97 protein-coding genes and 8 pseudogenes (1 of these 105 cut by a window edge) are annotated in these 111055 nt (G+C 67.8%); 54 read left to right on the forward strand and 51 right to left on the reverse strand.

Annotated features, from left to right (window positions below):
* Window positions 1-111 precede the first annotated feature (111 nt).
* Entirely contained in the window at window positions 112-312 is a 201-nt protein-coding gene (locus AVHM3334_RS07305) for a hypothetical protein (RefSeq protein ID WP_284410950.1), read from the reverse strand.
* Between the two features lie 90 nt (window positions 313-402).
* Here AVHM3334_RS07305 and AVHM3334_RS07310 point away from each other — a divergent pair, with 90 nt between their 5' ends.
* The 3 genes from AVHM3334_RS07310 to AVHM3334_RS07320 all read left to right on the forward strand — a co-directional run bounded on the left by AVHM3334_RS07310 (window position 403) and on the right by AVHM3334_RS07320 (window position 2695).
* Window positions 403-987, forward strand: coding sequence for a TetR/AcrR family transcriptional regulator (locus AVHM3334_RS07310; protein ID WP_284410952.1), 585 nt, complete (start codon window positions 403-405; stop codon window positions 985-987).
* 56 nt (window positions 988-1043) lie between these two features.
* On the forward strand, window positions 1044-1247 hold the full coding sequence (locus tag AVHM3334_RS07315; protein ID WP_284411163.1) for an ADP-ribosylglycohydrolase family protein: 204 nt from the start codon (window positions 1044-1046) through the stop codon (window positions 1245-1247).
* 656 nt (window positions 1248-1903) lie between these two features.
* Complete coding sequence (locus AVHM3334_RS07320; protein ID WP_284410954.1) at window positions 1904-2695, forward strand: Nif3-like dinuclear metal center hexameric protein; 792 nt, start codon at window positions 1904-1906, stop codon at window positions 2693-2695.
* A gap of 79 nt (window positions 2696-2774) precedes the next feature.
* Here the strand turns inward: AVHM3334_RS07320 and AVHM3334_RS07325 are convergent, their stop codons facing one another.
* Genes AVHM3334_RS07325 through AVHM3334_RS07340 form a run of 4 tightly spaced genes read right to left on the reverse strand, consistent with a single transcriptional unit; the run spans window position 2775 to window position 6944 of the window.
* The gene (locus tag AVHM3334_RS07325) at window positions 2775-3818 is read right to left on the reverse strand and encodes a VWA domain-containing protein (protein ID WP_284410956.1); all 1044 of its coding nucleotides are present in this window, start codon (window positions 3816-3818) and stop codon (window positions 2775-2777) included.
* Window positions 3819-3844: 26 nt separating this feature from the next.
* Window positions 3845-4915 carry a DUF58 domain-containing protein gene (locus tag AVHM3334_RS07330; protein ID WP_502869876.1) on the reverse strand — a complete coding sequence of 357 codons (1071 nt, stop codon included), beginning with the start codon at window positions 4913-4915 and terminating at the stop codon, window positions 3845-3847.
* Window positions 4896-5924, reverse strand: a complete 1029-nt coding sequence (locus AVHM3334_RS07335; RefSeq protein ID WP_284410960.1) for an AAA family ATPase — start codon at window positions 5922-5924, stop codon at window positions 4896-4898. The genes AVHM3334_RS07330 and AVHM3334_RS07335 overlap by 20 nt, the downstream gene beginning before the upstream one ends.
* Before the next feature lie 51 nt (window positions 5925-5975).
* Complete coding sequence (locus tag AVHM3334_RS07340) at window positions 5976-6944, reverse strand: S1C family serine protease (RefSeq protein ID WP_284410962.1); 969 nt, start codon at window positions 6942-6944, stop codon at window positions 5976-5978.
* A gap of 189 nt (window positions 6945-7133) precedes the next feature.
* Here AVHM3334_RS07340 and AVHM3334_RS07345 point away from each other — a divergent pair, with 189 nt between their 5' ends.
* The 6 genes from AVHM3334_RS07345 to AVHM3334_RS07370 all read left to right on the forward strand — a co-directional run bounded on the left by AVHM3334_RS07345 (window position 7134) and on the right by AVHM3334_RS07370 (window position 13590).
* Window positions 7134-7982 carry a TatD family hydrolase gene (locus tag AVHM3334_RS07345; RefSeq protein ID WP_284410963.1) on the forward strand — a complete coding sequence of 283 codons (849 nt, stop codon included), beginning with the start codon at window positions 7134-7136 and terminating at the stop codon, window positions 7980-7982.
* Window positions 7983-8139: 157 nt separating this feature from the next.
* Complete coding sequence (locus AVHM3334_RS07350) at window positions 8140-8733, forward strand: DNA-deoxyinosine glycosylase (protein WP_284410965.1); 594 nt, start codon at window positions 8140-8142, stop codon at window positions 8731-8733.
* Window positions 8720-9502: a class I SAM-dependent methyltransferase gene (locus tag AVHM3334_RS07355; RefSeq protein WP_284410968.1), complete on the forward strand. Its 783-nt coding sequence runs from the start codon at window positions 8720-8722 to the stop codon at window positions 9500-9502. Before AVHM3334_RS07350 ends, AVHM3334_RS07355 begins: the two co-directional genes overlap by 14 nt.
* Before the next feature lie 106 nt (window positions 9503-9608).
* The gene (tfpB, locus tag AVHM3334_RS07360; RefSeq protein ID WP_284410970.1) at window positions 9609-11408 is read left to right on the forward strand and encodes a type IV pilus assembly ATPase TfpB; all 1800 of its coding nucleotides are present in this window, start codon (window positions 9609-9611) and stop codon (window positions 11406-11408) included.
* A 163-nt stretch (window positions 11409-11571) separates the two neighbouring features.
* A complete protein-coding gene (locus AVHM3334_RS07365) occupies window positions 11572-12060 on the forward strand; it encodes a tripartite tricarboxylate transporter TctB family protein (protein ID WP_284410973.1) in 489 nt (162 codons plus the stop codon).
* Between the two features lie 18 nt (window positions 12061-12078).
* On the forward strand, window positions 12079-13590 hold the full coding sequence (locus tag AVHM3334_RS07370; protein ID WP_284410975.1) for a tripartite tricarboxylate transporter permease: 1512 nt from the start codon (window positions 12079-12081) through the stop codon (window positions 13588-13590).
* Window positions 13591-13679: 89 nt separating this feature from the next.
* Here the strand turns inward: AVHM3334_RS07370 and AVHM3334_RS07375 are convergent, their stop codons facing one another.
* Together AVHM3334_RS07375 and AVHM3334_RS07380 are read right to left on the reverse strand one after the other, a co-directional pair.
* Entirely contained in the window at window positions 13680-14066 is a 387-nt protein-coding gene (locus AVHM3334_RS07375) for a hypothetical protein (RefSeq protein WP_284410977.1), read from the reverse strand.
* 11 nt (window positions 14067-14077) lie between these two features.
* Complete coding sequence (locus tag AVHM3334_RS07380; RefSeq protein ID WP_284410979.1) at window positions 14078-14971, reverse strand: DUF6402 family protein; 894 nt, start codon at window positions 14969-14971, stop codon at window positions 14078-14080.
* A 430-nt stretch (window positions 14972-15401) separates the two neighbouring features.
* Here AVHM3334_RS07380 and AVHM3334_RS07385 point away from each other — a divergent pair, with 430 nt between their 5' ends.
* The gene (locus tag AVHM3334_RS07385; protein WP_284411165.1) at window positions 15402-16280 is read left to right on the forward strand and encodes a DMT family transporter; all 879 of its coding nucleotides are present in this window, start codon (window positions 15402-15404) and stop codon (window positions 16278-16280) included.
* 232 nt (window positions 16281-16512) lie between these two features.
* The gene (locus AVHM3334_RS07390) at window positions 16513-17343 is read left to right on the forward strand and encodes an SDR family oxidoreductase (protein WP_284410980.1); all 831 of its coding nucleotides are present in this window, start codon (window positions 16513-16515) and stop codon (window positions 17341-17343) included.
* A gap of 75 nt (window positions 17344-17418) precedes the next feature.
* Here AVHM3334_RS07390 and AVHM3334_RS07395 read toward each other — a convergent pair whose 3' ends face one another.
* The 4 genes from AVHM3334_RS07395 to AVHM3334_RS07410 form a co-directional block, all read right to left on the reverse strand.
* Window positions 17419-17829, reverse strand: a complete 411-nt coding sequence (locus tag AVHM3334_RS07395) for a hypothetical protein (RefSeq protein WP_284410982.1) — start codon at window positions 17827-17829, stop codon at window positions 17419-17421.
* Window positions 17790-18293, reverse strand: coding sequence for a tlde1 domain-containing protein (locus tag AVHM3334_RS07400; RefSeq protein ID WP_284410984.1), 504 nt, complete (start codon window positions 18291-18293; stop codon window positions 17790-17792). The genes AVHM3334_RS07395 and AVHM3334_RS07400 overlap by 40 nt, the downstream gene beginning before the upstream one ends.
* A gap of 190 nt (window positions 18294-18483) precedes the next feature.
* Entirely contained in the window at window positions 18484-19314 is an 831-nt protein-coding gene (locus AVHM3334_RS07405; protein ID WP_284410985.1) for an urease accessory protein UreD, read from the reverse strand.
* 85 nt (window positions 19315-19399) lie between these two features.
* Window positions 19400-19870, reverse strand: a complete 471-nt coding sequence (locus AVHM3334_RS07410) for an ABC transporter substrate-binding protein (protein WP_284410986.1) — start codon at window positions 19868-19870, stop codon at window positions 19400-19402.
* 195 nt (window positions 19871-20065) lie between these two features.
* On the opposite strand from AVHM3334_RS07410, the pseudogene AVHM3334_RS07415 reads away from it, so the two are divergent.
* Window positions 20066-20323 (forward strand): annotated as a pseudogene (locus AVHM3334_RS07415) (2OG-Fe(II) oxygenase family protein); the annotation flags it as partial.
* Window positions 20324-20396: 73 nt separating this feature from the next.
* Here the strand turns inward: AVHM3334_RS07415 and AVHM3334_RS07420 are convergent.
* Window positions 20397-22958, reverse strand: a complete 2562-nt coding sequence (locus AVHM3334_RS07420) for a sensor histidine kinase (protein WP_284410987.1) — start codon at window positions 22956-22958, stop codon at window positions 20397-20399.
* Between the two features lie 2 nt (window positions 22959-22960).
* The gene (locus tag AVHM3334_RS07425) at window positions 22961-23758 is read right to left on the reverse strand and encodes an ABC transporter substrate-binding protein (protein WP_284410989.1); all 798 of its coding nucleotides are present in this window, start codon (window positions 23756-23758) and stop codon (window positions 22961-22963) included.
* 179 nt (window positions 23759-23937) lie between these two features.
* On the opposite strand from AVHM3334_RS07425, the gene AVHM3334_RS07430 reads away from it, so the two are divergent.
* From AVHM3334_RS07430 to AVHM3334_RS07440, 3 genes are read left to right on the forward strand one after another with little or no spacing between them, the layout of a single operon-like run.
* Complete coding sequence (locus AVHM3334_RS07430) at window positions 23938-24201, forward strand: hypothetical protein (RefSeq protein ID WP_284410991.1); 264 nt, start codon at window positions 23938-23940, stop codon at window positions 24199-24201.
* Window positions 24182-24841: a response regulator gene (locus tag AVHM3334_RS07435; RefSeq protein WP_284410993.1), complete on the forward strand. Its 660-nt coding sequence runs from the start codon at window positions 24182-24184 to the stop codon at window positions 24839-24841. Before AVHM3334_RS07430 ends, AVHM3334_RS07435 begins: the two co-directional genes overlap by 20 nt.
* Window positions 24828-25586 carry a response regulator gene (locus tag AVHM3334_RS07440; RefSeq protein WP_284410995.1) on the forward strand — a complete coding sequence of 253 codons (759 nt, stop codon included), beginning with the start codon at window positions 24828-24830 and terminating at the stop codon, window positions 25584-25586. Before AVHM3334_RS07435 ends, AVHM3334_RS07440 begins: the two co-directional genes overlap by 14 nt.
* A 187-nt stretch (window positions 25587-25773) precedes the next feature.
* On the opposite strand, the gene AVHM3334_RS07445 is transcribed toward AVHM3334_RS07440, so the two are convergent.
* From AVHM3334_RS07445 to AVHM3334_RS07455, 3 genes and pseudogenes are all read right to left on the reverse strand, one after another.
* The gene (locus AVHM3334_RS07445) at window positions 25774-27462 is read right to left on the reverse strand and encodes a methyl-accepting chemotaxis protein (protein ID WP_284410997.1); all 1689 of its coding nucleotides are present in this window, start codon (window positions 27460-27462) and stop codon (window positions 25774-25776) included.
* Window positions 27463-27894: 432 nt separating this feature from the next.
* Entirely contained in the window at window positions 27895-28665 is a 771-nt protein-coding gene (locus tag AVHM3334_RS07450) for an SDR family NAD(P)-dependent oxidoreductase (RefSeq protein WP_284410999.1), read from the reverse strand.
* Window positions 28666-28843: 178 nt separating this feature from the next.
* Window positions 28844-29065 (reverse strand): annotated as a pseudogene (locus tag AVHM3334_RS07455) (oxidoreductase); the annotation flags it as partial.
* Between the two features lie 2 nt (window positions 29066-29067).
* On the opposite strand from AVHM3334_RS07455, the pseudogene AVHM3334_RS07460 reads away from it, so the two are divergent.
* A pseudogene (locus AVHM3334_RS07460) lies at window positions 29068-29640 on the forward strand (TolC family protein); the annotation flags it as partial.
* Between the two features lie 46 nt (window positions 29641-29686).
* Here AVHM3334_RS07460 and AVHM3334_RS07465 read toward each other — a convergent pair.
* Complete coding sequence (locus AVHM3334_RS07465) at window positions 29687-30439, reverse strand: hydroxypyruvate isomerase family protein (protein WP_284411001.1); 753 nt, start codon at window positions 30437-30439, stop codon at window positions 29687-29689.
* Window positions 30440-30856: 417 nt separating this feature from the next.
* Between AVHM3334_RS07465 and AVHM3334_RS07470 the strand changes: the two genes are divergently transcribed.
* Both AVHM3334_RS07470 and AVHM3334_RS07475 read left to right on the forward strand, forming a co-directional pair.
* The gene (locus AVHM3334_RS07470; RefSeq protein ID WP_284411003.1) at window positions 30857-31357 is read left to right on the forward strand and encodes a hypothetical protein; all 501 of its coding nucleotides are present in this window, start codon (window positions 30857-30859) and stop codon (window positions 31355-31357) included.
* Complete coding sequence (locus AVHM3334_RS07475; RefSeq protein ID WP_284411005.1) at window positions 31354-31998, forward strand: hypothetical protein; 645 nt, start codon at window positions 31354-31356, stop codon at window positions 31996-31998. Before AVHM3334_RS07470 ends, AVHM3334_RS07475 begins: the two co-directional genes overlap by 4 nt.
* A 57-nt stretch (window positions 31999-32055) precedes the next feature.
* Here AVHM3334_RS07475 and AVHM3334_RS07480 read toward each other — a convergent pair whose 3' ends face one another.
* The 3 genes from AVHM3334_RS07480 to AVHM3334_RS07490 form a co-directional block, all read right to left on the reverse strand.
* On the reverse strand, window positions 32056-32832 hold the full coding sequence (locus AVHM3334_RS07480) for an ABC transporter permease (RefSeq protein WP_284411007.1): 777 nt from the start codon (window positions 32830-32832) through the stop codon (window positions 32056-32058).
* Window positions 32829-33653: an ABC transporter ATP-binding protein gene (locus tag AVHM3334_RS07485; protein ID WP_284411008.1), complete on the reverse strand. Its 825-nt coding sequence runs from the start codon at window positions 33651-33653 to the stop codon at window positions 32829-32831. The genes AVHM3334_RS07480 and AVHM3334_RS07485 overlap by 4 nt, the downstream gene beginning before the upstream one ends.
* Before the next feature lie 145 nt (window positions 33654-33798).
* A complete protein-coding gene (locus tag AVHM3334_RS07490) occupies window positions 33799-34830 on the reverse strand; it encodes an ABC transporter substrate-binding protein (protein WP_284411010.1) in 1032 nt (343 codons plus the stop codon).
* Window positions 34831-35180: 350 nt separating this feature from the next.
* Between AVHM3334_RS07490 and AVHM3334_RS07495 the strand changes: the two genes are divergently transcribed.
* The gene (locus AVHM3334_RS07495) at window positions 35181-38333 is read left to right on the forward strand and encodes a hypothetical protein (RefSeq protein WP_284411012.1); all 3153 of its coding nucleotides are present in this window, start codon (window positions 35181-35183) and stop codon (window positions 38331-38333) included.
* A gap of 198 nt (window positions 38334-38531) precedes the next feature.
* Here the strand turns inward: AVHM3334_RS07495 and AVHM3334_RS07500 are convergent, their stop codons facing one another.
* From AVHM3334_RS07500 to AVHM3334_RS07525, 6 genes are all read right to left on the reverse strand, one after another.
* Window positions 38532-40829 carry an NADP-dependent malic enzyme gene (locus AVHM3334_RS07500; RefSeq protein ID WP_284411013.1) on the reverse strand — a complete coding sequence of 766 codons (2298 nt, stop codon included), beginning with the start codon at window positions 40827-40829 and terminating at the stop codon, window positions 38532-38534.
* Between the two features lie 324 nt (window positions 40830-41153).
* Window positions 41154-41897 carry a GntR family transcriptional regulator gene (locus AVHM3334_RS07505; protein ID WP_284411167.1) on the reverse strand — a complete coding sequence of 248 codons (744 nt, stop codon included), beginning with the start codon at window positions 41895-41897 and terminating at the stop codon, window positions 41154-41156.
* 206 nt (window positions 41898-42103) lie between these two features.
* A complete protein-coding gene (locus AVHM3334_RS07510) occupies window positions 42104-43345 on the reverse strand; it encodes a M20 family metallopeptidase (RefSeq protein ID WP_284411014.1) in 1242 nt (413 codons plus the stop codon).
* A complete protein-coding gene (uraD, locus tag AVHM3334_RS07515; protein ID WP_284411016.1) occupies window positions 43342-45117 on the reverse strand; it encodes a 2-oxo-4-hydroxy-4-carboxy-5-ureidoimidazoline decarboxylase in 1776 nt (591 codons plus the stop codon). The genes AVHM3334_RS07510 and uraD overlap by 4 nt, the downstream gene beginning before the upstream one ends.
* Window positions 45118-45122: 5 nt before the next feature.
* A complete protein-coding gene (gene puuE, locus AVHM3334_RS07520) occupies window positions 45123-46106 on the reverse strand; it encodes an allantoinase PuuE (RefSeq protein WP_284411018.1) in 984 nt (327 codons plus the stop codon).
* Window positions 46107-46113: 7 nt separating this feature from the next.
* Entirely contained in the window at window positions 46114-46779 is a 666-nt protein-coding gene (locus AVHM3334_RS07525) for a GntR family transcriptional regulator (RefSeq protein WP_284411020.1), read from the reverse strand.
* A gap of 83 nt (window positions 46780-46862) precedes the next feature.
* Here AVHM3334_RS07525 and AVHM3334_RS07530 point away from each other — a divergent pair, with 83 nt between their 5' ends.
* Window positions 46863-48233, forward strand: coding sequence for a glycerate kinase type-2 family protein (locus AVHM3334_RS07530; RefSeq protein ID WP_284411022.1), 1371 nt, complete (start codon window positions 46863-46865; stop codon window positions 48231-48233).
* An 82-nt stretch (window positions 48234-48315) separates the two neighbouring features.
* Here the strand turns inward: AVHM3334_RS07530 and AVHM3334_RS07535 are convergent.
* A pseudogene (locus AVHM3334_RS07535) lies at window positions 48316-49652 on the reverse strand (MFS transporter).
* 105 nt (window positions 49653-49757) lie between these two features.
* Here AVHM3334_RS07535 and AVHM3334_RS07540 point away from each other — a divergent pair.
* Window positions 49758-50279, forward strand: coding sequence for a LysR family transcriptional regulator (locus AVHM3334_RS07540; protein ID WP_284411024.1), 522 nt, complete (start codon window positions 49758-49760; stop codon window positions 50277-50279).
* 156 nt (window positions 50280-50435) lie between these two features.
* On the opposite strand, the gene ggt is transcribed toward AVHM3334_RS07540, so the two are convergent.
* Window positions 50436-52247 (reverse strand): gamma-glutamyltransferase, encoded by a 1812-nt coding sequence (gene ggt / locus AVHM3334_RS07545; RefSeq protein WP_284411026.1) that lies wholly within the window; start codon window positions 52245-52247, stop codon window positions 50436-50438.
* A gap of 265 nt (window positions 52248-52512) precedes the next feature.
* On the opposite strand from ggt, the gene AVHM3334_RS07550 reads away from it, so the two are divergent.
* On the forward strand, window positions 52513-53961 hold the full coding sequence (locus AVHM3334_RS07550) for a cellulase family glycosylhydrolase (RefSeq protein WP_284411028.1): 1449 nt from the start codon (window positions 52513-52515) through the stop codon (window positions 53959-53961).
* 127 nt (window positions 53962-54088) lie between these two features.
* Here AVHM3334_RS07550 and AVHM3334_RS07555 read toward each other — a convergent pair whose 3' ends face one another.
* Window positions 54089-54523: a VirK family protein gene (locus AVHM3334_RS07555; RefSeq protein ID WP_284411030.1), complete on the reverse strand. Its 435-nt coding sequence runs from the start codon at window positions 54521-54523 to the stop codon at window positions 54089-54091.
* Between the two features lie 260 nt (window positions 54524-54783).
* Here AVHM3334_RS07555 and uraH point away from each other — a divergent pair, with 260 nt between their 5' ends.
* The gene (gene uraH / locus AVHM3334_RS07560) at window positions 54784-55134 is read left to right on the forward strand and encodes a hydroxyisourate hydrolase (protein WP_284411032.1); all 351 of its coding nucleotides are present in this window, start codon (window positions 54784-54786) and stop codon (window positions 55132-55134) included.
* 16 nt (window positions 55135-55150) lie between these two features.
* Here uraH and AVHM3334_RS07565 read toward each other — a convergent pair whose 3' ends face one another.
* Entirely contained in the window at window positions 55151-55639 is a 489-nt protein-coding gene (locus tag AVHM3334_RS07565; protein ID WP_284411169.1) for a hypothetical protein, read from the reverse strand.
* 146 nt (window positions 55640-55785) lie between these two features.
* Here AVHM3334_RS07565 and xdhC point away from each other — a divergent pair, with 146 nt between their 5' ends.
* Together xdhC and AVHM3334_RS07575 are read left to right on the forward strand one after the other, a co-directional pair.
* Window positions 55786-56646, forward strand: a complete 861-nt coding sequence (gene xdhC, locus AVHM3334_RS07570; RefSeq protein WP_284411033.1) for a xanthine dehydrogenase accessory protein XdhC — start codon at window positions 55786-55788, stop codon at window positions 56644-56646.
* A 216-nt stretch (window positions 56647-56862) separates the two neighbouring features.
* The gene (locus AVHM3334_RS07575; protein ID WP_284411035.1) at window positions 56863-58113 is read left to right on the forward strand and encodes a urate hydroxylase PuuD; all 1251 of its coding nucleotides are present in this window, start codon (window positions 56863-56865) and stop codon (window positions 58111-58113) included.
* A gap of 42 nt (window positions 58114-58155) precedes the next feature.
* Here the strand turns inward: AVHM3334_RS07575 and AVHM3334_RS07580 are convergent, their stop codons facing one another.
* Both AVHM3334_RS07580 and AVHM3334_RS07585 read right to left on the reverse strand, forming a co-directional pair.
* A complete protein-coding gene (locus AVHM3334_RS07580; protein ID WP_284411037.1) occupies window positions 58156-60009 on the reverse strand; it encodes an EAL domain-containing protein in 1854 nt (617 codons plus the stop codon).
* Window positions 60010-60075: 66 nt separating this feature from the next.
* Window positions 60076-60249 (reverse strand): annotated as a pseudogene (locus tag AVHM3334_RS07585) (LuxR C-terminal-related transcriptional regulator); the annotation flags it as partial.
* A 341-nt stretch (window positions 60250-60590) separates the two neighbouring features.
* Here AVHM3334_RS07585 and AVHM3334_RS07590 point away from each other — a divergent pair.
* From AVHM3334_RS07590 to AVHM3334_RS07605, 4 genes and pseudogenes are all read left to right on the forward strand, one after another.
* The gene (locus AVHM3334_RS07590) at window positions 60591-61481 is read left to right on the forward strand and encodes a DUF6402 family protein (protein WP_284411039.1); all 891 of its coding nucleotides are present in this window, start codon (window positions 60591-60593) and stop codon (window positions 61479-61481) included.
* The gene (locus AVHM3334_RS07595; protein ID WP_284411041.1) at window positions 61478-61894 is read left to right on the forward strand and encodes a hypothetical protein; all 417 of its coding nucleotides are present in this window, start codon (window positions 61478-61480) and stop codon (window positions 61892-61894) included. Before AVHM3334_RS07590 ends, AVHM3334_RS07595 begins: the two co-directional genes overlap by 4 nt.
* A 5-nt stretch (window positions 61895-61899) precedes the next feature.
* The gene (locus AVHM3334_RS07600) at window positions 61900-62301 is read left to right on the forward strand and encodes a hypothetical protein (protein ID WP_284411043.1); all 402 of its coding nucleotides are present in this window, start codon (window positions 61900-61902) and stop codon (window positions 62299-62301) included.
* Between the two features lie 111 nt (window positions 62302-62412).
* Window positions 62413-62601 (forward strand): annotated as a pseudogene (locus AVHM3334_RS07605) (aminotransferase class V-fold PLP-dependent enzyme); the annotation flags it as partial.
* A gap of 90 nt (window positions 62602-62691) precedes the next feature.
* On the opposite strand, the gene AVHM3334_RS07610 reads toward AVHM3334_RS07605, so the two are convergent.
* Window positions 62692-63720, reverse strand: a complete 1029-nt coding sequence (locus AVHM3334_RS07610) for a porin (protein ID WP_284411045.1) — start codon at window positions 63718-63720, stop codon at window positions 62692-62694.
* 251 nt (window positions 63721-63971) lie between these two features.
* Between AVHM3334_RS07610 and AVHM3334_RS07615 the strand changes: the two genes are divergently transcribed.
* The 4 genes from AVHM3334_RS07615 to AVHM3334_RS07630 all read left to right on the forward strand — a co-directional run bounded on the left by AVHM3334_RS07615 (window position 63972) and on the right by AVHM3334_RS07630 (window position 69379).
* Window positions 63972-64595, forward strand: coding sequence for a Crp/Fnr family transcriptional regulator (locus AVHM3334_RS07615; protein WP_284411047.1), 624 nt, complete (start codon window positions 63972-63974; stop codon window positions 64593-64595).
* A gap of 329 nt (window positions 64596-64924) precedes the next feature.
* Window positions 64925-67030 (forward strand): sensor domain-containing diguanylate cyclase, encoded by a 2106-nt coding sequence (locus AVHM3334_RS07620; RefSeq protein WP_284411049.1) that lies wholly within the window; start codon window positions 64925-64927, stop codon window positions 67028-67030.
* A 71-nt stretch (window positions 67031-67101) separates the two neighbouring features.
* On the forward strand, window positions 67102-67479 hold the full coding sequence (locus tag AVHM3334_RS07625) for a hypothetical protein (RefSeq protein ID WP_284411051.1): 378 nt from the start codon (window positions 67102-67104) through the stop codon (window positions 67477-67479).
* 106 nt (window positions 67480-67585) lie between these two features.
* Complete coding sequence (locus AVHM3334_RS07630) at window positions 67586-69379, forward strand: TonB-dependent receptor (protein ID WP_284411053.1); 1794 nt, start codon at window positions 67586-67588, stop codon at window positions 69377-69379.
* Between the two features lie 49 nt (window positions 69380-69428).
* On the opposite strand, the gene xdhB is transcribed toward AVHM3334_RS07630, so the two are convergent.
* Window positions 69429-71906 carry a xanthine dehydrogenase molybdopterin binding subunit gene (gene xdhB, locus AVHM3334_RS07635; protein WP_284411055.1) on the reverse strand — a complete coding sequence of 826 codons (2478 nt, stop codon included), beginning with the start codon at window positions 71904-71906 and terminating at the stop codon, window positions 69429-69431.
* Complete coding sequence (gene xdhA / locus AVHM3334_RS07640; RefSeq protein ID WP_284411057.1) at window positions 71903-73423, reverse strand: xanthine dehydrogenase small subunit; 1521 nt, start codon at window positions 73421-73423, stop codon at window positions 71903-71905. Before xdhA ends, xdhB begins: the two co-directional genes overlap by 4 nt.
* Window positions 73424-73656: 233 nt before the next feature.
* Here xdhA and AVHM3334_RS07645 point away from each other — a divergent pair, with 233 nt between their 5' ends.
* From AVHM3334_RS07645 to AVHM3334_RS07685, 9 genes and pseudogenes are all read left to right on the forward strand, one after another.
* On the forward strand, window positions 73657-74232 hold the full coding sequence (locus tag AVHM3334_RS07645) for a flavin reductase family protein (protein ID WP_284411058.1): 576 nt from the start codon (window positions 73657-73659) through the stop codon (window positions 74230-74232).
* A pseudogene (locus AVHM3334_RS07650) lies at window positions 74223-74522 on the forward strand (LysR substrate-binding domain-containing protein); the annotation flags it as partial. The gene AVHM3334_RS07645 and the pseudogene AVHM3334_RS07650, both read left to right, overlap by 10 nt.
* Before the next feature lie 79 nt (window positions 74523-74601).
* Window positions 74602-76203: an ABC transporter ATP-binding protein gene (locus AVHM3334_RS07655; RefSeq protein WP_284411062.1), complete on the forward strand. Its 1602-nt coding sequence runs from the start codon at window positions 74602-74604 to the stop codon at window positions 76201-76203.
* Window positions 76190-77263 carry an ABC transporter permease gene (locus tag AVHM3334_RS07660; RefSeq protein ID WP_284411064.1) on the forward strand — a complete coding sequence of 358 codons (1074 nt, stop codon included), beginning with the start codon at window positions 76190-76192 and terminating at the stop codon, window positions 77261-77263. Before AVHM3334_RS07655 ends, AVHM3334_RS07660 begins: the two co-directional genes overlap by 14 nt.
* Window positions 77264-78184 carry an ABC transporter permease gene (locus tag AVHM3334_RS07665; protein WP_272551493.1) on the forward strand — a complete coding sequence of 307 codons (921 nt, stop codon included), beginning with the start codon at window positions 77264-77266 and terminating at the stop codon, window positions 78182-78184. It begins immediately after the preceding gene.
* Window positions 78185-78272: 88 nt separating this feature from the next.
* The gene (locus AVHM3334_RS07670) at window positions 78273-79439 is read left to right on the forward strand and encodes a BMP family ABC transporter substrate-binding protein (RefSeq protein ID WP_284411067.1); all 1167 of its coding nucleotides are present in this window, start codon (window positions 78273-78275) and stop codon (window positions 79437-79439) included.
* Window positions 79440-79569: 130 nt separating this feature from the next.
* Complete coding sequence (locus AVHM3334_RS07675) at window positions 79570-80625, forward strand: adenosine deaminase (protein ID WP_284411069.1); 1056 nt, start codon at window positions 79570-79572, stop codon at window positions 80623-80625.
* 163 nt (window positions 80626-80788) lie between these two features.
* Window positions 80789-83275 (forward strand): penicillin acylase family protein, encoded by a 2487-nt coding sequence (locus AVHM3334_RS07680; RefSeq protein WP_284411071.1) that lies wholly within the window; start codon window positions 80789-80791, stop codon window positions 83273-83275.
* A gap of 119 nt (window positions 83276-83394) precedes the next feature.
* A complete protein-coding gene (locus tag AVHM3334_RS07685; RefSeq protein WP_284411073.1) occupies window positions 83395-84336 on the forward strand; it encodes a 2-hydroxyacid dehydrogenase in 942 nt (313 codons plus the stop codon).
* 70 nt (window positions 84337-84406) lie between these two features.
* Here AVHM3334_RS07685 and kynA read toward each other — a convergent pair whose 3' ends face one another.
* Genes kynA through kynB form a run of 3 tightly spaced genes read right to left on the reverse strand, consistent with a single transcriptional unit; the run spans window position 84407 to window position 87317 of the window.
* On the reverse strand, window positions 84407-85309 hold the full coding sequence (kynA, locus tag AVHM3334_RS07690; protein WP_284411075.1) for a tryptophan 2,3-dioxygenase: 903 nt from the start codon (window positions 85307-85309) through the stop codon (window positions 84407-84409).
* Between the two features lie 3 nt (window positions 85310-85312).
* Window positions 85313-86620 (reverse strand): kynureninase, encoded by a 1308-nt coding sequence (gene kynU / locus AVHM3334_RS07695; RefSeq protein WP_284411077.1) that lies wholly within the window; start codon window positions 86618-86620, stop codon window positions 85313-85315.
* A 46-nt stretch (window positions 86621-86666) separates the two neighbouring features.
* Complete coding sequence (kynB, locus tag AVHM3334_RS07700) at window positions 86667-87317, reverse strand: arylformamidase (RefSeq protein WP_502869877.1); 651 nt, start codon at window positions 87315-87317, stop codon at window positions 86667-86669.
* A gap of 95 nt (window positions 87318-87412) precedes the next feature.
* Here kynB and AVHM3334_RS07705 point away from each other — a divergent pair, with 95 nt between their 5' ends.
* Complete coding sequence (locus AVHM3334_RS07705; protein ID WP_284411080.1) at window positions 87413-87889, forward strand: Lrp/AsnC family transcriptional regulator; 477 nt, start codon at window positions 87413-87415, stop codon at window positions 87887-87889.
* A 42-nt stretch (window positions 87890-87931) separates the two neighbouring features.
* Here AVHM3334_RS07705 and AVHM3334_RS07710 read toward each other — a convergent pair whose 3' ends face one another.
* On the reverse strand, window positions 87932-88255 hold the full coding sequence (locus tag AVHM3334_RS07710; protein ID WP_284411083.1) for a YkgJ family cysteine cluster protein: 324 nt from the start codon (window positions 88253-88255) through the stop codon (window positions 87932-87934).
* Window positions 88256-88415: 160 nt separating this feature from the next.
* Between AVHM3334_RS07710 and AVHM3334_RS07715 the strand changes: the two genes are divergently transcribed.
* Genes AVHM3334_RS07715 through AVHM3334_RS07725 form a run of 3 tightly spaced genes read left to right on the forward strand, consistent with a single transcriptional unit; the run spans window position 88416 to window position 90850 of the window.
* Window positions 88416-88724, forward strand: coding sequence for a FeoA family protein (locus AVHM3334_RS07715; RefSeq protein ID WP_502869878.1), 309 nt, complete (start codon window positions 88416-88418; stop codon window positions 88722-88724).
* The gene (feoB, locus tag AVHM3334_RS07720) at window positions 88721-90607 is read left to right on the forward strand and encodes a ferrous iron transporter B (RefSeq protein WP_284411087.1); all 1887 of its coding nucleotides are present in this window, start codon (window positions 88721-88723) and stop codon (window positions 90605-90607) included. Before AVHM3334_RS07715 ends, feoB begins: the two co-directional genes overlap by 4 nt.
* A gap of 3 nt (window positions 90608-90610) precedes the next feature.
* The gene (locus tag AVHM3334_RS07725; RefSeq protein WP_284411089.1) at window positions 90611-90850 is read left to right on the forward strand and encodes a hypothetical protein; all 240 of its coding nucleotides are present in this window, start codon (window positions 90611-90613) and stop codon (window positions 90848-90850) included.
* An 18-nt stretch (window positions 90851-90868) separates the two neighbouring features.
* On the opposite strand, the gene AVHM3334_RS07730 is transcribed toward AVHM3334_RS07725, so the two are convergent.
* From AVHM3334_RS07730 to AVHM3334_RS07745, 4 genes are all read right to left on the reverse strand, one after another.
* Complete coding sequence (locus AVHM3334_RS07730; protein WP_284411091.1) at window positions 90869-91330, reverse strand: hypothetical protein; 462 nt, start codon at window positions 91328-91330, stop codon at window positions 90869-90871.
* 74 nt (window positions 91331-91404) lie between these two features.
* Window positions 91405-92079, reverse strand: coding sequence for an HD domain-containing protein (locus tag AVHM3334_RS07735; protein ID WP_284411092.1), 675 nt, complete (start codon window positions 92077-92079; stop codon window positions 91405-91407).
* A 49-nt stretch (window positions 92080-92128) separates the two neighbouring features.
* Entirely contained in the window at window positions 92129-93049 is a 921-nt protein-coding gene (argF, locus tag AVHM3334_RS07740; RefSeq protein WP_284411094.1) for an ornithine carbamoyltransferase, read from the reverse strand.
* A gap of 10 nt (window positions 93050-93059) precedes the next feature.
* Complete coding sequence (locus AVHM3334_RS07745) at window positions 93060-94256, reverse strand: aspartate aminotransferase family protein (RefSeq protein ID WP_284411096.1); 1197 nt, start codon at window positions 94254-94256, stop codon at window positions 93060-93062.
* Window positions 94257-94506: 250 nt separating this feature from the next.
* Here AVHM3334_RS07745 and AVHM3334_RS07750 point away from each other — a divergent pair, with 250 nt between their 5' ends.
* Entirely contained in the window at window positions 94507-94839 is a 333-nt protein-coding gene (locus tag AVHM3334_RS07750) for a DUF3579 domain-containing protein (RefSeq protein ID WP_284411098.1), read from the forward strand.
* A gap of 163 nt (window positions 94840-95002) precedes the next feature.
* Here the strand turns inward: AVHM3334_RS07750 and AVHM3334_RS07755 are convergent.
* Window positions 95003-96569: pseudogene (locus AVHM3334_RS07755) on the reverse strand (malate:quinone oxidoreductase).
* 344 nt (window positions 96570-96913) lie between these two features.
* Window positions 96914-97213 (reverse strand): 30S ribosomal protein S20, encoded by a 300-nt coding sequence (gene rpsT, locus AVHM3334_RS07760; RefSeq protein ID WP_092744134.1) that lies wholly within the window; start codon window positions 97211-97213, stop codon window positions 96914-96916.
* A gap of 178 nt (window positions 97214-97391) precedes the next feature.
* Between rpsT and murJ the strand changes: the two genes are divergently transcribed.
* Window positions 97392-98957 (forward strand): murein biosynthesis integral membrane protein MurJ, encoded by a 1566-nt coding sequence (gene murJ, locus AVHM3334_RS07765; RefSeq protein ID WP_284411101.1) that lies wholly within the window; start codon window positions 97392-97394, stop codon window positions 98955-98957.
* A 71-nt stretch (window positions 98958-99028) separates the two neighbouring features.
* The gene (locus tag AVHM3334_RS07770; protein ID WP_284411103.1) at window positions 99029-99880 is read left to right on the forward strand and encodes a SirB1 family protein; all 852 of its coding nucleotides are present in this window, start codon (window positions 99029-99031) and stop codon (window positions 99878-99880) included.
* 39 nt (window positions 99881-99919) lie between these two features.
* Here AVHM3334_RS07770 and queF read toward each other — a convergent pair whose 3' ends face one another.
* The 4 genes from queF to AVHM3334_RS07790 all read right to left on the reverse strand — a co-directional run bounded on the left by queF (window position 99920) and on the right by AVHM3334_RS07790 (window position 105964).
* Window positions 99920-100765, reverse strand: a complete 846-nt coding sequence (gene queF, locus AVHM3334_RS07775; protein ID WP_284411104.1) for an NADPH-dependent 7-cyano-7-deazaguanine reductase QueF — start codon at window positions 100763-100765, stop codon at window positions 99920-99922.
* Window positions 100766-100844: 79 nt separating this feature from the next.
* Window positions 100845-101735 carry a 2OG-Fe(II) oxygenase gene (locus AVHM3334_RS07780; protein ID WP_284411106.1) on the reverse strand — a complete coding sequence of 297 codons (891 nt, stop codon included), beginning with the start codon at window positions 101733-101735 and terminating at the stop codon, window positions 100845-100847.
* Window positions 101736-101835: 100 nt separating this feature from the next.
* Window positions 101836-102612 (reverse strand): peroxide stress protein YaaA, encoded by a 777-nt coding sequence (gene yaaA / locus AVHM3334_RS07785; protein WP_284411108.1) that lies wholly within the window; start codon window positions 102610-102612, stop codon window positions 101836-101838.
* A 112-nt stretch (window positions 102613-102724) separates the two neighbouring features.
* The gene (locus AVHM3334_RS07790; RefSeq protein WP_284411110.1) at window positions 102725-105964 is read right to left on the reverse strand and encodes an Rne/Rng family ribonuclease; all 3240 of its coding nucleotides are present in this window, start codon (window positions 105962-105964) and stop codon (window positions 102725-102727) included.
* Here AVHM3334_RS07790 and AVHM3334_RS07795 point away from each other — a divergent pair.
* From AVHM3334_RS07795 to AVHM3334_RS07815, 5 genes are all read left to right on the forward strand, one after another.
* Complete coding sequence (locus AVHM3334_RS07795; RefSeq protein ID WP_284411112.1) at window positions 105948-106136, forward strand: hypothetical protein; 189 nt, start codon at window positions 105948-105950, stop codon at window positions 106134-106136. The genes AVHM3334_RS07790 and AVHM3334_RS07795 overlap by 17 nt on opposite strands.
* Window positions 106137-106543: 407 nt before the next feature.
* Entirely contained in the window at window positions 106544-107557 is a 1014-nt protein-coding gene (locus AVHM3334_RS07800; protein ID WP_284411114.1) for an RluA family pseudouridine synthase, read from the forward strand.
* A 4-nt stretch (window positions 107558-107561) separates the two neighbouring features.
* Window positions 107562-108230 (forward strand): HAD family hydrolase, encoded by a 669-nt coding sequence (locus AVHM3334_RS07805; protein ID WP_284411116.1) that lies wholly within the window; start codon window positions 107562-107564, stop codon window positions 108228-108230.
* Window positions 108231-108286: 56 nt separating this feature from the next.
* The gene (locus tag AVHM3334_RS07810; protein WP_284411118.1) at window positions 108287-108661 is read left to right on the forward strand and encodes a Rieske (2Fe-2S) protein; all 375 of its coding nucleotides are present in this window, start codon (window positions 108287-108289) and stop codon (window positions 108659-108661) included.
* Window positions 108662-108664: 3 nt separating this feature from the next.
* The gene (locus AVHM3334_RS07815) at window positions 108665-109702 is read left to right on the forward strand and encodes a S49 family peptidase (RefSeq protein ID WP_284411120.1); all 1038 of its coding nucleotides are present in this window, start codon (window positions 108665-108667) and stop codon (window positions 109700-109702) included.
* A gap of 112 nt (window positions 109703-109814) precedes the next feature.
* Here the strand turns inward: AVHM3334_RS07815 and AVHM3334_RS07820 are convergent, their stop codons facing one another.
* Entirely contained in the window at window positions 109815-110615 is an 801-nt protein-coding gene (locus AVHM3334_RS07820; protein WP_284411122.1) for an SAM-dependent methyltransferase, read from the reverse strand.
* Window positions 110612-111055 carry the 3' portion of a Maf family nucleotide pyrophosphatase gene (locus AVHM3334_RS07825; protein WP_284411123.1) on the reverse strand. The gene runs 156 nt beyond the window's last position, so 444 of the gene's 600 nt are visible here — the last part of the coding sequence; its start codon lies off the right edge, out of view; it ends in the stop codon at window positions 110612-110614. The genes AVHM3334_RS07820 and AVHM3334_RS07825 overlap by 4 nt, the downstream gene beginning before the upstream one ends.

The raw sequence follows: 111055 nt of genomic DNA on the forward strand, positions 1-111055 counted from the left end.
GCGACCTTCCAATGTCAATCTGGCATTCTTATGGCTGTTCATCCGGTGGGATCCCTCTGTGACTCTGAAGCGTGTTAACTCCAGTTTCCCAGACCCATTCGGGTGAACAACCTATTGAGACATCACATCTAGTCCACTGCGGAAATGCTGGACGAAGAACAAAGGGGGCTGTCCGCTGGAGTCATTGCCCCAGCGGCGATAGGCGAACTTGTCGCCATCCACGTCAATGAAGCGGGTGGGGGCTGTCACGTGAGTGTTTTCCATGTCCAGCAGCCTTTTAAGTAGAGTCCCGTCAATGATGTCGATCATCATCTTTGATGTCAAGAATTTAGATGATATTTGACATCAATGTATATTCAATGCTCCGCCGATGGCGCAGGCACAGGCACAGGTATTCCTGACATGAAGGTCACTAAAGCACAGGCGCAGGCGAACCGGGCGCACATTGTTCAGACGGCATCTGCGCTGTTTCGCCAGCGTGGTTACGAAGGCGTGGGGATCGCGGAATTGATGGCGGCCGCCGGCTTCACCCATGGCGGGTTTTACAAACACTTCCCATCCAAGGCAGACCTGCTGGCACAAGCAGCGACTTTCGGTTTTGAACAGGCCGTGGCCAACGCGGAAGGGGTCGATGCGGCCGAATTCGTGAGGCACTACCTGTCCCGGCAGCACCGCGATTCGCGCGGCGACGGTTGCACGTTGGCCGCGCTGTCCGGAGACGCTGCGCGTCATCCAGAGCCGATCAAGGCAGTGTTTTCAACCGGTATTGAAAGCCTGTTGGCGACGCTGGCCAGACAGTCTGATGCGCCGGAGGACGAAAAACAGGAAGGCGACTTGCGTGCAAAGCGCATCGAAGTGATTGCGCAGGTGATTGGCGCCCTCGTGCTGTCGCGGGCCTGCCCTGACGATTCACCACTCGCGGACGAGATTCTGGATGTCTGTCTGGCGGCAGCGCTACAGAGGCAGCCTTTCACCTGTGCGACCTAGACGCTCCAACCGGGAGCGACTATGTGGTGGACTGCCTCTGGTCCGCGGTTGCAGCAGTGCTTTGGACCCGCACCTTTGAGGATTGCTTGCGCTGCGCGATCTGCTTTGGCAACGACACGGACACCACGGCTTGTGTCGCTGGGGGATGGGCTGGGTTGCTGTACGGCGAGGAATCCATTCCATTGCGGTGGCGAGAGCAATTGCGAGGCAAGCATCTGGTGGAGCCGCTGCTTGAACGCTTGATCGCATGCTGGGACTGACTTCGACCAGAACCGGCTTCCCGCGAAGCCCGTGATGGCTACCGCTCAAGGTCTGCGCATCTCTCCCGAGAAAATGCAGTCGTCCGGCAGGGGTGAATCGGGTGCATCCAGGTGCGCCTGCATGGCTGAATTCTTGGCCTCTGCGTCGGGGCCTGAGCATCTGAAGCCCTTCTTGAAGAAAAATTCGGCTGCGCCTTCGTGTTGGCAGAGCAGGTGGTGGAAGGCAACTGCCGCTGCTGCTGGATGTTCTCAGCCATGGCCAGAAGCTGACTGCCAACGCCGCTGAATCGCCTTCGATTCGCGTTTTCGATGGTCAGCCCTTTCAGGGCGCCGGGCAGCGGCGCCAAGCTCATGGTGCCCAAGTGCGTGCTTCTCGTCGGGCTCGTGCTGCGCAGTTCGACGATGGTGGCGCTGCCAGAGGCTCGGGTGACCTGCTCCGCGGGGAGATACCGGTTCTGGGACTTGCCATGGATGCGAGTCATGGGCTAAAGCTGTGCGGTGAAAGGGTAAGCGGCGTCGAAAGCCGATTGGACATTCCATGGCTCAGATCGCGCTTTGCGTTCGCGAAGCAGCTCGGCGGTGCCCGAATTCTTCAGTGCCGTGACCGGGTCTTGCCCCTCGCGGCAAGTGCCAGACTGCGCTGCCACAATCGTTCCATGACCCGCCCCATCGCTTCTACCTCCCCTGGCATCGCCACCCCCGGGGTTTCCCGGCAAGACCTGCAGCGCGCCTTCGACACCCTGCTGCAGCCCGAGCGCTTCAAGGACTACGGCCCCAACGGCCTGCAGGTCGAAGGCAAGGACCGCATCGCGCGCATCGTGAGCGGCGTGACGGCCAGCCGGGCGTTGATCGATGCGGCCATCGAGGACGGTGCCGATGCGATCTTCGTGCACCACGGCCTGTTCTGGCGCGGGCAGGACGGCCGCGTGACGGGCTGGATGAAGCAGCGGCTGCAGCGGCTGCTGGCCCACGACATCAACCTCTTCGCCTACCACCTGCCGCTGGATGCGCACGCCGAACTGGGCAACAACGCGCAACTGGGCCGCGTGCTGGGCGTGGCGGCCGATGCGCGCTTCGGCGAGCAGGATCTGGGCTTTGCCGGACCGGCGCAGTTCGCCGATGCGCAGGCCCTGGCCCGGCACGTGGAGGGCGCGCTCGGCCGCCCGGTGACGCTGGTGCAGCCGGAGCCCCGGCCGATCACCCGCCTGGCCTGGTGCACGGGCGGGGCGCAGGGCTATTTCGAGGGTGCGATCGCCGCCGGGGCCGATGCGTTCATCACCGGCGAGATCTCCGAGCCGCAGGCCCACCTGGCGCGCGAGACGGGCGTGGCCTTCATCGCAGCGGGGCACCACGCCACCGAGCGCTACGGCGCGCCCGCCGTGGCCGAGCGGGTGGCGGCGCAGTGGGGCATCGCCCACCGGTTCATCGAGATCGACAACCCGGCCTGAAACGCTTTAGCTATCAAAAATATAGCAATATGCCCTAGTGCTTATTGTGCTGGCGGGCAAAAAGGCTTGATGCCCTCCACTACATCACCCGCCCGTACCACCACACCGACAGCGCGGCCGCCAGCAGCATGAGCACCGCGCCGGCCAGCGCGAACAGGGCGGATACCTCGGTTTCCTTCTTTTCCACCGTGAGGCGCGAGCTGAGCGTCTCGTACACCTTCTGCAGGTCGGAGGCGGTGGCTGCGTGAAAGTATTCCGCATTGGTGCGCAGCGCCACGGATTTCAGCGTGTCTTCGTCCAGCCGCACGCGCATGGACCAGCCTTCGAACCCGATGGTCTCGCCCGCCACCGTGCCCACGCCCACGGTGTACACGCGCACGCCCCGGTCGGCAGCCCACTGCGCGGCTTCGAGCGGGTCCACGCCCGTGGTGCGCTGGCCGTCGGTGAGCATGATGATGGCGGCCGAGGTGTACGAGCCCGGCGCTACGGGCGTGAACGGCTTCCTGCCCTGCGCCCGGCCCACCTCGTCGATGGGCTGCGAGCGCATGGCCTGCCGCCCGCCCAGCGCGGCGATGTCGATGCCCGAGTCGGGAAAGAGCGTGGCCAGCGACAGCAGGATGCCGTTGCCCGTCGCCGTGCCGCGCTGCAGCTGGAAGCTGTCGATGGCCTTCACCAGGTCTTCATGGTTCTGCGTGGGCAGCTGCGCCAGCTGGGCGCTGCCGGCGAACGCCACCACGCCCACGCGCACATGGCGGGGCAGGTCGGCGATGAAGGCCTTGGCGGCGTTCTGCGCGGCGGTGATGCGGTCGGGCAGCACATCGGCGGCGCGCATGCTGCCCGAGACGTCCATGGCCAGCATGATGGTCTGCTGCTGCGAGGGCAGGGTGATGACGGCCAGCGGGCGGGCCGCCGCCAGCAGCAGCGCGGCCAGCCCCAGCAGGAACAGCAGCGGCGGCACGTGGCGCCGCCAGGTCGTGCGCCCGCCCAGGGCTTCGCGCACGAGCCCCAGGCTGGGGTAGTGCAGGGCGGTGGCGCGGCGGCGGCGCAGCAGCCAGGCGTACAGCAGCACCAGCACCGGCAGCACTGCCAGCAGCCAGAGGAACGAGGGCCAGAGAAAGACCATGGTGCGGCGGCTCCTGCTTTTTCTTTCTAGGCGGCCCGGGCCGCGGCGTGCCAGGGCGCGGGGGGGCGGTACGCGGGCTTGGCGGGCTGGCGGCCCCGCAGTTCCATGAAGCGGACCAGCGCGTCCAGCAGGTCGTCGCCGGTCGCCAGCTCCAGCGTGTCGGCGCCGGCGCGCGCCAGCGATTCACGCAAGGCGGCCTCGCGCTGGGCGGCCAGCCGCGCGAAGCGGTGGCGGAAGGCCTTGTCGCGCGTGTCCACCTGCAACTGGTCGCCGGTTTCGGGGTCGCGCAGGGTGACCAGGCCGACGTCGGGCAGCGCCAGTTCCAGCGGGTCCAGCAGGCGCACGGCCACCACGTCGTGGCGCTGCGCGAGCTGGGCCAGGGGCTTTTCCCAGCCGGGCGCGGTGATGAAGTCCGACACCACGAACACGGCCGAGCGGCGGCGCACCGTGCCCAGGGCCGTGCCCAGCAGGTGCGACAGGTCGGTGGCGCCGGGGGGCGCCTTCGCAGGCCCGGGCACCTGCAGCAGGCGGTGCAGCAGGTGCAGCACGTGGGCGCGGCTGGCACGCGGCGGCAGGATGGCGTCCACGCCCGGGGCGCGCCCTGCGCTGGCGGGCGCTGCGGTGGCCGAAGGGGCTGCGGCCCCCGCGCCGTACAGCATGGCGCCCACGCGGTTGCCGTGGCGCGTGAGCAGGCGCGCCAGCACGGCCACGAAGCCCGCGAGGATGTCGCGCTTGGCCTGCCCCGGCGGCCCGAAATCGACCGACGGGCTCAGGTCCAGCAGGAACCAGGCCGCCATCTCGCGGTCTTCGGAGAACACGCGCACATGCGGCACGGCAAGCCGCGCGGTCACGTTCCAGTCGATGTGGCGCACGTCGTCGTGCGGCTGGTATTCGCGCAGGTCGGCCAGGTCCAGCCCACCGCCGCGCAGCAGCGTGCGGTAGTCGCCCTGCAGCAGGCCGTCGAGCCGGCGGATGACCGTCCATTCGAGCTGGCGCAGCAGGCGCTCGGCCTGGCCGGGCAGCGCCGCCGCCGTGCCGCGGGCAGCGGACGGCGCGCTGGCGGCGCCGGCGCGGGGGTCAGGCACGCTGCGGCTCATGGCGGGCCCCGTTCTGGGCGTCGTGGTGCAGGGGGCGCGGCGGAGCGGGCAGCTTGCCCATCAGCTGGCCGATGAGCGCATCGGCATCGAGCCCATCGGAGAGCGCTTCGTACGACAGCGTGATGCGGTGGCGCAGCACGTCGGGCGCCAGGTCGGCCATGTCTTCGGGCAGCACGTAGGCGCGGCCCCGCAGCATGGCCAGTGCGCGGGCGCCTTCGGCCAGGTGGATGGTGGCGCGGGGGCTGGCGCCGCAGGCGATGCGCGGCGCCATGTCGGCCAGGCCGTACTGGGCGGGCGCGCGCGTGGCGGCCACCAGGCGCACGGCGTATTGCAGCAGCGACGGGTCCACATACACCGTGCGGCACTCGGCCTGCAGCGCGGCGAGCTGGCCGGTGGTGGCCACGGCGGCCACCTGCACGGCCGGCGCGAGCGCGCGCTGGGCGATGACGAACTCTTCCTCTTCGGTGGGATAGCCCACGAGCACCTTCATCATGAAGCGGTCCACCTGGGCCTCGGGCAGCGCGTAGGTGCCTTCGGTCTCGATGGGGTTCTGCGTGGCCATCACCAGAAAGGGCTCGGGCACGCGGTGCGTCTCGCCGGCAATGGTGACCTGGCGCTCCTGCATCACCTCCAGCAGCGCGCTCTGCACCTTGGCCGGCGCGCGGTTGATCTCGTCGGCCAGCAGCAGGTTGGTGAACACCGGGCCGCGCGTGGTGCTGAACTCGCCCGTGCGCTGGTTGTACATGCGCGTGCCCACCAGGTCGGCGGGCACCAGGTCGGGTGTGAACTGGATGCGCTTGAACTGGCCCTGCACGGTGCTGGCCAGGGTCTTGACGGTGAGCGTCTTGGCCAGGCCGGGAACGCCTTCGACCAGCAGGTGGCCCTGCGACAGCATGGCCACCATCACGCGCTCCAGAAAGCGGTCCTGCCCGACCACGACGCGCTTGACCTCGTAGAGGATCTGCTCCATCAGCGTGGCGGTGCCGGCGGGCTGCGAAGGGGTGTCCATGGGGCGGGCTCCGAGAGAGGGGGGACGGATGGTGGAGGGGATCATCTTTGTCTAGAACGGCGGCATGCCGACGGCGGCCGCCGCGTTCTCGATGGGCACGGCGAAGCCGATGCCGATGAAGGTGCGCGCGGGCGTGGGGTTCAGGATGGCGGTGACGATGCCGACCACCTCGCCATCCAGCGTGACGAGCGGCCCGCCCGAATTGCCGGGGTTGGCGGCCGCGTCGAACTGGATCAGGTGCTGCAGCTCGCGCTTGCCCTCGGGCGAGTCGAATTCACGCTCCAGCCCCGACACCACGCCGGCCGAGGCCGAGGGGCCGATGCCGAACGGAAATCCCACCGCCACCACCGGGTCGCCCGGGCGCAGGTTCTGCGTGGAGCGCAGCGGGGCGGCCACCAGGTCGTCGGGAATCTTGTGGGCCTGCAGCACGGCCAGGTCGTTCTCGGGCTGCACGCCGGTCACGCTGGCGCCGGCCTCCATGCCGTCGGCGAACGTGATCTGCACGCGCGTGGTGCCCTGCACGACATGCAGGTTGGTCAGGATCACGCCCTTGTCCACGATCACCACGCCGGTGCCGATGCCGCGCTCGACCTCCTTGCCTTTCTTGGTGCGGCTGTAGCCGATCACCCGCACCACCGACGGCGCGATGGTTTGCACGGCCCGTGCCGTGGCGGCAGGCAGGGGCTGCGTCTCCAGCGTGCGCAGCACGGCGGCGTCGATGTCCTTTTGCGTGAGGGGGGGCGCAGACGGGCGCTGGCCCATCCACACGCTGGCGGCAAGCAGCGCCGACAGCAGTGCGATGGCGGCCCAGAGGGCGCGCTGGGTCTGGGTATTGGTATTGCGCTGGCCGCGCGGGCCAGGAAGGGCGGAAGGGGAGGTGACGGGGGCGGGCTGGCCCGCAAGGCCGGGCGGCGAGGCGGCCGCGCCGGTGCCGCGCGGTGTGGCGGCCTCTTGGGCAGGCGCCTCGGGGGCGCTGCGCCGGTCGGAGCGGGAGCTGCTGTAGCGGGGCGGCCTTTGCATGCTGACACCTCTGAAAGCGGGCGCGCCACAGAGGGTGGCGGCGGACCGTTCACGGTAGCACGGAAAAGACCGCCGCGCGTGTGACAGGGCGTATCGAGGGCCTGTCGATGCCTATAGAGGCCTATAGAGGCCCATTGAGACTTATCGATGGCGCATCGGCGGGGCATGCGCGTCGGGCATCATCGGCGCATGGACACCTGGATCGACACCCATTGCCACCTGGATGAGTTCGAGGCCCATGCCGGCCTCGAACACCTGGACCGCGTGCGCGGCGAAGCGGCCAAGGCCGGCGTGGCCCACTGCGTGCTGCCTGCGGTCGAGCTCTCCAACCTGGACGCCGTGCGCCGCCTCGCGCACCGCCATGGCGACAGCTACGCGCTGGGCATCCACCCGCTCTTCACCGGCCGCGCCGGCGACCGCGACGTGGACGCGCTGGCCGAGGCGCTCGCGGCGCACCATGGCGATCCGCGCCTGGTCGCCATCGGCGAAATCGGCCTCGACTACTTCGTGCCGGAGCTGGACGGCCCGCGGCAGGAGCGCTTCTACCGTGCCCAGCTGCAGCTCGCCCAGCGGTTCGATCTGCCGGTGATCCTGCATGTGCGGCGCTCGTGCGACAAGGTGCTCAAGGGCCTGCGCGAGCGGCGCGTGCGCGGCGGCATCGCCCATGCCTTCAACGGCAGCCTGCAGCAGGCCGAGGCGTTCATCGCGATGGGCTTCAAGCTCGGCTTCGGCGGCGCGGTCACGTTCGACCGCGCGCTGCAGCTGCGGCGGCTCGCGGCGGAACTGCCGCTCCAATCGCTGGTGCTGGAGACGGACGCCCCCGACATTCCGCCGCACTGGCTGTACGTGACGGCCGCCGAGCGGGCCGCCGGCGCACCGCCGGCGCGCAACACGCCCGGCGAGCTGCCGCGCATCGCCGAGGTGGTGGCCGGGCTGCGCGGCATGCCGGTGGACGAGCTGGCGCAGGCCACGCGGGCCAATGCCATCGCTGCGCTGCCCCGGCTGGCGGCGCTGCTGGAGGCATCGAAGGTTCAATGAAACCAAAGGGACTGAGGACTTCAAGGCTTTCAGGCCTCCAGCGCAATCAGCACTAGGGGGTGTTGCTATTGAATTGATAGCTACCGCCACCGACGGGTTCCGGCGCCTTCTTCCGACCATTTTTCTCCCCGAAGCGCATCGATCATGGATGGCAGCCATGGACCGTCTTTCCAATCCTCCCACTGTTCCCCTTCCGCCCGGGCCGGCGCCGGCGCCCGGGGCTCCGCGCCTGGCCGGGCTGGCACCGGTGGTCTCCCCGTGCACGGCGGTGCTGGTGCTGGGCAGCTTTCCCGGCGCGGCATCGCTGCGGGTGGGGCAGTACTACGGGCATCCGCAGAACCACTTCTGGCGCATCCTGCAGGCGCTGTGGCCCGCGCAGCCGCTGCCGGGCCGGGACGATTACGCCGGGCGCTGCGCGTGGCTGCTCGACCATGGCCTCGGCCTGTGGGACGTGTATGCGGCCTGCGAGCGCGAGGGCAGCCTGGACGCCGACATCCGCAACGCCGTGGTGAACGATTTCCAGGCGCTGCGCGGCCAGTGTCCGCGGCTGGCCGCCATCGCCCACAATGGCGGGGAGAGCTTCCGGCACGCCAAGGCCGTGCGCACGCAGATGGGCCTGCCCCCTCCACTGCGGGAGGGCAGCGTGCATTCCCTGCGTCTGCCCTCCACCAGCCCGGCCAATGCGTCGTGGAGCTTCGAGAAAAAACTGAACGCCTGGGCCACGGCCCTGGCCCCTTATGGATTGGTGTGACGATTTGACCCGCAAGAAAACCGCCAGCGAAACCTTCCCGGAGGTGAGCGTCTCCGACGACGGCGAGGTGCGCCACCTGCACCTGGGCACCCCCTGGATACAAGGCTCCATGCGCGTGGCCGAGCCGTTCGGGCTCGAACTGGAATACGTGCAGCGCATGATGGCCTGGCTGCTCTTCGTCGAGCCCGCCAGCGTGACCAAGCGCCATGCGATGCAGCTGGGCCTGGGGGCGGGCGCGCTCACCAAGTTCTGCCACAAGAAGCTGCGCATGTGCGCCACCGCCATCGAGCTGAACCCGCAGGTGCTGGCCGTGTGCCGCGCCTGGTTCAAGCTGCCGCCCGACGGCCCCAAGCTGCGCGTGGTGCTGGCCGATGCCGCCCAGGAGATCCGCAACCCCATGTGGCTGGGCACGGTCGATGCCCTGCAGGTGGACCTGTACGACCACGAAGCCGCCGCGCCCGTGCTCGACAGCGCCGACTTCTATGCCGACTGCCGCGCGCTGCTGTCCGAGGACGGCGCCATGACCGTCAACCTCTTCGGCCGCGCCTCCAGCTACGAGCGCAGCCTGGGCAAGATGGCCGAGGCCTTCGGTGCCGATGCGCTGTGGGCGTTCAAGCCCACGCGCGAGGGCAACACCGTGGTGCTGGCGCAGCGCACGCCCACCCGGCCCAGGCGCGCCGACCTGCTCGCGCGGGCCGAGGCGATCCAGGCCCGCTGGGATCTGCCGGCCGCCAAATGGCCGCGCGGCTTCAAGCCGGTGGCCGCATGACCGCAAGGCCGCCGCGTTCCGGGCCGATGCCTGAACCGGCGCCCGGGCTCTCGTCCGTTCGCGTTTCCGTCTCTCTCGGGTTCATCCCTTTGAACGAGGTCCTTTCATGAGCACCGCTGCCGCCCCCCCCGCCGATCCGAAGCCCACGTCCCCCGCGTACACCGGGCCGCTGGAGTGGCGGCGGCTGGTGGACTGGCTGCGTGCCGATGGCGTGATCTCGGCCGAGGAGGCCGCCCGCACCATCGCGCGCTGCTCGCAGGCCGAAAGCCGCCAGCACCCGCTGGTGCGCCTGGCCAACGTGGCCATGGCCCGCGCGAGCGACGGCCGCCCGCTCGACGCCGAGCTGCTCACCCAGTACCTGGCGCAGCGCAGCGGCCTGGGCTACCTGCGCATCGACCCGCTCAAGGTGGACGTGGGCCGCGTGGCCGACACCATGAGCGCCAGCTACGCCGAGCGGCACAAGGTGCTGCCGGTGCAGGTCACGCCCAAGGAAGTGGTGATCGCCACGGCCGAGCCCTTCATCGACGACTGGGTGGCCGAGGTGGAGCGCCAGGCGCGCCGCACCGTGCGCCGCGTGGTGGCCAATCCGCAGGACATCCAGCGCTTCACCGCCGAGTTCTTCGCGCTGGCCAAGTCGGTGCGCGCCGCGCAGAAGGCGGGCGGGGCGTCGGCGGGCAACAGCTTCGAGCAGCTGGTGGAGCTGGGCAAGAGCAACAAGCAGCTCGATGCCAACGACCAGGGCGTGGTCAAGGTGGTGGACTGGCTGTGGCAGTACGCCTTCGACCAGCGCGCGAGCGACATCCACCTGGAGCCGCGCCGCGAGCAGGGCGTGATCCGCTTTCGCATCGATGGCGTGCTGCACCCGGTCTATCAGATGCCCATGGGCGTGCTCAACGCCATGGTGGCCCGCGTGAAGCTGCTAGGCCGCATGGACGTGGTGGAGCGCCGCCGCCCGCAGGACGGCCGCATCAAGACCCGCAACCCGCGCGGCGACGAGGTGGAAATGCGCCTGTCCACCCTGCCCACGGCCTTCGGCGAAAAGATGGTGATGCGCATCTTCGACCCCGACAACGCGGTCAAGGACCTGGACGCGCTGGGCTTCTCGCAGCACGACGCCACCCGCTGGGAGGCGCTGGTCAAGCGCCCGCACGGCATCATCCTGGTGACCGGGCCCACGGGCTCGGGCAAGACCACGACGCTGTACTCCACCTTGAAGCGCGTGGCGACCGAAGAGGTCAACGTGAGCACGGTGGAAGACCCGATCGAAATGATCGAGCCCAGCTTCAACCAGACGCAGGTGCAGCCGCAGCTCGACTTCAACTTCGCCGAAGGCCTGCGCGCGCTCATGCGCCAGGACCCGGACATCATCATGGTCGGCGAAATCCGCGACCTCGCCACCGCCGACATGGCCGTGCAGGCCGCGCTCACGGGCCACCTCGTGTTCAGCACGCTGCACACCAACGACGCGCCCAGCGCCGTCACCCGGCTCATGGAGCTGGGCGTGCCGCCCTACCTCATCAACGCCACGCTGCTCGGCATCCTGGCCCAGCGGCTGGTGCGCACGCTGTGCAAGCAGTGCCGGCAGAAAGACGAGGCATCGTCCGCCGAGGCGCTGGCCGAAGTGGTCAAGCCCTGGAAGCTCAATGGCGGCTATCAGGCCTACAAGCCCGTGGGCTGCGTGGACTGCCGCATGACGGGCTTTCACGGCCGCATGGGCCTGTACGAATTGCTCACCGTGAGCGAGGCGCTCAAGGACCGCATCAACCAGGCCCCCTCCATCGACATGCTGCGCCGCCAGGCCGTGCAGGACGGCATGCGCCCCCTGCGCCTGGCCGGTGCGCTGCGCGTGGCCGAAGGCACCACCACGCTCGAAGAAGTGATCGCGGCCACACCGCCGCTGGAGTGATCCCGGGGCCTTCGCGGCCCGCCTGAAAACAGGTCGAAAACGTCTCTTTCACAAGGCGCCACCCTGCTGTTTTCCCTAGGCGCTGGATAGGTGGAATCCACATAAATCCCTGGCGGACCGGACTGCACAATCGCCCGTCAAGTTCTTGTAAGGAGACGTTTTCGTGAAAATCAAGAGCCAGAAAGATTTCTTTTCGGGCCTCATGTTCATGGGGGTGGGTGTGGCCTTCGCGGTCGGCGCCTCCAACTACAACATCGGCAACGGAGCCCGCATGGGCCCCGGTTACTTTCCCCTCATCCTCGGCATCATCCTCGCCATCCTGGGCGCGGCGATCACGTTCTACGCCACGGTGGTGGAGAGCGTGGACGGCGACAAGATCGGCAAGTGGGCATGGAAGCAGCTGTTCTACATCCTGGCCTCGAACTTCGCGTTCGGCGTGCTGCTGGCGGGGCTGCCCTCGTTCGGCGTGCCGGCCATGGGGCTGATCGTCGCCATCTACGCACTGGTGTTCATCGCCAGCCTCGCGGGTGAGACGTTCAAGGCCAAGGAAGTGTTCGTTCTCGCCACCGTTCTCGCTGTGGGCAGCTACGTGGCTTTCGTGTGGGCGCTGAAGCTGCAGTTCCCGGTGTGGCCCAGTTTCATTTCGGGTTGATCAGGAGCATCGAAAACCATGGAATTGTTTGACAACCTGGCGATCGGCTTCGGCGTCGCCTTCACGTTTCAGAACCTCATCTACTGCTTCGTCGGCTGCCTGCTGGGCACGCTGATCGGCGTGCTGCCGGGCATCGGCCCCGTGGCCACCATCGCCATGCTGCTGCCCGCAACCTACGCGCTGCCCCCCGTGGCCGCGCTGATCATGCTGGCTGGCATCTACTACGGTGCGCAATACGGTGGATCGACCACCGCCATCCTGGTGAACCTGCCGGGCGAGTCATCCTCGGTGGTGACCGTGATCGACGGCTACCAGATGGCGCGCAAGGGACGCGCGGGGCCCGCGCTGGCAGCCGCCGGCCTGGGCTCGTTCTTCGCCGGTTGCGTGGGCACGCTGATCCTGGCCGCGTTCGCGCCGCCGCTGACCGAAGTCGCCTTCAAGTTCGGCCCCGCCGAATACTTCTCGCTGATGGTGCTGGGCCTGATCGGCGCCGTGGTGCTGGCTTCGGGCTCGCTGCTCAAGGCCGTGGCCATGATCGTGCTGGGCCTGCTGCTGGGCCTGGTGGGCACCGACGTGAACTCGGGCGTCGCCCGCTACAGCTTCGACATTCCTGAACTGACCGACGGCATCAACTTCGTCGTGATCGCCATGGGGGTGTTCGGCTACGGCGAAATCATCGCCAACCTGTCCAAGCCCGAAGACGACCGCGAGGTGTTCACCGCCAAGGTGCAGGGCCTGATGCCGACCAAGGAAGACTTCAAGCGCATGATCCCCGCCGTGCTGCGCGGCACGGCGCTCGGCTCGGCACTGGGCATCCTGCCCGGCGGCGGTGCGCTGCTGGCGGCCTTCGCGGCCTACACGATCGAAAAGAAGACCAAGCTGCAACCTGGCGAAGTCCCGTTCGGCAAGGGCAACATCCGCGGTGTGGCGGCCCCTGAATCGGCCAACAACGCCGGTGCGCAGACCTCCTTCATCCCGCTGCTGACGCTGGGCATTCCGCCCAACGCCGTGATGGCGCTGATGGTGGGTGCGATGACCATCCACAACATCCAGCCTGGTCCCCAGGTGATGACGAGCAACCCCGAACTCTTCTGGGGCCTGATCGCCTCGATGTGGCTCGGCAACGCGATGCTGATCATCCTGAACCTGCCGCTGATCGGCCTGTGGATCAAGCTGCTGACCGTGCCCTACCGCTGGCTGTTCCCCTCCATCGTGCTGTTCTGCGCGGTGGGCGTGTACGGCACGAACAACAACACGTTCGACGTGTGGCTGGTCGGCATCTTCGGCTTCATCGGCTACCTGTTCCACAAGCTGGGCACCGAGCCTGCGCCGTTGCTGCTCGGGTTCATCCTGGGCCCGATGATGGAAGAGAACCTGCGCCGCGCCCTGCTGCTGTCGCGCGGCGACTGGAGCGTGTTCGTCACGCGCCCCATCTCTGCCGGCCTGCTGGCTGCCGCCGTGCTGCTGCTCATCATCGTGCTGCTGCCCGCCGTGAAGAACAAGCGCGAGGAAGCCTTCGTCGAGGACTGACGCCCGGTTGGGTACCCCTTCACGATTGAGAAAAACGGCACCTTCGGGTGCCGTTTTTCTTGGGACTGGTGGGTAGGGGCGCTGGAGGCTCAGGGCATGATTTCGGCATCGGTCAGCGGTGGGCAGTCAGCGCACTCTGGCGGAATGTTCTCGAACACCACATCGCGCCCTACACGCACCTTGTTCATGGGTGGGTTGAGATACCAATACAGCTGGCCGTTGATCCAGAGGTCTACGACATCGCTTTCCCCGAGCAGAGTTTCGGGCGCGATCCGATACAGGCGCACGAAAGACGGCATCTTGAAATCAGGGTGAATAAGGCTCTGCAGCAACGAGGCTTCGTAGTATTCCAATCGATAGACGTTGCGTGGGCTGATCGCAGTGTGGAACAGTTTGGGTTGGGAGCCGTACCAAAGCCCGAAACCCAACGGAACGATCAAAAGCCAGAGCCATTTTTTTCGGTATTTCCAGGTCATTGGCTTTCCAGTCACCATGAAATTTTTTGCGGGAATGGTAGCTGCACCCGACGCACGTCCGACAACACCATGAAGTCGCCTCCCTTTTGGTGCTTGGCCCGCCAATCGCGAAAGTCCTTGTTCTGAACGACGTACTTGTAGCCCTGAACGACAGCAGGGGATTCGTCCACCAGCACTTCTCCGAGCGGCACGCTCCACTGGGTACGAACGCCGCATTCCACGCCATTGAAGCCCCAGCAGCCCAGAGGCTGTGAAATGAAAGATTGGCCATCGTTGAAATCGTATGCATCGCGCAGATAAAAGCCCAGTTCAGTGATTTCGATGGTCGCTTTGTCCATGCCTTGAGGGGTCACCATTCCAGACGCTGCCACGTTGATCTGCGCTTCGCCCATGGCGCCATAGAAGTCATCCATGGGATCGCTCCATTGGCCGAAAGCCAGGTAATTCACCTGACAGGTGTCTTCGAGAATTTTGGCGGGCTGGGCTAAGTTGCCGAAACGCCAGCATTGGTGGCTGCGTCCAAGACTTTCCTGTTTCACACGGTCTTTCAATTGCGCAATTCCTGCCGGGCTCGCCCATTTCGCTTGCAAACGGGCCATTGCAGCCTGCACACGCGCAAAGCCTAAGGCCCACGCCATGGAGACGGTATTCTCGTCAAGCTGCGTCGAGGGCAAATGACTCAAACGCTGACCTGCCACGCTGCCTTTGACTTGCGGGGTCATCTGGTACGCCGCACCGTTGAACCACCGCTCCATCAATGCTGCTGCCACTGGCCACCCCAGCCGAGAGCGCATCACCGAAGGGATGTCCCTCAACTGGAACAAGCGGGTGGCGTATTGCGGTGTGTTCTTGCGCCCGAGAATGGACTGCAGGGTTTCCTGCGGTGCCTTCAAAAGATCGACCATCACTTCCTCCATTTTGTTTTTCAGTCACGCTGAGACTTGCGTGACCGGGGCGGATTATGGAGAGTAAACGGGCCCAATCCAGCCGCAGTACTGCACGGATAGATTGCAAAATGTAACTTGAAAGCAAATCGGTGCTTTCCCTCGCAGGATTGTCTCGCCGCGTTCCTGATGAGGGGCCGACCACCGCCGGTATCGCCAATCGCGGGGCGGGGCGCGCGCAGTGCCGATGGCCGTTCGTGCGCCCTGCATGCGACACTGAATGCGCACCCCGGCACACGCACCGGGGAATGCCAAACCCGCCGAATCCATGCAGCAGTCCTCACCCCCCGATACCTCCCTTTCCACCGCACCGGCCATCGACGTCTCCGCTGCCGTGCCAGCAGGGCCCGGGCAGCCTTCGCCCGCGCCGAACGCCAGCGTGGCCGCCGGCATGGCGCTGGCACTGGTGGGCGCCATCGCCTTCAGCGGCAAGGCCATCATCGTGAAGCTGGCATACCGCCATGGCGTGGATGCGGTGACGCTGATCATGTACCGCATGCTTTTCGCGCTGCCGATCTTCGCGGCCATGGCATGGTGGGCCAGCCGGGGCAAGGCACCGCTGACGCGCCGCGACTGGGCGGGCGTGGCGTGGCTGGGGTTCACGGGGTACTACCTGGCGAGCTTTCTCGATTTCGCCGGCCTGGCGTACATCAGCGCCGGGCTGGAGCGGCTGATCCTGTATCTCAACCCGACGCTGGTGGTGCTGCTGGGCTGGGCGCTGTATGGCCGCGGCATCCGCTGGGGCCAGATGCTGGGCATGGCGATCAGCTACTGCGGCGTGGTGCTGGTGTTCGGGCACGAGGCGGGCCTGCAGGGCGCGTATGTGGCCTGGGGCGTGCTGTTGGTGTTCCTGTCGGCCGTGAGCTATGCGGTCTATCTGGTGTACAGCGGCGAGATGGTCAAGCGCATCGGCTCGCTGCGCCTGGTGGGCCTGGCGACCACGGTGGCCTGCGTGTGCTGCCTGGTGCAGTTCGTGGTGCTGAGGCCCATGTCGGCGGCTGCGGTGGCGCCCGAGGTGCTGTGGCTGTCGCTGCTCAATGCCACGCTGTGCACGGCGGTGCCGGTGCTGCTGGTGATGATGGCGATCGAGCGCGTCGGCGCGGGCATGGCGGCGCAGGCCGGCATGGTGGGGCCGCTGTCCACCATCCTGATGGGGGTGTGGCTGCTGGACGAGCCCTTTACGCTGTGGGTGGCGTGCGGCACGGCGCTGGTGCTGGCGGGGATTTTCGTGTTCACCCGCATGGCGGCCCGCAAGCCCGCGGGCCACTGATCGGCTGATCGGCTGGAGGGGCGGGCGAAGCCGCCGGCCGCCAGTCCTGATGGACGGATCGGATCCCTGCCTGCCTGCGCCTGATGCATCGAGTCGCGCACAAGTCCCCTGGAGCGCGCTGGAACGCCTGGCTTCGTATCATCGGCCGTCGATCGCAGCCGCGATCCTGCGCGCACGGTCGATCCCTTCGTGATTCGTGATGGGCCGGGCGCACCGGCCGTGAAAGGAGACTATGGACCTGGGTATCGCCGGTAAATGGGCGCTGGTGTGCGGCGCCAGCAAGGGTCTGGGCTATGGCTGCGCCGAGGCGCTGGTGCGCGAGGGCGTGAACGTGGTGATCAACGCGCGCAACGCGCAGGCGCTGGAGCAGGCTGCCGCGCAACTGGTGGCGGCGGCCGCGAACGGGTCGGCCACGCTGGCGCACAAGCATCCGCAGCCCGTGGTGCTGGCCGTGGCGGCCGACATCACCACGCCCGAGGGCCGTGCCGCTGCGCTGTCCGTGGCGGGCGGGCCGGGCGATGCTTTCGACATCGTGGTGACCAATGCCGGCGGTCCGCCGCCGGGCGACTTCCGCGACTGGGACCGCGATGCGTGGATCAAGGCGGTCGATGCCAACATGCTCACGCCGATCGAGCTGATCAAGGCCACGGTGGACGGCATGGCGGCGCGGGGCTTCGGCCGCATCATCAACATCACGTCGAGCGCGGTGAAAGCACCCATCGACATCCTGGGCCTGTCCAACGGGGCGCGCAGCGGCCTGACGGGCTTCGTGGCCGGCGCATCGCGCAGCGGCATCGCCGCCAAGGGCGTGACGATCAACAACCTGCTGCCCGGCAAGTTCGACACCGACCGGCTGGCGGCGACCATCCAGGCGGCGGTGAAGAAAACCGGCAAGAACGAAGACGACGTTCGCCGCGCCCAGCAGGCCGCCATTCCGGCCGGCCGATACGGCACGCCGCAGGAGTTCGGGGCCATCTGCGCTTTTCTGTGCAGCGTGCAGGCCGGCTACATGACCGGCCAGAACGTGCTGGCGGATGGCGGTGCTTTTTCCGGAACGTTCTGAGGCGGTGTGACTTGCCCCGGGGCCGGCACCGTGGATTTCGGTGCTGCCCCTTTGACAAGGCCCGCATGGAACCCGTTAACCCGGCGGCTGCGCTTTGGCGGCCCCATCGCGCGGCCGCTGGCGCCGCCGCTCGCGCAGGCGCAGGCCCAGCACCAGGCTGGCGACGAACACGGTGAGCGCCAGATAGGCCTGCAGGTAGTAGCTCCAGCCTTGTTCGGCATACAGGTAAGGGCCGACGTCTGGGGAGTGGATCTCCATCAGCAGCCCGGCGAACCACAGCGCCGGCAGCACCGCCAGCACGGCGCCCAGCCACCGCCGGTGGGCCATGGCGGCCATGCAGATGCCCGAGGCGACCAGCCCCACGGCCCAGATGAACCAGAGCGACGGCTCCTTGTCGCTGACCTCGGCGAAGGCCAGCCCCGGCACGAGTGCCAGCGCGAGGCCGGTCAGCCGGGCGGATAGCGGACGGTGAGCGGTATGTAGCATTCGGGCAGGCCTCCCAGTTCGCTTTTGAGTTTTTCGACGAACCTGTCGATGTGCACGGTCAGGTCGATGCAGCCGGCGCTGCCCGGGTTCGCCCCGCCGTGGATGAAGAAGCCGCCCCGGCCATGGGTTTCGGTGCCGGGGTAGGGGTGGATGGTGAGCCGGAAATTGCCCCAGGCCACGCGCGGCGAGCGGTACAGGTTCTTGAGCCAGTTGTTGGCCCACATCTCGGACGGCTGGATCCAGTAGTCGCCTTCCGGGATCGGCCCGGCGTTGCGCGCCTTCTGCCATTCGGCGGAGTAGTCGAAGTGGCCGTTCTTGGGTTTTCCGGACACTGCGGGCAGCGCCAGCACGGATTGCGTGCCCGTGGCCCGCAGGACTTTTCCGTCGAATTGCAGTGCGATTTTCGATTGCAGGCATCCGGGGGCGTGGGGTCGGCTGCGCTCCAGGGCGTAGGGATCGGACATGGTGAGGGCAAGGGTTGGGTCGGCGCAAAGGAGGGCCGCCGCAGGCAGGGCGCCCGGGGCGGTTCGTCGCGGCCGGCTGATTCTAGAAGTGGGCTCCGCGCCAGCCGGTGCGTTTTTGTAATGCAGGGTGACCGGACGTATCGCCCGCCCGGCCGTGCATTGCGTGGTCAGCGCGGCCAGGGCATGGGCGCTATACCGACCAGGTGCGCGGCCGTGGTGCCGGCATTGCCCAGCAGTGCGCGCGCCACGCGGCCCACACGGTCTGCAGCAGGGCCATGGCCGGCTCCACCACCGGCGCCAGCACGCGCACGACGACCAGGTTCGGGTGCGGGCTGGTGGCGCCGGCTGTGGCGGCCAGCGGGTGCGCCTCGATGGCGGCACGCGCCGCGTCCAGTGCGCCTTCGCGCCGCTCGCGCGCCAGGGCTTCGCCCGCGATGAAGAAGATCGACGCCATGCAGCGGTGCCCGGCCAGGCCCAGCCGGCCATCGAGCAGCAGCTTGTCGGCGGCATCGATGCGGCCGCGCTCCAGCCACACGCCAGGCACCTCGATGTGCTGCGTGAAGCGGCCTGTCTCGAAAGGCTGGCCGGCGTGCGGCAGGCCCAGTGCGGTGACGTCCCACCCCAGGCATTCGGCGCCTGGGGCGACTTCCAGCGTGAGCCGGTTTTCCGCCTGGCAGGCGTTGTAGCAAAGGGCTTCGAGGGGCAGCCATTCGAGCCGCGCACCGGGCGCGAGCACGGCATGCGTGCGCTGCAGCGCCGGTGCGCCGGCGGATCGGTAAAAGCGCGTGGCGCCCGGCGTGGTCACGAGGCCGTGCGCACCGGCCGCGACGGTGGTGCGGATGTCCAGCGTGTCGCCACCGACCAGCCCACCGGGCGGATGCACGAGCACGTTGTGGCACACCGCATCGCCTTCGGGGTACAGGCTCTGCAGGATGCGCAACGGGCCATCGTGTTCGAAGCGTGCCACCGTGCGATTGGCCTCGCGGCGGTAGTCCAGTTGCAGGTGGGCGTGCCAGGTCATGCGTTTGCTATCAAATCGTGAGCTATTACCGCATGATATACGCCGGCAGGAGGCCGATTTGGCACTGAATTGCCCGCGGCACGCCTCAGGCTTTCCACGCCCCCTGGTGGGAGGCCGAAGATGCTTCGATCAGCGCCGGGCCGATGCATTCGATGGCGTGGGCCGATGCGGCGAACACGTCGCGGCAGGACAGCTCGGCATCGCGCTGGTCCAGCCGTTCGCCGCGAAAGGCACGCAGCCGCACGGCGTCGATCCCGTACACCACGCGGTCGATGTTGGCCCAGATGTAGTACTGGTAGATGGCCTGAACGGACGCATCGGCGTTCTGCGCATGGAATTCGGCGAGCGCGCTGATGTCGCCCAGCCCCAGGTCGTAGGCCCCGCTGGCCACGCGCGTGATCGATGCCACCGAGCCCGAGCCGACGTCGATGGTCACGTCCAGTCCTTCTTCCCTGTAGTAGCCCTTGGACTCGGCCAGGAAGAACGGCGCCGTCTGGCTGGTCACGCGCAAGTCGAGCGTGAACTTGAGCGGCGTGGGCTTGCCCTGCGCATGCACGCTGGGGGCGGCGAGCCGGGGGCCAGCGTGGCTGCAAGGGCCGAGGCGGTGGAGTGAAAGCGGCGGCGTTGCATGGCGGTGCTCCAGGTTCGGGACGGGCAACCGGCCACGGCGCATCGGCGCCGTGCATCGGTGCGAACGGAGCAATTTCCGGGCACCGGCGCCGTCGTGGGACAGGCCGGGCTGAAGAGCAGCGTGGAGCCGGCCGAGGGCGTCATCACCTGCAACATCGGCGACATGCTGACCCGCTGGAGCGACGATCAGTTGCCCAGCAACTTTCACCGCGTGCGCAATCCGCTGCCGCACGAATACCAGGGCGCGCGCTACAGCCTGGCGTTCTTCTGCCAGGCGAACGAGGATGCGGTGGTCGAAGGACCGGGCCGCAAGTACCCCGCCATCCAGGCCGGCGAATACCTGCGCCAGCGCATCACGGCGAATTTCGCCAGGTACTGAGCCGGCCGGGTCCTGCACCGTCCGGGCCTGCCTGCCTGCCTGCCTGTCTGCCTGTCTGCCTGGGGCGAGATGCTCATGCCAGCGCCGCCAGCTGCGCCGGCATGGTCTCGGAGAAGCCGCGGGCCGGCAGCACGATGTGAAAGACGCTGCCCTGGGCCGCGTTGCGGGCATGGATGCGGCCGCCGAGGGCCTCGACGATCTTGCGGCAGATGGCCAGGCCCAGCCCGGTGCCGCCCGAGCCGTCGCGCGTTTTGCTCGACTGCACGAAGGCCTCGAAAATGCGCTCCAGTTCTTCTTCGGGCACGCCGGGCCCCTGGTCTTCGACCTCGATGTGGATCTGCGTCAGCCCGTCGAGGAAGCCGCGCACTTCGATGGTCGAGCCGCCGGGGGAGAACTTCACCGCGTTGGCCAGCACGTTGCGCACCACCTGCTGAAACCGCAGGGGATCGGCCCTGGCGACCAGCGGCGTTTCCGGCAGGTCCAGTTGCAGGTGCAGGCGGTGCCGTGCGAGCAGGGGCTCGAACTCCCGCGCCACCGAACGGATCAGCCCGCGCAGGTCGATGCGCTCCAGGTGGAACGTGCCCACGGTGCTCTCGATCTTGGCCACGTCCAGCAGGTCGTTCACCAGCGTCAGCATGCGCTGCCCGGCCGCGTGGATGTCGGCGAACATCGCGGCCAGCCGGGGGTCGGTGGGCCCGCGCGGCGAGCCCAGGGTGCCCAGCTCGGCGAACCCGATGATCGACTGCAGCGGCGTGCGCAGCTCGTGGCTCATGTTGGCCACGAACTCCGATTTGGTGCGCGATGCTTCTTCGGCGGCATCCCGCGCTTCCTGGATGGCGCGCTCTGCCATGCGGAAGTCGGTCACGTCCATCAGGATGCTCAGCACGCCGGTGGCCTGGCCCATTTCGTCGGTCACCGCCGCCTTGAAGATGCGCGCGTCGCGGCGCGAGCCGTCGCCGTGCAGCATCCGGGTTTCCAGCGTCATCTGGCCGCCATGCGCCAGCAGGTGCCGGTTGGCCTCTTCCAGCACCGCGGCTTCTTCGGTCGGCAAGAAGGCATGCAGCCGTTCGCCGATCACCTGCGAGCGGGGCCGGCCCTTGTATTCCTCCCAGGCGCGGTTCACCAGCACCAGGCATTGGTCCGGGTCGGTGAGCGACATGGGCAGGGGGTTGGTGTCCAGCAGCAGGTTCTGAAAGGCCAGCTGGGCATGGAGCTTGAGCTGCGCCTGCCAGCGCTCGGTCACGTCCACCGCGCTGCCCGCGAAGCCGGCGATGCGCCCTTCGCTGACGAGCGGCACCACTGCCAGCTCGAACAGCAGATGGCGGCCTTCTGCGGTGCGGATCAGCGCCTGGCAGGTGCGCGCCTGCGCGGTGGACGCGGTGTCCAGCATGGCCGTCACGTCGTTGCGGCTTCCCGGGTCCACGATGTCGTGCAGCTTCTGCCCGACGGCGTGCGAAGGGCTGCGGCCGCTCAGGGTGTCCCAGCGCGCGTTGGCGTAGGTGATGACGCCCTGCGCATCGGTGCGGAAGATCAGCTCCTGCACGCTGCTGATCAGCACCGCCAGATCGTGCTGGCTCTGCGCGATCTTTCGCTGGGCCAGGTTCATGGAGCGCTGTGCGGCCTCGCGGGAGCGCAGGCCGCGCCAGGCGGTCGCGGTCAGTCCCAGGGCCAGCAGCACGGCGGCCAGGCCGATGCCCAGGAAACTCTTGGCGCCCTGCAGCCACCGGTCCTGCGCCATGGCCAGGGGTTCCTCGACGATGGCCACCAGCGGCTTGTCGCGCGATGCGTGAAAGGCCAGGATGCGGTCGCTGCCCAGCACGCCCTGGCCCACGTAGCTGGCGATGTCGCGCTGGGGCAGGTAGCTGTGAAAGACGGGCAGGCCGTCGATGCGCTGGCCCACGAGCGCGGCGGAAGGGGCGGAGGTCGCCAGCACCTGCCCGTCGTCGCTTGCGATCACCGCGTCATAGCTCAGCGATTCGAGGGTGAGGTACTGGAAGTTCGACAGCGCGCCCGGGTTCATCAGCCCCACGATCATCAGGTCCTTGCCGCCGTCGGTGCGCAAACCGCGCAGCAGCGGAACGAACGATACGCCGGGCGGCGAGGTGTCGGGGGCCGTGGTGCGCCGCAGGCTGCCCAGGCCGCGGCCCTGGATCAGCGGGCCGAGCCGCTGGTGCTCCTCTTCGGTCCAGGGGCCGAGCTTGGAGACGTCGATGTAGGTGCCGGCCTCGCCGCTCACGGTGCTGGCGATCACCAGGCCCTTGGTGTCCACGGCCGCGACGCCCCGCATGAACGACAGCCCCACCAGCACCTGGCGCATCGCGGCTTCCATCGCGTCCCGGTCGGGGCGGATGTCGGTCATGGCGGCGGAATGCGCCAGCATGCCCAGGGCCATGTCGCCGGCTTCGATGGTGCGGGTGGCCTGGTTCTCGATGATGCGGGCCAGCAGCTGGGCCTGCGCCTGGCTCGCGGCCATGGTCGTGCGCATGTCGTTCATGGCCAGCAGGGCCACCGCCACGGCGGCGAGCAGCGCGGCGGCCAGGCCGGCCACGAGGACGATGCCGCTGGGCGGCAGCCCGCGAAAGCGTGGGGTCCGCTCGACGGCGGAAAGGTGGGGGTCGGGGATGCGGCGGGCCATGATCACGGCTCGATGACCTGTTCCAGGCCGTGCTTGTGCGCCGCGGCCCTGAGCCGCCCGTCGCGCTTGATGCGGGCCACGAAGTCGTTCATCTGCGCCAGCCAGCTGGGGTCCCCGGGGCGAACGGCGTACGCATAGGACAGCACCTGCACGGGCCGGGCCGGCGCGATCAGCCGGGCCCAGTCGTCGTTGTCCAGCAGGCGGCGGCTGTAGAAGTAGTTCGTCATGAAGACGTCCACGCGGCCGGACCTCAACTCCTGCTCGCGCGAAGTGGGTGGGCTGGTGGGCACGACGGTGGCGTGCTGCAGGTGCCCGGCCATGAACGATTCCAGCGAGGTGCCGCGCAGCACGGCCACCCGCACGCCGGGCCGGTCGATGTCGGACCATTGCCCCACCACGGCGTTGTTCTTGGTGGTGATCGCGTACACGTCGCTGTGCAGGTAGGGCTGGGTGAACCGCAGCGCGTTCAGGCGTTGCGGCAGCACGGCCATCGCGAACATGGCGACATCGCAGCGATGGCTCGCCAGGTCGTCCACCACCGCCGTGAAGGAGGAATCCACGTAGTCGATGCGCGCGCCGAGGTCTTTCGCCAGCTCGCCCGACAGGTCGATGTCGATGCCCTTGAGTTCCCGCGTGCGGGGGTGGCGGTAGGTCACGCCGTAGTACTCGGGCCAGATGCAGGCCCGCACCACACCGGTGGAGCGCACCCGCTCCGACACCGGCCCTGCGTGCACGACCGCAGCCAGCCCCTGCACGGCCACCCCTGCGAGCAGCGCGATTGGTAGGAAAATCCGCTTCATGCCATCCATTTCTTCAGGGCCGGGCCCTGTTGCGGAGAGAGGGGCGGGAGGCCCCTGGGTGCCGATGACCGGCTCGCCTTGCATGAACCCTGGCGCACGCAGTGGGCGGCCCTCAGGGTCAGCGCATCATAGAGGCCGTCTTTCGCCACGGGGTCTGCCCCAGTACGAGGACCGCTGCCATGTGGATTGAGATTCGGATTCGGATTGGGTGCGGCGCCGCTCGCTGCGCCGCCGCAGCGCACCGCCGCCATGCCGGTCCGCCGGCTGGCGCTGGAGCAAGGGTGACGAAAACAGGGTTGCATGGTTCGGGAGTGCGAAATGATAAAAATATAGAATGTCGGCGCATTTTGATTTTAATCAAAAAAATCATTTCTATCATCTTTAATTTGAGTGCATCCGTGTCAACAGGAGCACAATTCACCCATGGCGATATCTGCTCCTGAGATTTCTGACGCAAACGATCACTGCACCACCCTTGAAGTGGCAAAGATGCTTGGCATGGCGGTGCGATCCGTTCAACTCATGGTGGACCGTGGGGAACTGCAAGCGTGGAAAACGCCCGGGGGGCACCGCCGCATTTCCCGCGCTTCCGTGCAGCAATGGATGCAGGGCAGCAAGGCCCGGCCCGCTGAGCCGAACAGCGGCGGCGCGGACGGCAACCGGCGTGACGTGGCCGCGCCGGCCGGGCCCAGGAAGCCCCTGCTGCTGCTCATCGAGGATTCGACCCATTTCCAGAATCTCATCCAGCTCATCGTGCAGCAGCAGTTTCCCGATGTGGGACTGCAGGTGGCCGACGACGGCATTGCCGGGCTGGCGCTCTACGGGCAGTTGCAGCCCGACATCCTGATCGTCGATATCTTGCTGCCCGGCCTGGACGGCGCGACGCTGATCACCACGCTGCGCTCGCACTCCCAGTTCGCGCGCAGCGAACTCATCGTGGTGACCTCGCTGGACGAAACGCAGCGCGCGCCCTATGCCTTCGCGCTCAAGGGCGTGGCGGTCATCCACAAACCCCAACTGGTGGCCGAACTGCCCGGTGCGTTGCAGGCCTGCCTGGAAAAGCTGCGGCATGCCGACGCCTGAGCCGGTCGTCCTCCTGGTGGAGGACGACGCCTCGGTGTCGCGTTTCGTCGGCATGGTGCTCGACGGCCTGCCGGTGTCGCTCAAGGTGTGCGCCAGCGTGGAAGAGGCCCTGGAGTTTCTGGCCCGGCACCGGGCCCAGCTCATCATCACCGACCTCATGATGCCGGGCGAGTCCGGCATGGGGCTCATCCAGCGCATGGCGGCCGATCCGTCGCTGGCTGCGGGCGCCAAGGTCGTGGTGTTCAGCGCGGGACTGAACACGGCCGTCCGCGCACAACTGGCCTCGATGAACATCTGGCGCACGCTGGCCAAGCCCGCTTCGGTCGGTGACCTGCAAGGCTGCGTGCGGGATACCCTGGAGCTGTTCAGGCCCGAGGAAGCTGGCGCGCCCGCCACGCCTGACGCCAGCGCTGCGAAGGCCGTGCACGAGGGACTGGCGGAGCATGAAGCCCACGCGCTCGCCAAGCACTTCGCCAACAACCGGCCCCTGTTCGATACCTACCGCAGCCGTTGCCTGGTGCAGTTCGCCAAGGACTGCCAAGAGGGCGACCGGGCGGTGGACGCAGTGGACCTGCCCGCGTTGCGCCGGCTGGGCCACAACCTTCGCACCGTGCTGCTCACCCTGGGCCGCGGGGAAGGCAGCCGCCTGGCGGGTCTGCTGGAAGAGGCCGCCTTTGCCGAAGACGGCCCGGCGGCGGTGGCCGGCTGGCGGGCTTTGAGAGAGCACCTGGCCTCCCAGTCCTAGTTCCAGTTCCAGTAGCCTGGAGCGCAGGGCATGCGCCCCTGAGCGCAGCCAACCGCGCCCATCTCCCGGACCGCCGCGGCGCGGCGCAGGCCAGAACCGCTGGGCCGGGTCGGTTCTGTCCGCCGCTTTGAAAACTGCCCCAGCCCCCGGCTTGGCGGTCGCGCAGGGGGCAGAGCCGTGCCGTGGATCAGCGGGCGAGGGCCGCGCCCAACCGGGGAGCCGCTGCGCCGCTGGAATGACCGGTGGCGCCACTGCGGGCTCCGCCGCCGGTCTTTCGGCCGGGGTGCGCACCCGCCGAGGCGGCGGCCGCACTGGCAACCTCTGCCTGCGCGCCGAGCTTGAAGATCGCCACGGCCTGCAGCAGTTGCTGGGCCTGCGTGCTCAGGCTGCTGGCGGCGGCAGCGCTTTCTTCCACCAGGGCCGCGTTCTGCTGGGTGACCTGGTCCATTTGCGTGATCGCCTCGCCGACCTGGGCCACGCCCTGGCTCTGTTCCGTACTGGCGGCACTCACCTCTCCGATGATGTCCGTGACGCGGCGGATGGCCGTGACCACTTCGGTCATGGTGCTGCCGGCCTTGGCCACCAGCGCCGTGCCCTCGCCGACCTGGGCCACGCTGCTGTCGATCAGGGCCTTGATCTCTTTCGCGGCGGCCGCGCTGCGTTGCGCCAGGCTGCGCACTTCGCTGGCCACCACGGCAAAGCCCCGGCCCTGCTCGCCCGCGCGGGCGGCTTCCACCGCCGCGTTCAGCGCGAGGATGTTGGTCTGGAAGGCGATGCCGTCGATCACGCCGATGATGTCGGCGATGCGCTTGGAACTGCCGTCGATGACCTTCATGGTGTTCACGACGTCGTTGACCACCTGCCCGCCCTGAATGGCGACGGTCGATGCGCTCGCTGCCAGCTGGCTGGCCTGGCGGGCGTTGTCCGCGTTCTGTTTCACCGTGCTGGACAGCTCCTCCATCGAGGCTGCGGTTTCTTCCAGCGCGCTGGCCTGCTGCTCGGTGCGGCCCGACAGGTCGCTGTTGCCCTGGTCGATCTCGGCGCTGGCCGTGGCCACGCCGTCGGAGCCATGGCGCACGCTGGCGACCACCGAGGTCAGCGCCTCCTGCATGCGGGCCATGGCGGCCATCACGCTCACCGTGTCGCCGCTGCGCACCACCAGGGGCGCGCTCAGGTCGCCCTCTGCCACATGGTTCGCGGCCGCTGCCAGGGCCGACGGCTCGGCGCCCAGCGAGCGGGAAAGATCGCGAACGATGAGCCAGCCGACCAGCAGGCTCACGCCCAGCATCAGGACTGCGGCCACGCCCAGCAGCACGGCCATGCTGTTGGCATGGGACAGGGCCTCTTTGGCGAGATCTGCGGCCAGACCCCGTTGGATCTCGCGGGAGGCATCGACCGCGCTGAACAGGAGATTTTGATAGGTGCGGACCTCCTTGATCAGCAATGCCCCGGCTGCGGCGCTGTCGCCCGCTTCCGCCAGGGCGATGGCCCGGTCGATGGCCTGGTTGTAGGAGTCCCGGTTGGTACTGATGATGCGCAGCTGCTCCCGCGTCGCGGGCAGTGCCAGCGTCTTGTCCAGTTGCTGCAGCAGCTCGGCATTGGCGGCGCGCGCCTCGGCAACCTTCTTTTTCTCGCCTGCGCGCAAGGCCGGGTCGCTGGAGATGATGATGTTGCGCACTGCACGGGCAGAGTTGTTCAGGTTGTCTTTGATGTCGGTGAATTGCGCGACCTTGACCATGCGGTTGGCCGACACCTCGGACAGGTCTTCCGCCAGGCCCTGCATGCGCAGTGCAGCCAGCAAGGCAATGGCGACACCCAGGATCGCGAGGACGCCGAAGCCTATGGCAAGGCGGGTGGAAATCTTGAGGTTTTTCATGGTCGGTCTCTGGTCAATGAGGAACGGAATGTGTCATAAATATCATTTTTGCTGATTATGGCACTTTGCGGAGAGTGTGTGCAAAAGTTTCTGCGGCTCCGAGTGGGCAGAAGTGGCGGTAAGACCGATATCGGCGACGAAATGCGCACACCCTTGGCGGATCGTAAGGGACGGGCCTCGGGCGCGCGGCGGCGCACCCCACGCAAGGCGCAGTGGCAGAGAAAAAGTCAGTCAGGGGAAGAAGAGACCGCCAGAACCTCACAGGTGCTGGTGAGGCGACAAAACCGAATGCTATAAAAAATATAGCTATATGCCCTAGTGTTGATTGCGCTGGATGGCTTTTCGATGCCTGAAATTTCTGGCGGTTCGTCCAGAGGTTCCCGTCATGGCCCGCACCGCTGCCGAGGCTTCTTCACCCTCGGTCGGCCCCGTTCACTGCTCGGTGTAGTGGTAGGTCAGCCCGCCATCCACCGAGTGCGTGCCGCCCGTGATGTAGCCCGCGTCTTCGCTGGCCAGAAACGCCACCAGCCCGGCCACGTCCTGCGGCGTGCCCAGCCGGCCCATCGGGATCTGCGCCTGCAGGGCCTTGAGCTTGGCGGGGTCGTTCAGCAGCTTTTCGTTGATGGGCGTGGCGATGGCGCCGGGCGCCACGTTGTTGATGCGAATCGACAGCGGCGCCAGTTCGCTCGCCAGGTTGCGCGCCAGCATGCGCAGCGCGCCCTTGCTGGCGCAGTACGAGGCGAAGTGGGGGAACGCGATCTCTTCATGCACCGAGCTGATGTTCACCACCGCGCCGCCGCGCTGCAGTGCGCGGCGGTGCCGCACGAAGGTCTGCGTGGCGAAGAACAGGCCTTTCACGTTCGTGTCCATGACCAGGTCGTAGTCCTCTTCGGTCACGTCCCAGAAATCGGCGTGGCGTTCCACCCCCGCGTTGTTCACCAGGATGTCCAGGCCACCGAGCGCTTCGACCGAGCGTTCGACCAGCTCGGCCGCGGCGCTGGCGGTGCCGATGTCGGCCGGCACATACACCGCGCGCCGGCCCAGCGCTTCGATCCGGGCGATGAGTTCATGCGGCGCACCGTCGGGCTTGCGGCCGTTGAGGGCGACATCGGCGCCTTCCTGGGCGAAGCGCAGCGCAATGGCGGCACCGATGCCTTGGGTGCTACCGGTGACGAGGGCGGTTTTCTGGGAAAGGCGTGGCATGGGCAGGGCAGGTAGGGTGGGAGGGAGAAAGACAGGCCGGCCGGCCGAAAGCCGGGCGACGTGCCATTTCATCCCCATTGGCCTGCGGGCCGTGTCAGCCAATAGCGCAAGGCCAATAGCGCAAGGCCGATCGCGCAATGGCTGGAACGCGGCAGGCTTTACCGCCGTGGGACGTGCCTCAACCCAGGCCGAGCGACTTGCGCAGGCTGGAATCGACCGGGCCTGCCGGCATGAAGCGCCGCAGCTTGCTCAGCAACGAGGCCTGCCCCGCCGGCGTCCTGCGCATCCGCCAGCGGCCGAGCGCAGCCTCCACGACGGTGCTGGCCACGCCTTGCGGGCCGGGGGCGCCTTCGATGTTCCGGGTCACACCGCGTATGGCAATGCCGCGTTCGCGGTCATACCGGCGTGGCCGTGGCCGATTACTACCCCAAGGTTTCGGTGAGCGGGCTGTTGGGCAGCGCCACTTCGATCTCCAGCGGCAACCTTTTCACCGGGGGGGCCGCGCAGGCCGCAGGCACCATCGGCCTGCGCTGGCGTTTGTTCGATTTCGGCCGGATCGAGGCCCAGATCCGATTCGCCGAGGCCCAGGAGGCCGAGGCCCTGGCGGCCTACCGCCAAGCCGCGCTGCGGGCCACGGAAGAGGTCGAAACCGCGCTGTCTTCATTCCAGCGTCGCCGGGAGCAGGCCGATCTGCTGGCGGGTGGCGTGCTTTCGCTCACCCGGGCCCGCGATGCCTCCGCCGCGGCGTTCGGCAAGGGCACCGTCAGCCTGATCGAGGTGTTGCAGGCCGACGAAAGCCTGCTCGGCGTGCTGGATGGCCAGGTGCAGGCGCGGACCGAGTCCGCTCGGGCCGCCGTGGCGGTCTTCAAGGCGCTGGGCGGCGGCTGGGAGGCGGAGAGGGCGCCTGCGGCCATTCCGTTGGCGGCCGCAGCGCTGCCGGGGGCCTCGGCGAATGGGGCGCATCCAGCGCGCTGACCGCCGCGCGCAGTCCCTGCCCTCGCGCGCTTTTTTCTTTCTCTCGTTACGAGGGAGCCCGCTGCGAACGCTCCCTTGGCAGCCAGCCGAGGCCATCGCTGGTGCCGCCCGCCACCGCGCCGCGCGCGGGGCGGTATTCGCAGCCGATCCAGCCGGCATAGCCCAGATCGTCCAGCAACTGAAACAGGTAGGGGTAGTTCACCTCGCCGGTGTCCGGCTCGTGCCGCGCGGGTACGCCCGCGATCTGAACATGGCCCACCCGGCCGGTGGGAACGTACTGGCGGATCTTCGTGGCCAGATCGCCTTCGACGATCTGGCAGTGGGACAGGTCCATCTGCACCTGCACGTTCGGCACGCCGATGGCGTTCACCAGCGCATGGGCCTCGTCCTGCCGGTTCAGGAAATAGCCGGGCATGTCGCGTGCGTTGATGGGCTCGATCAGCACCTGCAGGCCGTGCGGCGCAGCCAACCGGGCAGCCACCCGCAGGTTGTCCACATAGGTGGCGTGCAACGTCTCGCGCGCTTGGCTGGGGGGCACCAGCCCTGCCATCACGTGGATGCGCGGCGCCTGCAGCGCCTGGGCATAGGCGATCGCCTCGACGATGCCGGCGCGGAACTCCGCCTCGCGCCCCGGCAGGCAGGCCATGCCCCGCTCGCCGGCTTCCCAATCGCCGGGCGGGGCATGCGGGTTGGCTTTCTGGCGAGGGCAGTGGTTGTTCTGAGTGTGTCCGACGGCCGCGTCCCCGGCGGCGCAGGCAATCTTCCAGCCGCGCGAAGAACACGATCTGGTCCATCGCATTCCTCGCGCCGTCGAGGCCCCATTCGTTCTGGAACAGATCGCGTTCTTCGCCAAAGGCGTTCAGATCTATCAGGGGTTCAATGGCCCGGTTTTCCGGGGCCTTGGCATGGACACCCGCAGATCGGATGCCGCGTATGCGGCGTTGGGACCGCCACTGGCTCGCCGATCCGTTCACGAAACCGTTACCGATCTGTTTGCCGTCAGCGATTGGGTGCTGAATTTCGGGGTCCAGGACGCGGGGCGGGACGCACCCCTGGCCCATGCACTGATGTTTCAGGGACAGTGCTTCGATGTGGAACAGGGCTGTGGTGTGTTTTTCGATGCGGCGCGCTCTTGCACAAATTGTGACAGGCGTTGGCGCCGTGCTGCCTACACTGCCACGTCCATTTCCGTGGCCATCTCCATTACTCCTGCAACATGGCCAAACCTCTCGTACCTTCTCTCCCCGGCACCATCATCGCTGGCGGCCCACTGAGCCAATCCACCATTATTGAAGTGAACAAAGCCGCGACCAAGGCGCGGGCGGAATTCCGCCGTTTCGTCGCCTATGCCAACACGGTCAAGGTGGGCGGTTCGCTGGCCTGGCGCGCAAACAACCCGGGCAACCTGCGTGACTCGCCGCTCAAGATCGGCATCGTCACCGGTGGCGTGGGCGTTTTTGCGGTGTTCGAGAGCATGAACGACGGCCATGCCGCTCAGCGGTTGCTCTATGTCAAAAAGTACGGTGCGATGAAGGTGCGGGATGCGATTGCCAAACTCACGCCACCCAATGAAAACGATACGGACAGGTATCTCAAGCAGCTGGAGGAGGCCGGGGTCGATCTGGACAAGGACGTCAATTCGCAGATCGATGTGCTCATGCCCGCAGTGGCGGCGAGCGAAGGTGTCATTGCCGGTATCGAGGTGCCCAGATCATGAAGTGCCTAACGCTGGTGGTCGCGCTTTTCGCGGCCCATTCGCTGGTACATGCCGGAGAACCGGTCGCCGTGGGCTGCAAGACGGTCACGCTCGTGCTCGACAAGCGGGTAACCCCTGGCGAGCTGGACCGTCTATGGGCCAGCGGCGAGTCCCCGGAGACCGACGTGCCTGCCGCATTGCCTGCCGTACTCCAGCTGCATGGCTGCAACGGCGAATTGCTGGACAGTCGCACGCTGGACGCGCCCTTGGCCAGGTTGGACCCCGCCCCCTTGCGCGGCGTGCGCCCGGTGACCGTTCTCGTGGCGGTGGACCTGACGGCGCCCATGGGCTCCTACAGCGGCCCGCTGACCCGGCCGTTTCAGATCGATGGCAACCGGCTGATCCCGGCGCAGGCCCGCGCTGCGGACGGCCGCGTGGAGCCCATCGTGCTGGCCCAGACCGGCAAGGCGGCCTGGAAGAAGGTGACGGTTCGTGGGGCGGACCAGTTCCTGGCGGTGCGCAGCGAGCCGCAAGACGATCAGTTCACCACCCGCTTTCGCCGCTACGTTCCCGGGCCCCAGGGCTGGCGCGTGCAGGAGCGTTCGCAGCCTGGGCTTTGGGAGTCGGACGGAGAGTTTCCTGCGCGGCGGTCCTTCCCGTGATCCGTTAGTCGCAGGTTGCCGATTGCCGATTGCCGGATGGCGACCGGCCCCGCGGCCTCACTCCCCTTGCGAGCCCCGGTGCGCCCAGCCCGTGGTGTGCTTTTCCAGCACGCTGAACAGCTCGTACATCACCATGGCCATGGCGCCCACCACCATCAGGCCGGCGAAGGCCAGGCCCATCTGCATGGACGAGCCGGCCGAGATCAGCAGGTAGCCGATGCCTTCGTTGGCGGCGGTCATCTCTGACACGGTGGTGCCCACGAAGGCGAGGGTGATCGCCACCTTCAGCGAGCCGTAGAAGTACGGCATGGATCGCGGCAGGCCGACCTTGGTGAGCACGTCCCAGCGCTTGGCGCCGAGCACGCGCAGCACGTCTTCCAGCTCGGGCTCCAGCGTGGCCAGGCCCGTGGCGATGTTCACCATGATCGGAAAGAAGCTGATGAGGAAGGCCGTGAGGATGGCCGGCCCCACGCCGATGCCGAACCACACGACGAGGATGGGCACGAAGGCCGCCTTGGGCAGGGCGTTGAAGGCCGTCATCAGCGGATACACGGCGGCATAGGCCAGGCGCGACGAGCCGATGATGAAGCCCAGCAGCACCCCGACCACGATGGCGATGCCGAAGCCGGCCATGGTGACCCAGAAGGTGCGCCAGGCGTGGCCCGCGATGATCCATTTGAATTCGACGAACTGCGTCCAGATCGCCCAGGGGCTGGGAAAGATGAACTCCGATACGCCCAGGCCGGAGCAGATCACCTGCCACAGCACGAGCACCGAGAACAGCAGAACCCAGGGCGACCAGCGCTCCACCCGTTTCTCGTGCAGCGCGTTCATTGCGTGATCTCCCCGCCGGTCTTGCGCAGGGCGCCGATGTGGCCGCGCAGCTCCAGCACGGTGTCGGTGAATTCCTTGGTGTAGGTCAGTTCCAGCTCGCGCGGGCGCGGCAGCTCGATGTCGCGCTTGACGACGAAGCGGCCCGGGCTCTTGCTCATCACATAGACGGTGTCGGCGAGGAAGACGCTCTCGCGCAGGTCGTGCGTGACGAGGATCACGTTGAACCGCCGCTCGGCCTGCAGGTCGCGCAGGATGCACCACAGCTCCTCGCGCGTGAAGGCGTCGAGCGCGCCGAAGGGCTCGTCCAGCAGCAGCATCTTGGGCTCGTGGATGAGCGCGCGGCAGATGCTGGCGCGCTGCTGCATGCCCCCCGACAGCTGCCAGGGAAACTTGTCTTCATAGCCGGCCAGGCCCACCTTTTGCAGCAGGGCACGGGCGCGGGCCTGGTATTCCCTGCGCCGGGCCTTGAACTGGCTGCGGTGCGGTGGGACGATCTCCAGCGGCAGCAGCACGTTGTCCACCGTGGTGCGCCAGGGCAGCAGCGAAGGCGCCTGGAAAGCCATGCCCGAGATCTTGAGCGGCCCGGCCACGGGCTGGCCGTCGATGCGGATCTTGCCCATCGACGGCATGCGCAGCCCCGTGGCCAGCTTCATGAAGGTGGACTTGCCGCAGCCCGAGGGCCCCACGATGGCGATGAACTCGCCGCGGCGCACCTGCAGGTCGATGGCTTCGACGGCAAAGTGGTTGGCGCGCAGCAACTCTTCGTTGTAGGCGAGCCAGACATCCCGGAAATCCACGAAATAGGTTTCGTCGGCCTGCATGGTGTGAAGTAGGGTTTGAATGAAAAAGGCCGTCAGCGCAATAAACACTAGGGCAGTGTGCTATTGAAATAATAGCAATCGACAGGTGGCCGCGCCAGGGGGCGCTGCCGGCCCGGCACGGCCCGCCGTTGCGGGGCCGCCGCGTTCACGGCTTCGGCAGGATGTTCAGCTCGGCGGCGGGGGGCAGGAAGCTGGCGTTCCATACCGTGTCGGCGTTCACGCGGGACTTGGTGCTGAAGGCGTCGGACACCTGCGAGGCCATCAGCGCCAGGCGCTGCGGCTTGGCCTGGCCGAAGCCTTCGGCCCGTGCGTCGGCGCTGTTGACCACCGTGTCGATGGCCAGCTGCAGCCGGCGCGTTTCCAGCGCCACGTTCACGATGCCGTCGCGCTCCTTCACCGATGCGATGGCCGCAGCCGGGTTGGCGATGACTTCCTTGGCGCCCTTGGTGAACGCCTTGAGGAACGCGCGGATCGCTTCGGGGTTTTCCTTGACCAGCTTGGGGCTGGCGATGATCACGTTGCCGTACAGCTTCACGCCGAAGTCGGCATAGGGCAGCACCACCACGTCGCTGGCCTTGGCGCCGCGCGCCTCCAGGTTCAGCAGCGAGGTGAAGGTGAAGCCGGTGATGGCGTCCACGTCGCCGCGCACCAGCATGGTCTCGCGCAGCGGCGGGTCCATGGCCGTCCACTGCACGCTGCCGATGCCGTTGGCCTTGGCGAAGATGGGAAAGGCGCGGCGGCCTGCGTCGAATACGGGGGCGCCCAGCTTCTTGCCGGCCAGGTCGGCGGGCTTGGCGATGCCGCTCTTCTTGAGCGCCATGACCGAGGCCGGCGTGTTGTTATAGACCATCATGACGGCCACCGGCTTGTTCTGCGCGTCGGGGTTGTTGGCGTGGAACTCCATCACCGCGGCCAGGTCGGCGAAGCCCATGTCGTAGGTGCCCGAGGCCACGCGCTGCACGGCGCCGCCGGAGCCGTTGCCTGCGTCCACCGTCACGTTCAGGCCCGCTTCCTTGAAATACCCCTTGGCCGCAGGCAGCAGGAAGAACGCGGCCGGCCCTTCGAAGCGCCAATCCAGCTGGAATTTGATGGGCGTGGACGCCTGGGCGTGGGCCAGGTTGAATGCGCTGGCGGCAGCGATGGCGGCGGCGGCTTTCAGGAGGAATCGTTTCTGCATGGGGAGGCTCCGGTCGTATCGGTCATGTCGGGCGATGGCAGCCGATCAGCAAGATCGATGCCTGATTGCAGGCATGCACCTCGGCGGGGCGGCGCCGGCATGAACCAATGCGGTGCATGCAGCGCAAGCGCCATGGCTGCCACGGCCTCGTCACGCGCGGGCGGGGCGCCGCCGTGGCCTCGCCCTGAGCCCCGTGGCCCGCAGGATCGTGCTATATCGAATCCGGCCCGACTGAAGCACGTTTTCCGTCTTACGAAATGCGGGTTTCCCCCAGGTCGGGGGTTCGCTTGCCCAGCAATGGCTTCGGGCCCTCGGGAAAAGGGCGGAAAGCGGGGGACCACGATGGCCCGATGTCCCTGCTCTCCAAACTCTCGAACCGCCTCGGCATCGCCCGTTTCAACGTTGAAACGCCCACCGGGCAGAAACAAAAGACCCCTTCGATTCCCAGCAGCGCGGTGCGGCCGCTGGACGGTCCGGCGCGCCGGCGTACCAGCGCGGCATCGACCCTGCCCCCGCGCGCGACGGTTCCATCGGCGCCCACGCCTTCGGCCTCGTCGGGCCCTTCTGCCGCTGGCGCTGCGGTGAACGCCGAGACCACAGCAAGGCCCGGGCCCACCCATGTGCTGATCGACGCCATGGCGCAGGCGGCGCCCAACGGCTCCCTGCTGACGAAAGCGCTGTTCGAGCCGACGCCGAAGATCTTCGGCGTGGCGGCGGATCTCGCCTTCGCCTTGGGCCAGGTGGATTTTTCGCGCATGCCGCCCGTGCCCGGGCTGCCCGGTGCGCCCGCCGTGCTGCTGGCCCAGGCGCTCGCCGCAGCGACGGGCGGCGATGCCCGGCTGGCCAGGGACGCGCTGGAAAGCCTGCAGGCGCTCGACCCGCAGGTGGACATCGTCACCGCCTGGCGGCAGCGGGCGGGCGGGCCAGAGGACGATGCCGCATCGGTCTATGCCACCCCGCAAGGCTCCGAGTACGGCGACGATGCGCTGAGGTCGGACGATTCGGCGGAGGGCGGCTCGGTCTATCACACGCCCGACAGCTCGGTGAACGGCGACCAGGTCCGGTCGCTGCCCGCTTCGCCGCGCCGCTCCGGCGCGGGCGGGCCGGGCGACGCCTCGGCGGCGGCGCGGCGGGCGGCCTGGCAGGTCGCGGCGGCCCTGGCCGGCACGCCGACCGGGCTGGACGTGCTCCAGGCCGTCGTGGCCCGCCCCGTGGACGCGGCGCACTCGCAGGACTTCGCCTTGCTGCTGAAGGCGGCCACGGGGATGCCCGCCAGGCACGCGGAGCGGGGCGACCCGGCCGCGATCCTTGCCAGCGCGCAGGCCCTCGGCACGCTGACCGGCCAGGCCGTGGCCTGCGCCGCCGCGCGGATGGCGGGCGAGGCCGAGGCGGCCCGGCCCCACCAGTGGGCACTGACCGCCGTGCGCAATGACTTGTTCGACACAGGGCCGGGAACCGACTTCGCGGCCGTCGACGCGCGCCTCATGAAGACCGGGCGATGGATCGAGCGCGCCACGCCGGAGCGCAGCCGCCTGCTGCGCAACCCGATCTTCGGCAAGTCGCCGTTTCGGGCCTTGCGGCACGGCACGCAGAACGTGGAGCGGGGCCCTGCCATCGCACGCCACCGGCTGGCACGCGAGACGGCACTGCGCGAAGCGGCGGTCGCCTTGAAGGACCAGTTGATCGCCGCTGCGCCGAGCACCCGTTCCCCCAGGCCCGGGCAAGTGCCGCAAGGGCTGCTGCGGGCGGCCGTGCTGGCGCATTGCCTGCAGGCGCCGGCACCGCAGCCGCTCGAGCGCGACGGCTTCGATGACGACGCCCGCGCCGACATCGCGGACCGCCTGGCGAACCTGCTGACCCCCGCCCCCGCGCCCGGCCTGCAGCGGCAACTGGCGCAAATGCCGCAGCTGACGGCCCTGGCCGACCTGCGCCTGGATGCGAAGGCGATGGGCGAATGGTTCTCTGCCGCCCGCACGGCCGGCGGCAGCGAAACCGCGCAGGGCACGCGAGAGGCACCGGGGGCGCCCGAGGCGCAGGCATTGCCCTGGGTGCAGGCCGTCTCCACCGCGCTGGCGCGTGCCGAGGAAGAGGCCGAGGGCCGCGACACCCGCGTGCCGGTGGTCACCCGCGAGACCGTGCGTTCGGCCCTGAAGGACATCATCGGCAACATCGAGGGATCGTCGCGGCTGCGGCTGAGCAGCGGCGGGCTCGTCGGGGTCGGGCTGCGGCAGATCACGTCCTCGATCAGTGCGGTGGCGAGCGCCTTCTTCCTGCGCGGGCGGGTCGATGGGCGGGCGCAGCGCGGCCGGCAGGCGGTTTTCGAGATCGCCATGCCGCCCTACGACATGGAACTGGTGCTGGGTTCGCAGCGCCAGGTATCCAAGCAGATCGGCGTCGGCGCCTTCGTCGGGCCGGACATCGGCGTGGCCAAGGCCGGCGTCAACGTCGATACGCTGCTCTATGGCAAGGACAAGGCCGACATCCAGGGCATCTCGCTGCGGCTGCCGCGCGTCGGCCGGCCGGTGCCGGAGTTGAGGGCGGAGTTCTCCGCGCTGGTGGATGCGATGCTCGACGGCAGCGAAGGCGGTGCGCAGGCGGGCGACGCCACCCCGCTGCTGCAGCGCCTGCTGCAGGACTTTCCCGAACTGACGGTCAACCGCATCGGCACGGCCGGCGACGGCCGGCGCCGGCACGGGGCGGGCGCAGACCTGATGGCAGCGGTCGGCCAGTGGGGCGCCAAGGTCAGTGCCGGGGCCGGCGGTTTCGTCGAGGCCCAGCGCAACGTGACCAAGCACTATGCCGACGCCACCGGCCACATGCGTGTGGAACGTTCGATCCAGGGCCATGCCCTGCGGGCCGGCGCCGGGGTCAAGGCGTCGGCCGGCCCGTTCACCAGCGCCGCGTCGGGCACCTCGTTTTCAGGCGGGGTCGATGTATCGCTGGCGACGGCGCAGTTCGGCGTGAGCGCGGAACACATCCTGTCCGGCGTGTTCGACCGGCGGGAGGCGGTGTATGAAGCGGGCCGCCTGCACCCCCTGTCGTTCGTCGAGACCGAATACCAGAAGGTCGATGCCTTCATGCAGGCGGTGCAGCCGCACATGGAGGAATGGGTGGACGCGGGCGCCGATCCCGGGCGCCTGGAAGGGCTGCTGGCCGACATTCGCGAGCACGCAGCGCCCACCCACAGCTTTGCGGCGCGCTACATCGTGACGCCCGAGGCCCGCGCCCAGAACGATGCCTACCGCTCTTCGATGCAGCTGTGCGGGCAGCACCCGAGCGGCCTGCCGCAGGCCGTCGCCGCGCTGGCGGGCACCATCGAAGCGAAATGGGAAGACCCCGCGTCGGTGCAGCCCTATTCGCTGCGCTCTTACGAGCGCAACTCGGTGCAGCAAACCCAGGGGGTGGACGTGGTGGTGCAACTGGCGAGCGTGGAGGCGGCCGAGGCTTCGCACATCGACAACCGCCTGGACGTGCCCGCGCAAAGGCCGCGCCGGGCGCAGTAGGCCATCGACCCGCGCGTCTCAGGAAAGTGCGAAGGACCGATGCCGCTGCGGGCATCGCCAGTACCGCCGATACCGCCGATACCGCAGGTACGGCTCCTGGCCGCGGCGCCGGTATTTACCTGGCGACGGGCCGAGCGGCCACGGAGCGCCAGGCGGGCGCCCCGTGGCACGACAAGGCGCCTGGCGGCGCCGCCTTGGTCAGCGCGTCTTGGCCGCTGCCGCGTTCGCGGCCGCCAGGGCCGTCATGTTGACCACGCGGCGCACGGTGGAGGACGGGGTCAGCACGTGGGCCGATGCTGCGGCGCCCAGCAGGATCGGGCCGATGGTCGTGCCGTGGCTGCCGGTGGTCTTGAGCACGTTGAACAGAATGTTCGCCGCGTCGAGGTTCGGGCAGATCAGCACGTTGGCCGAGCCCGAGAGCGTGCTGTCCAGCAGCGCGTTGTGGCGCACTTTTTCCGACAGGGCGGAGTCGCCGTGCAGCTCGCCGTCGCACTCGATGTGCGGCGCGGCCTTCACGAACAGGTCGCGCGCCGCGCGCATCTTGAGGGCCGAGGGCCGCGTGGACGAACCGTAGTTGGAGTGCGACAGGAAGGCCACCTTGGGCGGCAGGCCGAAGCGCTGCACTTCCTCGGCGGCCATCAGCGCGATGGCGGCCAGTTGCTCGGCATCGGGCGCTTCGTTGATGTACGTGTCGGCGATGAACAGCGTGTGCTGGTCCAGCGTGAGCGCATTCACCGTGGCGAAGCCGGGCGTGCCTTCCTTCAGGCCGATCACGTGGCGCACGTGCTCCAGGTGGTGGTCGAAGCGGCCCACCAGGCCGCACAGCAGCGCGTCGGCGTCGCCCAGGCGCACCATGAGCGCGCCGATCAGCGTGTTGGAGCGGCGCACCGCAGCCTTGGCGGCCTCGGGCGTGATGCCGTCGCGGCCCATGAGCTGGTGGTAGGCCTCCCAGTACTGGCGAAAGCGCGGGTCGTCTTCGGGGTTGCAGATCTCCACGTCCTTGCCCGGCTGCAGGCGCAGCCCGGCCTTGGCGATGCGCGTGGCGATGACGGCGGGGCGGCCGATCAGGATCGGACGGGCCAGGCCTTCATCGACCGCCACCTGCGCGGCGCGCAGCACGCGGTCGTCTTCGCCCTCGGCATAGGCCACGCGCTGGGGCGCGGCCTTGGCGGCGGTGAAGACCGGGCGCATGAACATGCTGGTCTGGTACACGAAGCGGGTGAGGCTCTCGCGGTAGGCGGCGTAGTCCTGGATGGGCCGCGTGGCCACGCCCGACGCCTCGGCCGCCTTGGCCACGGCCGGCGCGATGCGCAGGATCAGGCGCACGTCGAACGGCGTGGGGATGAGGTAGTCGGGGCCGAACGACAGTTCCTGGCCAGCGTAGGCGGCGGCGACCTCGTCGCTCATTTCGGCCTTGGCCAGATCGGCGATCTCGCGCACGCAGGCCAGCTTCATTTCCTGCGTGATCTTGGTGGCGCCGCAATCGAGCGCGCCCCGGAAGATGTACGGGAAGCACAGCACGTTGTTGACCTGGTTCGGGTAGTCCGAACGGCCCGTGGCGATGATGCAGTCCGGGCGAACGGCCTTGGCCAGTTCGGGGCGGATCTCGGGCTCGGGGTTGGCCAGGGCCAGGATGATCGGCTTGTCGGCCATGGTCTTGACCATGTCGGCCGTCAGCACGCCGGGGGCCGAGCAGCCCAGGAACACGTCGGCGCCGTTGACCACGTCGGCCAGCGTGCGCGCGTCGGTCTTCTGGGCGTAGCGGGCCTTGGATTCGTCCAGGTTCGTGCGGCCGTCGTGGATCACGCCCTTGGAGTCCACCACGAAGATGTGCTCGCGCTTGACCCCCAGGCCCACCATCACGTCCAGGCAGGCGATGGCGGCGGCGCCGGCGCCGGAGACCGCCACCTTCACGGCGTCGATGTCCTTGCCCACCAGTTCCAGGCCGTTCAGCAGCGCGGCGCTGGAGATGATGGCCGTGCCGTGCTGGTCATCGTGGAACACCGGAATGTTCAGGCGCTTGGAGAGTTCGCGCTCGATGTAGAAGCACTCGGGCGCCTTGATGTCTTCCAGGTTGATGCCGCCCAGCGTGGGCTCCAGCGCCGCGATGATCTCCACCAGCTTGTCGGGATCGCGTTCGGCCAGTTCGATGTCGAACACATCGACGCCCGCGAACTTCTTGAACAGGCAGCCCTTGCCCTCCATCACCGGCTTGCTGGCCAGCGGGCCGATGTCGCCCAGGCCCAGCACGGCGGTGCCGTTGGTGATCACGCCCACCAGGTTGCCGCGCGCCGTGTAGTCGAAGGCGAGCGACGGGTCGGCCTCGATGTCCAGGCACGGATAGGCCACGCCCGGCGAGTAGGCCAGCGACAGGTCGCGCTGGTTGGACAGCGGCTTGGTCGGCGTGACGGATATCTTGCCGCGCACGGGGCTGCGGTGGTACTCGAGCGCGGCTTCGCGCAGGGCCGCTTCAGCGGCGGAAAGTTGCTGGGTCATACAGGTTCCGAAAGTGAGCGAAGGAGTTTTGATGTCAATCGAGCTTAACGCCGTACCGGCGCGAAGAAGGGCTTGCGGCATGCGTTGTGTGCATGAAAACCCTTGGCCTGGCGCAATGGCTCCAACCCGTGCGCAGTCCCGGATGGGGTCTGCGGCGGCTGGCCGGCGTCGGTGCGCGTCGGCCGGCGCCGTGGGCCGCAGAGGTGTCGCGGCGGGCGCCCTTGTTGAAACCGTTCAGGAACACGGCGGTGATCGAGGCGGTCAGGATACCGGATTCGACCGGCGCATGAGCCTGGGCGGGCCGCCGGCATGCCGGCGGGCGGGTCAGGTCAGCAGGGCCTTCACCAGCTCCAGCTGGCGGTCCGCGCGCTCCGTTTCCAGCTCCAGGCTGGCCTCGATGCGGTCGAGATGGCCGACCATGCACGCCACGGCCGCGTCGGCATCGCCCGTGCGGCACACCCGCAGAAACTCCGCATGCTCGCCGGACGAGCGATGCGGGTCGTTGGACGAGTGGTACAGCATGGCGATGAGCGAGCTGCGCGCCACCAGGTCGCTGACGAGTTGCGCCAGCGTCTGGTTGCCGGTGGCCTCCGCCAGCGCGACGTGAAAGTCGCCCAGCAGCTTTTCCTGCACCCGGCCGGTGGTGGTGCGGCCATGGAGCGTGTTGCGTTCGAAGCGGATGTGCTGCTCCAGCAACTGGTAGTCGGCCCGGGTGGCCTGCGCCACGAACAGGCGCACGACTTCGACTTCCAGGATGCGGCGCACCGCGAACACCTCGCGCGCCTCCTTCACGCTCGGGCGGCTGACGAACGAGCCCTTGTCGGGAAAGGTCTCGATCAGCCGGTCCTTGGCCAGCATGACCAGCGCCGCGCGGATCTTCGTGCGGCTGACCGAATAGACGCGCCCCAGAGCCTCCTCGCGCAGCCAGGTACCGGGCGGCAGGCGCTTTTCCACGATGGCGGTGGCCAGGTCGCGGGCGATGCTGTCGATGGAGGCCTGGGCCGCGTCGTTCGGCGCCAGCGGTGCGGCGGGCGCGGGGGGGGGAGGGGCTTTGGCGGCGCGGGGCATGACGCTTTTGGGTGAAGGCAATGTGGCGGACCTCTGGATGAATGGCGAGATTGACGGGTGTCTCAATCCGCCCGTCAATGCAGCGCAGGTCGGGCGAGATGTCGTCTTCGAAAACATCCCGCCCGAATGCACCGACTGCCCTCTGCTGCCCTCGGCTGCCCGACTCTGCACTCATGCCCTGAGTGGCGGAGCCGTTGCTGCCGATCTCAGCGCAGCAGATCGTGCAGCGTCCTCGCCACCACCTTGGTCGCGCGGCGCAGGTCTTCCAGGTCCAGGCGTTCGTCGGCGCGCTTGGCGTGCGATTCCAGCACGGTGCGCGGGCCGGCGCCGTAGATCACGCCGGGAATCCCCGCCTCGCCGTACAGGCGCACGTCGGTGTACAGGGGCGTGCCCATGGCAGGGATGGGCTGGCCAAAGAGGGCCTCGCCGTGTTTTTGCAGCGCGGCCACCAGCGGGGCGTTGCCGGGCAGAGGCTGCATGGCGTTGGCCAGCAGCAGGCGCTTGATGTCCACCGTGATGCCGGCGCAGCCCGCGGCGGCCTCGGCGATCACGCGGCGGATGTCGGCCTCGACCTCGGCCGGGTTTTCCTCGGGGATCATGCGGCGGTCGAGCTTGAACACGACCTTGCCGGGAACCACGTTGGTGTTGGTGCCGCCTTCGATGCGGCCCACGTTCAGGTAGGGGTGTTCGATGCCATCGACCTGCGAGGTGACCTGCCGGTACCGGGCGTTCTGCGCATAGAGCGCGTTCAGGATCGCCACGGCGCCCTGCAGCGCATCCACGCCGGTGTGGGGAATGGCGGCGTGGGCCATCTTGCCGTGCACGGTCACTTGCATCTGCAGGCAGCCGTTGTGGGCGGTGACCACTTCGTAGCTGAAGCCCGCCGCCAGCAGCAGGTCGGGCCGGGTCAGGCCCTGGCGCAGCAGCCAGCCCGGGCCCAGTTCGCCGCCGAATTCCTCGTCGTAGGTGAAGTGCAGTTCGACCGCGCCTTTCGTCGGGCGCGCCACGGCCTCCAGGGCGCGCAGGGCGAAGGTGAATGACGCGAAGTCGCTCTTGCTCACCGCGGTGGCGCGGCCGTAGATCCTGCCGTCCACGATCTCGCCGCCGTAGGGGTCGTGCGTCCAGCCTTCGCCGGGCGGCACCACGTCGCCGTGGGCGTTGAGGGCCACGGTGCGGCCGCCGCCGGCGGTGCCGTCAGGGGCGTAGGGCCGGCGCACGATGAGGTTGGTGATGGACTCCATGCCATAGGCCTTCACCTGGGCCTCGGGCACGGCGTGGCGCTCGGCCTCGTAGCCGAAGTCTTTCAACAGCTCGGCCGTGCGTTCGGCGTGCGGGGCGTTGTTGCCGGGCGGCGTGTCGGTGGGCACGCGCACCAGCGCCTGCAAGAAACGCACTTCTTCGTCGAAGTGCTGGTCGATCCAGGCGTCCAGTGATGGGTAGGTGCTCATGGGGTTTCGGTGGCCAGTTGGTTCAGAAGGTGGGAGAAGGCATCGACCGCGAGCTGCATGTCGTCGCTGGTCGTGCTTTCCAGGGGGGTGTGGCTGATGCCGCCGTTCAGCCCGCGCACGAAGAGCATGGCCTGCGGCATGATTTCGTGCAGCTTCATGGCGTCGTGCCCGGCACCGCTGGGCATGCGGTGCACAGGCACGCCCAGGGCGTCCACGGCGCGCTCCCAGCGCTGCTGCCAGGCCGGTGCGCTGGGCGCGGCGGCGGCGCGCATGGTTTCTTCCAGCGTGTAGTGCAGGCCGCGCCGCGTGGCGATGGACTGCAGCGCGGCCAGTGCGTCGGCCACCAGCGCATCGCGCTGGGGATCGGTGGGCGCGCGCAGGTCCAGGCTGAACTGGCAGCGGCCGGGCACCACGTTGATGGAGCCGCCGGGCACGCCCAATAGGCCCACGGTGCCCACCGAATCGCCGTCGCGCGCGGCGCGTGCCTCGACCGCCAGGATGAGTTCGGCCACGGCGGCAGCGGCGTCGCGGCGGCGGTCCATGGGCGTGGTGCCGGCGTGGCTGGCCATGCCGTGCATCTCGCCCACGAAGCGCACGCTGCCGTTGATGGAGGTGACCACGCCCAGGGGCAGGTCCAGCTCGTTGAGCACCGGCCCCTGTTCGATGTGCACCTCGACGAAGCCGAGGTAGCGGGCCGGGTCGCGCCGGAGCTTCGGAATGTCGTCGATGCACAGGCCCGCGTGCTGCATGGCCTCGCGCAGGGTCACGCCGTCGGCATCCTTTTGGTCCAGCCAGGCGGTATTGAAGTCGCCGATGAGCGCGCCCGAGCCCAGGAAGGTGGCCTTGTAGCGCTGGCCTTCTTCTTCCGAAAAGCCCACCACTTCGATGCCGAAGGGCATGCGCCGGCCCTGGCGGTGCAGTTCGCGCACGCAGGCCATGGGCACGAAGATGCCCAGGCGACCGTCGTATTTGCCGCCGTTGCGCACGGTGTCGTAGTGGCTGCCGGTCATGAGCAGGCGGGCGTTCGGCGTGGCGCCGTGGTAGCGGCCGACGACATTGCCGACCGCATCGATGGCGACCTCGTCGAAGCCGCACTCGCGCATCCAGTGGCTGATGCGCTGCGCGCAGGCGCGGTGCGCATCGGTGAGGTAGGTGACGGTGAGCTGGCCCTTCTCGGCGAAGCCCGGGTCGCTGTGCTGGGCCAGGGTTTCCTGCCAGTCCCACACGCCGTTGCCCAGCGTGGGCACCACGCCGAACAGATCGTTCAGGCGGAGCTCTGCGATGCGGTGGATGTTGCGCAGCGCCTCGGCCAGTTCGAAGTCGGGCGGGTTGGAGAGCCGGCGCGCGAAGGTGTCGATGATGTCCTGCCTCGCCAGCCCCGTGCCGCGCGGCCCGCGCACCGCGAGGATGAACGGAAAGCCGAAGCGCGCGTCGTACCCGGCGTTGAGCTGCTGGATGCGCGCGAACTCTTCGGGTGTGCACTGGGTGAGGCCCGCCTTGTCCTGCTCGCCGGCCGACTCGGCCGTGAGGGCGTTCGCCACCATGGCCTTGCCCGCCAGTTCCGGATGGGCGCGCACCAGGGCCAGCTGCGCCTGGCGCGGCGCCTGGGCCAGCACGCGCACCATGGCGTGCTTGAACTGCGCCAGCGAGCGAAAGGGCCGCGCGGCGAGCGCCTGCCCGGCGATCCAGGGCGAGTGCTCGTACAGGCCGCCGAGCAGGCGCGCGGCCTCCTGCGGATCGGCCGAGTTCAGTTGTTCGAGGGTGAGGGGCATGGCGGTCACTCCGGGCAAGGGTGGGCCTCGGCCCAATGGCGTGCGATGTCGATGCGGCGGCACACCCACACCTGGTCGTGCCGCTGCACATGGTCCAGAAAGCGCTGCAGCGCGGTGATGCGGCCCGGGCGCCCGAGCAGTCGGCAGTGCATGCCGATGCTCATCATCTTCGGGCGGTCGTCCCCGGCCGGGTCGCCCTCGGCGTACAGCGCATCGAACGTGTCCTTCATGTATTGAAAGAACGGGTCGGCGTGCGAATAGCCCTGCGGCAGCGCAAAGCGCATGTCGTTGCAGTCGAGCGTGTACGGCACGATGAGCTGCCGGGCGGTGCTGCCGTCGGTCTTGGCGACCTTCATCCAGAAGGGCAGGTCGTCGCCGTAATAGTCGCTGTCGTAGGCGAAACCGCCGTAGTCGGCCACCAGGCGGCGGGTGTTGGGGCTGTCGCGGCCGGTGTACCAGCCCGCGCCGTGGACCGCGCCGGGCGCGCCATGCCGCTGGCCGGTGAGCGCCTGCAGGATGTCCATGGCCTCGGCCATGTGGGCGCGCTCCACCGCTTCGGGCACGTTCTGGTAATGAATCCACTTGAGCCCGTGGCAGGCGATCTCGTGGCCCAGCTCCATGAAGGCGGCCGTCACGTCGGGATGGCGCTGCAGGGCCGTCGCCACGCCGAACACGGTGAGTGGCAGGCCGCGCTTTTCGAACTCGCGCAGCAGGCGCCACACGCCGGCGCGCGAGCCGTATTCGTAGATGCCTTCCATGCTGATGTGCCGGTCCGGGTAGCTGGCCGGGTTGAACATCTCCGACAGGAACTGCTCGCTGCCGGCATCGCCGTGCAGCACGGCGTTTTCGCCGCCTTCCTCGTAGTTCAGCACGAACTGCACGGCGATGCGGGCGTTGCCCGGCCAGCGCGCGTGCGGCGGATTGCGCCCGTAGCCCACGAGGTCGCGCGGGTAGGGCAGGGTGGCGTCGTAGATGGGGGCGGCGGTCATCGGGTCCTCAGGAAAGAGCCATGGAGATGTCGTTGGGGGGCAGCTTGCGGTCGAAAGCCAGGCTGGCCTGCACGTGCAGCAGGTGCGCGTCCATGAGGCGCACGGCGCGCTCTTCGTCGCGCGCGGCCAGGGCTTTCACGATTTCGGCGTGTTCGTCGTGCGAGTGCGCGGCCTCGTCGGCGCTTTGGTACATGAGCGTGATCAGTGCGCAGCGCGAGATCAGCTCGCCCAGCATCTGCGCCAGCACCTGGTTGTCCATCAGCTCGGCCATGCGCACGTGGAAGTCGCCCAGCAGTTCGGTGCGGCCCTGCATATCGGCCTCGTCCACCGCGGCCTTCTCGCGCGCCACGTGCTCGCGCAGCGCGCGGATGCGGGCGGGCGTCACTTCGCGCACGAAGGCGCGGGTCATCTCGGCCTCCAGCATGCGGCGCACGGCGAACACCTGGCGCGCCTCGTCGGCGGAAGGGGCGGCCACGAAGGCGCCGCGCGCGGGGGCCAGGCGCACCAGCCGCTTTTGCGACAGCTGGAACAGCGCCTGCCGCACCAGCGTGCGCGAGACGCCGAAATGGTCGGCCAGCTTCTGCTCCGCCAGCTTGGCGCCCGGCAGCAGGCGGTGATCGACGATGGCCCGGGTCAGGTGGCTGACGATCGCGCTGGTGGTCGATATTTCCATCGCCGCATGATAGCGGTGGCCTGGCAATGTGTATACAGTTTTGGTGGACGAAGCGGCGCCCCGCGTTCGGCCAGAATCTTCGGATGACCGCCCACCCATCTCCTGCCGCCGGTGCCCCCAGGGCGCTGCCCGTGGCGCCCTCGCCAGCCCCTTCCCCGAACGATCCCGCTGCGTTTTTGCGCCACCTGTACGACGTGGCCGTGCACGCCGCGCTGCCGGTGCATGGCCTGGCGGCGCACCTGCCGCCCCCGCCGCGCGGGCGCACGCTGGTGCTGGGCGCCGGCAAGGCGGGCGGCTCGATGGTGCACGCGCTGGAGGCGCTGTGGCCGGCCGGTGCGCCGCTGTCGGGGCTGGTGGTCACCCGCTACGGCCATGTGCCCGAGCGGCCGCCGGGGCTGCCGCAGCGCGTGGAGATCGTGGAGGCCGCGCACCCCGTGCCCGATGCGGCGGGCCTCGCGGCGGCCGAGCGCATGCTCGCGCTCACGCAGGGCCTCACGGCCGATGACCTGGTGCTGTGCCTGATCTCGGGCGGCGGCTCCGCGCTGCTCACCCTGCCGGCCGAAGGCCTGACGCTTTCGGAAAAGCAGCGCATTCACCGCGCGCTGCTGGAAAGCGGCGCCGGCATTGCCGAGATGAACTGCGTGCGCAAGCACCTGTCGCGCATCAAGGGCGGCCGGCTGGCTGCGGCCTGCGCGCCGGCCCGCGTGGTGACCCTCGCCATCAGCGACGTGCCGGGCGACGACCCCGCCGTGATCGCCAGCGGCCCCACGGTGCCCGACGGCACGACGTGCGCCGAGGCGCTCGACATCCTGGCGCGCTACCGCATCGAGGTGCCCGCGCCCGTGCATGCGGCGCTGCAGGCCGGTGCGCTGGAAACGCCCAAGCCTGGCGATGCGGCCTTCGCCGGCCACGCCGTCCACCTGATCGCCGCGCCGCAGCAGTCGCTGGAGGCCGCTGCGGCGGCGGCGCGCGCGGCCGGCATGGCGGCGTACATCCTGTCCGATGCGATGGAGGGCGAGTCGCGCGAGGTGGGCCGCGTGCACGCTGCCCTGGCCCGCGCGGTGTCGCAGCGCGGCCAGCCGTTCGCGCGGCCCTGCGTCATCCTGTCGGGCGGCGAAACCACCGTGACGGTGCGCCCGCAGCCCGAGGGGGCGCCGCGCGGGCGCGGTGGCCGCGCCGGGGAGTTCTGCCTGGGCCTGGCGCAGGCGCTGCAGGGCCAGCCCGGCGTCTGGGCGCTGGCGGCCGATACCGACGGCATCGACGGCGTGGAGGACAACGCCGGCGCGATCGTCACGCCCGACACGCTGGAGCGAGCGCGCCGCGCCGACCTGGCCGTGGCCCGCCATCTCGACCGCAACGACGCCTACGGTTTCTTCTCGGCCCTGGGCGACCTGGTGATGACCGGGCCCACGCACACCAACGTGAATGATTTCAGGGTGCTATACATTTCATAGCTATACCCCCTAGTAGAATATGCGCTGGAAGCTGTTTTGACTCAAGCCCCAGAGCGCCGCTTCCGCTTGGGATGGCGACCGCTCAGGCGCAGCGGCCCAATGCCGTTGGCGCGGCCGGGTGGTCGGTTGCCGTGGCCGCCGCACGCGGCACCAGCAGGGGCATGGCCGCCAGCGCGCAGGCGCTCGCCGCAAGCCGCACCACCGGCCAGCCCTGCAAGGCGAGCAGGTGCGGGATGGCGAGGGGCGTGACGAAGCACACCACGAACACGCTGGTGTTCGCCATGCCCAACGCAGTTCCCGCGCGCGCCGCACCGGCCAGCGTGGCCAGTTCGGTGTACGCGACGCCGTGCCATGCCGATGCGCAAAGACTGCTCACGCCCAGCAACCCGACGAGCGCGATGCGCACCGCCAAGGTGTCGGCGGCATGCCGGCCTGCCGCCCATGCGAGTGCCGCAAGCCCGGCGAACAGCAGCACGCTGAGCGCGCTGCAGGCGCGCAGATAAGCGGGGCGGTTGCGGCGGCGGTCGGTCCACCGGCCGCTCCACACGCGCATCGCCATCGCGCCGACCTGTGTGAACACCATGGTGGCGGTGATCGTGGCAAGGCCCGCATGGCCGAAGTCGTGCAGGAACACCGTGCCGAATGACAGCACCGCGAACTGCGGCGCACAGAGAAGGCCGATGCCCAGCACGATGCGCCAGACCCGCCCGTTGCGCAGGGGGCCGAGGGATGGCGCGAGCGCTGAGCCGGCCGCGTCCGCAGGGAAGGGCTGCACCAGCGCCTGGGGTTGGGGCAAGGGCTGGGGCTGGGGCGGTTCGTGCACCCAGGCCCAGGCCATCACTGCGCTCAAGGCGCAGAGCGCCGCCAGCAGGCCGTAGAGCACGCCGAAGCCGAAGTGCAGCGCCACGTACGGGAGCACGAGCGCGCCGACGCCGCCGCCCAGCGGCACGGCCGTCTGGCGGATGCTCATCGCGAAGCCGCGCTCGCTGGCGTCGAACCACGTCATCACCGCGCGGCCGCTCGCGCCGTTCACGCTTGCGCCCAGCAGGCCGACCAGCAGCAGCCCCGTGCCCAGCCACGCCAGGTCCGGGATGTGCTGGGCGTCCGGTGCGGCCCAGAGCGCCATCGCCATGAGTGCGAGCGCGGTGCTGCCCAGGCCGGTCAGCAGCACCGGCCGGTCTCCCCGGCGGTCGGTCAACATGCCCCACGGCAGCTCGCTGATCGCGATCCCCAGGCCCATGAGGCCCCGCACCAGGCCGAGCGCGGCGTTGTCGATCCGGTACCCGTGCGCAGCAGCACCGCAGTCATCGGAATGCCGCTGAAGGCCACGGAAAACGCGGCGTTGGCGCAGACGCCTGCGGCCAGCACCTTCCAGCGGTGCTTGCGGGAACGCGGCGAGGGGGAAGTCGTTGAGGTCATGGTCCATGCAGTGCCCCCAGGCCGAACCGTTTTGAAAATCAGAAAACAATGCGCCATCCGTCCTGAAAAAATAGGACGGTCAAAGGAGTCCACGAGAGCCAGGTGATGTTCGATCTCGACGTGCTGCGCACTTTTTCCACGGGGATCGCGCTCGGCAGCTATGCGCGGGCGGCCGACAAGCTGGGCCGCTCGACCTCGGCCGTGAGCGCGCAGTTGAAGAAGCTGGAGTCGCAGGCCGGGACCGTGCTGTTTCGCAAGAAAGGGCGTGGCCTGGAACTCACGGATGCGGGCGAAACGCTCCTGGCCTACGCCCATCGCATGCTCGAACTGAACGACGAAGCCGGTGCCGCCATGCGCGGGGCCGACCTGCAAGGCTGGGCCAGCCTGGCCGCGCTGTGGGCCGCCACGTCGGCCGGGCTGGGCCTCACGGTGCGCACGCCTTTCGGGCTGCCTTCGCAGGTGCGCGCGCTCGATCGCTCGGAGCTCTCGCTGCCGGCGCTGCCGCAGATATCGCTGTTGCTGTACCGCGCGCAGGCGCATTCCGAAGCCCCGGCGAGCCGCCTGGCAACGCTGCTGCTGGAGGCCGTGCGCCAGCATGTGCATCCCATGTCCGAGCAAAGCCGGTAGCCGGGCGCACCGAAACAACGGTGCCGCTCCACACCGATCGCTGAGCCAGCGCCACCCATGAAAAAAGCCGCACCCCTTGCGGAGCGCGGCCTGGCGGATCGAGGCGGGTTCAGGTGGGTTCAGGCGGATCGAGCGAGCCGGTGGGGCTCGGCCGGCTCAGTAGCCCAGCGTTTCGCCGTCCGGGTTGCGTGGGTCGGAGGCGCCGTACAGCAGGCCGTCCTGGAACTGGATGGTCTGCGTGCGGCCCATGGAGGGTTTGATGGCGATGTTGTGGCCGCGCGCCTGCAGCTGCGTGAGCGTGTCGGTGCTCAGGCCCTTTTCCACGCGCAGTTCGTCGGGCGTCCACTGGTGGTGCACGCGCGGCACCGAGGCGGCCTCGGCCGGGTTCATGCCGAAGTCGATGGTGTTCACCACCGTCTGCAGCACCGTGGTGATGATGCGCGCGCCGCCCGGGCTGCCCGTCACCAGCATGGGCTTGCCGTCCTTGAGCACCATGGTGGGCGTCATGGACGACAGGGGCCGCTTGTTGGGGCCCACGGCGTTGGCGTCGCCGCCGACCAGGCCGTAGGCGTTGGCCACGCCGGGTTTGGCGGAGAAGTCGTCCATCTCGTTGTTCAGCAGAATGCCCGTGCCCTTGGCGACGATGCCGCTGCCGAAGTTGGTGTTGAGCGTGTAGGTCACCGCGACCGCGTTGCCGGCCTTGTCCACCACCGAGTAGTGGGTGGTCTGGTCGCTTTCATAGGGCTGTGGCTTGCCGGGCTTGATGTCCTTGCTGGGGCGGGCCGCCGTGGGGTTGATGCTTTTGGCCAGCGACTGCGCGTAGGCCTTCGAGGTCAGTCCCTTGAGCGGCACCTTCACGAAGTCCGGATCGCCCAGGTATTCCGAGCGGTCGGCGTAGGCGAGCTTCATGCTTTCGGCCATGTAGTGGATGGTCTGCGCGCTGTTCTGTCCCCATTGCGAAAGCGGCCACTGCTCCAGCATGTTGAGCATCTGCACCAGGTGCGCGCCGCCGGAGGACGGAGGCGGCATGGTCACGATCTCGTAGCCGCGGTAGGTGCCGCGCACCGGCTCGCGCTCCACCACTTTGTACGCGGCCAGGTCCTGCAGCGTGAGGGCGCCCGGGTGGGGCGCCATCTCGGCGGCGATGCGGCGCGCGATCGGGCCCTGGTAGAACGCCTTGGCGCCCTGCTGGCTGATGAGCCGCATCGACTGCGCCAGGTCTTTCTGCACCAGGCGGTCTCCCACCTTCAGCGGGCCGTCGCCGCGCCAGAAGATCTGGCGGGTGGCGGGCCATTTGCCCATGTTCGCCTTCTCCTGGTGCAGCGTCTTGGCCAGGGTCAGGCTGACGGGAAAGCCCTTGTCGGCCAGCGCGATGGCAGGGGCGATCACCTTCGACAGGGGCAGCGTGCCCCAGTTCTTGAGCGCATGCTCCAGGCCGGCCACGGTGCCGGGCACGCCCACGGCATAGGGCGTGTACAGCGACTTGCCTTCCACCACGTTGCCGCTGGCATCGAGGTACATGTCGCGCGTGGCCTTCTGCGGCGCCACTTCGCGGAAGTCCAGCGCCACGTCCTTGCCGGTCTTGGCGTCGTGCACCATCATGAAACCGCCGCCGCCCAGGTTGCCCGCATTGGGCAGCACCACGGCCAGCGCGAAGCCGATGCCCACGGCGGCATCCACCGCATTGCCTCCGGCCTTCAGGATGTCCAGCCCCACGCGCGAGGCCAGTTCCTGCTCGGTGGAGACCATGCCGTTGCGCGCCACGACGGGGTGGAACACATCCATGTCGAAGTCGTACGAGCTGCCGGCGGCGCGGGCGGCGGTCGTCTGCTGGCCCGGCGTCGGCGTCGTGGCCGGGGCGCCTTCGACACTGCCCGTGCCGGCCGGGGGCAGGTTGGTGCAGGCGGCCAGGCTGGCCAGGGCAAGCGCCAGGCTGCTGGCCAGCAGCGTGCGTTGGATGGGTTTCATGTGCTCTCCTCGGGATTGATCGGTGGGCGGCCCTGGGTTGGCCCAGGGGCGGCGCCGTGGCGAGTGTAGAGAAGTTGCCCGCGTCGCCCCGATCGGCAGGGCTGCAGGCGCCCCTTTCATTTGCAATTGCGAACGTCTGCGTTCAAAAGTTGCACTTTTACCGGGAACTCTGGCGCTAGCATGGCTGCGGTTTCCGCCTGGAAGAATTGGGCCGCTGTTGCGGCGCCGGGGGGCGGGGCCGTCCTTTCAACCACGGAGGTACGACATGGCGATGAAATCCTTTTTGAAGAAGCTGGTGCTGGGAGGGTGTCTGCTGGCGGCCAGCAGCCTCTCCTTCGGCTACGCGATCAATGCGGGCAAGGTGGTGGACGACAGCGGCAATGCCGTGCAGCTTCGGGGCGTGAACTGGTTCGGCTTCGAGACCAACACCAACGTGGTCCACGGGCTCTGGGCCCGCAACTGGAAGGACATGATCACGCAGATGCAGGGCCAGGGATTCAACGCCGTGCGCCTGCCTTTCTGCCCGCAGACCCTGCGCGGCACGCCGCCCAACAGCATCGATTACGGCCGCAACGCCGACCTGCAAGGCCTGAGCGCCCTGCAGGTGATGGACAAGGTCGTCAACGAGATCAGCAGCCGCGGCATGTACGTGCTGCTCGACCACCACACGCCGGACTGCCAGAGCATCTCCGAGCTCTGGTACACGCCGTCGTACAGCGAGCAGCAGTGGATCGCCGACCTGACCTTCGTCGCGCAGCGCTATGCCGGCGTGCCCGGCGTCATCGGGCTGGACCTCAAGAACGAGCCGCACGGCGCCGCCACCTGGGGGACCGGCAACGCGGCCACCGACTGGAACAGCGCCGCCGAGCGCGCCTCGGCCGCCGTGCTGCAAGTGGCGCCGCGCTGGCTGATCGTGGTGGAAGGCATCTCCGAGAACCCGAGCTGCTCCAGCAGCGGAGGCCACTGGTGGGGCGGCAGCCTGGAGCCGCTGGCCTGCACGCCGTTGAACATTCCAGCCAACCGCCTGCTGCTCGCGCCGCACGCCTACGGGCCGGACGTGTTCGGGCAGGCGTATTTCGGCGCCGCCGATTTCCCCGCGAACATGCCGGCGATCTGGGAGCAGCACTTCGGCCGCTTCGTGCAGGCCGGCCATGCCGTGCTGCTGGGCGAGTTCGGCGGCAAGTTCGGCCAGGGCGACGCGCGCGACGTGGCGTGGCAGAACAAGCTGGTGGACTACCTGATCGGCAAGGGCATCCGCAGCGGCTTCTACTGGTCGTGGAACCCCAACAGCGGCGACACGGGCGGCATCCTGAACGACGACTGGACGACCGTGCGCACCGACAAGGTCACGCTGCTCCAGCGCCTGTGGGGCGATGGCACGGCCACCCCTCCCACCACGCCCCCGACCACCCCGCCCACTACGCCGCCAACGACACCACCAACCACGCCTCCCTCGGGCGGTGCCAGCTTCAGCACCGAGGTCATCGTGGACAGCAGCTGGAACACCGGCTACTGCGAACGCGTGCAGGTCACCAACACGGGCAGCGCGGCGGGCAACTGGGCCCTCGACCTGACCATCAGCGGTACCGTCAACAACCTGTGGAATGCCGTCTGGTCGCAGTCGGGCAGCACCCTCACTGCATCCGGCGTGGACTGGAACAAAACACTCTCGCCCGGTGCGAAGGCGGAGTTCGGTTTCTGCGCTGCCCGATGAAAGCGCATTTTCATTCGGAAAATACTCCCACAGGGGTGCTTCGGTAAACCGATAACAAGCCCTCATGGAAAACCGCCCGGGATATCGATGAATATCCCGGGCGGTTTGCCTTCAGCCCTGCATGGAATCAATCCGCGTGAAAACGCAAACCCTGGTTGATCGCGCAGCGGTAGGCCAGCGGTTCGGAGCGCTGCTGGTAGCTGGGCAGGTCGAAGACGAACATCGTGAAGTCGATGGTGCCATCGGGCCGCACCTGGTAGCGCAGCAGTTGCTGGATGGGCTGGCCATCGCGGGCCACGGTGAAATGGGCGTCGCTGAAGGACAGGGTGCCGTCTTCGACGATGCGGTACGCCTCGATGCGCAGGCCGCCGCGCGTGCGGGTGGGCGTGGCGTTGGCCGAGTTGCCGGTGCACTGCGACAGGTCGATGGACACCGCCACATCGCTGCCGTCTGCGAGCGCCTGCTGGATGTCGGCGGGATTATCGAGGCGGCTTTTGGCCGTGGCGGGCAATGCCATGAGGGAAAAGGACGAAGCCAGTAACAAGGCGGCGAAGCGTTGCATGAAAAAACCTCCGTTGGTGGTTATTGAATCGCTGCTTGAAAATCCAAGCGTGGCGATGATATCCAACAGAAGGCTTTTTCCACGGCGATTATTTGTATGCGCCGCCCATCGTTTGTAAATGTCCGAAAGAGTACGCCCAGGGCCTTGAAAGCCGGCACGATGGGCCGCATGCATACTCGGGCGGGACCGGCACGTTCCGTGCGGCGCCGGCCTGGTCCCTTGATCGTTTTCGTCGTCCCCCCCTTCAAAGGAGATGGCCCATGGGCCTCAGCACCCACGTTCTCGACACCATGCACGGATGCCCCGCTGCGGGCATGGCGGTGGCCTTGTACGCCACGCACGGCGAGGCGGCCACGCTGCTGCAGCGCCTGGTGCTCAACCAGGATGGCCGCACCGATGCGCCGCTGTTCGACAACCCCAGCCTGCGGGCGGGCACGTACCGCCTCACGTTCGACGTGGCAGGCTACTTTCGCAGCCGCGGGGTCGAGCTGCCGGAGCCGAACTTCCTGAACCAGGTGAACCTGGATTTCGGCGTGGCCCATGCGGACCAGCACTACCACGTGCCACTGCTCGTCAGCCCGTGGAGCTACTCCACCTATCGCGGTTCGTGAGCGGGGGGCGCGTGGCTCAGAGCTGGCCTTCGGTCAGCGTGTCGAGCTGAAAGCGCCCGGACTTGTGCCACAGCCAGGTGTCGGTGTAGGTGACCTTGCCCATCCGCGACGGCACGGGGTAGGGCGCGGCGGCGCGCACGGTGCGCTCGATCTCGGCGATGACCTCGGGCGCGTGGCGCGGTGCGCGCATCCAGTTCAGTCGCGTCACGCGGCCGGCCCGGTCGATGTCCACCTGCAGCGTGCCGATGGCATACAGCAGGGGCGGCAGCTTGCCCTTGTAGATGCGCTGGGCGTTCAGGCCGTACAGGTGGGTGGCGGCGTCCTGCCGGTAGGCGCGGGGCGTTTCGGCGGCCGAGGGGCGCGCGGAACCTTTTTCGGCCGGCACCGGGCCGACCACTTCTTTTTCGAGCGGGCTGCTGGTGTCCACGGCGGCCTTGGCCGGCGGAGGCTCCGGTTGCGGCCCCGACGACCGGCAGGCCGCGATCAGGGATGCCAGGGCGGCCATGAGGCTGGCCACGAACCACCGGGCACGCGGCCGGCGGGGCTGCCGTTCAGGAGAAGGGGAGGACATGGTGCAGGCTCTCTCTGTGGCTATGCTGTGCGGTGCCTGCGCTGCCGTTGCGCGGGGCGTACCGGAGGACTCGGATGGTGATGGCGGCATTGCATCGTTTGCTGGAGGGCTTGGCGCACGGCCCGGCCTGCGTGGTGGAGGTGGAGTCTACCCAAGGCTCCGTGCCGCGTGAACGGGGCGCCTGGATGGCCGTGTGCGCCGACGGGCCGGTCGGCACCATCGGCGGCGGACGGCTGGAGTTCGACGCCATCGCCGAGGCGCGCCGCCGGCTGGCGGGCGAGGGCGGCCCGCAGGTGCTGCGCTTCGCGCTCGGGCCCAGCCTGGGCCAATGCTGCGGCGGCGTGGTGTTCCTGCGGTTCACCGTGGCCGGGCCGCATGATCGCGCCGCGCTGGCCCAGCGGCTGGCGCCCCCGTGCATGCCGGTGGCGCTGTTCGGCGCGGGCCACGTGGGGCATGCGCTGGTCCGCGTGCTGGCGCCGCTGCCGTTCGCCCTGGCGTGGATCGACAGCCGCGATAGCGTGTTCCCCACCGATGCGCCGGCCGGCGTGGCGTGCGAGCACTCCGATCCGGTGCATGCGGCCGTGCCGTCGCTGGCGGCCAGCTCGCAGGTGCTGGTCATGAGTTTCAGCCATGCCGAAGATCTGGACGTGGTCGCCGCCTGCCTGCTGCGCCAGCGCGAGCGGGGCGACCTGCCCTTCATCGGGCTCATCGGGAGCCGCACGAAATGGGCGACGTTCTCGCACCGGCTGGCTGCGCGTGGCTTTGCGCCGCATGAGCTGGCATGGGTCACCAGCCCCATCGGCCTGCCCGGCATCGAGGGCAAGGAACCCGAGGTGATCGCGGTGTCGGTTGCGGCGCAGTTGCTGGCCCTGCGCGGGGCGGCGGCGGTGTCGCCGGCGCCGTCTGAAGCGAGGAACGAGGCGGGGTCGCAGCCCGGGTAAGTCCGCAGGCCGGTGCGCCCTGCGAGGGCTGTTGCAGGAACGATTCCTGCATACACTTGCCGCACAGGTCGCAGCGGTGCCCGGAGCCGATGTGTCGTCAGCCCCCAGGTGCGCGGCCTTTTCTTCTGCTCAGAGCGCCCGCAGTGGTGAGCAGTTCGACCGGGTGGTGCACCGCGCCGCCCCATGGCGCCCCGTGCGCCGCCGAGGCTGACACACATGGAAAGCTACCTCCTCGACTGGGCCAATCTGCTGCTGCGCTGGGTCCACGTCATCACCGCGATCGCCTGGGTGGGCTCGTCGTTCTACTTCGTCTTCCTGGACAGCAGCCTCACGCCGCCGGTCGATGACGAACTGAAGAAGCAGGGCGTGAGCGGCGAACTCTGGGCCGTGCATGGCGGCGGGTTCTACCATCCGGTGAAGTTCGCCGTATCGCCCCCGAAGCTGCCCGCGCACCTGCACTGGTTCTACTGGGAGAGCTACAGCACCTGGCTGAGCGGCTTCGCGCTGTTCACCGTGTCGTACCTGTGGAGCGCGGGCACCTACCTCATCGACAAGTCGCGCATGGACTGGGCGCCGCCCGCGGCCATCGGCGCGGCGCTGGGTTTTCTGGTGGTGTTCTGGCTGCTGTACGACGCGGTGTGCCGCGTGTTCGGGCAGCGCAGGAACGGCGATGCCATCGTCGGCGCGCTCGTGTTCGGGCTGGTGTGCGTGGCGTCGTGGCTCGCCTGCCACTGGTTTGCCGGGCGCGCGGCCTTCCTGCTGGTGGGCGCGATGATCGCCACGGCCATGAGCGCCAATGTGTTCTTCTGGATCATCCCGGGGCAAAAGAAGATGGTGGCCTCCATCCAGGCCGGCCAGCCCGTGGACCCCATCCACGGCAAGCGCGGCAAGCAGCGCAGCGTGCACAACACCTACTTCACGCTGCCGGTGCTGTTCGCCATGCTGTCCAACCACTACAGCTTCACCTGGGGCCACCCGCAGAACTGGCTGGTGCTGATCGTGATGATGTTCGCGGGAGCGGCCATCCGGCAGTTCTTCGTCATGCGCCACGGCCACAAACTGGGGCGCAATGGCAACCCGCTGCCGTATGCGTTGGTGGGGGTGGTGGCCATCGCCGGTGCCATCGTCTGGATGCGGCCCGCGCCGCCGTCCGCTGCCCCGGTGGCTGCAGGAAATGCTACTGATTTGATAGCTAAAGGGGCAGACAATCCGCCGGCATCGGGCACGATCGGCTACGAAAAGCTGCAGCCCGTGCTGGCGCAGCGATGCTTCCTGTGCCACGGCGAGCAGGTGCAGATGAAGAACCTGCGGCTCGATTCGGCCCCCTCGGTCAAGCAGCACGCCCAGGCCATCTACCAGCAGGCCGTGGTGCAAAAGCTGATGCCCATGAACAATGCCACCGGCATGACGGACGAGGAGCGCGACATCGTGCGGCGCTGGTTCGAAGGCGGCGCGCCGGTGCCTTGAGCGCCTTGAGCGGCTCTGTGGCCAGCGGCGCCTGAAACCTTCTCAGTCCACCGCTGCCCGGGCCGCCACCCTTCGGCCTGCCAGCGATGCCCCGGGCCGGGGCGGGAGCGGCGGGTCCGCGCCATTGCCGCTGCCCGCGATCTGGCTGGCGGCATCGATTCGGCTGCCGTTGCCGTTGCCGTTGCCGCCGGCGCTGTCCGAGCCGTCGGCGCGGTCCGGTTCGGCATCGCGCCAGGCCAGGCCGCTGGTCGCCAGCTTGGCGTCGTGCTTGGTCAGGGCGGCGAGGTTGGCCACCTCTTCCGCGTGGGCAATGACGCCGGGCGTGATGCGCACTGCGCCGATCGACAGCGTGGTGCAGGTGAAAAAGCGCTTCACCCCGTGCCGGTCCTCGGCCCAGATGCCGCCGGCCTTGCGCGAGGGTTCGTCGAACAGCGCCAGGGCCTCCTGCGCGAACTCTTCGATGATCTGCTGGCAGCGGTGCAGCCAGTCCGCGCTTTGGAACAGCAGCATGAAGTCGTCGCCGCCCACGTGCCCCACGAAGTCGCGCTGCGCATCGCAATGGGTCACCGCCAGGCGCGCCACGAGGCGGATCATCTGGTCGCCGCGCCAGTAGCCGTAATAGTCGTTGAACGGCTTGAAGTGGTTCAGGTCCGCGTAGCAGGCGACGAACTCGGTGCCGCTGTCCAGCAGGCGCTGCATGTGCAGGCTGATGGGAATGTTGCCCGGCAGGAAGGTGAGCGGGTTGGCATGGCGCGCGGCCTCGATGCGCGCCTCGGTCACGCTGCGCACCAACTGGTCGCCCGTGCCCAGGCCGGCGTAGCGGCCGTTGTCGGTGACGATGAAGCCGTCGTTCAAGCAGCGCTGATCCTGCGAGGTGAGGATGCCCACCAACTGGTCCACATCGCAGTCGAGCTCGACCACGCGCGGCGCGTGGTTGGCGAACGCCATGCAGGGCTTGCGCCCGTGCACTTCGCGAAAGTACAGCGTGGCGTAGTGGTTCATGAACTGCTGGCGGTTGATGAGTGCCACCGGCCGCGTGCCGTCCACCACGGCCAGCGCGTGCAGCTCGGGGTGGGCCTTGAACAGCCCGGCCACCGTGTCGTTGCGGGTGTCCGGCGTGGCCGTGGGCGCCTGCACCACGATCAGGTTGCGCAGAATGCCCGGCCGCACGTTCTGGCCCAGGTGGGGCAGAACGGCCACGCGGCGGTCGCGCAGGGCGTCTTCGGTTTCGATGCCCTCGGCGATGAGCGTGGTGCCGAACACGTCGGCAATGCCTTTGATGGCCTGCAGCATCTGCAGGTTTTCGGGGTGGGCGCTCAGGTCGCGCACGAAGTATTTGTCGATCTTGACGAAGTCGGGCTTGGCCTCGGACCACAGCCGCAGGCTGGAGCGGCCGTCGCCGAAATCGTCCAGCGCCAGGCGCGCGCCGCTGGCATGCACTTCTTTAAGCGCATGGCGCAGCTGGCCCATGTCGGTCACGCGCTCGTGCTCGGTGATCTCCAGCACCACCATGCGCGCCGACACGCCCATGGCCTGCACCGCGTCGGCCAGCGATGCGCCGCCGAACAGCGCCACGCCGCGCACCAGCACGCCCAGCACGCCCCATTGCTGCAGCGCGATGAAGGCGCACAGCAGTTCGAAGTCCTGCAGCAGGTTCTCTTCCTGCGCCCGTTGCAGCAGGGCATCGGGCGTGTGCAGCGGCGTGCCGGCCGGGCCGCGGATCAGCGCTTCGTGCGCGTAGATGCTGCCTTCGCGCAGATCGGCGAGGGGCTGGCAAACGCAATACAAGCCATCGCCGCGCATCCGTTGCGCCAAGGGCCCGGTGCCGCTGCGCGCTGCCGGCGACAGTGCCGCAAGCAAGGCATCGCGCCGGTCCCCGAGGGATGCATCGATCATGGTTACAACCTTACACAATTCACTGCGGACCATAGCGGGGCCGCGTGACAGCGAAATGACAGGTCGTCAGTCGATCGGCCGCGGGTCGCCGCGCAGGTCGGCGTAGTCCACCGCATATTTGACGAGTGCCGCCTGGCCGTCGATGCGCAGCTTGCGCCGAAGGTGCAGCCGGTGCGTCTCCACGGTGCGCACCGAGGTGCCCATGAGCTGGGCGATGCCGCGCGCGGCGAAACCCTCGCCACCGCCCTGGAACAGGCCGCCGACGCCGCGCCCGACACCTTGCGGCTCGTGCTCACGCAACTGGCGCTGGTGTGCCGGCAACTCGCCTCGCTGGAAGCCGTGGCCGCGCAACTGGCAGCCCGTGGGGTGCTGCAGCCGGCATAGCGCCAACGGGCGATCGCAACGGGCGTTCTCTGCTCTGCCCATGCGCTTCACTGCCGGCTCTGAAAGCCCTGGCGCGGGATTTTTGCGGTTTAGTTACGTCGCGTAACCAGAAAGCCGCCGGCCCTGGCGCCGTGCGCGTTTTTTGCGCTGAGAATCCGCAGTTCCGAAAACAAGCGAACACGGACGAGGGAGGTTGCATGAGGGAATTGGTCAAGGTAGACCAGGAGCGGCTGCGCGCGCAGCTGGAGAAAAAGCTGCCGCCGAAGGTGCGGCTGTTTCAGCTCGACGATATCCCCGGCGTGATGCGCTCGCGCATGGGGTGGCCGGTGGCGGCGGCGTTGATGGAGCGGTGGTTTCGCGGGGCGGCTTTCGAGATGCCCGATGCGATGAAGCTGGGCGATGCGCCTCATCAAACCTTCACATTGAATTCTGTACAACTGGATGACAGCACCGTTTCCATGGCCTGGGCGATGGGTTTTGCTCGGGTACGTTCGGCCATCGCTAAATTGCAGGCGCAGTGGGCCAGTCCTGCGGGTTTGTCACTGTTGAAAGATCGGGTGAACAAGCAGGGCATGGGGTGTCCCCGGCAGCCTTGGCGGTTCGGCTTATTGGGCCAATCTGCCAAGGCCGTGGATAAAAGTTGCCAGGTGAATATCTTGAAGGTGGGGCGTTTGAGCGATCCGCTGGACGACTTCTACGGCGCGATGGGGGAGGCGACACTCAAAGTGGCAGTGTCCGGCATCGTCACTTCCAAAGGCGCTGGAAAGACGGCCATCCTGATCGATGAACTGGGCTTTTACTTGCGAGACTCCTACGATTTCAACGATGGCGACCAGCCCTTCCTCTCGCAGCCCCTGGGCTTTTGGGGGTATGGGGGCGTCAGCCGCATCGACCTGGGGGAGCGAGTGTCGATTTCTGAACAGTGGGCGAATGAAACAGAGGCCAAGGCTCGGGGCCATGCCTACTGGGTCCAGAACCAGGACTTTCGCCGATGGCGTGGCATGCACGGACGGGGTGGCGACTTCATTGTCCTGTCCGACGTGCATCGGGTTGGCCTGCCTTTTCCTATATCGCTGGAGTGGTCATGAAACTGCCCGATTTCAAGAAGGTTCCGTGCATCGTCTGGTGCGTGGCGCTGGACCTGCTGCTCCTGGCGGGCTGGTATCTGTCCACCCCCACTTTCCGCTACAGCTACAACAGCCCCCGCATGGCGTATCGCCTTGAGATCTATGACCCGTCCATCCTGCAGCGCATTGTTCATTACGATTTCAGGCTGCCCAAATTTGCCCGCCTGTACCAGGTGGAGCCCCCAGCCCTGCTGGGCGAGAGCGAGGTGGTCGATATGAGCGACGGCAATGGCGAGATCATGTGGTTCGTGGATGCCCCTCAGGATTTGAAAAAAGTGCGAGTTGGCCTCAATGTAGTGTTCGAGAACATTCCGCTGGAATGCGCCGAGCAGGATTTGCATTTGCCCGAATGCCAGAAGAATTTCGGAAAGTGACGGCAATGCTTTCTTCCTTCAAGAAAATTCCGTGCATCGCTTGGTGGCTGGCATTGCACGCCGCCATTTTTCTGGCCTGGTACGTTTCCACGCCGACGCTCTACAACCGCTACAACAGCCCCCGGTATGTTTACCGATTGGACATCTACCACGCCTCCTGGTGGCATCGGGTCACCCACCCCGAGATGAAGAAGCCGGCCGTGGTGCGCCTGCACCGATTCGAGTCCAGGGCGCTGCTCGGCGAAAGCCCGGTGGTCGATCTTTGGCACAACGACGCCATCGTCTGGGACGTGGACACGCCCGGCCCCGTGAACAAGGTGCATGTCGGCCGCGATGTGGTGTTCGAAAAGCTCCCCTCGGAATGCACGCCGCCTTCGCCGCTGCTCAGTTGCGAGGGGCGCTCGTGACGTGCCAGTCGATGCCACTGTGAAAACAGCCATCGGCGCGTCCATCGCCTTGAATTCCATAAAGTGCCATCGTGCAGCGCATGATTCGCCGCGATTGGAAAATGCCCTAATGCCACCGCCTTCGTGGCCCGCATGCTGAGCGAGTACCCGCAGGGTTTCGTGGTCCGCAATGCCGACTTTCCCGTCATCGGGGCGCCGGCCAACCACTACGGCGTGCGCATTTCCACCCACCTGTGGCATGACGCGCGGGACATCGATCTGCTGGTCGATGCCATGTGGGACCTTTCGCGCAAGATCTGACGGCGCGGCCACCATGAAAAAAAGCGCGGGAGGCGACTCCCGCGCTTTTTTTTCATTCGGCCACCGTGGCGCGATGGCGCCGCGCGATGCTCAGAAGCGGTGGCGGATGCCCACGCCGAAGCTGTTGCCCTTGGTCTGCGCCGTGATGCGGTCGTTCATGACCATGGCGTACACGTCGGTGCGCTTGGACAGGAAGTGGTCGTAGCCCAGCGTGAAGGTCTTGCGGTCGATGTCGGTCTGCGTCATTTCGGTCTTGACCCACTCCACCAGCACCTTGCCGGCGGGGCCGACCGGCACTGAGGCGCCCAACTGCACCGTCTTGGCCTTGTTGGTGGTGTTGTCGGCCTTGGCCTGGCCGTAGCTCACGAAGGGCTTGACCATGCCGAAGTCGTAGGCGCCCAGCAGCATCCAGTCGGTCTTCTTGGTGCCCAGGTAGGCATTGGGCACGGCAGGGTTGCTGATCTGGTCGCGCTCGTAAAAGCCCGTCAGCGTGAGAGGCCCGTCGAAATAGAAGAAGTTCGCGCCGAAGTTCTTCTTGCCGTTGTCGCCGGGCTGCTCGCCGAACTGGTACTGGATGTTGGCCGAGAAGCCGCCGAACTTGGGCGTGCTGTAGACGATCTGGTTGCTCCAGCCCGTGTCCGACGGCGTGGTCGCGGCCCAGCCGGTGCCGTTGAACAGCGGCACGTTCATGTGCAGGATCAGCGGCGAGAAGGTGAACGAATCGCCGTACGGGTTGCCCACCACCGACGGCAGGAAGTTGGGCGCCATCCAGCGGCCCAGCATGACCGAGCCGAAGTCGCCCGACAGGCTCACGTTGGCATCGCGCGAGAAGAACGTGTCGTTGGCGAAGCGGCCCTGCGAGCCGTTGTCCACCTTGATGAACGAGGTCAGCAGGAAGTCGGCCTTCAGGCCGCCGCCCAGATCTTCCGTGCCCTTGAAGCCGAACCACGAGGTGGTCAGGCCGCCGCTGTCCACCACGGATTTGCGGCCGGCGTCGCCCGCCATCTTGATCGACCCGGCGAACACGTCGGCCAGGCCGGTGAGCTGTACGGAGCTTTGGGCCTGCGCCCCGGCGGAACATAGCAGCGCGGCGCCCAGCGCCATCCAATTCTTCTTCATACGACTCCTGCGAAAAGGAAATGAGTAGGTGAGTAGGGGAAACGAAAAAGGCGCATGGTTCGAAGGCAGGCCGCCGAAACGTGCCAATTTGCAAATACTTCGTAGCAAGGACCGTGCCTTCTCCATTTCGCGGGTGGGGGAATGGCTTGGGCGGCGGTGAAGGACCGGCCCGGTGCGCCAGGGCACACCGACTTTGACTTCGCTCAACACCCGCCAAGCGGTGCTGCGGTCAAAGTAGCGGCTCTATCTCTATGTTTCCCAGCCCAAGCACCCCCACGCCCCTGAAAACCGAGGTCGCCGCCGGCGAGGTGCTGCGCGAGCGCCACCAGCGGCCGGCCAGCGTGCTGTACCTGGACAGCGGCCGGGTGCTGCTCGGGGTGCGTGAGGACGGGCAGCTTCGGCACCAGTTGGGTGCGGTGCAAGGGCCTTGCTGGCTCGACGCCGCACCGGCGCTGCTCGGCCAGGCCTGCATGGTGGACATGGTGGCGGACACGCGGGTGCAACTGCGCCGCATGCCGCTGGAGGCCTTTCGCAACGGGTTCGAGGCGCTGCCTTCGCCGGCCCGCGCGCTGGTCGTGGACATGGCACGCGGCTACTGCCAGCAGACCGAACTGGCCGTGAGCCGCCTCGCGCAGGATGCCGAAGCCCGCTGCGCCCAGTGGCTGCTGCGGCACGCGCAGCACGACGATTCGGGCGCGTTGCGGGTCACGCTGCACCAGCGCAAGCGGCTCATCGCGGCGCAGCTCGGCATCGCGCCCGAGACGCTCTCGCGCGTGCTGTGGCATCTGCGCGACCATGGGTTGATCGCCGGCACCGGCAGCGTGCTCAGCCTTTTGCAGCCGGGCGCGCTGCAGATGGTGGCCGGGGGCGGCTGAACCGGCGCTTCGGCCCTGATCGGGCGCTGATCGGGCGCTGGCAGAGGCTTCGGGCGCGCGCCTCGCAGGCCATGCGCGAACCGGCCCCCTGCGCACCTGTTGCGCAACTGTTGCGTGCCCGCTGCGTTCCCCTTCGCACCGCGCACGGGCTGCGGCGAGCATGCGGAAACGGCTCAGGGTTTCCCCCGCACCGACCGAGGGTTCCACCCAACCCGGTGCGGCAAAGGCGCTGCGTATATTTATCCGCAACCCCGCCATATTCCGCCTGACAGCATGCACCGCGTCCCTCGCCGTCCCGTTGCCGAAGGCGCTTCGTTCACGGAGCGCCGATGACGCCGCCATCGCACGACGTGCCAGAGGCGGAGCCGGACGCGGCGGACGATTCCCCCGGCTGGCTGCTGCCCGGCGCGCTGGTGCTGCGCCTCATGCTGGTCACCGTGCTGGCCGTGGTGCTGGCCGGCGCGCTCGCCGCGTGGACCGTCTCGCGCGCTGCGGGCGAGCAGGCCATGCACCTGCTGGTGAGCCAGCAGACCGACGAGGTCGAAGTGGTCGCGCGGCTGCTGGCCAGCAAGATCGAGCAGAGCCAGAAAGTCCTCAGCACGGTGGCCGAGGGCATTCAGCCGGTCATGCTCGACTCGCCTTCTTCGCTGGGGTGGCTGCTGCAGCAGGGCCTGCCGGCGGTGCGTTTCTTCGATGCCATGCAAGTGGTGCGGCAGGACGGCACCGTCGCCATCAACCTGCAGTCCGGCCGGCTGGAAAGCGGCTCGAATCTGGACCCCGCCGAGCGCGACAGCCTGCGCCGCACCATGCTGGAGGGCAAGCCGCTGGTCTCCGGACTCATCGGCGGCCGCCCGAGCGAGGCACGGGTGATGTTCACGCTGCCGCTGCACCGTGAAGAGGGCACGGTGGTGGGCGCCGTATCGGGCGTGCTGCGCCTGCAGTCGCAAGGCCTGCTGCCGCCCACCATGTCGCTGCCGGCGCGCAAGGATTCGCGCCTGCTCGTCTTCACGCGCGACGGCACCATCCTGTCGCACCCCGATCCCGCGCGGGTGATGGGCAGCGTGCGCGACGAGCCCGGGCTTTCGGAGGTGTTCGCCCGGTCGCGCGACAAGGAACAGCCCGTGGTGGGCCGTGGCTTCACCGAACGGCTGCCGGGCCACGTGGTGAGCCTGGCCGGCATGCCCATGACGCAGTGGACCGTGGCGCGCGTGAGCGACGCACAGGCGCTGCTCGCCCCGTTGCAGGGCGCGCAACGCCGCGCCGGCTGGCTGGCGGCTGCGCTCATCGGCGTGGCGGCGCTGCTCGCGGTGGCGTGCATGGCCTGGCTGGCCCAGCCGCTGGCCCGGCTGCGCCACCGGGCCGAACGCCTGGGCCTGCACGCGCCGGGCGCCGGCGAAGACGAGGCCTGGCCGCAGGGCGCCGGCGAGGTCGATGCCCTGGCGCTGGCCTGCCAGGGCCTGCTGGACGAGCGGACCAGCACCCAGCGGCAGGCGGGGCTGCTGCGCGGGCAGTTGCAATCCATCCTGGACCATGCCCCCACCGGAATCATCATCACGCGCGGCGAGCGCCTGGACGTGGTGGGCCTGCAGGCCGGCCGCATGCTGGGTTACGAGCCGGCACAGCTGCAGGGCCGGCTGGCGCGCGTGCTCTACGTGAGCGATGCCGAATACGAGCACCTCAAGCGGCGCGTGCGGTCGGAGTTCGCGGCGCACGGCACTTTCGATGGCGACGTGTGCTTTCTGCGCCAGGACGGCAGCGCGGTGTGGGCGCGGGTGCTCGGCCGTTCGGTGCGCGGCATTCCCGGCGGCGCCGGCACGGTGTGGATGCTGGAGGACCTGACCGCCACGCGCGAGGCACGCCGCCGCGAGAACTGGGCCGACGGGCTCGACACCCTCACGCAGCTGGCCAACCGCGATGCGTTCAACCAGCGCCTGCATGCCCTGTTGTCCGACCGCGCCGGCCGCCCCGAAGGCGCCCCCGCGCATCCCGGGCCAGAGGCGGGCGAGGGCGTGGTGCTGTTCCTGGACCTGGACCATTTCACCGTGGTCAACGCGATCGCCGGGCACGACGCGGGCGACGATGTGCTGCGCCACGTGGGCCGCCTCATCGAGACGCAGGTGCGGCCCGTGGGCTGGGCCGCGCGGCTGGGGGGCGACGAATTCGCGGTGGTGCTGCCCGGTTGCCCGCTGGCGCGGGGGCTGGCCATTGCCGAGCAGCTGTGCGCCGCCGTGCGCGCGTGGGAGCCCTCGTACCAGGGGCGCAGCTACACGCTGGGCGTGAGCATCGGGCTGGTGCCGCTTTCCAGCGGCGTGTACGACGTGACCGCGGTGCTGCACGCCGCCGACATGGCCTGCTATGAAGCCAAGCGCGCAGGCCGTGGCCGGGTCGAGGTGCGCTCGGTGCGGGGCGGCCGGACCGTGGCGCGGGCGGCTTGAGGCGAATGATTTCCTCGGGCACCGGCGTTGCCTGTCGATAATCGCCCTCCGTGCGAAACCCACCTTGTTCAATGCTGCGTACCCCGGCCTTCTTCGGTGGGTGGGCGCGTGGCCGGGCCGCCATGCGGTGGGCGCTGGCGTGGTTCGTGCTGTCGCTGGGCGTGGCCATCGCGTCTCCCATCGTGCATCCGAAAGTGGTCGAGTGGGTGTGCAGCAGCGTCGGCTCGGTGACGGCCGTCGTGCGCACCGAGGCGGGCATGGAAGAGGCCGGCGCGGTGCATGCGGACTGCCCGCTGTGCGTGCTGACCGGGCCGCCGGCCCATCCGCCGACGCTGGCGCTGCCTGCGCTGCTCCCCCTGTCGCGGGCGGTCCAGTCCATTCCCGCCGCCCGGATTGCGGCCGCCACCGCGGCGCCGCTCCCGGCCCGCGGGCCGCCGCGGCTCTCCTGACCCTCCCTTTCGACGTCCAAGCGCCTGCCGATGCCTGTCGCCGTGCGCCGCGACGTTCTTTCGCACCGATCGGCGGCGCCCCACAGTGCGCCATAGAGAGCCCTTCATGCAACGACACATTCCGCTGCCCCTCGCGCTGGGTGCAGCGCTCCCCTGGCTCGGCCTGAGTGCCATCGCCCAGGTTTCCACGCCCCCCGATACGGCGGGCACGCGCAGTCCGTCGCTGCCGGCCGTCACCGTCACGGCGCCTGCCACCCCGGCGGCGCAGCGCAGCCCCGGCCTGGCCACCGGAACGGCGGGATCGACGCTGGACACGCCGTTTTCCGTCACCACCGTGCCTGGCGAGCGGGTGCGCCAGCAAGGCGGCACGACGCTGCAGGACGCGCTGCGCAACGTGCCTGGCGCGCAGGCCGATTCGGGGTTCAACGGCTCGCACACGCAGTTCTTCATCCTGCGCGGGGCGGTGACCGACAGCGGAACCGGCTCCAACCGCGTGCTGCGCGACGGCGTGCGGCAGTCCAACTATCCCTACACCCCCGCCTTCGTCGAAAGCGTGGAGGTGCTGCGCGGGCCGGGCGCGGCCCTGGGGGTGAGGAGCGAGCCTGGCGGCACCGTCAACATCGTGACGCGGAAGCCACAGCTGTCGAACTTCGGCAGCGTATTGCTCGGCGCGGGTGGGCTCGGCGCGGGTGGGCTCGGCGCGGGCGGGCACGGCGCGCTGGAAACGTCCGTGGACCTGAACCGTGTGCTGTCGGCCGACCACGAACTGGCCGCCCGCGTGACGGCCACGCGGTCCGACGCCAGCGAATGGCGGCATGTGAAAGACCGGCTGGGCGGCATCCAGGTCGGGCTCGCCCAGAGCGATGGCAACCGCTACCACCTGCGCGCGAGCCTGGAGGCGACCCACCAGACCTACCAGCCCGACTACGGCCTGCCCGCCTTGAATGGCCGGCCGGTGCCGGTGCCCCGTGACCGCCAGCTCGGCGAGCCCTTCGGCGACTCGACCACCAACAACCGCATCTACAGCCTGCACGGCGATGTCGCACTGTCGGCGGACACGCGCTGGGCGGCCGACTTCACGCACCTGCAGGCGCAGTCCACGTCCATCAAGAACCTGCTGAACGGCTCGCCCCTGCCGGGCCAGCCGGCCGGGACCTACGCCAGGGTGTCGGCGTGGGAGCCCGGCACGGAGCGCAAGATCGATTCGTTGTCCACCGCGCTGTCCAGCACCCGCAGCGCGGGCACGCTCACGCACCAGATCTACCTCGGTGCCGAGTATTACAAGGAGACGTTGAACCAGCCGTCGCTCTCGGTGCCCGCGTCCACCAGCCCGCCGATCAACGTGTTCGACCCGGTGTATGGCCGCGTCTCCGCGCCACCGCCCGGTGCGGTGCTGGCGCAAAGCTTGACGACGCAGAACCTCGAATCCTTCGCGGCCTCCGCCCAGGACCAGATCGATGTCGGCGCGTGGTCGGTGGTGGCGGGCCTGCGCTTTGCGCGGCAGCGCTTCGTCTATGGCACGGCGGGCGTGCTGCCGGTGCAGGAATCGCGCTGGAGCCCGAAGCTCGCAGTGCTGCGCCGGCTGTCGGACGCCGACACCGTCTATGCCAACGTGTCCACCGGCACCTCGCCCAACCAGGTGGCGTCTTCATCCAACCAGTCCTTGCCCTCGCGCCGCTCCGCGCAGATCGAGGCCGGCTGGAAATCGCTGTGGCAGGGCGGACTGCTGGTCAGCGACGTGGCGGTCTATCGCCTGGACCAGAAGAACATGATCGCTGCCGACCTGAGCACGCCGCTGAACAACTTCGACTTCACCACCGCCGGCAGTGCGCGCTCGCAGGGCATCGAGGCGTCGCTCACCGGCCAGGTGACCGACTCGTGTCGAGCCACCTGCACGTGAGCCGCTGGATCACGCCGGGGCAGGGACGCAACGCGTTCGCCTGCGCCACCTACCGCTTCTGACTCCGACCGTCCGGCAGCGCGTCCAGCCCGTTCAGCCCGTTCAGCCCGCTCAGCCCACCCAGGGCCCGGAGCACGTTCTCGGCCGTGGCGGGCGCGGTCAACGGCACCGGCTGCCGTGCCGCTTCGGCCGGGCGCGCTGCGGCGATCGCGTTGCGCAGCGCCTCGTACACGCTGATGGCCAGCATGAACGGGGGCTCGCCCACGGCCTTGCTGCCGCCCACGTTGTCTTCGCGGTTCGCCTCGGGCCAGAGCGCCACGGTGAAACGCTCGGGAATGTCGCCCGTGGCCGGGATCTTGTAGGTGCTGGGCGCATGGGTGGTGAGCAGCCCCTGCGCGTTCCACACCAGTTGCTCCGTCGTGAGCCAGCCCATGCCCTGCACGAAGCCGCCCTCGATCTGGCCGATGTCGATGGCCGGGTTGATGCTGCGGCCCACGTCGTGCAGGATGTCCACGGCCAGCACCCGGCTCTCGCCCGTGAGCGTGTCGATGGCCACTTCGGTGCAGGCCGCACCGTAGGCGAAGTAGTAGAACGGCCGGCCGGTGAGCGTGGCCTTGTCGTAGTGGATCTTGGGGGTGCGGTAAAAGCCGTCGCTCCACAGCTGGATGCGATTGGCGTACGCCTCCTTCACCACGTCGCCCCAGGCGCGCACGGAGCGCGGCGTGATCACCTGGCCGCCGGAAAATTGCACCTCGCCAGCGCCGCAATGGTCCAGGCCGCACACGAAGGCGGCGAGGTTGTCGCGCACGTGGCGTGCGGCGAACTGGGCGGCTCGGCCGTTCAGGTCGGTGCCGCTCGATGCCGCCGTGGCGCTGGCGTTGGGCACCTTGCTCGTGTCGCTGGCGGTCACCATCACCCGCGCCAGGGGCACGCCCAGCTCGTCGGCCACGATCTGCGCCACCTTGGTGTGCAGGCCCTGGCCCATCTCGGTGCCGCCGTGGTTCACCTGCACGCTGCCGTCGGTGTACACGTGTACCAGCGCGCCGGCCTGGTTGAACAGCGTCGCGGTGAAGCTGATGCCGAACTTCACGGGCGTGATCGCCATGCCGCGCTTGAGCACCGGGCTGGCCGCGTTCCAAGCCAAAATGGCCTCCTGCCGGCGTTTGTATTGGCTGGAGTGCTCTAGTTTTGGTAGCAGTTCGTGGAGGATGTTGTCCTCCACCGGCATCTGGTAATGGGTGACGTTGCGGTCGGTGGTGCCGTAGAGGTTGCGCAGGCGCACTTCCAGCGCATCGCGCCCCAGCGCCCGTGCGATGTCGCCCAGGATGGCCTCGATGGCGATCACCCCCTGCGGCCCGCCGAAGCCGCGAAACGCGGTATGGCTCTGCGTGTTCGTCTTGCAGCGGTAAGAGGCGATCTCGACGTTTTCGAGAAAATACGCGTTGTCGCTGTGGAACACGGCGCGGTCGGCCACCGGGCCCGACAGGTCGGCCGAAAACCCGCAGTTGGCCGCCATGCGCAGCTTGAGGCCCGTGATGCGGCCCGTGGTGTCGAAGCCCACGTCGTACTCGTAGGCGAACGGATGGCGCTTGCCGGTGACCATGAAATCCTCGTCCCGGTCCAGCCGCAGCTTGACCGGGCGGCCGAATCGGTTCGCCGCCACCGCCGCCCACACGGCCAGGTGGCCGGCCTGCGTTTCCTTGCCGCCGAAACCGCCGCCCAGGCGCCGGCATTCCACGCGCACCGCGTGGTTGTCCAGGCCCAGGGCATGCGCCACCCAGTGCTGCACCTCGCCCGGGTGCTGCGTGCTGGAGTAAATGCACCACTGCCGCTGCTCCAGCGGCAGGGCATAGGCGATCTGGCCCTCCAGGTAGAAATGCTCCTGCCCGCCCACCTCGAAGCGGCCTTGCAGCCGGTGCGCGGCGTGGCCCAGGCCCGCGTCGGCATCACCGCGGCGCACGAACACGGGCGGCAGCACGTAGCTTTCGGCGGCCAGCGCCTCGTGCACGGTGAGCACGGCGGGCAGGGGCGTGATGCGGGGCACCACGGCGCGCGCGGCGCGGCGTGCCTGCATCACCGAATCGGCCACCACCAGGCCGATCACCTGGCCCGCGTGCTGCACGGTGTCGATGGCGAACACGGGCTCGTCGTGCGCGAAGGCCGCCAGCAGTTTGTCGCCCGGCACGTCGGCGCTGAGCACCACGCCGTGCACGCCGGGCAGGGCCAGCGCCGCCGTGGTGTCCACGCCGTCCAGCCGGCCGTGGGCCACGGGGGAGAGGATGGGGGCGGCGTACAGCGTGCCCTTCACCTCGGGCAGGTCGTCGATGTAATGGGCGCTGCCCGCCACCTGGGCACGTGCGCTTTCGTGGGGGTGCGACTGGCCCATGGTGCGGGCCGGGGCGGGCGCACCGTCCGGCGGGCTGGCCTCGGGTGTCTGTGGACCGGCGGCGCCAGCGGCGTTGGCGGCCAGGGCGACCGGATCGTCTTGCGCGTCGCGGCTCAACGGGGCTTCGTCGCGCGGGTTCATGCCAGGGCCTCCGGGCGCAGTTGCTCCAGCGAGATGGGCATGGACAGGAGCGCGGCCTGCTGCGTGGCCTGGCTTTCCAGCCAGAAGCGCCGCAACAGCCCGGCGAGCACGGCGCGGCGGTATTCGCCGCTCGCCCGCATGTCGGAGATGGGCTGGAACTCGCCTTGCAGCGCCGCCGCGGCGCGCTCGACCGTCTCCACGGTCCAGGGCTGGCCCGTGAGCGCGGCTTCGGTCTGCCGGGCGCGCGCGGGCGTGGCGGCCACGCCGCCCGCGCCCAGGCTGGCGCGCTGTACGGTGCCATCGGCCATGGTGAGGTTCAGCACCAGGCACACGGCGGAAATGTCATCGTCGAAGCGCTTGGACACCTTGTACGCCGCCAGCGTTTCGCCAGGGGCGGGCAGTGGCACCTCGATCCGCACCAGCAGTTCGTCCGCCGCCATCACGTTCTGGCGGTAGCCGGTGTACAGGTCTTCCAGCGCCAGCGTGCGTTCGCCGCGCACGCTGGCCAGCACCACGCTGGCGCGCAGCGCGATGAGCAGCGGCATCGAATCGCCGATGGGCGATCCGTTGGCCACGTTGCCGCCCAGCGTGCCCGAGTTGCGCACGGGCAACCCGGCAAAGCGCGTGGCGAAGCGGTGCAGCGTGGGCCAGTGGGCCCGCAGCGCATCGAACGCATCGGCCAGCGGCACGGCCGCGCCGATGCGCAGCCGACCCTCCTGCGTGTCGATGCGGCGCAATTCCCTGGCGCGGGTCACGTCGAGCATCTGCGTGAATTGGCGGTGCTGCTTGGTGATCCACAGCCCCACGTCGGTGGCGCCGGCCACCACCTGGGCGGTGGGGTGCGCGGCGCGCGCGGCCAGCAGTTCGGCCAGCGTTGCCGGTGCCAGGTACGGCTCGTCCAGCGCGGGATTCGGAGCGGGCGCGGTGTGGGCCAGCGACAGCAACTGCTCCAGCAGGCGCGCCTCGTTCACCGGCCTGCGGGGCAGGGCGGCCATCTGCTCGGCCGCGTCCAGGATGGGGCGGTAGCCGGTGCACCGGCACAGGTTGCCCGACAGGTCCTGCACGGCCTGCTCGCGCGTGACGGGGCGGCCCTGGCACACATGGTTCTGGTACATGCCGAACAGGCTCATCACGAAGCCGGGGGTGCAAAAGCCGCACTGCGAGCCGTGGCACTGCACCATGGCCTCCTGGGCGGGGTGCAGCGCCGGGGCGTTCGCCGCGGCGGCGGGAATCAGCGGGTCCTGCGCCAGGTCTTCCACGGTCCACAGCGCCAGGCCGTCGATGGAATGGGCCAGGCGGATGCAGCTGTTCACGGCGCGATAGCGCACGCTGCCGTCCACCGCCTCGCCGAGCACCACGGTGCAGGCGCCGCAGTCGCCCTCGCCGCAGCCTTCCTTGGTGCCGGTGTGGCCCAGGTCTTCACGCAGCACCTCCAGCAGAGTGCGGTCGGGCGGCACATGGGCCAGCGTCACGGGCTGGCCCCTTCGGATGAATCGCAGCGGGCGGGAGAGAGTCATTGCGGTGGGCAGGGCGGGTTTCGGTCGTTGGGGCGGGCTCGCGCCGTTCCAGCACAGGGTAGGGGCCAGAACGCCTGGAGCGCATATGGGCGAGCGTATAACGACCATGCGCCGGGCGCCATGCCTTCGAACCCGCCACCACCTTGCCAGGGTGCGATCGCTGGCTGGCACGGATGCTGCGTCCCCGCCCTGACCCCGGCCACCGGCCGGATGCGGCCCCCCAAGGACCCTCGATGGACATCGACTTCTCGCAACTCGGCGCCTACGAGCACTACAAGCTCATGGCCAGCCTGATCGTGCCCCGCCCGATCGCGCTCATCACCACGCTGGGAGAGGACGGCACGGTGAACGCCGCGCCGTTCAGCATGTTCAACATGCTGGGCGAGGACCCGCCGGTGGTCATGGTGAGCATCAACCGGTTGCAGGGTGGCCGGCTCAAGGACACGGCGGCCAACATTCTGCGCACCGGCGAATTCGTGGTGCACATCACCGACGAGGCCATGGCCCGCCGCATGCATGCCTGCGGCGACGCGCTGCCGCCCCACGAGAGCGAGCTGGCGCATGCCGGACTCACCGCCTTGCCGTCGCGCAGCGTGGCCCCGCCGCGCATCGCCGAGGCGCCGGTCGCCTTCGAATGCGTGCTGCACGAAACCATGGAGACGGCCAGCCGCTGTGTCTTCATCGGCCGCGTGCAATGGCTGGGCATGCACCAGCCAGCCGTGTCGGCGGCGCTGCGCCGGCTGCGGGATCTGGCCGGCGACCCGTTGCTGGTGCGCTCGGGCGCGGCGATGCTGCCCACCGATGCGTGATCGATGCGCACCTCGATTCCCTGGGCCTGCAGCGCCGCATCACCGCGCGCTGCGCGCATTTCAGCCTGATTCCCGAAATCGTCGCGTCGAGCCTGCTGGTGCTCACCACCGGCCGGCAGTTCTGCGAACGCTTCACCGACCGCCTGCCGCTGGCCGTGCTGCCGTGCCCGGTGCCGTTTCCGCGGCTGATGTACTACCAGCTGTGGCATGGCCGGACGCACCATTCGGCGGCGGCCATGTGGTTGCGCGACACCGTGCGCACCGTGGCGGCATCGCTACGAAAACCATAGCTGACAATGCATGAAGGACGTGCGCGGCATTCCAGTTTCGTGACCAACCGCCCTTGAAAATAAAGAGACAATCGCCCGAATGAATTCCTCCCACACCTCTCCCGCAGCCGCCGCGCCGGTGCCGCGCCTGCAGCTGGCGGGCATCACGAAGCGCTATCCGGCCGTGGTGGCCAACAGCGGCGTGTCCCTCACGGTGCAGCCCGGCGAGATCCACGCCGTGCTGGGCGAGAACGGCGCGGGCAAGTCCACGCTGATGAAGATCATCTACGGCGCGGTCAAGCCCGACGAAGGCAGCCTGCACTTCAACGGCCAGCCCGTGGCCATCCGCAACCCGCAGGAGGCGAGGGCGCTCGGCATCGCCATGGTGTTCCAGCATTTCAGCCTGTTCGACACCCTCACCGTGGCCGAGAACGTGTGGCTGGGCCTGGACAAGCGCCTGCAGCTGGCCGAGGTGACGCGCCGCATCACCGCCACGGCGGCCGAGTACGGGCTGGACATCGACCCCGCGCGCCCCGTGCACACCCTGAGCGTGGGCGAAATGCAGCGCGTGGAGATCATCCGGGCGCTGCTCACCCAGCCGCAGTTGCTGATCCTGGACGAGCCCACCTCGGTGCTCACGCCCCAGGCGGTCGAAAAGCTTTTCGTCGTGCTGCGCAAGCTCGCCAGCGAAGGCTGCAGCATTCTGTACATCAGCCACAAGCTGCACGAGATCCGAGCGCTGTGCACCGCCTGCACGGTGCTGCGCGGCGGCAAGGTGACCGGCGTGTGCAACCCGGCCGAAGAATCCAACGCATCGCTGTCGCGCCTGATGATCGGCGCCGAGCCGCCAGCGCTCACCCACCGCCCCGCGCACCTGGGCGAGACGGTGCTGCGCGTGCAAGCGCTGTCGCTGCCGCGCATGGACCCCTTCGGCGTGGACCTGATCGAGCTGGGCTTCGAGGTGCGGGCCGGCGAGGTGGTCGGCATTGCGGGCGTGTCCGGCAATGGCCAGAAAGAACTGCTGTACGCCCTGTCGGGCGAGGACATGCGCGCCCAGCCCGCGATGGTGCAGGTGGCCGGCCAGGCCGCCGGCCGCATGAACCCGCGCCGCCGCCGCGCGCTGGGCCTGCATTTCGTGCCCGAGGAACGGCTGGGCCGCGGGGCCGTGCCCACCATGGGGCTGGCGCACAACCTGCTGCTCACGCGCAGCAACAGCGTGGGTCCGGGTGGCTGGCTGCGCACCGGCGCATTGCAGGCGCATGCGCGCGCCATCATCGAACGCTTTCACGTGAAGGCGGGCGGCCCGCATGCGGCGGCCCGGTCGCTGTCGGGCGGCAATCTGCAAAAGTTCATCGTGGGCCGCGAGATCGACGCCAACCCCAGGCTGCTCATCGTCTCGCAGCCCACCTGGGGCGTGGACGTGGGCGCGGCCGCGCAGATCCGCGGCGAGATCCTGGCGCTGCGCGACGCGGGTTGCGCGGTGCTGGTGCTCAGCGAAGAGCTGGACGAACTGTTCGAAATCTGCGACCGCCTGCATGTGGTGGCCAAGGGGCGCCTGTCGCCTTCGGTGCCGCGCGCCGAGGCCACGGTGGAGCGCATCGGCGAATGGATGAGCGGGCTGTGGCATGCCGACGTGCAGTCGCACCTGGCCCGGGCCGAAGCGGCGCGTGCACCAGCGGAGGCGGCCCATGCTCAAGCTTGAACCCCGTCCCCAGGCTTCGCGCTGGTGGACCTACGGCTCGCCGGTGCTCGCGCTGGCCGTCACCGTGCTCATCGGGCTGGCGCTGTTCGCCGCGCTGGGCAAGGACCCCGTGCGCGGGCTGCAGGTGTTTTTCTGGGAGCCCATCAAGAGCCAATACGCCATCGGCGAGCTGATGGTCAAGGCCACGCCGTTGCTGCTGATCGCACTGGGCCTGGCCGTGTGCTTTCGCTCCAACGTGTGGAACATCGGCGCCGAAGGGCAGTTCGTGATCGGCGCGGTGGCGGCGGGAGGCATCGCGCTGCTGGCCGACAAGACCACGGGCCCGTGGATCGTGCCGGCCATCTTGCTGGCCGGCGTGCTGGGCGGCATGGCCTGGGCCGGCATCACGGCTCTGCTGCGCGACCGCTTCAACGCCAACGAAATCCTCGTGAGCCTGATGCTGGTCTATGTGGCCACGCTGGTGCTGGGCTACCTGGTCTACGGCCCGTGGAAAGACCCGATGGGCTACAACTTCCCGCAGACCAAGACCTTCGAGCGCGTGACGCAGATCCCGCGGCTCATGCAGGGTTCGCGCGTGTCCATCGGCCTGCTGCTGGCGCTGGCGAGCGCCGCGGCGCTGTGGGTGTTCCTGTTCCGCACGCGGGCGGGCTTTGCGCAGCAGGTGGGCGGCCTGGCCCCGGCGGCGGCGCGCTACGCGGGCTTTTCGTCGCGCCGGGCGCTGTGGACGGCGCTGCTCGTCTCAGGCGGTGCGGCGGGCCTGGCGGGCGCGCTGGAAGTGGCGGGGCCCATCGGGCAACTCACGCCGTACGTGCCGGCGGGCTACGGCTTCGCGGCCATCATCGTGGCGTTCGTGGGGCGGCTGCACCCGGTGGGCATGGTGTTTTCGGCGGTGCTGATGAGCATGTTCTACATCGGCGGCGAACTGGCGCAGTCGCGCCTGGGCCTGCCCAAGTCGCTCACGGGGGTGTTCCAGGGCCTGCTGCTGTTCACCCTGCTGGCGTGCGACACGCTCATCGCCTACCGCGTGCGGTGGGTCGGGTCCCAGGGGAGGGCCGCTTAAATGGAATCGTACGCACTGCTTTTAGGCGCCACGCTGAGCGCGGGCACCGTCCTTGCCATCGCCGCGCTGGGCCTGCTCATCAACGAGAAGGCCGGCATCGTGAACCTGGGGGCCGAGGGCATGATGCTCTGCGCCGCCATCGCGGGTTTCGCGACCGTGGTGCACACGGGCAACACCTGGCTGGGCTTTGCGGCCGGCATGGCGGCGGGGGCGTTCCTCGCGGCGATCTTCGGCGTGCTGGTGATCTGGCTCAACACCAACCAATACGCCACGGGATTGGCGCTCAGCCTGTTCGGGGTGGGCTTTTCGGCCTTCGCCGGCATCCGCTACGTGCAGGCCAAGCTGCCGGAGCTGCCCAAATACGCCGTGCCCGGGCTGGGCGACCTGCCCATCGTCGGGCCCGCGCTGTTTCGCCAGCACCCCATCGTGTACCTCACCATGGCGCTGGTGGCGGGGCTGGTGTGGTTCCTGTACCGATCGCGCGCCGGCCTGGTGCTGCGCTCGGTGGGCGAGTCGCCCGAATCCGCGCATGCGCTGGGCTATCCGGTGCGGCGCATCCGCCTGGCGGCCGTGGTCGCGGGCGGGGCGCTGTGCGGGCTGTCGGGCGCGTACATCTCCACGGTCTATACGCCGCTGTGGGTGGAGGGCATGGTGGCCGGCCGCGGCTGGATCGCGCTGGCCCTCACCACCTTCGCCACCTGGCGGCCGGCACGGGTGTTGCTTGGTGCCTACCTGTTCGGCGGCGTGACCATGCTGCAGTTCCACTTGCAGGCCACCGGCGTGCAGGTGGCCAGCCAGTTGCTGAGCATGCTGCCCTACGTGGCCACCATCGTGGTGCTGGCGCTGATCTCGCGCAACCCGGCCTGGATCCGCGTGAACATGCCCGCGTCGCTCGGCAAGCCGTTCCATCCCGGGTCGTGACCCGCACGGCAGGCGCGGCGCCGTGCCGCGCCCCGATAATTTATTTTTCGTTGCTTTCCCCCTCACTTTTTTCCTCGAAGGAACCGACATGACCGATCTGCACAAACGCTCGCTGCTCAAGGTGGCTGCGCTTTCCGCCGTGGCGGCCGCCGCCCTGGCCGGCTGCGGCAAGAAGGAAGAGCCGGCGCCCGCGCCCGCCGCCGCTCCGGCCCCCGCCGCCTCCGCACCCGCTGCCAAAGCCGAGCCTTTGAAGATCGCCTTCGCCTACGTGGGCCCCGTGGGCGACGGCGGCTGGTCTTTCGCGCACGACAACGGCCGCAAGGCGCTGGAGAAGGAATTCGGCGACAAGGTGCAGACCAGCTTCGTCGAAAGCGTGCCCGAGTCGGCCGACGCCGAGCGCGTGCTGCGCGACATGGCCAGCCAGGGCAACAAGCTGATCTTCGGCACCACGTTCGGCTACATGGAGTCGATCCAGAAGATCGCCCCCGACTTCAAGGACGTGAAGTTCGAGCACGCCACGGGCTACAAGACGGCCGAGAACGTGCGCACCTACGACAGCCGCACCTATGAGGGCGCGTACATGGCCGGCGTGATCGCCGGCGCCATGACCAAGACCAACACGCTGGGCGTGGTGGGCTCGGTGCCGATCCCCGAAGTGATCCGCAACATCAACAGCTTCACGCTGGGCGCGCAGTCGGTCAATCCCAAGATCAAGACCAAGGTGGTGTGGGTGAACGAATGGTTCAGCCCCCCGAAGGAAACCGAAGCCGCCACGTCGCTCATCAACGGCGGCGCCGACGTGCTGTTCCAGAACACCGACTCGCCCGCCGTGCTCAAGACCGCGCAGGAAAAAGGCAAGCGCGCCTTCGGCTGGGATTCCGACATGACGGCCTACGGCCCCAAGGCCCACCTGGCCTCCGCCGTGATCAACTGGGGCCCGTACTACATCAAGGCCACCAAGGACGCGCTGGGCGGCACCTGGACGACCGGCCAGAGCTGGTGGGGCGTGAAGGAAGGCGCGATCGATCTCGTCTCCATCGCCGAAGACGTGCCCGCCGACACCAAGGCCAAGGTCGAGCAGGTGAAGGCGGGGCTGAAAGACGGCAGCTTCTCGATCTGGAAGGGTCCGATCGCCGACAACGCCGGCAAGGAAGTGCTGGCGAAGGACGCCGTGGCCGACGACAAGTTCCTGGGCGGCGTGAACTTCTATGTGAAGGGCGTCGAGGGCACGGTGCCCGGCGGCGACAAGAAGTAAAACGCCGGGTGCCGGCGCAGCGCGCGGGGGGGCGCGGGCCGGCACCGGGTTGCACTGCGGCGGCGGCAAGGCATCATCGGGCTACCGCCGCCGCCGTGAAGAGCGCGGCATCAACGTTTGGAGCCGCCCCATGTTCAAGGTCCCCCCGATCCCCGCCCAGCACCTGCCTGCATTGCTGCGCCGCATGCCCAAGGCCGAGCTGCACATCCACATCGAAGGCTCGCTCGAGCCGGAACTGATCTTCGCCCTGGCGCAGCGCAATGCCATCACCCTGCCGTATGCCAGCGTGCAAGCGCTGCGTGCCGCCTACGCCTTCACCGACCTGCAGAGCTTTCTGGACATCTACTACGCGGGTGCCAGCGTGCTGCTGCACGAGCAGGATTTCTACGACATGGCGTGGGCGTACCTGGACCGCGCCGCGGCCGACAACGTCGTGCATGCCGAGATCTTCTTCGACCCCCAGACCCACACCGCGCGCGGCGTGCCGATGGCCACCGTGATCCATGGCCTGCACCGCGCCTGCGCCGAGGCGCAGCGCACGCTGGGCATTTCCTCGGCACTGATCCTGTGCTTTTTGCGCCACCTGAGCGAGGAAGACGCCCTTGAAACGCTCGAACAGGCCCTGCCGCTGCGCGAGCATTTCATCGGCGTGGGCCTGGACAGCAGCGAGGTCGGCCACCCGCCGGAGAAGTTCGCGCGCGTGTTCGCACGCTGCCGTGAACTGGGCCTGCGCCGCGTGGCGCACGCGGGCGAGGAGGGGCCGCCGGCCTATATCTGGAGCGCGCTCGACGTGCTGAAGGCCGAGCGCATCGACCATGGCGTGCAGGCCGTGCACGACCCGGCGCTCATGCAGCGCCTGGCCGCCGAGCGCATCGCCCTCACCGTGTGCCCGCTGTCCAACCAGAAGCTGTGCGTCTTCCCCGACCTGGCCGACCACAACCTGCGCGCACTGCTGGACGCCGGGCTGGCCGCCACGGTGAACTCGGACGACCCGGCGTATTTCGGCGGCTACATCAACGAAAACTTCACGCAGCTGTTCGCTGCGGACCCGCTGCTGACGGCGCGCCATGCCTACCAGCTGGCCTTCAACAGTTTCGAGGCGAGCTTCGTCCCGGAAGCCGACAAGCATGCGTGGGAGCACCGGCTCAAGACGTGCTTTCAGCAAAGCGTGGAGCAGGATTACTGAGGCATCGCAAAGCGCCGCGCACACGCCGCATCCGCGCCCGGGGCAGGGTCGATGCGGATCGACTCAGGGGGCTGCTGCACTGAAAAATGCGCGTTGGCCCGGCGCCGTCCCTGGTCACAGCCCATCCCCAGCCGATGGGCGCTTCAAAAGAGGAGACAAAGACATGAGAGACAGACTTTGGCGCGGCAGGCTGCCGCTTTCCGCACTGGCCCTGTCGGTGCTGGCGGCCTGCGGTGGCGGCAACAGCGACGGCGGCGGCGGCGGTAGCGGTGGCGGTGGCGGCGTGGACAACGGCCGCTACAGCGCGGAGATCCGCCGCACGGCCATGGGCGTGCCGCACATCAAGGCGTCCAGCTGGGGCAATGCGGGCTTTGGGTACGGCTATGCGCAGGCGCAGGACAACCTGTGCACGATGGCCGATTCGTTCCTCACCTACCGGGGCGAGCGCTCTCGCTATTTTGGTGGCGATGCGCAACTGGTGTATGACAGCACGATCGACCGGCCGCGCAACCTCGATTCCGATTTCTTCCATCGCCATGTGATCTCCGCCGACGTGGTGGACGCCATGGTCGCGGCGCAGCCCGACAACCTCAAGAAGATGGTGGAGGGCTTCGCCGCCGGCTACAACCGCTACGTGCGCGAGGCCCAGGCAGGTGGCACGGCGCATGCCGCCTGCCGCTCCGCCGCCTGGGTGCAGCCCATCACGGCGCGCGACATCTGGCGGCGCATGGTCGCCGCCAACCTGGCGGGCGGCTACAGCAATTTCGTCGCGCCGCTGGCCAATGCCACGCTGCCCAATGCCGCCGCCAGTGCCACGGCCGAGGCCGCGCCGGCCGCGTCCGGCCAGCAGGTGGCGCGGCTCGACCCCACGCGCACCCAACTGCCGCGCATGCAGGTGGGCGGCACGCTGGGCATCGGCAGCAACATGTACGGCTTCGGCACCGCTGCCACGGGCGAGTCGAGCGGCGTGCTCTTCGGCAATCCGCACTGGTACTGGAAGGGGCCGGACCGCTTCTACCAGGCCCACCTGACCATTCCCGGCGAGCTGAACGTGAGCGGCGCGTCGTTCCTGGGCGTGCCGGTGGTGCTGATCGGCTTCAACGACAACGTGGCCTGGAGCCACACCGTTTCCACCGCGCGCCGCTTCGGCTTTTTCCAGCTGCAGCTGGCCGACGGCGACCGCACGAGCTATGTGCGCGACGGCAAGGCCGTCAAGATGGCGGCCAGTACCATCACCGTGCCGGTGCGGGGCGCCTCCGGGGCGGTCACCGATGTCACGCGCACGCTCTACAAGACCGAATACGGGCCGCTGGTGAACCTGGGCGCCCTCAACCCGGCGCTGGCCTGGACGCAGACCACGGCGTTCGCAATGCGCGACGTCAACGGCGACAACTTCCGCACCTTCCGCAACTGGATGCGCTGGAACCAGGCGGCTTCGCTGGACGAGTTCATCGCCATCCAGAAGCAGGAGTCGGCCATTCCCTGGGTCAACACGGTGGCCGTGGGCCGTGGCAATCCGCGCGCCTGGTATGCCGATATCGGCGCTGTGCCCAACGTGTCGCCGGACCAGGTCGCCACCTGCACCACGGGCTTCGGCAAGGCGATGGCGGCGGCCCTGCCCAACGTGCCGTTCTTCGATGGCTCGCGCAGCGCCTGCGACTGGCAGACCGACGGCGATTCGGCGCAAAAAGGCACCGTCGGCCCCGCGCGCATGCCCAGCCTGCTGCGCGACGACTACGTCGGCAACATGAACGACAGCTACTGGCTGGCCAACGCCAAGGCCCCGCTCACTGGCTTTCCGGCGATCTTCGGGGCCGCGGGAACGCAGGCGCAGAGCCTGCGCACCCGCATGGGCCACACCATGGCGCTGGAGCGCCTGGCCGGCACCGACCAGTACGCCGGCAAGCAGGCCACCAGCGCGATCGTGCGGCAGATGGTGCTCAACAGCCGCGTGTTCAGCGCCGAGCGGTTCAAGGACCAGGCGCTGGCTTTGGTGTGCACGACCCCCCAGATCACGGTGACGGCCGAAAGCCGCGCGGTGGATGTGACGGCGGCCTGCGCCACCCTGCGCGCCTGGGACAACACCGGCAACGGCACCGCCCGGGGCTCCCACGTGTGGGACGAGTTCTGGAACCGGGTGCAAGTGCCCGCCGCGCAGCTCTATGCCGTGCCGTTCAGTGCCGACGATCCGCTCAACACGCCGCGCGATCTGCGCGCCAGCGCCGCCGATGCGCTGCGCCAGGCCTTCGGTGCGGCCGTGCTCAGCGTGCAGCGCAGCGGCTTTGCGGTGAATGCGCCGCGCGGCGAGGTGTTGTTCGCTACGCGGGGCGGCAGCAAGGTCTCGCTGTACGGCGGATGTGGCGAGTCGGGCTACTTCACCATCAACTGTTCGGAAAACCCGATCGAGAAAGGCGGCTACAGCATGGACGGGCAGCCGAACGGCAACAGCTACATGCAGGTGGTGAGCTTCCCGTCGGGCGGTGTGGAGGCGCACACGTTCCTCACGTTCTCGCTGTCGGACGACCCGGCCTCCAGCCACTACGGCGACTACACCAGGGCGTACGGGGCCAAACAGTGGCAGCGCCTGCCGTTCTCGGAATCCGAGATCGCATCGAGCGCGGGCTACGCCAGCGTCACCGTGCGGGAGTGATCGCACCGCCACCGGGCCTTGACGCAGCCCGGTGGCGCCCGCAGGGCGATTGGAGCAAAATAGGCCCGCAGCGCTTGATCCGCCTGCCCCTTCAGCTATCAATATGGAAGCATCCTGACGTGTCCAGTCCTCGCATTCCCCTGCTCGTTCTCAACCACCTCTCCCCGCAGAGCCAGGCCCAGATCGCGGCCCTCTACGACCTGCACTACGCGCCGACCGCCGCCGACCGCACCGCGGCCATCGTCACCCAGGGCACGCGATTTCGCGCGGTGCTCACCATCGGCTCGCAAGGACTGACCGCGCAGGAGATCGACGCCATGCCCGCGCTGGAACTCATCTGCGTGCTGGGCGCCGGCTACGAAAACGTGGACCTGGCCGCCGCGCGGGCGCGCGGCATCGTGGTGGCCTCGGGCGCCGGGACCAACGACGACTGCGTGGCCGACCATGCCTTCGGCCTGCTGATCGGCGCGGTGCGCGGCCTGCGCCCGCTGGACCGCCTGTGCCGCGAGGGCGTGTGGCGCGACGCCATCGGCCTGCCGCCCAACGTGTCGGGCAAGCGCCTGGGCATCTTCGGCCTGGGCACCATCGGCCAGAAGATCGCGCGCCGCGCCTCGGGCTTCGACATGGCCGTGGGCTATCACAACCGCAAGCCGCGCGAAGGCGTGGCGTACGAATACTTCGGCAGCCTGCTGGAACTGGCGAAGTGGTGCGATGTGCTGGTGTGCGCCACGCCGGGCGGTGCGGCCACGCGGCACGCCGTGAATGCCGAGGTGCTGCAGGCGCTGGGGCCGCTCGGCTACCTGGTGAACATCGCCCGGGGCAGCGTGGTGGACACCGAGGCGCTGGCCTCCGCCTTGCGCGTGGGCGGCATCGCGGGCGCGGGGCTCGATGTGTATGAAAGCGAGCCGCATCCGCCCGAGGCCCTGATCGGGCTGGACAACGTGCTGCTCACCCCGCACGTGGCGGGCTGGTCGCCCGAGGCCGTGCAGGCCAGCGTGAACCAGTTTCTCGCCAATGCCGGCGGGCATTTCGCCGGCACCGGGGTCGTGGCCCCGGTGTGAGGCCCTGGGCGGCCGAAGGCCCGGCGGATGCAGGCCCGGCCTTGGGCGCCGGCCTGCGGCCCTGCCGCTGTCAAAGGCTGGTGCGCAGCTTCCAGATTTCGGGGAACAGCACCACGTCCAGCATCTTGCGCAGGTAGCTCACGCCGCCCGTGCCGCCGGTGCCGCGCTTGAAGCCGATCACACGCTCCACCGTGGTCACATGCCGAAAGCGCCAGAGCCGGAAGGCATCTTCCAGGTCGGTCAGTTCTTCACCCAGCTGGTACAGGTCCCAGTGCTGCTTCGGGTCGCGGTACACCACCAGCCAGGCCTGCTCCACCGCGTCGCTCTCTTCATAAGGCTGCGTCCAGTCTCGGGCCGTATGGCTGTCCGGCACCGGAATGCCGCGGCGCGCCAAGAGGCGCAGTGCCTCGTCGTAGAGCGAGGGTGCCTCGTACGCGGATTGCACCTGGGCCAGCAGGTCGGCGCGGTGCTCGTGCGGGCGCAGCATGGCGCGGTTCTTGTTGCCCAGCGCGAATTCGATGCTGCGGTACTGGTAACTTTGGAAGCCACTGGCGTTGCCCAGGTAGGGCCGCATGGCGCTGTATTCGGGCGGCGTCATGGTGGCCAGCACGTCCCACGCATGCACCAGTTGCCCCATGATCTTGGAGACGCGCGCCAGCATCTTGAAGGCCGGCTGCAGCTCGTCCTGGGCCACCAGCGCGATGGCCGCGCGCAGCTCGTGCAGCATGAGCTTCATCCACAGCTCGCTGGTCTGGTGCTGCACGATGAACAGCATTTCGTCGTGCGCCGGCGAGCGGGGATGCTGCGCGGTGAGGATGGCATCGAGCGACAGGTAGTCGCCATAGCTCATGCTCTGGCTGAAGTCGAGCTGCGCTCGCTCTTCATGCACGATGGATTCGGGCTTGCCGGCCGATGCTTCGGCTGCGGCGCCGTCGTGTGCCGAGGCTGCGGGGCTTTGGGAAGGGGGGCACATGGTTCAGGTCACCGCGTTGATCTGGTTGAACTCGGCGCGCTGCCACTCGGCGCCGTCCAGCACCTGGCGCAGGTGCTCGACCGCATTCCACACGTCTTCGTAGCCGATGTACAGCGGCGTGAAGCCGAAGCGCAGGATGTCCTTGTGCGGGCCCTGCCCGCCGTCGCCCTTGCGGAAGTCGCCGATGACCCCGCGTGCGATGAGTGCCTGCACGATCGCGTAGGCACCGCTGCCCTGGCCGTTCAGGCCCTGGCCCTCGTCCCGCGTGAGGCAGGCCTGCGAGCCGCGGCGATCATGTTCGCGCGGGGTGGCCAGGCCCAGGCCGTGGCCCGCGCAGCGCTCTTGCACCAACTGGATGAACAGGTCGGTCAGCGCCAGCGATTTGGCGCGCAGCGCGGCCATGCCCCCCAGCGGCTGCGCGGCGTCGAACACGTCGAGCCCGCATTGCAGGGCCGACAGGCTGATGATGGGCTGCGTGCCGCACAGGTAGCGCGTGATGCCAGGCGCGGGCTGGTAGCCGGGCGTGAACTGGAACGGCGCCGCATGGCCCCACCAGCCGGACAGCGGCTGCCAGAAGCGGTCGGCATGGCGCGGATGCACCCACACGAAAGCGGGCGCGCCCGGCCCGCCGTTCAGGTACTTGTAGCCGCAGCCGATGGAAAAGTCGGCATCGGCGCCGCGCAGGTCCACCGGCACCGCGCCGGCGCTGTGCGCCAGGTCCCACACGGTGAGGATGCCCGCCGCATGCGCTGCCGCGGTGATGGCCGCCATGTCGTGCATGGCGCCGGTGCGGTAGTTCACATGGGTGAGCATCAGCACCGCCACGTCGCCGGTGAGCGATGCGGCGATCTCCTCGGGCTCGACCAGCACCAGTTCCAGGCCGCGTTCCTTGCACAGCCCTTCGGCGATGTAGAGGTCGGTGGGGAAGTTGCTGCGCTCGCTCACCACGCGGGTGCGCGCCGGGCTCTCCGCGCGGGCGATGTTCAGCGCCGCACTCAGCACCTTGTAGAGATTGATGGACGTGCTGTCCGTGCACACCACCTCGCCGGCGCTGGCCCCGATGAAGGGCGCGAGCTGGTCGCCCAGGCGCTGGGGCAGGTCGAACCAGCGGGCGGTGTTCCACGAGCGGATCAGGTCCGTGCCCCACTCGCGCGCCACCACATCGGCCACGCGGGCCGCCGTGGCCTTGGGCAGCACGCCGAGCGAATTGCCGTCCAGGTAGATGACGCCAGGGGGAAGGTCGAAGTGCGCGCGCAGCGGGGCCAGGGGGTCCTGCGCATCGAGTGCGCGGCAGTCTTGCAAGGTCGTCATGAAAAGCTCAGATTAATCAAAAATAATAGCAATCAGGGCAATGAAATCAACGGCATGGGCGCAATATGGCCCTGACCGGCGAGGCGTCAGCCGTAGTGAGCTTCAAGGGCAGGGCGATGAGTTCGTAGTCGCCCTCCGGCACCTCGTCGAGCACCAGGTTTTCCAGCACCCGAAGGCCGCGGCGGCGGATCACCTGGTGGCTGTCCAGCGCCTTGCTGTCGGCCGGGTCGATGCTGGCCGTGTCGATGCCCACCAGCACCACGCCCAGGTCGGCCAGCCGTTCGATGGTGCCGGGCGCGTAGGCGGCCAGGGCGCCATCCCAGCGATCGACCGGCATGCGCTCGTACGTGCGCACCAGCACCCGCGGCGGCAGATCCTGCACGGCATGGGCCAGATGCTCCCATTCGATCAGCGGCCCTGCGCCGATGGCGTGGATCACGCGGCAGGGACCGATGAAGGCGTCCAGCGGCACATCGCCGATCGAGGCGCCCTCCGGGTCGTAGTGCAGCGGAGCATCGGCATGCGAGCCGACATGGGGGGAGAGCGTGATGGCGCTCACGTTCACCGGGCAGCCGGGCCCGATGGTCGCGCACCACTGCTGCGAGTAGGCAGTGTCACCCGGGAACACCGGGCTCGCGGCATGCACGGGCGCGGAAATGTCCCAGAGGCGGCGTGGATTCGTTGTCATGCCGCGCATGCTATGCGCACCATGGGGTGAAAACAAAGGGGTTATCCGGTGTCTGGTTGAAAATTGAATAATCCATTCTCAAAATCTCGAAAACAGAAAAAATCATGCAAGCAGCAGACCTGGATCGCACCGACCGGCAATTGCTCGAAGCCCTTCAGGGCAACGCCCGGCTCACTTCGGGAGAACTCGCGCAGATGGCGCACCTTTCGCAGTCGCCTTGCTGGCGGCGCGTGAAGCGGCTGGAGGACGACGGCGTGATCAGCGGCTACCACGCGGGCCTCAACCGGCGCGCGCTGGGCTTCGGGGTCATGGCATTCGTGCTGGTGGGCATCGATCACCAGACGGAGATCTCGTCCCTGGCTTTCGAGCAGGCGGTGTGCGCCATCCCCGAGGTGGTCATGTTCCACGGCATCTCGGGCCCGGAGGACTTCATGCTCGTCGTGGTCGCGAAGGATCTGGACGCCTATTCCGAACTGCTGCAGCGCCGCCTGCACCGCCTGCCGGGCGTGCGCCACATGCATTCGTATTTTTCGCTGCAGGAATTCAAAGGGCAGATCGGCGGCCTGCCCGTGCCGACGTAGCGACGGCGGCTGGCGCGTGGCCGGCGCCGTCACCATTGCCGGTCAATAGATCGCGCTGTCCGGCAACGCTGCCAAGCCATGGCGCTGGCGTGCCCGGCGGCAGGCATCGCTGCCGGCCTCGAATTCGCGGCAGGGCGAGGGCCGCCATTCGTAGATGCCGCAGGCCGCCCGCACACCGATCGTGCCGGTGAGGGCGGCGCAGCGGGGCGATGCGTGGTCGGTACCGCGCATGCGGCGCAACGGGTCGGTGACTTCCACCACCAGCCCCTGCGGCACGCTGCCGCCCGTCTCCTGCGATTCGTGCACCGAGAAATCGACACGAAAACTCGCGCAGTACGCGCCGCAGCTCAGGCAGGGATGGGTCATGGAACGGCGGTGGCAGTCGGAAAAAACTGCATTGTGCGATGGGTAGAGCACCGGCCTCTTCATCGCCATGCATCGCGCGCGGGTCTGATGCGCCGCAATCCCCACCGGCCCGATGCGGCCTAAAATGAGAACTAATATCATTCATAACACTCCGATGACGATGACTGAAGAATCTTCGGGCCCTGCGTTGGCCCCAGGCATCGCTTTGCCCGCCGCCACGGGCCTGGACCGGCTGCCCCGGCAGGTCGATGCCCACGTGACGGCGCTGCAGCCGGCACGCAACGAGCAGGAGCGCGCGGTGATCCAGCGCCTCATGGAAATCGGTTTTCTGCCTGGCGAGCCCGTGCGCGTGGTGGCCAGCGGCTTCCCCGGCGGTGATCCCCTGGCGGTGCGCGTGGGCCAGGCCACGTTCGCGCTGCGTCGCCATGAAGCCGCGCTGGTGCACGTACAGGCCGGAGCATCCGCATGAGCAGTGCCTCCACCGCCTCCCTGCGCATCGCGCTGCTGGGCAATCCCAACTGCGGCAAGACCGCGCTGTTCAACCTGCTCACCGGCGCCCGCCAGAAGGTCGCCAACTATGCCGGCGTGACCGTCGAGCGCAAGGAAGGATTGCTGCAAACCGCCAGTGGCCGCCGTGTGCGCGTGCTGGACCTGCCCGGCGCCTACAGCCTGAACGCCCACAGCGCGGACGAAGCCGTCACCCGCGACATCGTCACGGGCAACCGTGCCGGCGAGGCCGTGCCCGATCTGCTGGTCTGCGTGACCGACGCCACCCACCTGCGCCTGAACCTGCGCCTGGTGCTGGAAGCCCGCGCGCTGGGGCTGCCGATGGTGCTGGTGCTCAACATGAGCGACATGGCGGCGCGCCAGCGCATCGAGATCGACCGCGAAGCGCTCTCACGCGAGTTGGACATGCCGGTGCTGTCCACCGTGGGCGTGCGCAGCGATGGTGCGCAAGAGTTGCTGCAGTGGCTGGACACGCAGGCGCCGCAGGTGCTGGCAACCAGTGCGCCCGCGCACCTTGCGATGGGGGTGGACCTGCGCGCCCAGGTGATGCAACTGCACCAGGAGGTGCGCCGCATCATGGCCGCCGCCGTGCGCGAGCCTGCGGTCAGCCTGCGCAACGACGACCGCATCGACGCCGTGGTGCTGCACCCCGTATGGGGCATGCTGCTGCTGGCCGCGACGCTGTTCCTCATGTTCCAGGCCGTGTTCAGCTGGGCTGCGATGCCCATGGACGCCATCAAGGCCGGTGTGGATGGCCTGTCGGCCTGGATCAACGCGCACATGCCCGATGGCGTGCTGCGCAGCCTGCTCACGGACGGCATCCTGGCCGGCGCGGGCGGGGTGCTCGTGTTCCTGCCGCAGATCCTGATCCTGTTCTTCTTCATCCTGGCGCTGGAAGACTCGGGCTACCTGCCGCGCGCGGCCTTCCTGCTCGACCGCGTCATGGGCACGGTGGGGCTGTCGGGCCGGTCGTTCATTCCGCTCTTGTCGAGCTTCGCCTGCGCCGTGCCGGGCGTGATGGCCACGCGCTCGATCACCCACTGGCGCGACCGGCTCGTGACGATCATGATCGCGCCGCTCATGACCTGCTCCGCGCGCCTGCCCGTGTATGCGCTGCTCATCGGTGCGTTCATTCCCGAGCAGACCGTGGGCGGCGTATTCAACCTGCAAGGGCTGGTGCTGTTCGCGCTGTACGTCGGCGGCATCGTGAGCGCCATGGCCGTGGCGGCCGTGGCCCGCCTGGCCCGCCGCACCAGCAGCCAGGCGCCGCTCCTGATGGAACTGCCCGCCTACCGCTGGCCCAGCCTGCGCAGCCTGGCCCAAGGTTTGTACGAGCGTGCGCTCATCTTCATCCGCCGCGTGGGCGGCATCATCCTGGCCGTCACCATCCTGCTGTGGTTCCTGTCCACCTATCCTGCGCCGCCTGACGGTGCCACGGGCGCGGCCATCCAGTACAGCTTCGCCGGCCGCATCGGCAGCGTGCTGGAGGTGCTGGTGGCGCCCATCGGCTTCAACTGGCAGATCGCCATCGCGCTGGTGCCCGGCATGGCAGCGCGCGAAGTCGCGGTGGGCGCGCTGGGCACGGTGTACGCCCTCTCGGCCACCGGCGAAGAAGTGGCGACCCAACTGGGCCCGCTGATCGCGCAGAGCTGGTCGCTGGCCACGGCGCTGTCGCTGCTGGTGTGGTTCGTGTTCGCGCCGCAATGCATCTCGACCATCGCCGCCGTACGGCGCGAGACCAACAGCTGGCGCTATCCGCTGCTGATGACCGGCTACCTGTTCGCGCTGGCCTACGGTGCCAGCTTCATCACGTATCGCCTGGCCCTTGCGCTGGGAGGAGGCTGATCCATGGCCCAGGAAATCATCGTCGGAGTGATCGTCGCCCTCGCGGTGGCCTACATGGTGTGGAAGTGGATGCCCGCCCGATGGCGCGCCCGCCTGGACCGCGTGCACCCGGCACTGGCGCAGTCGACAAGCTGCGGGGGGTGCAGCAGTTGCGATTCGGGCGGCTGCGGGACGGGCGGCAGTGCGGTGGGGCAGGAGCAGATCGTGCAGATGCCGGGCAGCCGTTCCTCGGTGTCGAAGTAGGCGCCTCGCGGGGGCCGTTCAAGGCCGGACCGGCTTGCGGGCGTCAAAGGGAAAGCCGGTCGCCAGGATGTCGGCGCAGGCGTCGCACTGCAGAAAGTAGGCCGTCCCCCGGGCTGTGATCGCTCCCCACCCCGTCCAGTTGTCGATGGAGACTTTCGCGGTACGGCGGTCCTGGAACGTCACCTGCGCCTGCGCGTTGCAGTCGCCGGTCTGCAATTCCTGGCTGTACTGGTATTCGCTGCGGAATTGGGCGTTCGCCAAAAAGAAACGCACCCTTTTCTCGTCGATCGCCAGATGCCCGCAGGCGGTCTGCGCACCGAATCCCTTGGCAGATCGGTCCTGCACCACGACCGACTTGATCGGTCCGAGCCGGTATTTTTTGGTTTGGATTGTCTTGTCGAAGTCGCTGGTCGGAGACGCGAAAGAGGCAACGGCTGCGCCAGTGAGGAGTGCCGCAGACAGGAATTGCTTGATGGTCATTGCCATATTGCCCAAGAGGTTTCTGCTTTCGTTTGGAGGTTCCTGCGTCAGGACTTTGGCACTTTGCCCAAAAATCATTCGCCGAAAAGCTTCCCGCGCCCAAGGGCTGCAAGCGCCCGCTCCAGATTGGCACGTGCCTGTATTTCGCGCTGCGCCCGGAACCAGGGCGTCGCGTAGACATGCGATCGATCCAGGAAGGACCGCAGCACTGCGGTGCGCCCCGCCACGTAGCGAGACCAGCGCACGAACCGGTATTCGCGCCGCACATTGCGTTCAAACGCGCGGTACACGTCGGGCGGTGTGCCGAGCACCGCCAGGTCGATGTCCACCACCCAACAGGCATCGCCCAACAGGGGATCGCCAGGGGCGTGCCGCGTGTCCATGATGTGGCGTTCCACCGTGTCTACCAGTGCCTCAGGCAATCGCTGGGCTGCCAGAAACCGCTGCGCCCACTGCGCGCTCCGCTCTTCGTTGCGCGTGCTCCACGGCCAGTAGATCGCATCGTGGAACCACAGCGCCAGTTCGACGGCATGGGGCTGCTCCAGCGCGTCTGGCTGAGCAGCTCGCACGGCCTCCAGGTGCGTGAGGCAGGCATGCAGGTGGTGGGTGTCGTGGTAGGCGCGGGGCCAGCGGCTCCAGTGGCGCAGCAGGCGTCGGCCTTCAGACGACCAGACTGGGCCGGAGCGATCCAGCGCTGCGCCCAGGGCGTTCCAGCGGTGCAGCAGTTCGTCGTCGCGATCCTGCGTCATGCGGCAGTGCGGTGGCAAAGGCCCGGAGGGCGCTGTGTGTCGGCCCGTGTCAGGTGATGCGGCCGAGCAGCAGGTATTCCATGAGCGCCTTTTGCGCATGCATGCGGTTTTCGGCCTCGTCCCACACCACGGATTGGGGGCCGTCAATGACGTCGGCCTCGACCTCTTCGCCGCGGTGGGCAGGCAGGCAGTGCATGAAGAGGGCGTCCGGCTTGGCGGCCGCCATCATTTCGGCATCGACGCACCAGTCGGCAAAGGCTCTCTTGCGCTCCTCGTTCTCGGCCTCGTAGCCCATGCTGGTCCACACGTCGGTGGTCACCAGATCGGCGCCGGCGCAGGCTTCCAGAGGGTTGCTATAAAATTTATAGCTACCTGCCCTAGAACCATATGCGCCGAGGGCCAATTTCTCATTGATCTCGTAGCCGCGTGGCGTGCTCACGTGGACGGTGAAGCCCAGCAGTTCGGCCGCCTGCAGCCAGGTGTTGGCCATGTTGTTGCCGTCGCCCACCCAGGCCACGGTCTTGCCCCGGATGGTGCCGCGGTGCTCGATGTAGGTGAAGATGTCCGCCAGGATCTGGCAGGGGTGGAACTCATTGGTCAGCCCGTTGATGACCGGCACGCGGGAATGCGCGGCGAAGGCCTCGATCTTGGTCTGCTCGTAGGTGCGGATCATCACCAGATCCACCATGCGGCTGATGACCTTCGCGCTGTCTTCGATGGGCTCGGCGCGGCCCAGCTGGCTGTCGCCCGTGGTCAGGTGCACCACGCTGCCGCCCAGCTGGTACATGCCGGCCTCGAAGCTCACGCGGGTGCGCGTGCTGGCCTTCTCGAAGATCATGGCCAGCGTGCGGTCGGTGAGCGGGTGGTGCTTCTCGTAGCTCTTGAATTTGCCCTTGATGACGGCCGCGCGGCTGAACAGGTAGGCGTACTCGTCGGCGGTGAGATCGTTGAATTGCAGGTAATGCTTCATAACGGAACGTTCATTCGGCGAGCAGCGCCTTGACCAGGGGGACCAGCAGGGCCACGATCTCGTCGGCTTCCGCTTCGGTGAGGATGAGCGACGGTACCAGGCGGATCACGGTGTCGGCCGTCACGGACAGCAGCAAGCCGGCGTCCACCGCACGGCCCATGAGTGCGCCGCAGGGTTTGGTCAGTTCGATGCCCAGCATCAGGCCCTGGCCGCGAATCTCCTTCACGCCGGGCAGGCTGCCCAGTTCGCGCTCCAGCGCCGCCTTCAGGTGGGCGCCCACCTTGGCCGCGTTCTCCAGCAGGCCGTCGTCTTCCATGATGCGGATGGTCTCCACGCCAGCCCGCATGGCCAGCGGGTTGCCGCCGAAAGTGGTGCCGTGGTTGCCGGGCGCGAAGATGTTCGCGGCCTTGGGGCCGGCGACCACCGCGCCGATCGGCACGCCCGAGCCCAGGCCCTTGGCCAGCGGCATCACGTCCGGCACGATCCCGGCCCACTGGTGCGCGAACCATTTGCCGGTGCGGCCCATGCCGCACTGCACCTCGTCGATCATCATCAGCCAGTCGCGCTCGTCGCAGAGCTTGCGCAGCTGCTGCAGGTAGTCGATGCGCATGGGGTTCACGCCGCCTTCGCCCTGGATGGTTTCGAAGAACACGGCCACCACGTTCGGATTGCCCTCCGTGGCTTTGCGAATGGCTTCGATGTCGTTCATCGGCACGCGGATGAAGCCTTCCACCAGCGGGCCGAAGCCGGCCTGCACCTTGGGGTTGCCCGTGGCCGACAGCGTGGCGATGGAACGGCCGTGGAAGGCTTTTTCATAGACCACCACCACGGGCTTTTCGATGCCCTTGTCATGGCCGAACTTGCGGGCCAGCTTCAGCGCGGCTTCGTTCGCCTCGAGGCCCGAGTTGCAAAAGAAGACGTTGGTCATGCCCGAGCGCTCGACCAATTGGGCGGCGAGCTGCTCCTGCAGGGGCACGTGGTAGTAGTTGGAGCTGTGGATCAGCTTGGCGATCTGCTCTTGCAGAGCAGGCACCAGCCGTGGATGGTTGTGGCCCAGCGTGTTGACCGCGATGCCGCCGAGCGCATCCAGGTACTGCTTGCCGTTCACGTCCCACACGCGCACTCCCTGGCCACGTTCCAGAGCGATCGGCAGGCGCCCGTAGGTGTTCATCACGTGGGGCGAGGCGGCCTCGGCGAATGCGGTCATGCGGAAATCTCCAGAGAAGTGCAATGCGAAAGTTGGGTTGCGCCGGCGCGGTGCCAGCGAAAACGAAGCACGATTCTAGGGGCAGGGCTTGACCGGGCTGTTGACGATTGCGCATCACAGCCATGCGCCGTCCAAGGCCGGGCCAGGGGTCTTTGGACCGGTTAGCTCTTATATAAGAGTTAGAATGCCGGCCTGTGGCGCGCCATGCGGCGATCCTGCGGCGACTTCCCCCCAACGACCCCCGATCCTGATGGTTTCCCCCACCTCCAAAGAAGTTTTCATCCAGGGCGTCACCCTCGACGGGAAAACCTTTCGCCCCAGCGACTGGGCGGAGCGCCTGGCGGGGGTGATGAGCCAATTCCGTCCCGGCGGCGCGCGACCCGGCAGCCACCTGAGCTACTCACCCTGGTGCGTGCCGACCACGCTCAACGGGGTCAAATGCGTGATCGTGAACCGTGACCTCCAAGGGCACGAACCGATGGCCTGGGACTTCGTGATGAACTTCGCGCGCGACAACCAGCTCCAGGTGGCAGAAGCCTGCCTGCTGCCTGACAGCCACCCGGCAGCGCCGGCCAAGGGCTGAATTCCGCCGGGCCTGCCTGGGCTCCGGCAAAAACACTGATTGCGACGATGGCAGGCTTCTTCGGAAGCCTTTTTTCACGGCCATGAAAACCCCCGCCTTGCGAATGCGCAGGCGGGGCGATGCAGCCGTCATCGGCGCGAAGGAGGATCGGTCGATCGGTCGATCAGAGTGCCTGCATTTCCTTGTTCGTCCGGGGGGCAGTGGTCTCGGGCGCCTTGGGCGCTGTGGGCAGCAGCGGCACAGGCGCAGTATCGGCAGGTGCTTTGCCCAGGTCCGCAGGCACGTCCAGGTACGGCAGGTGCAGGGCGGAACTGGTCATGCGGCGGATCTCGTTGGTGAACGCCGGGTCTTCGTTCAGCTTGCGGCCATACGACGGAATGATCTCCTTCAGGCGGGCTTTCCAGCCGGTATCCGTCATCTGCTGGGGGAAGGCCTTGGCCATCAGGTTCAGCATGATGTGCGGAGCGGTGCAAGCACCGGGCGAAGCACCCATCAGCGCGGCAATGGTGCCGTCCTTGTCGGACACGATTTCGGTGCCGAACTGGAGCACGGCGCCTTCCTTGGGGTCGCGCTTGATGACCTGAACGCGCTGACCGGCAGTGACCAGTTTCCAGTCATCGCGCTTGGCGTTGGGAAAGTAGTCCTGCAGCGCGCGCTGGCGGTCTTCGTCGGTCAACTCGGCCTGTTGCAGCAGGTACTTGACCAGGTCCAGGTTGTGGATGCCCACGCGCAACATGCCCACGAGGTTGTCGTGCGTCACGGACGAGAACAGGTCGAACCAGGAGCCTTGCTTGAGGAACTTCGTGGTTGCCAAGGCGAATGGGCCGAACAGCACCACCGGCTGGCCGTCCATGTTGCGGGCGTCCAGGTGGGGCACGGACATCGGCGGAGAACCGGTGGCGGCCTTGCCGTAGGCCTTCACGGTATGTCGGGCGGTGAGCGCGGGGTTCTCGATCGACAGGAACTGCCCTCCGACCGGAAAGCCCGCGTAGTCCCTGGATTCGGGAATGCCGGACGCCTGCAGCAACTGCAGCGCGGCGCCGCCGGCACCGACGAAGACGAACTTGGCCTTGATGGTGCGTTCCTTGCCGCCGTCGCCCAGGTGCGCCACCGTCACGTTCCAGGTCTTGTCGTCGTTCTGGCGCAGCGCGCGCACTTCGTTCTGCAGGTTGAGCTGGAAATTGGGGCTCTTGCGCAGGCCCTGGATCAGTTGGCTGGTCACTGCGCCGTAATTGACGTCAGTGCCTAAAGGCATGAAGGTGGCGGCCACCTTCTGCTTGGGATCGCGGCCCTCGATCATCAGGGGCGCCCATTTCTGGATCTGCGCCTGGTCTTCCGAATACTCCATGCCGTAGAACAGGGGGGTTCTTGATCTGGTGCGCCCAGAACTGGCGCGAAATCTCGAACTGCTCGGCGATGCCGACCGCACCCTTGGTTTCGATGGTGCCGTCGGGCAGTTCGGGCCTGTAGTTGAGTTCCGCAAACCCCGAGTGGCCCGTGCCGGCGTTGTTCCAGCCATTGGAGCTTTCCAGGACCACGCCGTCCAGGCGTTCGAACACCTCGATCTTCCAGTCCGGCTGCAACTCTTGCAGGTACGTGGCGAGCGTGGCGCTCATCACTCCGGCACCCACCATCACGACATCGACCGGTTGGTCGTTTTCCGCGGGTGGAACGGAACGGGGAAAGAGCGGCCAGTAAAGAGACAGAACGGCCGCCGGAATCAGCACCAGGATGGCGCCGAACAATGCCTTGATCGACTTTTTCGTAGATTTTGTTGGATGGACTGCGAGACGGAGCCTGAGAGGCTGCTCATTGGCAGCCTTCAGCTCTTATCAAAAATTGAGTTCCCTGACATCGGGATTTGTCCCATCCTGTAAAAGACCTGACAAAAATCAATGTTGGATGGCGTCGTCCAGCAAGGCAGCTGCGAATGGCCATGGATGCCCGCGCAATGCTGCGCTCACAGGCTTTCCGGCACAAAAAAACCGCCCGAAGGCGGTTGTTTTGTTTTGCTGACAGCGCACCCGTTACAAACGGCGGACGGCGGGGCCGTCCGGGCTGTTTGCCTGAAAGGTCAGGCGGCCAGTGCCAAGGCTTTCACCTTGGTGGACAGGCGGCTCTTGTCGCGAGCGGCCTTGTTCTTGTGGAAGATGCCCTTGTCGGCGATGGTATCGACGACGGCTTGCATCTTCGCAAACAGTTCGGTGGCCTTGGTCTTGTCGCCGGCCAGGACGGCCTTCTCGACGTTCTTGACCGCGGTACGGTATTTGGAGCGCAGCGAGGTGTTCGCAGCGTTCAGCTTGACGTCCTGGCGGGCGCGTTTGCGACCGGAGGCCAGGCGGGGGTTCTTTTTCTTGGGCTTGGCAGATGCCATGATGAGTTCCTTAGGTGTCTGAGGATGATGTCAGCAAAGCCCGCGATTATAGCCCAGTGCCAAGGGCGTGACCAAGGGCCCCTGTAGGGGCAGGAACACATCGCGCCTCGGCGCGCGTTCACGGCACGGCGCCGCCGTGCCAGCCGGCCGTTCAGGCGCAGCGCATACACTCGCGGCCGTGTCCCTGTTCAAAGCCGCCTCCACCGTCTCCCTGCTGACCCTGGCCTCCCGCGTGACGGGCCTGGTGCGCGATCTGCTGATGGCCTCCATGTTCGGGGCCAATGCGCTCACGGACGCCTTCAACGTCGCCTTCCGCATTCCCAATCTGTTTCGCCGGCTGTTCGCCGAAGGCGCCTTCAGCCAGGCCTTCGTGCCCGTGCTGGCTGCCCACAAGGCCCAGCAAGGCGACGAGGCCACGCGCCAACTGATCGCCAACGTGGCGACCGTGCTGTTCTGGGTGCTGCTGCTGACCTGTGCGCTGGGCGTGCTGGGCGCGCCGTTGCTGGTGTGGCTGCTGGCCAGCGGCCTGCGCCAGAGCGCTGGCGGGTTCGATGCCGCCGTCGTCATGACGCGCTGGATGTTTCCGTACATCGGATTCATGTCGCTGGTGGCGCTGTCCGCTGGCGTGCTCAACACCTGGAAGCGCTTTGCCGTGCCGGCGGCCACTCCGGTGCTGCTCAACGTTTGCATGATCGCTGCCGCATGGCTGGGCGCGCCGCAATTGGCCGCGCGTGGCATCGAGCCCATTTACGCGATGGCCGGCGGCGTGATGCTGGGCGGCATCACGCAGCTGGCGGTGCAGTTGCCCGCGCTGTTCCGGCTGGGCCTGCTGCCCCGCATCGGCCTTACGCCGGGGGCGGTGCGCGAGGCCTGGCGCGACCCGGGCGTGCGCCGCATCCTCACGCTCATGGGGCCGGCGCTGCTGGGCGTGGGCGTCGCGCAGATCTCGCTCATGATCAACACGCAGATCGCGTCCTACCTGGCGCCGGGCAGCGTGACCTGGCTTTTCTACGCCGACCGCCTCATGGAGTTTCCGACCTCGCTGCTCGGCGTCGCGCTGGGTGTGGTGCTCACCCCGCAGCTGGCGGCTGCCAAGGCAGCGGGGGACGCGGAGCGCTACTCGTCCATGCTCGACTGGGGCCTGCGCATCGTCGTGGTGATGTCCGTACCCTGCGCCGTGGGCCTGCTGACTTTTGCCCAGCCGCTGGTGGCCACGCTGTTTCACCACGGGGCGCTGCAGGACAGCGATGTCGGCCAGATCGCGCTCGCCCTGGCCGGGTATGGCGCAGGGCTGCTCGGCCTGGTGGCGATCAAGGTGCTGGCGCCCGGCTATTACGCCAGCCAGGACATCCGCACGCCGGTGCGCATTGCCATCGTGGTGCTGGTGGTGACGCAAATCCTGAATGCCGCGCTGGTGCCGTTGATCGACCATGCCGGGCTGGCGCTGTCCATCGGCCTGGGGGCATTGATCAACGCGCTGTGGCTGCTCACCGGCTTGCTGCGCCGTGGCACCTATGCGCCGCGGCCCGGCTGGGCCCGGCTGATCTTGCAGGTGGTGGCGGCCAGCGCATTGCTGGCCGTGTTCCTGATGTGGGGCTCGCGCCATTTCGACTGGCTGGCGCTGCGCGCGCACGAAGGACAGCGCGCAGGGATCCTGGCCTTGCTGATGGGCGGGGCGGCGCTGCTGTACTTCGGCGCACTGTGGGCCGCCGGCTTGAAGCTGCGTGATCTCCTGCGGCGCTGACCTGGCTTTGCCCCGTTTTTCGGCCTTTCGGCTGGCTTGACGCAGCTGCGCACGCCCCTTACAACCCTCGCATGGCTCTGAGCTATACCCTTCCGACTCCGCTGGAGTACTTCGCCACCCTGGTGCGCAGCGACGACCAGTTCCCGCTGCTGGAGGCTGCCGCCTCCATCGCTCAGGACGAGTATCCCGAACTGGACGTGCAGCAACTGCTGGGCGATGTGGACCAGTTGCTGGCCCGGCTGCGCAGGCGTTTGCCAACCGATGCCTCTTCATTGCAGCGCTTGCGCTCGCTCAACCAGTTCTTCTTCGGGGACCTGGGTTTTGCCGGCAACGTCAACGACTACTACGACCCCGAAAACAGCTACCTCAACGCCGTGCTGCGCACGCGCCGGGGCATTCCGATTTCGCTGGCCCTGGTGTGGATGGAACTGGCGCAGGGGCTCGACCTGCATGCGCGCGGCGTCTCGTTTCCCGGGCACTTCATGGTCAAGGTGCTGTTGCCCAAGGGCCAGGTGGTGATGGACCCGACCACCGGCCAGTCGCTGTCGCGCGAAGAGCTGTCGGAACGGCTCGAACCCTATAAGCGGCGCAGTGGCCTGGTGGACGACTACGACATTCCGCTGGGCCTGTATCTGCAGGCCGCCCCACCGCGCGACGTGATCGCGCGCATGCTGCGCAACCTCAAGGAAATCCACCGTTCGCAAAAGGACTGGGGGCGGCTCCTGGCGGTGCAGGACCGGCTCGTGGTGCTCCTGCCCGAAGCCTGGGGCGAGTGGCGCGACCGGGGCCTGGCCCATGCAGAGCGCGGCGAAACCGCACTGGCGGTGGCCGATCTGGAGGTGTACCTGGAGCGCGTGGAAGAGGGGCTCGACATCGATGCCATCGCCGAGCGCGTGAGCCTGCTGCGTCGCACCCTCAGTTGACGGGCGACCCCAGGGCGGGCAGGTTTGCGGCGCCCCGCGTTACTGCCGCGCGGTGCGCACGTTGGCCGGCAGGGCCTGCGGATGGCTGGTGCGAAAGGGGTTGATATCGAGGCCACCACGGCGCGTGTAGCGCGCGTACACCGACAGCTTGATCGGCTTGCAGCGTATCCACACGTCCATGAAGATGCGCTCCACGCACTGCTCGTGGAATTCGTTGTGGTTGCGAAAGCTCACCAGGTACTGCAGCAGCCCGGCCTGGTCGATCTGCGGGCCGCTGTAGTGGATGCGCACGCTGCCCCAATCCGGCTGCCCGGTCACCAGGCAGTTGCTCTTGAGCAGGTGGCTCGTGAGCGCTTCGGTCACCGGCGTCTCCGCATGGTTGGCCGACAGCAGTTCGGGCGCCGGCGTGTACTGCGTGCACTCCACGTCCAGTCGGTCGAGCAGCAGGCCGTCGAGTTCATGCACAGGCTCGCGTTCGAAAAGCTCCGGCAGCAGCAACTTCACGCCCACCGTGCCTGACTGCTGGCCGCCGCGCCAGACGGCCTCGCTCACGTCGGCCCGGATGCGTGCCTGCACTTCGGCGGCGTCGGTGAAGCGGCTGTTGTTGAAGCTGTTCAGGTAGAGCTTGAACGACTTGCTTTCGACGATGTTCAGCGTTTCGCACGGCACAGTCACGTGCGCGATGGCCACCTGTGGCTTGCCGCGCAGGTTGAGCCAGGACAGCTCGAATGCCGTCCACAGGTCGGCGCCGAAAAAGGGCGCCGTGTCGGCAATGCCGATTTCTGCGCGTTTGCCCGCGCGCGGAATCGGAAAGAGCAGTGATGCGTCGTATTGGTCCGCGTAGGCCGAAGTGCGGCCCAGCTGCGATTGTTCAGGCGTGTTCATGGACTTTTCCAGATTTTGCTATTAAATCAATAGCTGCCACCGCAATGAATACGGCTGCATGAGGCCGATTTGATTCAAATCATTCGAATTGGCGTTCGCGCAGCCATTTGGTGGCGATCCACTTCTCGCCCGCGATCACCGGCGCGCCGCCGTGCAGCGTGCGCGTGGACGGGTGCGGGCGTTCGTAGCTGAAGAACACCGCGTTCCCCTGGCGCGGCGCCACTTCCAGGTGCACGTCGGGAAAGGTGGTGCCGCCGCCCTTTTCCGGGTTGTTCAGGTAGATCACCAGCGTTGCGACCCGCTGGCCACCGCGGCGCAGGATGGTGGGCGTGCCGGGCTCGGCAGGGTCGAAATAGTCGTAGTGCGGCTTGTACTCGGCGCCCGGGCGGTAGTGCAGGATCTGCAGGCCTTCGCCATTCTCCAGCGGCCAGTTCACCAGCCGGGCGATGCGCGCCTCCAGCATGCGGACTACCGGGTTTTCGCCGCGCTGGAAGAACATGCCATCGCTGGTGCGGTCATCGTTCACCTCTTCGCCGCCCGTGCGCGTGGCCACGGTGAGCGAGCGTGCCATGCGTGGCTCGGCCTCGGCGATCAGCGCCTCGCACTCTTCGGGCGACAGCAGATTGCCGAACAGCACCACTCGGGGCTGGGCCATGGCCATCAGCACCTCGACATGGCGATCGCCGACGTCGATGAACTGTGGCGATTCGCCCATGTCCGGCTCGGGCACGCGCGTAGCAGGCGGTTGTCCCTGCGCCTGGGCCAGCGTCTCCAGATGGTCGCGCAGCACGTGCTCCATGGCGTGCGTGGCGACGTCTTCCTTCCAACCTGCGTCCAGCATGGACTGCAGCACCACCGGGGCCTCGAAACCCGCCTTCGCCTGGGCGATGATCCATTCCCGCAACTCGGGTGTCACGGGCTGGGAAAGGGCGTCGGTCGATGCGGCGGTCTGGCGGGAGGTGATAGGCATGGCTTCGGTGGCGTCGATGGCATGAAACGTAAAAACGGACTGCGGGCAGCAGCGGAGCGCCTTCAACCGTTGCGGCGTGGCGGTGTCGGGACGATGCCCTTCAGGCCGTCTTGCGGCGAAAGACGAGTCGCTCCGGCGTGGAGGCTGCCGGTGCAAAAGCATAGCCTTCCAGATCGAAACCTTCGAGCCGGCGCGGTGTGACCACTTTGTGCTGGATGGCATAGCGCGCCATGAGCCCGCGGGCCCGCTTGGCGTGGAAGCTGATGATCTTGTAGACCCCGCCTTTCCAGTCCTCGAACACGCATTCGATGACGCGGGCTTTCAGTACCTTGCGGTTCACCGACTTGAAGTATTCCTGCGACGCCAGATTGACGACCACGGGCGTAGCATCGGCGGCCATTTGGCGGTTGAGCGAGTCCGCGATGGTGGCTCCCCAGAACTGGTACAGGTTGGTCCCTGCGTCGGTGGCCAGGCGGGTGCCCATTTCCAGTCGGTAAGGCTGCATGCGATCCAGCGGGCGCAACACGCCGTACAGGCCGCTCAGGATCGCGACGTGGCCCTGTGCCCAGTCCAGCTCGGCCGGCGTGAGCGAGCGCGCCTGCAGGCCTTCGTACACGTCGCCATTGAAGGCCATGACGGCCTGGCGTGCATTGGCGGCGGTGAACTTCGGACGCCAGGTGGCATACCGTGCCACATTCAGTGCCGCCAGCGGATCGCTGATGCCCATCAGGGCGGCAATCTCTTGGGGGGATTTCTTTCGCAGCACTTCGATGAGCGCGCTCGACTGGGGAACGAACTGCGGCAGCGTGTGCGGGAGTCCGTCCGGCAGCGGCGTGTCGTAGTCCAGGGATTTGGCGGGAGACAGCAGGAACAGCATGGAGGTCGCGATGGTCCGGTGATCTCTGAGAAAAGCGGAAAGCCCGCGCAGGGGCTTTCCGGTCAAGACAATGACCGGCCCGGGGCATTGCACCGCGGGCCGGCGGGCCGCATCAGGCAGCGGGAGGCTGCTCGAACGGCAGCGTCAGATCGCGCAGGTCGCGGCGTGTTTCCACCAGCACCAGCGGACCATCATCGACCGCCACGGCAGGAGGGCGCTCGCGCGGCACGTGGATCGGGTGCGGCTCAGCGGCGATGGCGGCTTGTGCCGCAGCGATCTTTTCCGCGTCGGAGTTCACCCACTGCAGGCCCGAGGTCTGAGCGATCTGGCTCAACTCGTCCACCGGCAGCGTGAACGCCTGCACCCGCGGCATGTTCCCATTGGCCGAAGCCGGCACTGCAGGCACCGGAGCGGCGGCTACAGGCGGTGCGGCGGGCACAGGCGCCTGTACTGGCACTGGCAGCGGGGCGACGGGTGCTGCCACCACTGCCGCTGGCGCCATCGGTGCGGCAACTGGCGCAGGAGCCGGTACTGGCGCGGGCGCTGGACGGGGTGCGACCGGTGCAGGGGCAAAGGGCTCTGCCACCGGCGCCGAAGAAGCCACTGGCATCACCGAGGCCGTTGGCTCCTGCGACTGAGCCACAGGCGCTGCGGACGCGTTGAAGTAGCTGCGGCGGGCGGGTTCCTGCGAACCTTCTGCCGGTGCGTTTTCCGCCGAAGCCGTCGTGCTCGCATCGAAGTCCATCAAGTTCGCCGACGGCTGCTCTTGCTCGGCACCGTTTTCACGCGGTGCACGCTCGCGGCGATCGCGGCCATAGCGGTCGCGCGACCGGCGTTCACGGCGTTCTTCGCCACCGGCTGCAGGCGCTGCCGGTGCGGCGTCGTTGCCGGTCAGGTCGAGGTCGGGCAGAGATGCCATGGGCGAGGTGTCCACGAAGTCAGCCACCGGGCCTTGTCCGATGCCGGCGGTCTCATCCGCACGGGGACCACGCTCACGGCCGCCGCGTTCGCCACGGCCTCCGCGCTCACCACCCCGTTCACCGCGTTCACGGCGGGGGCCGCGTTCGGCGCGTGCTTCCACTGGGTCGCCAGCACCATCCAGCGTCACCGAAGCGGTAGAGGGCAGGGCAGCGCCTTGTTCCGCATTCAGTGGAGCCTGGCGGACTTCGCCATCGCGGCGTTCACGGCCACGGCCTTCGCGGGGTTCGCGTCCCTCACGGGGCTCGCGTCCTCCATTGCGGGCTTCGCCTTCTGGGAGGCTTTCGCGGCCTTCACGGCGCTCGCCATCGCGGCCACCACGGGCTTCGCCATCACGCGGTCCGCGGCCATTGCGCGGGGCTTCGCCTTCCGGGCGCTCTGCGCGGCCGTCGCGGCGGCCCCGGCCTTCGCCGTTGCCTTCGCGCTGTCCGTCGCGCGGACCATTGCGGTCGCCGTTGCGGTCGCCGTTGCGGTCGCCGCGGCGACCCCGGTCGCCGCCACGGCCTTCACGCCGGCCTTCGCGGCTCGGCTCGGAGACGGGGGCTGGGGCGGGTGTGACGATCGGCGCAGGTGCGCGTGGCGGCTCGCCAAAGCCAAACAGGCTCTTGAGCCACGCGAAGAATCCCTGCTCTTGCGGCGCGGGAGCCGCAGCAGGGGCGGGTGCTGGCGCCGGGGTCGCTGCGGCGGCCGCGGCAGCTGCAGCAGCGGCAGGCCGGCTGTGCGATGCACTGCGCGTAGCGCCTTCCGGGCGGGGTTCGGCGATCGGCGCAGGCGCGTCAGGCAGCACACCCTTGATCACCGGGGTCTGCTTGTTGGTGGGCTCTTGCGAACGGCGGGTGACGGCGGTGGGGTCTTCCACTTCTTCGACGAGCTTGTAGCTGGCGTCGATGTGGTCCAGGCGCGGGTCGTCGTGCTTGAGGCGCTCGAGCTTGTAGTTCGGCGTCTCCAGGGTCTTGTTGGGCACCATCAGCACGGTCACGCGCTGCTTGAGTTCGATCTTGGCGATCTCGGGGCGCTTTTCGTTCAGCAGGAACGAAGCCACTTCCACCGGCACCTGGCAGTGCACGGCGGCCGTGTTGTCCTTCATGGACTCTTCCTGAATGATCCGCAGGATCTGCAGCGCCGACGATTCGGTGTCGCGGATGTGGCCCGAGCCGCCGCAGCGGGGGCAGGGGATGGAAGAGCCTTCGCTCAACGCGGGCTTCAGGCGCTGGCGGCTCATTTCCATGAGGCCGAACTTGCTGATCGTGCCGAACTGCACGCGGGCGCGGTCCTGGCGCAGCGCGTCGCGCAGGCGGTTTTCGACTTCGCGGCGGTTCTTCGACTCTTCCATGTCGATGAAGTCGATGACGATCAGGCCGCCCAGATCGCGCAGTCGCATCTGGCGGGCCACTTCGTCGGCGGCTTCCAGGTTGGTGCGGGTGGCGGTTTCTTCGATGTCGCCGCCCTTGATGGCGCGGGCGGAGTTCACGTCCACGCTCACCAGCGCTTCGGTGTGGTCGATCACGATGGCCCCGCCAGAAGGCAGCGTCACGGTGCGGGCGTAGGCCGACTCGATCTGGTGCTCGATCTGGAAGCGGCTGAACAGCGCCGCGTCGTCGCGGTAGCGCTTCACCTTGCCGGCATGTTCAGGCATCACGTGCGCCATGAACTGGTGCGCCTGCTCGTAGATGTCGTCGGTATCGATGAGGATGTCGCCGATGTCGCTATTGAAATAGTCGCGGATGGCACGGATGACCAGGCTCGATTCCTGGTAGATCAGGAAGGCGCCCTTGCCGCCCTTGGCTGCGCCGTCGATCGCGGTCCAGAGTTTGAGCAGGTAGTTCAGGTCCCACTGCAGTTCGGGCGCCATGCGGCCGATACCGGCCGTGCGCGCGATGATGCTCATGCCCTTGGGGTATTCGAGCTGGTCCATCGCTTCTTTGAGCTCTGCCCGGTCTTCGCCCTCGATGCGGCGGGAAACGCCACCGCCGCGGGGGTTGTTGGGCATCAGCACCACATAGCGGCCGGCCAGCGACACGAAGGTGGTCAGGGCCGCGCCCTTGTTGCCGCGCTCTTCTTTTTCAACCTGCACCAGCAGCTCCTGGCCTTCGCGGATCACGTCGTTGATGCGTGCCTGGCTGACCGAGACGCCTTCGGCGAAATACTGGCGGGAGATTTCCTTGAAGGGCAGGAAGCCGTGGCGGTCTTCGCCGTAGTCGACGAAGCACGCTTCCAGCGAGGGTTCGACGCGGGTGACGACGGCCTTGTAGATGTTGCCCTTGCGCTGTTCGCGCCCTTCGATTTCGATTTCGTAGTCCAGCAGCTTCTGGCCGTCGACGATGGCCAGACGGCGTTCTTCAGGCTGCGTGGCGTTAATGAGCATCCGCTTCATGATGGGATTCCTTTTCGTTGTCGGCCGGGCGGCGCGCAGCGAAAAAGCTGCATTGGCGCGCGTCCCGACCATTCAAACCAATGACACAGGCTCTTCAGGAGCCATGGATGCCAGGGCCGACGCGTTGAAACGAAGGGAATTGCCGCAATGCCACGCGGCTGCAAAGCTCTAGCTTCGCAGTCGTGGCGGGGGCGCGTGGATGGGGGCGAGGGGAAATGTGTGCAGCGTTGCCATGAACGACCTGGCTGATGGCGCGGGCTGCACGGGCAATGCGGGCGACTGCTGAGTCCATGCCGAAGGCAGGCGCCTTCGCCAAAGGGTCACAATCCATGCCAACAATGCCCACATGTTTTCGCTTTGATCCGCCCGCAGAACCTGCCTGTTGGGCGGCCTGCGGACTGGGGATTCCGGTTTCGGTGTTTCAATTTGTCAGCCGGCCGCACGGCGTGGGAGCCACCACAGGCATCTGGCCTGCAATCTGCGCACACGACGCCCGTTGGCATCGACCTGCCTGCGCGGCTTGCATGGTTGCGTGGACTAAACTCCAGACAAATCAACCACTTACAGAACATCGCGCAGGTGAAACACATTATAGGGGGCAAACCGGCGACCGACCGTACCCCAAACCCCGCCCCCGCTGCAGTCCGCATCGTCGAAGTCGATGAGGAGTCTGCCGGGCAGAGACTCGATAACTTTCTGATACGCGAACTGAAGGGCGTGCCGAAAACGCACGTGTACCGCATCATCCGAAGCGGTGAAGTACGCATCAACAAGGGGCGTGCCAGCGCCGATACCCGGGTATCGGCGGGCGACCTGATTCGCCTGCCACCGGTGCGCATTTCGGACAAGGTGGCCGAAAAGGCCGAACGTCCCGCGCCCGCCCGCGAATTCCCAGTGCTGCTGGAGGATGAGCATCTGATCGCCATCGACAAACCCGCGGGGGTCGCCGTCCATGGCGGCAGCGGGGTGAGCTTCGGCGTCATCGAACAATTGCGGCAGGCCCGCCCGCAGGCCCGGTTTCTGGAACTGGTCCACCGCCTGGACCGGGAGACCTCGGGCATCCTCCTCGTGGCAAAGAAGCGGTCTGCGCTCGTCCATCTGCAGGACCAGTTCCGTGAGCGCGAGACGGGCAAGACCTATCTGGCGCTGGTGCCCGGTACCTGGCCCGCCAACAAGAAGGTGATCGATACACCCCTGCACAAATATCTGCAGGCCGACGGTGAGCGCCGGGTCCGCGTGACCACGCCGGAGGATCCCGAGGGCATGCGCTCCATTACCTTGGTGAAAGTACGCAGCCATCTGTCAGCGCGCGCGGCTGACGGGCTGCCCTCGCTTTCGCTGCTGGAGGTCACCATCAAAACCGGGCGTACGCACCAGATCCGCGTTCACTTGGCCAGCCAGGGCCACGCCATTGCAGGCGACGACAAATACGGCGACTTCGAGTTGAACAAGCGGCTTGGAAGGCAGGGGCTCAAGCGCATGTTCCTTCACGCATGGCGGTTACAGTTCGTTCACCCTTCCACCGGCGAGCGCATTGAGTTGCGCGCAGAACTGCCGCCCGATCTGGCCGAATTCACCGGCGCCACTGTCTGAAACCATGCCCACGACCCCCCGCCGCCGCTTCGATCTCATTGCTTTCGACTGGGACGGCACGCTTTACGACTCCACCGCCATCATCGTGCGCTGCATCCAGGACGCCGTGCGCGATGTTGGCGGCACGGTACCGACCGATCAGGCGGCCGCCTGGGTGATCGGCATGGGCCTTATGCAAGCGCTGACGCATGCCGCGCCCGATGTGCCTGTGGAAAAGCATGCCGAACTGGGCAATCGCTACCGCTACCACTATCTCAAGCACCAGGACGATCTGAGCCTGTTTGCCGGAGTGCTGCCGATGCTTGAAGACCTGCGCACGCGTGGCCATCTGCTGGCGGTTGCCACAGGCAAGAGCCGACGGGGCCTGGATGAAGTGCTGCACACGGTCGCGCTGCGCGGCATGTTCGATGGCTCGCGCACTGCCGATGAAACCGCCGGCAAGCCGCACCCGCTCATGCTCCAGGAGTTAATGGCCGAGTTCGACGTGGCCCCCGAGCGACTGCTGATGATCGGCGACACCACCCATGATCTTCAAATGGCCTTGTCGGCAGGCTGTGCGAGCGTTGGAGTGAGCTATGGAGCCCATGAGCCAGGAGAGTTCGATGCATTGAAGCCGCTTGGCGTGATGCATTCGGTCAAAGAACTGCACGACTGGCTTTTGCAGCACGGCTGACCCTGTGGCCGGGCGCCGGTGCTTCTTCGGCGCTTCGCTGGTCGCTAAAGCTTCCCATGACATTCATTTCGCTGCCGATCGATTTATACGCCAGTATGGATCTGGTAGATGGCGGAACGGCTGTGGCGTTTGACGTGGTGTATGCCGGCCAGATCTGTCGCGCCTTTGCCGTGCGCTTTGAAGGCAGGCCGTGCGCCTATCTGAACCGCTGCACCCACGTTCCGATGGAAATGGACTATCAGCCGGGCCGCTTCTTCGATGACACCGGACGTTGGCTTCTGTGTGCCACTCACGGTGCCGCTTACCGGCCTGACACGGGGGCCTGCGCGGGCGGGCCGTGCCGTGGCGGGTTGGTGAAGATTGAACTCTCGGAGGTCCAGAACGTAGTGCGCTGGCATACTGACCACCACCTGCAACCTGTCGAATTTTGACAAATGACCGAACCCATCCGGCCCGAACCCTCTGGTTCTGGGCAGAATTCCCCTCCAGCGCCTGACCTGTGGGCAAAGCCTGCTCCTGAAAAAGAAGCAAGGGACGCCGCGAAAGCACCTGGCTGGGAGCGGGATGTTCTGGAAAAGCTGGTGTTCGCGACCTTGTCCGAGCAGCGTTCAGCACGGCGCTGGCGCATCTTTACCCGGTTGGCTTGGCTGGTCTTCCTGATTGCCGTGGCTTGGGTGTTGCTTGCGCGCGACGCTACCAGCACCAGCAAGAGCACGCCGCACACCGCTGTGGTCGATATCAAAGGTGAGATCGCTGCTGGCGCCGAAGCCAGCGCCGAATTCGTAGTCGCGGCCATGCGCAGCGCCTTCGAAGATTCCGGATCGCAGGCTGTGGTGCTGCTTATCAACTCACCGGGCGGCAGCCCTGTGCAGGCAGGCATCATCAATGACGAGATCATTCGGCTGAAGGCCAAGTACAACAAGCCGGTCTATGCCGTGGTCGAGGAAACCTGCGCATCCGCGGCTTACTACATCGCTGCCGCAGCGGACGACATCTATGTGGACAAGGCGAGCATCGTCGGCAGCATCGGTGTGTTGATGGACGGCTTTGGATTCACCGGCACCATGGAAAAGCTGGGTGTTGAACGTCGCCTGTTGACGGCTGGCGAGAACAAGGGATTCCTTGACCCATTCAGTCCGCAAACCGAAAAGCAACGCGCCTATGCACAGGCCATGCTGGACCAGATTCACCAGCAGTTCATCCACGTGGTCAAGGAAGGACGGGGCGACCGCCTCAAACCGACCTCCGACACCTTCAGTGGCCTGTTCTGGACCGGCCAGCAGGCAGTCGAGATGGGTTTGGCCGACCACCTGGGCAACCTCGATTACGTGGCGCGTGAAGTCGTCAAAGCCGAAGAAATCATCGACTACACCCGCCGTGACAATGTCGCTGAGCGGTTGGTGAAGAAATTTGGCGCTGCCATGGGCGAAACCGCTATCCAGGCCATCAAAGGCACTCCGTCGGTGCGCTGAACCGAGCATCTGCACTCTGAGTTCGGCCTGGGATTCCCGGCCGAGAGTCAGTGCGAAATCAGGTAAATGGCGCTGCACTCGACGCGCAGCAAGGCGGTGCGGCGGATGTGGTTTATCGACCGATGGCGAAGACCGTCGGAGTGCGGTTATCAGGCGCTTCGGACTGTTGCCTCCACTGGCGTACCAGCCTGCTTTCGGTCCTGGCCTGGGGCAAGGTCAATCCGCTGGCGAGTGCCAGCCGGGTGTTGGGCTGCAGTGTCTGGACCAATGCCTGCCACAGCGCCGCATTGCGGTAGGGGGTTTCAATGAACAGCTGGGTCTGCCCCTGTTTGAGTGCAAGGGCTTCGAGCTCGCGGATGCGCACAGCGCGCTGCGCCGGGTCTTGTGGCAGATAGCCAGCAAAGGCAAAGCTCTGGCCATTGAGGCCGCTCGCGGCCAATGCCAGCAACAGCGAAACTGGCCCGACCAACGGCACAACGCGCAGTCCGCAGTCGTGTGCAGCGCGCACCACCGAACTGCCGGGATCGGCAACCGCCGGCATGCCAGCCTCGCTCACCAAGCCCATGTCATGGCCTGCGAGGGCGGGTGAGAGCAGCGATCGCGCATCGAACACGACATGGCCTTCCGCGCCATGGTCGCCTTTCTTGTGTACCTCTCGTGGCAATTCTTCGATCTGCTGCGATTGAATCGGTAGCTTGAGGGGATGCAAGGCGTCGATTCGCTTGAGGTAGGCACGAGTGCTTTTTGCGTTCTCACAGATCCAATGCGTGATTTGCGAGGCCGTCTGCAACGTGGCGGCAGGCAGCGATTGATCCAATGGGGATTGTGTGTCGCACCCGAAGTCGAGCGGCGCGGGTACGAGATAAAGCGTGCCTGTCGAAGGCGTTGCTGGTGCGGTTGGAGCCGCTGTCATGGCAGTTCCAACCCCGCGGCACGCAGCATCCGGCACGTGCGAATCAGCGGAAGACCGATCAACGCAGTGGGGTCATCGCTGCGAATGCTATCGAGCAGGCTGATTCCCAGCCCTTCGCTTTTGGCGCTGCCGGCGCAGTCGTATGGTTGCTCGATGCGAAGGTAGCGTTCTATCTCTGCATCGGATAGTTCACGAAAAAGCACTTCGACCGGGGCCAGAGCCACCTGTTCAAACCCCGTGGCTGCGCAGACGACTGCCACGGCGGTTTGAAACACGACGCTTTGCCCACGCATTCGCCGCAGTTGTTCCACGGCCCGGTCATGCGTGCCGGGCTTGCCCAATGGCTCGCCTTGCAAGTCCGCGACCTGATCGGATCCGATCACTACTGCTTCAGGGTAAGCCATCGAGACAGCGCGCGCCTTGGCCAAGGCCAATCGCAA

It is taken from the genome of Acidovorax sp. SUPP3334, from assembly GCF_030159055.1.
Classification (GTDB): domain Bacteria; phylum Pseudomonadota; class Gammaproteobacteria; order Burkholderiales; family Burkholderiaceae_C; genus Paracidovorax.

Coding starts and splice junctions, on each gene's coding strand:
- AVHM3334_RS07305 (WP_284410950.1), bottom strand. CDS start 312: ATGATGATCGACATCATTGACGGGACTCTACTTAAAAGGCTGCTGGAC.
- AVHM3334_RS07310 (WP_284410952.1), top strand. CDS start 403: ATGAAGGTCACTAAAGCACAGGCGCAGGCGAACCGGGCGCACATTGTT.
- AVHM3334_RS07320 (WP_284410954.1), top strand. CDS start 1,904: ATGACCCGCCCCATCGCTTCTACCTCCCCTGGCATCGCCACCCCCGGG.
- AVHM3334_RS07325 (WP_284410956.1), bottom strand. CDS start 3,818: ATGGTCTTTCTCTGGCCCTCGTTCCTCTGGCTGCTGGCAGTGCTGCCG.
- AVHM3334_RS07330 (WP_502869876.1), bottom strand. CDS start 4,915: ATGAGCCGCAGCGTGCCTGACCCCCGCGCCGGCGCCGCCAGCGCGCCG.
- AVHM3334_RS07335 (WP_284410960.1), bottom strand. CDS start 5,924: ATGGACACCCCTTCGCAGCCCGCCGGCACCGCCACGCTGATGGAGCAG.
- AVHM3334_RS07340 (WP_284410962.1), bottom strand. CDS start 6,944: ATGCAAAGGCCGCCCCGCTACAGCAGCTCCCGCTCCGACCGGCGCAGC.
- AVHM3334_RS07345 (WP_284410963.1), top strand. CDS start 7,134: ATGGACACCTGGATCGACACCCATTGCCACCTGGATGAGTTCGAGGCC.
- AVHM3334_RS07350 (WP_284410965.1), top strand. CDS start 8,140: ATGGACCGTCTTTCCAATCCTCCCACTGTTCCCCTTCCGCCCGGGCCG.
- AVHM3334_RS07355 (WP_284410968.1), top strand. CDS start 8,720: ATGGATTGGTGTGACGATTTGACCCGCAAGAAAACCGCCAGCGAAACC.
- tfpB (WP_284410970.1), top strand. CDS start 9,609: ATGAGCACCGCTGCCGCCCCCCCCGCCGATCCGAAGCCCACGTCCCCC.
- AVHM3334_RS07370 (WP_284410975.1), top strand. CDS start 12,079: ATGGAATTGTTTGACAACCTGGCGATCGGCTTCGGCGTCGCCTTCACG.
- AVHM3334_RS07375 (WP_284410977.1), bottom strand. CDS start 14,066: ATGACCTGGAAATACCGAAAAAAATGGCTCTGGCTTTTGATCGTTCCG.
- AVHM3334_RS07380 (WP_284410979.1), bottom strand. CDS start 14,971: ATGGTCGATCTTTTGAAGGCACCGCAGGAAACCCTGCAGTCCATTCTC.
- AVHM3334_RS07385 (WP_284411165.1), top strand. CDS start 15,402: ATGGCGCTGGCACTGGTGGGCGCCATCGCCTTCAGCGGCAAGGCCATC.
- AVHM3334_RS07390 (WP_284410980.1), top strand. CDS start 16,513: ATGGACCTGGGTATCGCCGGTAAATGGGCGCTGGTGTGCGGCGCCAGC.
- AVHM3334_RS07395 (WP_284410982.1), bottom strand. CDS start 17,829: ATGCTACATACCGCTCACCGTCCGCTATCCGCCCGGCTGACCGGCCTC.
- AVHM3334_RS07400 (WP_284410984.1), bottom strand. CDS start 18,293: ATGTCCGATCCCTACGCCCTGGAGCGCAGCCGACCCCACGCCCCCGGA.
- AVHM3334_RS07405 (WP_284410985.1), bottom strand. CDS start 19,314: ATGACCTGGCACGCCCACCTGCAACTGGACTACCGCCGCGAGGCCAAT.
- AVHM3334_RS07420 (WP_284410987.1), bottom strand. CDS start 22,958: ATGGCCCGCCGCATCCCCGACCCCCACCTTTCCGCCGTCGAGCGGACC.
- AVHM3334_RS07425 (WP_284410989.1), bottom strand. CDS start 23,758: ATGAAGCGGATTTTCCTACCAATCGCGCTGCTCGCAGGGGTGGCCGTG.
- AVHM3334_RS07430 (WP_284410991.1), top strand. CDS start 23,938: ATGTGGATTGAGATTCGGATTCGGATTGGGTGCGGCGCCGCTCGCTGC.
- AVHM3334_RS07435 (WP_284410993.1), top strand. CDS start 24,182: ATGGCGATATCTGCTCCTGAGATTTCTGACGCAAACGATCACTGCACC.
- AVHM3334_RS07440 (WP_284410995.1), top strand. CDS start 24,828: ATGCCGACGCCTGAGCCGGTCGTCCTCCTGGTGGAGGACGACGCCTCG.
- AVHM3334_RS07445 (WP_284410997.1), bottom strand. CDS start 27,462: ATGAAAAACCTCAAGATTTCCACCCGCCTTGCCATAGGCTTCGGCGTC.
- AVHM3334_RS07450 (WP_284410999.1), bottom strand. CDS start 28,665: ATGCCACGCCTTTCCCAGAAAACCGCCCTCGTCACCGGTAGCACCCAA.
- AVHM3334_RS07465 (WP_284411001.1), bottom strand. CDS start 30,439: ATGCGATGGACCAGATCGTGTTCTTCGCGCGGCTGGAAGATTGCCTGC.
- AVHM3334_RS07470 (WP_284411003.1), top strand. CDS start 30,857: ATGGCCAAACCTCTCGTACCTTCTCTCCCCGGCACCATCATCGCTGGC.
- AVHM3334_RS07475 (WP_284411005.1), top strand. CDS start 31,354: ATGAAGTGCCTAACGCTGGTGGTCGCGCTTTTCGCGGCCCATTCGCTG.
- AVHM3334_RS07480 (WP_284411007.1), bottom strand. CDS start 32,832: ATGAACGCGCTGCACGAGAAACGGGTGGAGCGCTGGTCGCCCTGGGTT.
- AVHM3334_RS07485 (WP_284411008.1), bottom strand. CDS start 33,653: ATGCAGGCCGACGAAACCTATTTCGTGGATTTCCGGGATGTCTGGCTC.
- AVHM3334_RS07490 (WP_284411010.1), bottom strand. CDS start 34,830: ATGCAGAAACGATTCCTCCTGAAAGCCGCCGCCGCCATCGCTGCCGCC.
- AVHM3334_RS07495 (WP_284411012.1), top strand. CDS start 35,181: ATGTCCCTGCTCTCCAAACTCTCGAACCGCCTCGGCATCGCCCGTTTC.
- AVHM3334_RS07500 (WP_284411013.1), bottom strand. CDS start 40,829: ATGACCCAGCAACTTTCCGCCGCTGAAGCGGCCCTGCGCGAAGCCGCG.
- AVHM3334_RS07505 (WP_284411167.1), bottom strand. CDS start 41,897: ATGCCCCGCGCCGCCAAAGCCCCTCCCCCCCCCGCGCCCGCCGCACCG.
- AVHM3334_RS07510 (WP_284411014.1), bottom strand. CDS start 43,345: ATGAGCACCTACCCATCACTGGACGCCTGGATCGACCAGCACTTCGAC.
- uraD (WP_284411016.1), bottom strand. CDS start 45,117: ATGCCCCTCACCCTCGAACAACTGAACTCGGCCGATCCGCAGGAGGCC.
- puuE (WP_284411018.1), bottom strand. CDS start 46,106: ATGACCGCCGCCCCCATCTACGACGCCACCCTGCCCTACCCGCGCGAC.
- AVHM3334_RS07525 (WP_284411020.1), bottom strand. CDS start 46,779: ATGGAAATATCGACCACCAGCGCGATCGTCAGCCACCTGACCCGGGCC.
- AVHM3334_RS07530 (WP_284411022.1), top strand. CDS start 46,863: ATGACCGCCCACCCATCTCCTGCCGCCGGTGCCCCCAGGGCGCTGCCC.
- AVHM3334_RS07540 (WP_284411024.1), top strand. CDS start 49,758: ATGTTCGATCTCGACGTGCTGCGCACTTTTTCCACGGGGATCGCGCTC.
- ggt (WP_284411026.1), bottom strand. CDS start 52,247: ATGAAACCCATCCAACGCACGCTGCTGGCCAGCAGCCTGGCGCTTGCC.
- AVHM3334_RS07550 (WP_284411028.1), top strand. CDS start 52,513: ATGGCGATGAAATCCTTTTTGAAGAAGCTGGTGCTGGGAGGGTGTCTG.
- AVHM3334_RS07555 (WP_284411030.1), bottom strand. CDS start 54,523: ATGCAACGCTTCGCCGCCTTGTTACTGGCTTCGTCCTTTTCCCTCATG.
- uraH (WP_284411032.1), top strand. CDS start 54,784: ATGGGCCTCAGCACCCACGTTCTCGACACCATGCACGGATGCCCCGCT.
- AVHM3334_RS07565 (WP_284411169.1), bottom strand. CDS start 55,639: ATGGCCGCCCTGGCATCCCTGATCGCGGCCTGCCGGTCGTCGGGGCCG.
- xdhC (WP_284411033.1), top strand. CDS start 55,786: ATGGCGGCATTGCATCGTTTGCTGGAGGGCTTGGCGCACGGCCCGGCC.
- AVHM3334_RS07575 (WP_284411035.1), top strand. CDS start 56,863: ATGGAAAGCTACCTCCTCGACTGGGCCAATCTGCTGCTGCGCTGGGTC.
- AVHM3334_RS07580 (WP_284411037.1), bottom strand. CDS start 60,009: ATGATCGATGCATCCCTCGGGGACCGGCGCGATGCCTTGCTTGCGGCA.
- AVHM3334_RS07590 (WP_284411039.1), top strand. CDS start 60,591: ATGAGGGAATTGGTCAAGGTAGACCAGGAGCGGCTGCGCGCGCAGCTG.
- AVHM3334_RS07595 (WP_284411041.1), top strand. CDS start 61,478: ATGAAACTGCCCGATTTCAAGAAGGTTCCGTGCATCGTCTGGTGCGTG.
- AVHM3334_RS07600 (WP_284411043.1), top strand. CDS start 61,900: ATGCTTTCTTCCTTCAAGAAAATTCCGTGCATCGCTTGGTGGCTGGCA.
- AVHM3334_RS07610 (WP_284411045.1), bottom strand. CDS start 63,720: ATGAAGAAGAATTGGATGGCGCTGGGCGCCGCGCTGCTATGTTCCGCC.
- AVHM3334_RS07615 (WP_284411047.1), top strand. CDS start 63,972: ATGTTTCCCAGCCCAAGCACCCCCACGCCCCTGAAAACCGAGGTCGCC.
- AVHM3334_RS07620 (WP_284411049.1), top strand. CDS start 64,925: ATGACGCCGCCATCGCACGACGTGCCAGAGGCGGAGCCGGACGCGGCG.
- AVHM3334_RS07625 (WP_284411051.1), top strand. CDS start 67,102: ATGCTGCGTACCCCGGCCTTCTTCGGTGGGTGGGCGCGTGGCCGGGCC.
- AVHM3334_RS07630 (WP_284411053.1), top strand. CDS start 67,586: ATGCAACGACACATTCCGCTGCCCCTCGCGCTGGGTGCAGCGCTCCCC.
- xdhB (WP_284411055.1), bottom strand. CDS start 71,906: ATGAACCCGCGCGACGAAGCCCCGTTGAGCCGCGACGCGCAAGACGAT.
- xdhA (WP_284411057.1), bottom strand. CDS start 73,423: ATGACTCTCTCCCGCCCGCTGCGATTCATCCGAAGGGGCCAGCCCGTG.
- AVHM3334_RS07645 (WP_284411058.1), top strand. CDS start 73,657: ATGGACATCGACTTCTCGCAACTCGGCGCCTACGAGCACTACAAGCTC.
- AVHM3334_RS07655 (WP_284411062.1), top strand. CDS start 74,602: ATGAATTCCTCCCACACCTCTCCCGCAGCCGCCGCGCCGGTGCCGCGC.
- AVHM3334_RS07660 (WP_284411064.1), top strand. CDS start 76,190: ATGCTCAAGCTTGAACCCCGTCCCCAGGCTTCGCGCTGGTGGACCTAC.
- AVHM3334_RS07665 (WP_272551493.1), top strand. CDS start 77,264: ATGGAATCGTACGCACTGCTTTTAGGCGCCACGCTGAGCGCGGGCACC.
- AVHM3334_RS07670 (WP_284411067.1), top strand. CDS start 78,273: ATGACCGATCTGCACAAACGCTCGCTGCTCAAGGTGGCTGCGCTTTCC.
- AVHM3334_RS07675 (WP_284411069.1), top strand. CDS start 79,570: ATGTTCAAGGTCCCCCCGATCCCCGCCCAGCACCTGCCTGCATTGCTG.
- AVHM3334_RS07680 (WP_284411071.1), top strand. CDS start 80,789: ATGAGAGACAGACTTTGGCGCGGCAGGCTGCCGCTTTCCGCACTGGCC.
- kynA (WP_284411075.1), bottom strand. CDS start 85,309: ATGTGCCCCCCTTCCCAAAGCCCCGCAGCCTCGGCACACGACGGCGCC.
- kynU (WP_284411077.1), bottom strand. CDS start 86,620: ATGACGACCTTGCAAGACTGCCGCGCACTCGATGCGCAGGACCCCCTG.
- kynB (WP_502869877.1), bottom strand. CDS start 87,317: ATGCGCGGCATGACAACGAATCCACGCCGCCTCTGGGACATTTCCGCG.
- AVHM3334_RS07705 (WP_284411080.1), top strand. CDS start 87,413: ATGCAAGCAGCAGACCTGGATCGCACCGACCGGCAATTGCTCGAAGCC.
- AVHM3334_RS07710 (WP_284411083.1), bottom strand. CDS start 88,255: ATGACCCATCCCTGCCTGAGCTGCGGCGCGTACTGCGCGAGTTTTCGT.
- AVHM3334_RS07715 (WP_502869878.1), top strand. CDS start 88,416: ATGACTGAAGAATCTTCGGGCCCTGCGTTGGCCCCAGGCATCGCTTTG.
- feoB (WP_284411087.1), top strand. CDS start 88,721: ATGAGCAGTGCCTCCACCGCCTCCCTGCGCATCGCGCTGCTGGGCAAT.
- AVHM3334_RS07725 (WP_284411089.1), top strand. CDS start 90,611: ATGGCCCAGGAAATCATCGTCGGAGTGATCGTCGCCCTCGCGGTGGCC.
- AVHM3334_RS07730 (WP_284411091.1), bottom strand. CDS start 91,330: ATGACCATCAAGCAATTCCTGTCTGCGGCACTCCTCACTGGCGCAGCC.
- AVHM3334_RS07735 (WP_284411092.1), bottom strand. CDS start 92,079: ATGACGCAGGATCGCGACGACGAACTGCTGCACCGCTGGAACGCCCTG.
- argF (WP_284411094.1), bottom strand. CDS start 93,049: ATGAAGCATTACCTGCAATTCAACGATCTCACCGCCGACGAGTACGCC.
- AVHM3334_RS07745 (WP_284411096.1), bottom strand. CDS start 94,256: ATGACCGCATTCGCCGAGGCCGCCTCGCCCCACGTGATGAACACCTAC.
- AVHM3334_RS07750 (WP_284411098.1), top strand. CDS start 94,507: ATGGTTTCCCCCACCTCCAAAGAAGTTTTCATCCAGGGCGTCACCCTC.
- rpsT (WP_092744134.1), bottom strand. CDS start 97,213: ATGGCATCTGCCAAGCCCAAGAAAAAGAACCCCCGCCTGGCCTCCGGT.
- AVHM3334_RS07770 (WP_284411103.1), top strand. CDS start 99,029: ATGGCTCTGAGCTATACCCTTCCGACTCCGCTGGAGTACTTCGCCACC.
- queF (WP_284411104.1), bottom strand. CDS start 100,765: ATGAACACGCCTGAACAATCGCAGCTGGGCCGCACTTCGGCCTACGCG.
- AVHM3334_RS07780 (WP_284411106.1), bottom strand. CDS start 101,735: ATGCCTATCACCTCCCGCCAGACCGCCGCATCGACCGACGCCCTTTCC.
- yaaA (WP_284411108.1), bottom strand. CDS start 102,612: ATGCTGTTCCTGCTGTCTCCCGCCAAATCCCTGGACTACGACACGCCG.
- AVHM3334_RS07795 (WP_284411112.1), top strand. CDS start 105,948: ATGAGCATCCGCTTCATGATGGGATTCCTTTTCGTTGTCGGCCGGGCG.
- AVHM3334_RS07790 (WP_284411110.1), bottom strand. CDS start 105,964: ATGAAGCGGATGCTCATTAACGCCACGCAGCCTGAAGAACGCCGTCTG.
- AVHM3334_RS07805 (WP_284411116.1), top strand. CDS start 107,562: ATGCCCACGACCCCCCGCCGCCGCTTCGATCTCATTGCTTTCGACTGG.
- AVHM3334_RS07810 (WP_284411118.1), top strand. CDS start 108,287: ATGACATTCATTTCGCTGCCGATCGATTTATACGCCAGTATGGATCTG.
- AVHM3334_RS07815 (WP_284411120.1), top strand. CDS start 108,665: ATGACCGAACCCATCCGGCCCGAACCCTCTGGTTCTGGGCAGAATTCC.
- AVHM3334_RS07820 (WP_284411122.1), bottom strand. CDS start 110,615: ATGACAGCGGCTCCAACCGCACCAGCAACGCCTTCGACAGGCACGCTT.